The 115,343-nt window shown below is 37.1% G+C and carries 111 protein-coding genes and 2 pseudogenes (1 of these 113 running past the window's edge); 12 read left to right on the top strand and 101 right to left on the bottom strand.

What is annotated here, in order from left to right:
• From smc to IGL28_RS00510, 12 genes are all read right to left on the bottom strand, one after another.
• Positions 1-2,096: the 5' portion of a chromosome segregation protein SMC gene (gene smc / locus IGL28_RS00565; protein ID WP_081128360.1), read on the bottom strand. Its footprint begins 1,483 nt before the window's first position; only the first 2,096 of its 3,579 coding nucleotides appear in the window; the start codon lies at positions 2,094-2,096; its stop codon lies off the left edge, out of view.
• Between the two features lie 21 nt (positions 2,097-2,117).
• On the bottom strand, positions 2,118-2,804 hold the full coding sequence (gene rnc / locus IGL28_RS00560; RefSeq protein ID WP_010720414.1) for a ribonuclease III: 687 nt from the start codon (positions 2,802-2,804) through the stop codon (positions 2,118-2,120).
• A 291-nt stretch (positions 2,805-3,095) separates the two neighbouring features.
• Entirely contained in the window at positions 3,096-4,874 is a 1,779-nt protein-coding gene (locus tag IGL28_RS00555) for an oligopeptide ABC transporter substrate-binding protein (protein ID WP_010720415.1), read from the bottom strand.
• Positions 4,875-4,901: 27 nt separating this feature from the next.
• The gene (locus tag IGL28_RS00550) at positions 4,902-5,816 is read right to left on the bottom strand and encodes an ABC transporter permease (protein WP_010720416.1); all 915 of its coding nucleotides are present in this window, start codon (positions 5,814-5,816) and stop codon (positions 4,902-4,904) included.
• A 27-nt stretch (positions 5,817-5,843) separates the two neighbouring features.
• Positions 5,844-6,806, bottom strand: a complete 963-nt coding sequence (opp4B, locus tag IGL28_RS00545; RefSeq protein ID WP_010720417.1) for an oligopeptide ABC transporter permease — start codon at positions 6,804-6,806, stop codon at positions 5,844-5,846.
• Positions 6,806-7,750, bottom strand: a complete 945-nt coding sequence (locus tag IGL28_RS00540) for an ABC transporter ATP-binding protein (RefSeq protein WP_010720418.1) — start codon at positions 7,748-7,750, stop codon at positions 6,806-6,808. The genes opp4B and IGL28_RS00540 overlap by 1 nt, the downstream gene beginning before the upstream one ends.
• The gene (locus IGL28_RS00535; protein ID WP_010736807.1) at positions 7,751-8,755 is read right to left on the bottom strand and encodes an ABC transporter ATP-binding protein; all 1,005 of its coding nucleotides are present in this window, start codon (positions 8,753-8,755) and stop codon (positions 7,751-7,753) included. It lies immediately after the preceding gene.
• Between the two features lie 271 nt (positions 8,756-9,026).
• A complete protein-coding gene (acpP, locus tag IGL28_RS00530; RefSeq protein ID WP_010720420.1) occupies positions 9,027-9,269 on the bottom strand; it encodes an acyl carrier protein in 243 nt (80 codons plus the stop codon).
• 121 nt (positions 9,270-9,390) lie between these two features.
• On the bottom strand, positions 9,391-10,392 hold the full coding sequence (gene plsX / locus IGL28_RS00525; RefSeq protein ID WP_010720421.1) for a phosphate acyltransferase PlsX: 1,002 nt from the start codon (positions 10,390-10,392) through the stop codon (positions 9,391-9,393).
• A 47-nt stretch (positions 10,393-10,439) separates the two neighbouring features.
• Entirely contained in the window at positions 10,440-12,476 is a 2,037-nt protein-coding gene (recG, locus tag IGL28_RS00520; protein ID WP_034698627.1) for an ATP-dependent DNA helicase RecG, read from the bottom strand.
• A gap of 123 nt (positions 12,477-12,599) precedes the next feature.
• Positions 12,600-14,273, bottom strand: coding sequence for a DAK2 domain-containing protein (locus IGL28_RS00515; protein WP_034698624.1), 1,674 nt, complete (start codon positions 14,271-14,273; stop codon positions 12,600-12,602).
• A 52-nt stretch (positions 14,274-14,325) separates the two neighbouring features.
• Positions 14,326-14,688 carry an Asp23/Gls24 family envelope stress response protein gene (locus tag IGL28_RS00510; RefSeq protein WP_010720424.1) on the bottom strand — a complete coding sequence of 121 codons (363 nt, stop codon included), beginning with the start codon at positions 14,686-14,688 and terminating at the stop codon, positions 14,326-14,328.
• Positions 14,689-14,958: 270 nt separating this feature from the next.
• On the opposite strand from IGL28_RS00510, the gene rpmB reads away from it, so the two are divergent.
• Positions 14,959-15,147, top strand: a complete 189-nt coding sequence (rpmB, locus tag IGL28_RS00505; RefSeq protein WP_010720425.1) for a 50S ribosomal protein L28 — start codon at positions 14,959-14,961, stop codon at positions 15,145-15,147.
• 360 nt (positions 15,148-15,507) lie between these two features.
• Positions 15,508-18,132, top strand: coding sequence for a YfhO family protein (locus IGL28_RS00500; protein WP_081128363.1), 2,625 nt, complete (start codon positions 15,508-15,510; stop codon positions 18,130-18,132).
• 486 nt (positions 18,133-18,618) lie between these two features.
• Here the strand turns inward: IGL28_RS00500 and IGL28_RS00495 are convergent, their stop codons facing one another.
• The 50 genes and pseudogenes from IGL28_RS00495 to rpsL form a co-directional block, all read right to left on the bottom strand.
• Positions 18,619-20,841, bottom strand: coding sequence for a hypothetical protein (locus IGL28_RS00495; RefSeq protein WP_241546315.1), 2,223 nt, complete (start codon positions 20,839-20,841; stop codon positions 18,619-18,621).
• A 145-nt stretch (positions 20,842-20,986) separates the two neighbouring features.
• The gene (locus IGL28_RS00490) at positions 20,987-21,430 is read right to left on the bottom strand and encodes a hypothetical protein (RefSeq protein ID WP_081128365.1); all 444 of its coding nucleotides are present in this window, start codon (positions 21,428-21,430) and stop codon (positions 20,987-20,989) included.
• Positions 21,431-21,834: 404 nt separating this feature from the next.
• Positions 21,835-22,137, bottom strand: coding sequence for a hypothetical protein (locus tag IGL28_RS00485; protein WP_081128366.1), 303 nt, complete (start codon positions 22,135-22,137; stop codon positions 21,835-21,837).
• Between the two features lie 348 nt (positions 22,138-22,485).
• Positions 22,486-25,188, bottom strand: a complete 2,703-nt coding sequence (locus IGL28_RS00480) for a hypothetical protein (protein ID WP_081128368.1) — start codon at positions 25,186-25,188, stop codon at positions 22,486-22,488.
• Positions 25,189-25,549: 361 nt separating this feature from the next.
• Entirely contained in the window at positions 25,550-27,079 is a 1,530-nt protein-coding gene (locus IGL28_RS00475) for a hypothetical protein (RefSeq protein ID WP_241546314.1), read from the bottom strand.
• Between the two features lie 285 nt (positions 27,080-27,364).
• Positions 27,365-28,111 carry a tRNA pseudouridine(38-40) synthase TruA gene (gene truA, locus IGL28_RS00470; RefSeq protein WP_010720434.1) on the bottom strand — a complete coding sequence of 249 codons (747 nt, stop codon included), beginning with the start codon at positions 28,109-28,111 and terminating at the stop codon, positions 27,365-27,367.
• A 15-nt stretch (positions 28,112-28,126) separates the two neighbouring features.
• Positions 28,127-28,924 (bottom strand): energy-coupling factor transporter transmembrane component T family protein, encoded by a 798-nt coding sequence (locus IGL28_RS00465; protein WP_010720435.1) that lies wholly within the window; start codon positions 28,922-28,924, stop codon positions 28,127-28,129.
• Positions 28,914-29,783: an energy-coupling factor ABC transporter ATP-binding protein gene (locus tag IGL28_RS00460; protein WP_025480273.1), complete on the bottom strand. Its 870-nt coding sequence runs from the start codon at positions 29,781-29,783 to the stop codon at positions 28,914-28,916. Before IGL28_RS00460 ends, IGL28_RS00465 begins: the two co-directional genes overlap by 11 nt.
• Positions 29,759-30,598, bottom strand: a complete 840-nt coding sequence (locus IGL28_RS00455) for an energy-coupling factor ABC transporter ATP-binding protein (protein ID WP_034697737.1) — start codon at positions 30,596-30,598, stop codon at positions 29,759-29,761. The genes IGL28_RS00460 and IGL28_RS00455 overlap by 25 nt, the downstream gene beginning before the upstream one ends.
• Positions 30,599-30,870: 272 nt before the next feature.
• Positions 30,871-31,251, bottom strand: a complete 381-nt coding sequence (gene rplQ / locus IGL28_RS00450; RefSeq protein ID WP_005880733.1) for a 50S ribosomal protein L17 — start codon at positions 31,249-31,251, stop codon at positions 30,871-30,873.
• A gap of 27 nt (positions 31,252-31,278) precedes the next feature.
• On the bottom strand, positions 31,279-32,217 hold the full coding sequence (locus IGL28_RS00445) for a DNA-directed RNA polymerase subunit alpha (RefSeq protein WP_005880735.1): 939 nt from the start codon (positions 32,215-32,217) through the stop codon (positions 31,279-31,281).
• Positions 32,218-32,296: 79 nt separating this feature from the next.
• Positions 32,297-32,686, bottom strand: coding sequence for a 30S ribosomal protein S11 (rpsK, locus tag IGL28_RS00440; RefSeq protein ID WP_002288714.1), 390 nt, complete (start codon positions 32,684-32,686; stop codon positions 32,297-32,299).
• A gap of 27 nt (positions 32,687-32,713) precedes the next feature.
• Positions 32,714-33,079 carry a 30S ribosomal protein S13 gene (gene rpsM, locus IGL28_RS00435; RefSeq protein WP_002288713.1) on the bottom strand — a complete coding sequence of 122 codons (366 nt, stop codon included), beginning with the start codon at positions 33,077-33,079 and terminating at the stop codon, positions 32,714-32,716.
• Positions 33,080-33,096: 17 nt separating this feature from the next.
• On the bottom strand, positions 33,097-33,213 hold the full coding sequence (gene rpmJ / locus IGL28_RS00430; protein WP_002288710.1) for a 50S ribosomal protein L36: 117 nt from the start codon (positions 33,211-33,213) through the stop codon (positions 33,097-33,099).
• 32 nt (positions 33,214-33,245) lie between these two features.
• Positions 33,246-33,464 (bottom strand): translation initiation factor IF-1, encoded by a 219-nt coding sequence (gene infA, locus IGL28_RS00425; protein WP_002288695.1) that lies wholly within the window; start codon positions 33,462-33,464, stop codon positions 33,246-33,248.
• Between the two features lie 191 nt (positions 33,465-33,655).
• A complete protein-coding gene (locus IGL28_RS00420; RefSeq protein ID WP_010720438.1) occupies positions 33,656-34,303 on the bottom strand; it encodes an adenylate kinase in 648 nt (215 codons plus the stop codon).
• Positions 34,304-34,362: 59 nt separating this feature from the next.
• Positions 34,363-35,658 (bottom strand): preprotein translocase subunit SecY, encoded by a 1,296-nt coding sequence (gene secY / locus IGL28_RS00415; protein WP_010720439.1) that lies wholly within the window; start codon positions 35,656-35,658, stop codon positions 34,363-34,365.
• On the bottom strand, positions 35,658-36,098 hold the full coding sequence (rplO, locus tag IGL28_RS00410; RefSeq protein ID WP_010720440.1) for a 50S ribosomal protein L15: 441 nt from the start codon (positions 36,096-36,098) through the stop codon (positions 35,658-35,660). Before rplO ends, secY begins: the two co-directional genes overlap by 1 nt.
• Before the next feature lie 61 nt (positions 36,099-36,159).
• Positions 36,160-36,339, bottom strand: coding sequence for a 50S ribosomal protein L30 (gene rpmD, locus IGL28_RS00405; RefSeq protein WP_010720441.1), 180 nt, complete (start codon positions 36,337-36,339; stop codon positions 36,160-36,162).
• 14 nt (positions 36,340-36,353) lie between these two features.
• Positions 36,354-36,854 carry a 30S ribosomal protein S5 gene (gene rpsE / locus IGL28_RS00400; RefSeq protein WP_002288681.1) on the bottom strand — a complete coding sequence of 167 codons (501 nt, stop codon included), beginning with the start codon at positions 36,852-36,854 and terminating at the stop codon, positions 36,354-36,356.
• 20 nt (positions 36,855-36,874) lie between these two features.
• Positions 36,875-37,231, bottom strand: coding sequence for a 50S ribosomal protein L18 (gene rplR / locus IGL28_RS00395; protein ID WP_005880747.1), 357 nt, complete (start codon positions 37,229-37,231; stop codon positions 36,875-36,877).
• A gap of 158 nt (positions 37,232-37,389) precedes the next feature.
• Entirely contained in the window at positions 37,390-37,926 is a 537-nt protein-coding gene (gene rplF, locus IGL28_RS00390; protein ID WP_010720442.1) for a 50S ribosomal protein L6, read from the bottom strand.
• A gap of 31 nt (positions 37,927-37,957) precedes the next feature.
• A complete protein-coding gene (rpsH, locus tag IGL28_RS00385) occupies positions 37,958-38,356 on the bottom strand; it encodes a 30S ribosomal protein S8 (protein ID WP_002288675.1) in 399 nt (132 codons plus the stop codon).
• A gap of 36 nt (positions 38,357-38,392) precedes the next feature.
• Positions 38,393-38,578 (bottom strand): type Z 30S ribosomal protein S14, encoded by a 186-nt coding sequence (locus IGL28_RS00380; RefSeq protein ID WP_002356214.1) that lies wholly within the window; start codon positions 38,576-38,578, stop codon positions 38,393-38,395.
• Positions 38,579-38,596: 18 nt separating this feature from the next.
• Positions 38,597-39,136 (bottom strand): 50S ribosomal protein L5, encoded by a 540-nt coding sequence (rplE, locus tag IGL28_RS00375; protein ID WP_438843871.1) that lies wholly within the window; start codon positions 39,134-39,136, stop codon positions 38,597-38,599.
• A 25-nt stretch (positions 39,137-39,161) separates the two neighbouring features.
• Positions 39,162-39,473 carry a 50S ribosomal protein L24 gene (gene rplX, locus IGL28_RS00370; protein ID WP_010720443.1) on the bottom strand — a complete coding sequence of 104 codons (312 nt, stop codon included), beginning with the start codon at positions 39,471-39,473 and terminating at the stop codon, positions 39,162-39,164.
• 36 nt (positions 39,474-39,509) lie between these two features.
• Positions 39,510-39,878 carry a 50S ribosomal protein L14 gene (gene rplN / locus IGL28_RS00365; RefSeq protein WP_002288669.1) on the bottom strand — a complete coding sequence of 123 codons (369 nt, stop codon included), beginning with the start codon at positions 39,876-39,878 and terminating at the stop codon, positions 39,510-39,512.
• Between the two features lie 57 nt (positions 39,879-39,935).
• On the bottom strand, positions 39,936-40,202 hold the full coding sequence (rpsQ, locus tag IGL28_RS00360) for a 30S ribosomal protein S17 (protein WP_010720444.1): 267 nt from the start codon (positions 40,200-40,202) through the stop codon (positions 39,936-39,938).
• Positions 40,203-40,226: 24 nt separating this feature from the next.
• The gene (rpmC, locus tag IGL28_RS00355; protein ID WP_002288664.1) at positions 40,227-40,415 is read right to left on the bottom strand and encodes a 50S ribosomal protein L29; all 189 of its coding nucleotides are present in this window, start codon (positions 40,413-40,415) and stop codon (positions 40,227-40,229) included.
• A complete protein-coding gene (rplP, locus tag IGL28_RS00350) occupies positions 40,405-40,839 on the bottom strand; it encodes a 50S ribosomal protein L16 (protein ID WP_010720445.1) in 435 nt (144 codons plus the stop codon). Before rplP ends, rpmC begins: the two co-directional genes overlap by 11 nt.
• A gap of 2 nt (positions 40,840-40,841) precedes the next feature.
• On the bottom strand, positions 40,842-41,498 hold the full coding sequence (gene rpsC / locus IGL28_RS00345) for a 30S ribosomal protein S3 (protein WP_010720446.1): 657 nt from the start codon (positions 41,496-41,498) through the stop codon (positions 40,842-40,844).
• 13 nt (positions 41,499-41,511) lie between these two features.
• Positions 41,512-41,859 (bottom strand): 50S ribosomal protein L22, encoded by a 348-nt coding sequence (rplV, locus tag IGL28_RS00340; RefSeq protein ID WP_002288657.1) that lies wholly within the window; start codon positions 41,857-41,859, stop codon positions 41,512-41,514.
• 21 nt (positions 41,860-41,880) lie between these two features.
• Positions 41,881-42,159 (bottom strand): 30S ribosomal protein S19, encoded by a 279-nt coding sequence (rpsS, locus tag IGL28_RS00335; protein ID WP_010720447.1) that lies wholly within the window; start codon positions 42,157-42,159, stop codon positions 41,881-41,883.
• A gap of 42 nt (positions 42,160-42,201) precedes the next feature.
• Positions 42,202-43,035, bottom strand: coding sequence for a 50S ribosomal protein L2 (rplB, locus tag IGL28_RS00330; protein WP_010720448.1), 834 nt, complete (start codon positions 43,033-43,035; stop codon positions 42,202-42,204).
• 39 nt (positions 43,036-43,074) lie between these two features.
• Positions 43,075-43,365, bottom strand: coding sequence for a 50S ribosomal protein L23 (gene rplW, locus IGL28_RS00325; protein WP_002290449.1), 291 nt, complete (start codon positions 43,363-43,365; stop codon positions 43,075-43,077).
• Positions 43,365-43,988 (bottom strand): 50S ribosomal protein L4, encoded by a 624-nt coding sequence (gene rplD / locus IGL28_RS00320; protein ID WP_010720449.1) that lies wholly within the window; start codon positions 43,986-43,988, stop codon positions 43,365-43,367. Before rplD ends, rplW begins: the two co-directional genes overlap by 1 nt.
• Positions 43,989-44,015: 27 nt before the next feature.
• Positions 44,016-44,645: a 50S ribosomal protein L3 gene (gene rplC, locus IGL28_RS00315; protein WP_002290445.1), complete on the bottom strand. Its 630-nt coding sequence runs from the start codon at positions 44,643-44,645 to the stop codon at positions 44,016-44,018.
• Positions 44,646-44,675: 30 nt separating this feature from the next.
• Positions 44,676-44,984 carry a 30S ribosomal protein S10 gene (gene rpsJ / locus IGL28_RS00310; RefSeq protein ID WP_010720450.1) on the bottom strand — a complete coding sequence of 103 codons (309 nt, stop codon included), beginning with the start codon at positions 44,982-44,984 and terminating at the stop codon, positions 44,676-44,678.
• A 459-nt stretch (positions 44,985-45,443) separates the two neighbouring features.
• A complete protein-coding gene (locus IGL28_RS00305; protein WP_034697718.1) occupies positions 45,444-46,343 on the bottom strand; it encodes a ketose-bisphosphate aldolase in 900 nt (299 codons plus the stop codon).
• An 18-nt stretch (positions 46,344-46,361) separates the two neighbouring features.
• Positions 46,362-47,213, bottom strand: a complete 852-nt coding sequence (locus tag IGL28_RS00300; protein ID WP_010720452.1) for a class II fructose-bisphosphate aldolase — start codon at positions 47,211-47,213, stop codon at positions 46,362-46,364.
• Between the two features lie 24 nt (positions 47,214-47,237).
• Positions 47,238-48,320, bottom strand: coding sequence for a PTS fructose transporter subunit IIC (locus IGL28_RS00295; protein WP_010720453.1), 1,083 nt, complete (start codon positions 48,318-48,320; stop codon positions 47,238-47,240).
• 15 nt (positions 48,321-48,335) lie between these two features.
• A complete protein-coding gene (locus tag IGL28_RS00290) occupies positions 48,336-48,650 on the bottom strand; it encodes a PTS fructose transporter subunit IIB (RefSeq protein WP_010736797.1) in 315 nt (104 codons plus the stop codon).
• 20 nt (positions 48,651-48,670) lie between these two features.
• Positions 48,671-49,159: a PTS sugar transporter subunit IIA gene (locus IGL28_RS00285; protein ID WP_081128371.1), complete on the bottom strand. Its 489-nt coding sequence runs from the start codon at positions 49,157-49,159 to the stop codon at positions 48,671-48,673.
• Between the two features lies 1 nt (position 49,160).
• Complete coding sequence (locus tag IGL28_RS00280) at positions 49,161-50,630, bottom strand: BglG family transcription antiterminator (RefSeq protein ID WP_063626396.1); 1,470 nt, start codon at positions 50,628-50,630, stop codon at positions 49,161-49,163.
• A 241-nt stretch (positions 50,631-50,871) separates the two neighbouring features.
• Positions 50,872-52,848 (bottom strand): annotated as a pseudogene (gene nagE, locus IGL28_RS00275) (N-acetylglucosamine-specific PTS transporter subunit IIBC).
• A 9-nt stretch (positions 52,849-52,857) separates the two neighbouring features.
• Positions 52,858-53,694, bottom strand: coding sequence for a PRD domain-containing protein (locus IGL28_RS00270; protein ID WP_010736794.1), 837 nt, complete (start codon positions 53,692-53,694; stop codon positions 52,858-52,860).
• Between the two features lie 353 nt (positions 53,695-54,047).
• Complete coding sequence (gene tuf / locus IGL28_RS00265; protein WP_010720459.1) at positions 54,048-55,235, bottom strand: elongation factor Tu; 1,188 nt, start codon at positions 55,233-55,235, stop codon at positions 54,048-54,050.
• Positions 55,236-55,406: 171 nt separating this feature from the next.
• Positions 55,407-57,491, bottom strand: coding sequence for an elongation factor G (gene fusA, locus IGL28_RS00260; protein ID WP_010720460.1), 2,085 nt, complete (start codon positions 57,489-57,491; stop codon positions 55,407-55,409).
• A 78-nt stretch (positions 57,492-57,569) separates the two neighbouring features.
• Complete coding sequence (gene rpsG / locus IGL28_RS00255; protein ID WP_010720461.1) at positions 57,570-58,040, bottom strand: 30S ribosomal protein S7; 471 nt, start codon at positions 58,038-58,040, stop codon at positions 57,570-57,572.
• A gap of 91 nt (positions 58,041-58,131) precedes the next feature.
• Positions 58,132-58,545, bottom strand: a complete 414-nt coding sequence (gene rpsL, locus IGL28_RS00250; RefSeq protein WP_002294318.1) for a 30S ribosomal protein S12 — start codon at positions 58,543-58,545, stop codon at positions 58,132-58,134.
• A 308-nt stretch (positions 58,546-58,853) separates the two neighbouring features.
• Between rpsL and rpiA the strand changes: the two genes are divergently transcribed.
• From rpiA to gpmA, 3 genes are all read left to right on the top strand, one after another.
• On the top strand, positions 58,854-59,537 hold the full coding sequence (rpiA, locus tag IGL28_RS00245) for a ribose-5-phosphate isomerase RpiA (RefSeq protein WP_010736793.1): 684 nt from the start codon (positions 58,854-58,856) through the stop codon (positions 59,535-59,537).
• 137 nt (positions 59,538-59,674) lie between these two features.
• Positions 59,675-60,256 (top strand): recombinase family protein, encoded by a 582-nt coding sequence (locus IGL28_RS00240; RefSeq protein ID WP_010720463.1) that lies wholly within the window; start codon positions 59,675-59,677, stop codon positions 60,254-60,256.
• A gap of 308 nt (positions 60,257-60,564) precedes the next feature.
• Entirely contained in the window at positions 60,565-61,251 is a 687-nt protein-coding gene (gene gpmA / locus IGL28_RS00235) for a 2,3-diphosphoglycerate-dependent phosphoglycerate mutase (RefSeq protein ID WP_010720464.1), read from the top strand.
• 54 nt (positions 61,252-61,305) lie between these two features.
• On the opposite strand, the gene deoD is transcribed toward gpmA, so the two are convergent.
• The 13 genes from deoD to IGL28_RS00170 form a co-directional block, all read right to left on the bottom strand.
• A complete protein-coding gene (gene deoD / locus IGL28_RS00230) occupies positions 61,306-62,013 on the bottom strand; it encodes a purine-nucleoside phosphorylase (RefSeq protein WP_010720465.1) in 708 nt (235 codons plus the stop codon).
• 21 nt (positions 62,014-62,034) lie between these two features.
• On the bottom strand, positions 62,035-62,853 hold the full coding sequence (locus IGL28_RS00225; protein ID WP_053766559.1) for a purine-nucleoside phosphorylase: 819 nt from the start codon (positions 62,851-62,853) through the stop codon (positions 62,035-62,037).
• Positions 62,854-63,066: 213 nt separating this feature from the next.
• Positions 63,067-64,233, bottom strand: coding sequence for a phosphopentomutase (gene deoB, locus IGL28_RS00220; protein ID WP_010720467.1), 1,167 nt, complete (start codon positions 64,231-64,233; stop codon positions 63,067-63,069).
• A 97-nt stretch (positions 64,234-64,330) separates the two neighbouring features.
• On the bottom strand, positions 64,331-65,287 hold the full coding sequence (locus IGL28_RS00215) for an ABC transporter permease (RefSeq protein ID WP_438843870.1): 957 nt from the start codon (positions 65,285-65,287) through the stop codon (positions 64,331-64,333).
• A complete protein-coding gene (locus IGL28_RS00210) occupies positions 65,287-66,420 on the bottom strand; it encodes an ABC transporter permease (RefSeq protein ID WP_010720469.1) in 1,134 nt (377 codons plus the stop codon). Before IGL28_RS00210 ends, IGL28_RS00215 begins: the two co-directional genes overlap by 1 nt.
• The gene (locus tag IGL28_RS00205) at positions 66,413-67,975 is read right to left on the bottom strand and encodes an ABC transporter ATP-binding protein (protein WP_010720470.1); all 1,563 of its coding nucleotides are present in this window, start codon (positions 67,973-67,975) and stop codon (positions 66,413-66,415) included. The genes IGL28_RS00210 and IGL28_RS00205 overlap by 8 nt, the downstream gene beginning before the upstream one ends.
• 378 nt (positions 67,976-68,353) lie before the next feature.
• Positions 68,354-69,436 carry a BMP family lipoprotein gene (locus IGL28_RS00200; protein ID WP_010720471.1) on the bottom strand — a complete coding sequence of 361 codons (1,083 nt, stop codon included), beginning with the start codon at positions 69,434-69,436 and terminating at the stop codon, positions 68,354-68,356.
• Positions 69,437-69,509: 73 nt separating this feature from the next.
• Entirely contained in the window at positions 69,510-69,908 is a 399-nt protein-coding gene (locus IGL28_RS00195; protein WP_010720472.1) for a cytidine deaminase, read from the bottom strand.
• Between the two features lie 17 nt (positions 69,909-69,925).
• Positions 69,926-70,588 (bottom strand): deoxyribose-phosphate aldolase, encoded by a 663-nt coding sequence (gene deoC, locus IGL28_RS00190; RefSeq protein ID WP_034697697.1) that lies wholly within the window; start codon positions 70,586-70,588, stop codon positions 69,926-69,928.
• A 14-nt stretch (positions 70,589-70,602) separates the two neighbouring features.
• The gene (locus IGL28_RS00185) at positions 70,603-71,904 is read right to left on the bottom strand and encodes a pyrimidine-nucleoside phosphorylase (RefSeq protein ID WP_034697695.1); all 1,302 of its coding nucleotides are present in this window, start codon (positions 71,902-71,904) and stop codon (positions 70,603-70,605) included.
• A 140-nt stretch (positions 71,905-72,044) separates the two neighbouring features.
• Positions 72,045-73,061 (bottom strand): LacI family DNA-binding transcriptional regulator, encoded by a 1,017-nt coding sequence (locus IGL28_RS00180; RefSeq protein ID WP_010720475.1) that lies wholly within the window; start codon positions 73,059-73,061, stop codon positions 72,045-72,047.
• A 168-nt stretch (positions 73,062-73,229) separates the two neighbouring features.
• Positions 73,230-75,551 carry a hypothetical protein gene (locus IGL28_RS00175; protein ID WP_232088542.1) on the bottom strand — a complete coding sequence of 774 codons (2,322 nt, stop codon included), beginning with the start codon at positions 75,549-75,551 and terminating at the stop codon, positions 73,230-73,232.
• A gap of 353 nt (positions 75,552-75,904) precedes the next feature.
• Positions 75,905-76,510 carry a class I SAM-dependent methyltransferase gene (locus IGL28_RS00170; RefSeq protein ID WP_010720478.1) on the bottom strand — a complete coding sequence of 202 codons (606 nt, stop codon included), beginning with the start codon at positions 76,508-76,510 and terminating at the stop codon, positions 75,905-75,907.
• 265 nt (positions 76,511-76,775) lie between these two features.
• Here IGL28_RS00170 and coaA point away from each other — a divergent pair, with 265 nt between their 5' ends.
• Positions 76,776-77,699, top strand: a complete 924-nt coding sequence (coaA, locus tag IGL28_RS00165) for a type I pantothenate kinase (RefSeq protein ID WP_081128376.1) — start codon at positions 76,776-76,778, stop codon at positions 77,697-77,699.
• Positions 77,700-77,758: 59 nt separating this feature from the next.
• Positions 77,759-79,324 (top strand): glutamine-hydrolyzing GMP synthase, encoded by a 1,566-nt coding sequence (gene guaA / locus IGL28_RS00160; protein WP_081128377.1) that lies wholly within the window; start codon positions 77,759-77,761, stop codon positions 79,322-79,324.
• A 158-nt stretch (positions 79,325-79,482) separates the two neighbouring features.
• Here guaA and IGL28_RS00155 read toward each other — a convergent pair whose 3' ends face one another.
• From IGL28_RS00155 to IGL28_RS00140, 4 genes are all read right to left on the bottom strand, one after another.
• Positions 79,483-80,649, bottom strand: a complete 1,167-nt coding sequence (locus IGL28_RS00155; RefSeq protein WP_081128379.1) for a spr1629 family repressor/antitoxin — start codon at positions 80,647-80,649, stop codon at positions 79,483-79,485.
• Between the two features lie 36 nt (positions 80,650-80,685).
• Positions 80,686-81,405, bottom strand: a complete 720-nt coding sequence (locus IGL28_RS00150) for a spr1630 family ClpXP-sensitive toxin (protein ID WP_081128381.1) — start codon at positions 81,403-81,405, stop codon at positions 80,686-80,688.
• A gap of 803 nt (positions 81,406-82,208) precedes the next feature.
• Positions 82,209-82,760 carry a hypothetical protein gene (locus IGL28_RS00145; protein WP_081128382.1) on the bottom strand — a complete coding sequence of 184 codons (552 nt, stop codon included), beginning with the start codon at positions 82,758-82,760 and terminating at the stop codon, positions 82,209-82,211.
• A 375-nt stretch (positions 82,761-83,135) separates the two neighbouring features.
• Entirely contained in the window at positions 83,136-84,584 is a 1,449-nt protein-coding gene (locus tag IGL28_RS00140) for a helix-turn-helix domain-containing protein (protein WP_034697678.1), read from the bottom strand.
• A 531-nt stretch (positions 84,585-85,115) separates the two neighbouring features.
• Here IGL28_RS00140 and IGL28_RS00135 point away from each other — a divergent pair.
• The gene (locus tag IGL28_RS00135) at positions 85,116-85,805 is read left to right on the top strand and encodes a hypothetical protein (RefSeq protein ID WP_438843869.1); all 690 of its coding nucleotides are present in this window, start codon (positions 85,116-85,118) and stop codon (positions 85,803-85,805) included.
• A 270-nt stretch (positions 85,806-86,075) separates the two neighbouring features.
• Here IGL28_RS00135 and IGL28_RS00130 read toward each other — a convergent pair whose 3' ends face one another.
• Both IGL28_RS00130 and IGL28_RS00125 read right to left on the bottom strand, forming a co-directional pair.
• A complete protein-coding gene (locus tag IGL28_RS00130; RefSeq protein WP_164885437.1) occupies positions 86,076-86,216 on the bottom strand; it encodes a hypothetical protein in 141 nt (46 codons plus the stop codon).
• A gap of 90 nt (positions 86,217-86,306) precedes the next feature.
• Complete coding sequence (locus IGL28_RS00125; RefSeq protein ID WP_010720484.1) at positions 86,307-86,888, bottom strand: TMEM175 family protein; 582 nt, start codon at positions 86,886-86,888, stop codon at positions 86,307-86,309.
• Positions 86,889-87,104: 216 nt separating this feature from the next.
• Between IGL28_RS00125 and IGL28_RS00120 the strand changes: the two genes are divergently transcribed.
• Positions 87,105-87,296 (top strand): hypothetical protein, encoded by a 192-nt coding sequence (locus IGL28_RS00120; RefSeq protein ID WP_081128386.1) that lies wholly within the window; start codon positions 87,105-87,107, stop codon positions 87,294-87,296.
• Between the two features lie 98 nt (positions 87,297-87,394).
• Here the strand turns inward: IGL28_RS00120 and IGL28_RS00115 are convergent, their stop codons facing one another.
• A complete protein-coding gene (locus tag IGL28_RS00115; protein WP_010720486.1) occupies positions 87,395-88,213 on the bottom strand; it encodes a ZIP family metal transporter in 819 nt (272 codons plus the stop codon).
• Between the two features lie 167 nt (positions 88,214-88,380).
• On the opposite strand from IGL28_RS00115, the gene spxB reads away from it, so the two are divergent.
• On the top strand, positions 88,381-90,111 hold the full coding sequence (gene spxB / locus IGL28_RS00110) for a pyruvate oxidase (protein WP_081128387.1): 1,731 nt from the start codon (positions 88,381-88,383) through the stop codon (positions 90,109-90,111).
• A gap of 99 nt (positions 90,112-90,210) precedes the next feature.
• On the opposite strand, the gene IGL28_RS00105 is transcribed toward spxB, so the two are convergent.
• Positions 90,211-90,732 carry an HdeD family acid-resistance protein gene (locus IGL28_RS00105; protein ID WP_010720488.1) on the bottom strand — a complete coding sequence of 174 codons (522 nt, stop codon included), beginning with the start codon at positions 90,730-90,732 and terminating at the stop codon, positions 90,211-90,213.
• A gap of 408 nt (positions 90,733-91,140) precedes the next feature.
• Between IGL28_RS00105 and IGL28_RS00100 the strand changes: the two genes are divergently transcribed.
• Complete coding sequence (locus IGL28_RS00100; RefSeq protein WP_010720489.1) at positions 91,141-92,763, top strand: ABC-F family ATP-binding cassette domain-containing protein; 1,623 nt, start codon at positions 91,141-91,143, stop codon at positions 92,761-92,763.
• A gap of 323 nt (positions 92,764-93,086) precedes the next feature.
• Here the strand turns inward: IGL28_RS00100 and IGL28_RS00095 are convergent, their stop codons facing one another.
• The 5 genes from IGL28_RS00095 to dnaB all read right to left on the bottom strand — a co-directional run bounded on the left by IGL28_RS00095 (position 93,087) and on the right by dnaB (position 98,178).
• Entirely contained in the window at positions 93,087-93,173 is an 87-nt protein-coding gene (locus tag IGL28_RS00095; protein ID WP_223603319.1) for a putative holin-like toxin, read from the bottom strand.
• Between the two features lie 349 nt (positions 93,174-93,522).
• Entirely contained in the window at positions 93,523-93,627 is a 105-nt protein-coding gene (locus IGL28_RS00090) for a putative holin-like toxin (protein ID WP_368014297.1), read from the bottom strand.
• 254 nt (positions 93,628-93,881) lie between these two features.
• On the bottom strand, positions 93,882-94,745 hold the full coding sequence (locus tag IGL28_RS00085; RefSeq protein WP_010736781.1) for a DegV family protein: 864 nt from the start codon (positions 94,743-94,745) through the stop codon (positions 93,882-93,884).
• A 336-nt stretch (positions 94,746-95,081) separates the two neighbouring features.
• Complete coding sequence (locus IGL28_RS00080) at positions 95,082-96,374, bottom strand: adenylosuccinate synthase (protein ID WP_010720491.1); 1,293 nt, start codon at positions 96,372-96,374, stop codon at positions 95,082-95,084.
• A 436-nt stretch (positions 96,375-96,810) separates the two neighbouring features.
• A complete protein-coding gene (dnaB, locus tag IGL28_RS00075) occupies positions 96,811-98,178 on the bottom strand; it encodes a replicative DNA helicase (protein WP_010720492.1) in 1,368 nt (455 codons plus the stop codon).
• A 631-nt stretch (positions 98,179-98,809) separates the two neighbouring features.
• Between dnaB and IGL28_RS00070 the strand changes: the two genes are divergently transcribed.
• Positions 98,810-99,301, top strand: coding sequence for a glycine zipper family protein (locus IGL28_RS00070; protein WP_081128389.1), 492 nt, complete (start codon positions 98,810-98,812; stop codon positions 99,299-99,301).
• A 392-nt stretch (positions 99,302-99,693) separates the two neighbouring features.
• Here IGL28_RS00070 and rplI read toward each other — a convergent pair whose 3' ends face one another.
• From rplI to dnaA, 13 genes and pseudogenes are all read right to left on the bottom strand, one after another.
• Complete coding sequence (rplI, locus tag IGL28_RS00065; RefSeq protein ID WP_010720494.1) at positions 99,694-100,146, bottom strand: 50S ribosomal protein L9; 453 nt, start codon at positions 100,144-100,146, stop codon at positions 99,694-99,696.
• A gap of 5 nt (positions 100,147-100,151) precedes the next feature.
• The gene (locus IGL28_RS00060) at positions 100,152-102,125 is read right to left on the bottom strand and encodes a DHH family phosphoesterase (protein WP_063626389.1); all 1,974 of its coding nucleotides are present in this window, start codon (positions 102,123-102,125) and stop codon (positions 100,152-100,154) included.
• Between the two features lie 380 nt (positions 102,126-102,505).
• Positions 102,506-104,410 carry an immunoglobulin-like domain-containing protein gene (locus IGL28_RS00055; protein ID WP_081128390.1) on the bottom strand — a complete coding sequence of 635 codons (1,905 nt, stop codon included), beginning with the start codon at positions 104,408-104,410 and terminating at the stop codon, positions 102,506-102,508.
• A 95-nt stretch (positions 104,411-104,505) separates the two neighbouring features.
• Positions 104,506-104,829: pseudogene (locus tag IGL28_RS00050) on the bottom strand (ISL3 family transposase); the annotation flags it as partial.
• Between the two features lie 308 nt (positions 104,830-105,137).
• Positions 105,138-105,374: a 30S ribosomal protein S18 gene (gene rpsR / locus IGL28_RS00045; RefSeq protein ID WP_002288370.1), complete on the bottom strand. Its 237-nt coding sequence runs from the start codon at positions 105,372-105,374 to the stop codon at positions 105,138-105,140.
• A gap of 25 nt (positions 105,375-105,399) precedes the next feature.
• The gene (gene ssb / locus IGL28_RS00040; protein ID WP_010720497.1) at positions 105,400-105,912 is read right to left on the bottom strand and encodes a single-stranded DNA-binding protein; all 513 of its coding nucleotides are present in this window, start codon (positions 105,910-105,912) and stop codon (positions 105,400-105,402) included.
• Between the two features lie 51 nt (positions 105,913-105,963).
• A complete protein-coding gene (rpsF, locus tag IGL28_RS00035) occupies positions 105,964-106,263 on the bottom strand; it encodes a 30S ribosomal protein S6 (RefSeq protein ID WP_010720498.1) in 300 nt (99 codons plus the stop codon).
• A gap of 398 nt (positions 106,264-106,661) precedes the next feature.
• A complete protein-coding gene (gene gyrA / locus IGL28_RS00030) occupies positions 106,662-109,160 on the bottom strand; it encodes a DNA gyrase subunit A (RefSeq protein ID WP_010720499.1) in 2,499 nt (832 codons plus the stop codon).
• 19 nt (positions 109,161-109,179) lie between these two features.
• A complete protein-coding gene (gene gyrB, locus IGL28_RS00025; protein ID WP_010736776.1) occupies positions 109,180-111,126 on the bottom strand; it encodes a DNA topoisomerase (ATP-hydrolyzing) subunit B in 1,947 nt (648 codons plus the stop codon).
• The gene (gene recF, locus IGL28_RS00020) at positions 111,127-112,248 is read right to left on the bottom strand and encodes a DNA replication/repair protein RecF (protein ID WP_034697664.1); all 1,122 of its coding nucleotides are present in this window, start codon (positions 112,246-112,248) and stop codon (positions 111,127-111,129) included. It abuts the gene before it with no gap.
• Positions 112,235-112,477 carry a S4 domain-containing protein YaaA gene (gene yaaA / locus IGL28_RS00015; protein ID WP_010720502.1) on the bottom strand — a complete coding sequence of 81 codons (243 nt, stop codon included), beginning with the start codon at positions 112,475-112,477 and terminating at the stop codon, positions 112,235-112,237. Before yaaA ends, recF begins: the two co-directional genes overlap by 14 nt.
• 211 nt (positions 112,478-112,688) lie before the next feature.
• The gene (gene dnaN / locus IGL28_RS00010) at positions 112,689-113,819 is read right to left on the bottom strand and encodes a DNA polymerase III subunit beta (protein ID WP_081128392.1); all 1,131 of its coding nucleotides are present in this window, start codon (positions 113,817-113,819) and stop codon (positions 112,689-112,691) included.
• A 189-nt stretch (positions 113,820-114,008) separates the two neighbouring features.
• The coding region (gene dnaA / locus IGL28_RS00005) for a chromosomal replication initiator protein DnaA (protein ID WP_010720504.1) at positions 114,009-115,343 on the bottom strand (1,335 nt) is incomplete at its 5' end.

Genomic DNA, 115,343 nt, shown 5'->3' with positions numbered 1-115,343 from the left:
TTTTCTTGATTTTGCAACTGCTGATCTGCTTGTTCATATTCTGCTGTCAGCTGTTTCAATTCTTGATTTTGAGAGAAGAGACTGCCTTGATTCCCCCGTTTATTTGCTCCACCCGTCATGGAACCACCAGCATTCATCACGTCTCCTTCCAGAGACACTACTCGGTATTGGTATCGTATGGTCTGAGCAATAGCATTGGCACTAGTTAAATCCTTCGCTAATAAGATCGTTCCCAATAAATTGTGGACCACGGTTTGAACTTCTGCAGGGAATGTCACCTGTTCACTTGCAATACCTAAAAACCCATCTACCGCTGCTGCTTGCGAAAGAACGTGCGCAGGTAACTGTCTAGGTTTAATCGTTGTTAACGGTAAAAAGGTCGCTCTACCCCCTCTTTGCTTTTTCAAATAAGTGATTGCTTGACGTGCATCGTGTTCGTTTTCAACAATGACGTGTTGCGCTGCTCCACCTAGAGCTGTTTCGATTGCAAGGGTAAAAGAGCTAGGTACATCAATCAACTCAGCGACTGCACCTACGATACCAGATAATTGTTGTTTATGTTGTAAAACTAACCGAACGCCCTGGTAAAAACCAAAATAGTTTTCTTGGATTTCTTGTAAACTTTTTTGGCGTGCCTTTAATTGTTGGACTTGGTTCATCAATTGGTACATTTTAGGTTGTTCATTGGTTAATTTAGTTTGTACTGTTTTCCCTTTTGTTTGAACTTCTTCCAACTCATGTTGGTTCTTAACTAAAGCTTGTTGAAGATTTGCTTGTTTTTCAGATAGTTCCTGTTTTTGAGAGGATAACGCCAAGACAGAGGCTTCTACTTCTGATTGCTTCGCTAATGTTTGTTTACTTTTGGACGTTTCTTGTAAATATTGACGTTCAAGATATTTCAATTCATTTCCGACATTCGCTTGTTCTTGCATCAAATCAACATATTGATCTCGTAATTCAGATAATAATTCCTTCGTTGATTTTTGATATTTTTCCAATTCTTGTTGTGTCTTCATCAACTGTTGTTGTGCTTCTTGGATTTCTGTTTCTTTTTCAGTTGTTTCTTTTGTCAATTTTTCCTGAAGTTCCTCAAAATGCGCTACTTTCTTTTGCGCCTCGGCCAAAGAAGCCTGATATTCTTGCGTACTCTTTTGTGTATGCTTTGTCCGCTCTATTAAGACATCTTTTTGCCCTTCTGCTTGTTTTAATCTTTCAGACAATGCCAACAGACTTTGTTGACCTTTTTCAATTTGACGGTCTTTTTTGGCGTTTTGCTTTCTTTTTTCTGATAGCACGGCTTCTTGCGATTGGATATGTGTCGCTAATTTTGTCAGCTCTTGATTGAATTGTGTCAGCTGAGTTTGTTTTTCTTCCCACTCTTTTTTCGCTACGTTGATCTCTGTAATCATCAACGCTATATCCGTTTGGGTTAATTCTTCTTTTAACTGCAAAAATTTCTTAGCGATTTCACTTTGCTCAGCTAGAGGTGTTAATTGCTCTTGCAACTCGTAAATAATGTCTTGCACTCGACTAAGATTATCTTCTGTTTCAAATAACTTTTGTTCCGCTTTTTTCTTGCGTTGTTTATATTTTAATACACCTGCTGCTTCTTCAAATATTCCCCGACGGTCTTCTGGCTTACTACTAAAAATTGCTTCTACTTTCCCTTGTGAAATGATCGAAAACGATTCTTTTCCTAAACCTGAATCTAAGAACAGTTCTTGGATGTCTTTCAATCGACAAGGTTGTTTATTGATAAAAAAATCACTTTCGCCTGTTCGTCGATAGCGACGAGTCACGCTGATTTCTTGATAATCCAATGGTAAATAATGATCGGTATTATCCAAAAGTACTGTAACTTCTGCCACATTCAAAGGCTTACGAGAGTCTGAACCAGCGAAAATAATATCGGGCATTTTCCCACCTCGAAGGCTCTTAGCAGATTGCTCGCCTAAAACCCAGCGGATTGCTTCAGTGATATTACTTTTGCCACTCCCATTTGGTCCAACGACGGCTGTCACACTATTTTCAAAATCAATCACTGTTTTATCTGCAAAGGATTTAAATCCAGCTATTTCAATTCGTTTTAAATACACGAAGCGTTCCCTCACTTACTTTTACAGTGCTGCCAGTGCATTTTCTGCAGCAGCTTGTTCTGCTAGTTTTTTCGATTTTCCTTGCCCAGTCCCAATCAACTTGTCATCTACATAGACTTCGATCCAAAAAATCCGTTCATGTGCCGGACCTTCCTCTTTTATTAATCGGTATTCAATAAATACATCACCTGATTTTTGCAACACTTCTTGCAACTTCGTTTTATGATCCATCTCATGTGAAAAAGCACCTGCTTTGACTTTTGGAAAGACAACTGTTTGAAGAAAGGCATGGGCTGCTTCAAACCCTTGATCAAGGTACAAAGCACCTAGAAAGGCTTCAAATAAGTCACAAAGAAGAGCTGGTCTGGTTCTTCCCCCAGAATTTTCTTCTCCTTTACCTAACATGATATATTTATCAAATCCACATTCTTTGGCAAACTTGGATAAACTATCTTCACGAACGATCGCCGCACGTGTCTTTGTTAGTTTACCTTCTGGGATATCTGGATATAAACGATATAAATATTCTGAAACCATTAATTCTAATACGGCATCTCCTAAAAATTCTAATCGTTCGTTATCTGATAGTTGAAGGTTGCGATGCTCATTCACATAGGATGAATGGGTAAAAGCTTGTTCAAGTAGATTGAGATCGTGAAAAACGATAGTATACTTTTCTTTTAATTCATTTGTCAGCTGATTGTCCATTTTTCACATTCCTTTATGGATATTTTTTCAATACTTCCTTATTATACTGGTTTTTGTCTAAATTTGAAATGGTTCCGACAAAAGGTAAGTAAAGGTTTAATAAACCTCAAGGATCCAATGATTTTTTCGATTAAAGAATTTATTAGCTGATCATTTGATTGATTTGATAAATAGTATTCAAAAGTTGCCAGCTATACGAAAAGACCTCCCAAACCGTTTCCGTGTTTGGGAGGTCTTTCTCATTGCCAGATTCATTCATTACTTTCGCTAAACGGCATGTATGTCCTTATTTTAAGAACGTGATTCTGCTGTTACCGTTACTTTCGCCCATGGATTTGGTGCATCATATGACCAATCCCAATCTTTAGTACGATCGCTCACTGGTAGTACTTCATTACGGAACAATGTTGGAATTGCGAAAGCTTCTTCAAATGCATATGCTTGCCATTTTTTATATGCTTCTTTTTGGTAATCTGCATCAAATGCTTCACTTGAATTGATATCATTGATCAATTTCGTATTTTCTTCTGATTCAAAACGAGTGTAGTTGAATGCTGCATTTGGTCCCCATAGTCCGTTTGGATTTGGATCAGTTCCTGTACTCCAAGCTGCTTGATATACATCAATTTCAGGATCGTCATTTTCTAATTTATCGTAGAATGAGTTAAATTCGATTAAACGTCCAGTCGTGTATTTCACATCTAAGCCGATTTTTTTCCATTGTTGCACATAGTAATCAGATAATGGTTGCGCTGTTTCGCCACCTGACATTGAAGCAAAGTTGATCGTTAATTTATTTCCGTCTTTATCTTCACGTAACCCATCACCATCTACATCTTTATAGCCAGCATCATCCAATAATTTGTTTGCTTTATCGATATCTTGCGTAAATCCTTTTAGATCGTCATCGTGGAATGATTCAAATACAGGAGGAATCAATGAAGTAGCATTGCTTCTTAACCCTGCATAGAAACGTTCCCCTACTGCATCGTTATCTAATGCATAACCCATTGCTTGTCGCAATGATTTATCTGCCATTTTAGAATTTGGATCGTATTCGACACTGCTCTTTTCAGCATTCCATTTACCTAATTTGAAGCCTAAGTAAGTGTATGATGTTTGTTCACGTCCTAAGTTTGTGTAACCTGAGACATCTTTATATGTGTCATACGTATCTGTAGGCATTTGGAAAATCATGTCATAAAGTTTTGAGTTCAAAGCTTCTGTTGCACTAGCAATCGGCAATGATTTCATCGTGATTTTTTTCAATTGTGGTTTGCCATTCCAGTAATATTCATTTGGTAGATACTCTACTGATTCTCCTGCAACGATATTACTCATGTAATATGGACCAAAAGTCACTGGATTTTTACGTACTTGATCACTTGATTCCATGTCTTTGATTGCTACACCTTCAAGTGTGTGTTTTGGAGCTGCATATGCCCAAATCCCACCACCTGATTGAAGCATACTTGGTTCCACTTTTTTATATTCGATTTCAACTGTCTTATTGTCCACTTTTTTGATACCTGAGATTGTCGGAGCGCTACCGCTATGGTATTCTTCCATCCCAACGATGTTTCGGAAGTTATCATCATAACGGATACCTGTATAATCCTTGTTACCGATAATTTCATAAGGGAAAATCACGTCATCTGCGGTTACATCTTTACCATCTGACCATTTTACATTGTCTTTTACTTTGATCGTTGCTTTTTTCGTCTCTTGGTCTAAATCTAAACTCGCTGCACCATCATTTGTGATCTTGAAGTCCGCATCATTTGTAAATAGTGCTTCATGAGAAGGTGCCATAAATGCTGCATCGTAAGAATCTTGATAAAATTCCCATTGGAACAATCCTTTGAATTGACTATCGGTTGCTACTGCAGCCTCCAATTCGCCATCTTTTATTGCATCTTTATCATTTTTCGTTGAGATTGGAAATGTTAATTCCTTCTTCTCACCGTTATTTGCTGAACTCCCAGAAGAGTTAGAACCTCCGCCGCTTCCACAAGCAGCTAATGCCATTACTGAAAAAAGTGTAACAACGCCTAAAATTGATTTCTTCATTCCTTATTTCCCCCTTTGCTTTCTTCTTTAACCTAATCGTTGGCGTGCATCGGCAGAACGCTTAAACGCTTGTCCAACATAGTTTATACTCAACATCAATACTAAAATTAGAATTGACGCAGGTAACCAGATCCATTGTCGATTCACTAAAACCTCACCGTTGCTGGCATAACCGATTAGCGTTCCTAAACTAGGAACATTTGCTGGTAAGCCAAACCCTAAGAAAGTCAAAGTGGTCTCGATCCCAATATTTGCTGCAAAGTTCATCGTTAAGTTGGTAATGATCAATGAACTTAAGTTAGGCATGATTTCACGGAACATGATTTTAAAATCACTTGTTCCCATTGTTTTTGAAGCACTCACATAATCACGCCTTGCTTCTGATAAAGTTTTACTTCTGAATAATCGAGCTTTAGCAACCCAATAAAATGCACTCATAATGAAGATGAACGACCAAACATTATATCTAGAGATAATCGATACAAATACGATAATAATCAACATAATCGGTAAAATCATAATGAAGTCAACGATACGCATCAAAATGTTATCGATGATCCCCCCATAAAACCCAGAAATAATCCCTAGTCCAACCCCGATAATCGAAGTGATGACTGTGATTGCAAAACCAATGGTGACGGAGTTTCTTGCACCGATAATCAGTTGTCCTAAAACATCCCGACCACCTTCATCTGCTCCTAAAATAAATTTTGTCCCCTCGGTAGAGATAGCACCTGGAGCTGCATATTTATCAAAGATGCTGACATACATTACTTTATCTTGGTCTGTAAATAACGCACCGATAAAGATAACTAACAATAAAATAACGAGTAAGCCTAATGAAAAAATGGCGATTTTATCTTTTTTAAATTCACGGGCAATCATTCGTAACCCCATTGGCGGGATACTTTCTTGCACAACGTCTTTCTTTTTATCACTCATTTGTCTTTTCTCCTTTCTGATTGAATTTTATTGGATACGGATACGTGGATCAACAATGCTCATGATGATATCTGAAAGCAAGGTTCCGATCAACGTCGCAATTCCTAAAATCAATACTAAGGAGGTAATAACTGTATAGTCACGTTGTCCGATCGAATCAATAAACAATTTACCGACTCCTGGGTAGCCAAAAATCTTTTCAATAACTACTGAACCAGCAATTAAGGAAGTAATTTCATAACCCATTTGTGAAGCCATCGGCAATGCCGCGTTTCGGAAAATATGACGACTAAATACTTTATTGGTTGGTACCCCTTTTGAACGGGCAGTTCGCACAAAGTCTAAAGATTTTGAATCAATGACTTCGCTACGTAAATACTGGATCGTTACAGCTGTAGCTAAAAAGGCTTGAGTGATCGATGGTAAAATGATGTATTTCATGCGATCAATCAACTGGGTGAAAAAGCCCCCTTGGATTCCTAACGTCTGGGAGCCGCTGGTTGGGAACCAACCTAGACGATAACCAAATACAAATAACATAATCAATCCAAAGATAAATAACGGAACAGCAAAACTAAAGAAATTGTAGATTACAACAGCTTTATCCAAAAATGAGTTTTGGTATCTGCCCGCCAACATACCTAGTGGTACAGCAATCAAATAAGTAATGATAACTGTTAAGATCGACAAGTAAAGAGTATTGACGATACGCTCACCAATCAAATCAGAAACTGAACGTTTGTATAAGAAACTTTGACCGAAGTCTCCTTGTAACGCATTCCCAATCCATCGGAAATACTGGACATACCAAGGATCATTCAAACCAGCTGCCTGTCTCATTTGCTCGATGACTGCTGGATCTTGGTTGGGGTTGATCAACCCGGTAAAAGGATCTCCAGGCATCGCTTTTGCCAACATAAAGATCAAAATACTAAGAATAATAACTTGTGGGATCATTAATAATACACGTCGTAATATCGTTTTCCACATTAGCTGGCACCTCCATCTTTCAACGCTACTTTATGCGTCGGTGTGATCGTACGGAGATCGTACACTCGACCAGTTGCATCGTAGTACTCCTTTTGATTTTGGATGTACTCACGTTCCACTCTTCGTCGATTCTCTTTGTGTAACTCCCGATTTTCGACATCAATCCGAGGGATAGCAGACAGTAAACGTTTCGTATAGATATGACGTGGATCATTATAAATATCTTCTCGTGTACCAATTTCAACGAATCGACCTTTATACATAATTGCGATATTATCACACATATGTTTCACGACTCCCAAGTCATGAGAAATAAATAAATAACTTAAACCAAATTCTTGTTGGATTCGTTTCATGAAATTTAATACTTGCGCCTGAACGGATAAATCCAATGCAGAAACTGGTTCATCTGCTACGATGAGTTTTGGGTTTGTCGCAACTGCACGTGCAACCCCTAAACGTTGACGCTGTCCACCTGAAAACTCATGCGGATATTTATACAGCGCATCTTCCGGCATCCCTACGATATCCAGTAGATTTTTCACTTTTTTCTTTTCCTCTTGATCACTCAAGCGTTCAAAGTTACGGATCGGTTCTGCAATAATATCCAATACTCGCTTTTTAGGATTCAAGCTGGACATTGAGTCTTGGAAGATCATTTGAACATCTTTGTTATAGCCAATTTTTTGTCGGTTACTTTTTTTAGTGACATCTTTACCTTCATAAATGATTTGTCCTGAAGTCACTTTTTCTAATCCAACGACTGCTTTCCCTGTCGTTGATTTACCAGAACCAGATTCTCCGACTAAGCCATACGTTTTTCCTTTTTCAATAATGAAGTCGACACCATCTACTGCATATACATGATCCGTTACTCGATTAAAGAATCCACTACGAATAGGATAGTGTACTTTCAAATCGCTGATTGTAATTAATTCTGTCATCTACACCTCTCCTTTTTCGTCTCTAAAGTGGAAATGTTTGTAGCAAGAGCAACGAACCAAATGATTCGGAGCAATTTCATGAAGGACAGGGTTTTCTTCGTGATCACTGGCTGGGATCCAAGGAATCCGAGGAGCAAAGCGACAACCAGTTCGTGGCATATTTTTCAAAGAAGGAACAACGCCTTCAATCACATGGAGCTCAGCTTCATGGTTCCCCTCTTGAGGAATAGAGTTCAACAATGAACGGGTATAAGGGTGTTTAGGATTTTCAAAAAGTTCTTTGACCCCAGCTACTTCAACAAATTGACCGCCATACATTACCGCTACCCGATCAGCCATTTCTGCCACGACACCTAAGTCATGCGTGATCAGAATGATTCCTGTTTTGGTTTCTTCTTGTAAGTCTTTTAATAAATCAAGGATTTGCGCTTGAATCGTTACATCTAGCGCTGTCGTTGGCTCATCCGCAATAACAATCGGTGGCTTACACGCAATCGCAATGGCGATGATTACCCGCTGTCTCATCCCCCCAGATAATTCATGGGGATATTGTCGTCCGACTCTGGCAGGATTAGGAATCCCAACTTGCTCCAACAATTCCAAGGCACGAGCTTGCCGTTGTTCAGCGTTCATTTTGGTATGATAAGATAACCCTTCCTTAATTTGATCTTCAATACGCATCAAAGGGTTTAACGCAGATAACGGATCTTGGAAAATCATCCCAATATCATTCCCGCGGATTTTGTTATACAAAGTTTCATTCAATTCAATCAAGTTTAAATCATTATATAAAATTTCGCCTGTGATCTTTGTGTTGTTTGGATCAAGTAACCCCATAATAGTAGTCGCTAATGTACTTTTCCCGCAACCAGATTCTCCAACGATTGCTAAGATCTCGTTTTTATCTAATGTAAAAGAAACGTCATCTACTGCATCGTAATACTCATCTTTAAGACGGAAGCCTGTATGTAGGTTCTGAACATCTAATAGTTGATTATCTGACAATCGAATACCCCTCTCTGCTCCCTGGTTGGAAGTTTTCTTAATAAAAAATGATATCCCACAGAATAAAACGTTTTATAATAAGCGTTATTCTAAGGATAGTGCAATATATTATTAATAATTATATATAAAACCCCTCTACAATGCAAGAAAATTTCAGTCAGTTGCCAGAATTGTCAGAAAAATCTATTTAAAATAAAGATAAATCACTTGAAAAATTAAAAAAAAAGTGAGTAAAGATCCGATTGATCTTTACTCACTTTCATGCTGATGATTAGTTAAGATGATTGCTGATGTAGTCAACTGCCCCACCAACTGTTTCAATTTGTTCTGCATCTTCGTCAGAAATTTCTGTTCCAAACTCATCTTCAAGTTCCAAAACAAATTCCATGATGCTGATTGAGTCAGCTTTTAGGTCATCTTTGATATTTAATTCATCAGTTACTTTATCTGTATCAATTTCAAAATGATTTGAAATAATTTTCGCTACTTTATTAAATACTTCTTCACGTGACAATGTTTTCACCTCCAACAATTATCAAAATTGCCGATTTCCTTCACCAAGGCTAATTTTACTGACATTTTCTAAGATTGTCCACCTTTTTTTCTATAGGGTCGTCGACGAGCAAACAGAAACATTATTCTGCAGGTTTTTCGAATTGTTCAACTAACTGCCCTACCACATTGGTTTCCAACATAGTGTGGATTTGTCTGATGGTATGTCTCACTGCATCTGGTCCAGTCGCACCGTGAGTTTTGATGACTGGTGCCTTTAATCCAAAAAGAACTGCTCCGCCATGTTTTGAATAATCCATTTCTGATTTTAATGAACGTAACCCATCTTTCAACAATAGTGCGCCCATTTTTCCTTTAAATCCTTCATTTAAAATGGCAGCTTTCAAAAGGTCCATCAGATTCATTGCTGTTCCCTCAATGGATTTCAATACTGCATTGCCTGTAAATCCATCGGTTACAACAACATCTGCTACCCCGTTCAATAGTTCCCTCGCTTCAACGTTTCCAATAAAATTCAAACTGGTTTCATTTTGAAGTAATTCGAAAGCTTTTTTAGTTAATTCGCTTCCTTTTGTTGCTTCCGTCCCATTATTCAATAAAGCAACTCGAGGTCTACCGATTCCTCGGACTTTTCTTGCATAAAATGAGCCTAAGATTCCATATTGTAATAAATGTTCCGGTTTATTTTCAGCATTTGCACCTAGATCAAGCATATCAAACCCTGCATTGGGTTGACCGACTACCGGTAAAGTAGACATCAGACCAGGGCGTTCGATGTTTTTGATACGACCAACAATAAAGAGTCCAGCTGCTAATAATGCGCCAGTGTTCCCCGCTGAAAAAATCGCGTCTGCTTCACCATTTTTGACAGCTTGTGCTGCCAAAACCATCGAAGCATTCTTCTTACGGCGAATGGCTTTAACTGGTTCATCATCACTATCGATTTTTTCATCTGTATGAATGATCGTCACATTGTGTTCTGTTGTTAGATATTTTCTTATTTCATTTTCCTTACCATAAAGGATAAATTCCACATCTGGGAAATCTTTTTGAGCTAAAGCCACACCTTCCACAATGGCTTGTGGTGCGTGATCTCCACCCATTGCATCTACGGCAATTTTCATTATTTCCACTCCTTTTTTATCATCACTATAAAGTATAGCACAGTCTATTAATCAAAATAACGATTATCTTGATTTTCCAAGTCTAAACTGCGGACCAAATGTTGGTATTCTGGCAATAGTTGCCAATCCTTTAACTGCCATAGCTTTTGTGCCTCATCACGAGCTACCTCTAATATATTACTATCTGTTACAAGATCAGCAATTGCAAATTGCGGTAAGCCTGATTGGCGAAAACCAAATACTTCTCCTGGTCCACGCAACTCTAAATCTTTCTCACTTAGAATAAAGCCATTGTTCGTTTCTGTCATTATTTTCATTCGCTCAATCCCTAATTCATTTTTAGGATTAGCTACCAATACACAATAAGAAGCATCACTACCACGTCCAACACGTCCACGTAATTGATGTAACTGTGCTAATCCAAAACGATCAGCATCCATGATCAACATGACTGTAGCATTCGGAACATTTACACCCACTTCGATGACCGTCGTTGAAACCAAGATTTGCATCTTGTTTTCTTTAAATGTTTCCATAATTGCTTCTTTTTCCTGGTTCTTCATTTTACCATGTAACAATCCGACTTCATACTGAGGCGCAAAAAGCGCACTTAATTTTTCATAAATTTCAACAGCGTTTTTAACGTCTAATGCTTCTGACTCTTCAATCAACGGGCAAATGACATACATTTGATGTCCTTTCGCCAGTTCCTTCCATGTCCAATCTAACACACTATTTAATTGTGGCGTACGAACCCATCTCGTCTCTATTGGAATCCGGCCAGCTGGAAGTTCGTCAATTACCGAAACATCCATTTCTCCGTATGCAGTAATCGCTAAAGTCCGAGGAATTGGTGTGGCTGTCATAAATAAAACATCTGGACGCCAGCCTTTTTCACGGAGTACTTTTCGCTGATTCACACCAAAACGATGTTGTTCATCCGTAATAACTAAACCTAAGTGTTGAAATTCGACTCCTTCTTGAATCAACGCATGGGTACCGACAACGATATCGATTTCTCCTTGTTCCAGCAATTCGAGTAGTTCTCTTCGTTCTTTGGCTTTCGTCGAACCCGTTAACAGAGCAAGTTTAACTTCTTGCGCATCAAATAATTGAAGAAGGCTTTCCATGTGTTGTTGTGCCAAAATTTCAGTTGGTACCATCAATGCGCCTTGAAACCCTGCAGTGACCGCCGCATATAAGGCAATTGCTGCAACAATCGTCTTTCCGCTACCTACATCACCTTGCAATAGGCGTTGCATATGTTGCGGACTTCTTAAGTCACGACAAATTTCATTCGTGACTCTTTTTTGGGCATCCGTCAATTCAAAAGGTAGTTTTTGAATAAATTGTTTCAAGCGCTGGATGTCATATAAAATTTCAATGCCATTTGTTTCTGCTTTTTCCGATTTTTTAAGCCCTTGAAGTCGCATTTGAAATAAAAAGAATTCTTCAAAGACAATTCTTCGTTTTGCTTGATGGTTTTCTTCATGATTTTTCGGAAAATGCATGCTCTTAACAGCTGTTGGCCGATCCAACAGTCGATATTTCTCAACTAATCCATTGGGAAGATTCTCTTCGATCAAATCACCATACTCTTCGAACCCTCTTCGAATCAAATCGACTAAAGTTGTTTGACGGATTGATTTATTGACATGATAGATTGGAGAAAAATCATCCACCGCTTGAGAACCCAAAATTTTCATACCATTTAATGACTTCCGTTTCGCATCCCATTTTCCATAGACAGCAATTTCTTCGGATAAGATCACTTTATCTTTCAAATATGGTTGATTGAAAAAAGAAACATTGAAAACAGCATGATCCTGCATCATACGAAATTGGAGTCGATTCTTTTTGTATCCAAAGCGACTCATTACTGGTGGTGAAACAACCAGGCCTTTTAAAGTCACTTTTTCTTGATCAAGTATTTCATTTAAATTTCTTTCTTGAATGTCTTCATAGCGAAAAGGATAATAGGTCAATAGGTCTTCGATGGTTTGGATTCCCAGACTAGCAAGACTATCCGCCCTTTTTGCTCCCACACCGGCTAACATCGTCACTGGATCATTTAAAGACCTCATATTTCACCCTCCTTTACCGTATGTTTCACTATCAATCCATTCCTTAGAAATAGGGCTGCACCAACAACCTGGTACAGCCCCCGTTCTTTTAACGTTCGTTCAGGCGAAAAGGATTGTCCTTTTCTATTCTGCAGAGAATAAATACGGATAAACCGGTTGATCGCCTTGATGAATTTCAATTTCTAAATCTGGATATTGTTCAACTAATTTAGCTGATAATTCTTCTGCTTGATGAACCGAACCACCTTCACCTGCTAAAATCGTCACAATTTCTGTTTCTTCAGTGATCATTTTTTCTAAGGTAGCGAATGAAGTTGCCATCATGTCAGAATCTGAGATAACGATTTTCCCATCAATCATCCCTAAGAAATCGCCCTCAGTAATTTTCACACCATCAATGGTTGTGTCACGAATCGCATGAGTAATCTGCCCACTAACGACACTTGCAAGCATTTCTGTCATAGTCGCTTTGTTTTCTTCCAACGATACTTGATCATTAAATGAAAGCATCGCAGTTAATCCTTGAGAGATCGTTTTTGATGGTACGACCGCTACTGGGATATCTGCTACTTCAGCCGCTTGATCCGCAGCCATGAAGATATTTTTATTGTTTGGTAATACGATGACTTTATCCGCATTGACTTCCTTGATCGCTTTAACGATATCTTCCGTACTTGGGTTCATCGTTTGTCCACCACTAATGACGTAGTTTGCTCCTAAACTTTCAAATAACTCTTGCACTCCTTTACCGGCTGCAATCGCTACGATCCCATAAGGTGTACGAGCTGCTTTTTGTGGCTTCGCTTGCTCATCGTGTTCTAAAATCGTTTCATGCTGTAAACGCATGTTGTCGACTTTGATTTTTACTAATGAACCAAATTTTTGTCCATAATTTAATACTTCACCTGGATTTTCGGTATGCACGTGGACCTTAATGATCTCATCATCATTAACAACCAATAATGAATCACCGATTCCATCTAAGTAATTACGAAATTCTTCATAGTCAAATTGGCTATCGACGGTTGGCCCTTCACCGATTTTTACCATGATTTCTGTACAGTAACCATAATGGATATCTTCTGTTGCTAATTGACCTTGGACACTGCGATGATGCTCAGCATTGACCATTTCATCCATTTCAGCTGGTGATGGTTCATAGACTTCTGTCATTTTGAACTCACCATTCAAGGCACTTAAGAAGCCTTCATATACAAATAGCAAACCTTGACCGCCACTATCGACGACACCGACTTCTTTTAACACTGGTAACAAATCAGGTGTTTTCGCTAAGGCACGTTTCCCACCTTTTACCACAGCCGTCATCACTTCAACAACGTCGTCACTTGTTTTAGCTTTCTTTTCTCCAGCTTTTGCAGCTTCACGAGCTACTGTCAAAATGGTTCCTTCAACAGGCTTCATGACTGCTTTATAAGCTGTCTCAACGCCATGCGTAAAAGCCGCAGCTAAATCTGCAGCGTTTAACACTGTCACGTCAGGTATTTGCTTTGAAAAGCCTCGGAATAATTGAGACAAAATAACTCCTGAATTTCCTCTGGCTCCCATTAGTAGGCCTTTTGATAACATTGCTGCTAACTCGCCTACTTTTTCAGAAGTAGAATCAGCAACTGCTTTAGCTCCACTTGTCATAGATAAATTCATATTGGTACCTGTATCTCCATCAGGAACTGGGAATACATTTAACGAATTGACATATTCTGCATTTACTTGCAGACGATTCGCGCCCGCCTGAACCATTTCCTGGAATTGGCTTGCACTGATTTCTGTTACACTCACCTAGATAATCCTCCTTCAGATCGACTGCTGAATCATTCAGCAAGCCTTCTGCCTAGTCTGGCAGTACACGAACACCTTGGACGAAAACATTAACAGAATTGGCTGTTACACCTAGTAATGTCTCCAAGTTGTATTTTACTTTTTCTTGGACATTGCGAGAAACTTCTGAAATTTTTGTACCATAACTAATGATCGTATAAACATCTACTGCGATACCATTAGCTTCTTGGCGAACAACTACTCCTCGAGAATAATTTTCTTTTCGTAGAATTTCAGTAATATTATCTTTTATTTGGTTCTTGCTGGCCATTCCTACAACACCGAACACATCTGTTGCGGCGCCACCAACAACTGTTGCAATCACATCATTGGTAATTTCAATGGTTCCAGCTGACGTTTGAATTTTTACAGCCATGAATGAGCCTCCTTAACGGGCAAAATACTCCCATTTTTCTTCTATCATATTTTATCATAGCGTCACCCGAAATAAAAGGCAGTTACCCTAAAGTACTCAAAAACCGCTGAAAATTTTAAAATTAGTCCTGTATAATTTACAATTATTCCCATGGATTGTCAATTCTTGCTATGAAAAGACACTTGCATATTACCCCTTCATATGATATGTTATTCTGGTATGAGCTGAATTATTCTATCGCTCCAAATCGAGGTAAAGGGGGAAAATTACATGGCAAAAGTTTGTTACTTTACTGGTCGCAAGACAAAAAGTGGAAACAATCGTTCTCATGCGATGAACTCAACAAAACGTACTGTTAAACCTAACTTACAAAAAGTTCGCGTTATGATCGACGGAAAACCTAAAAAAGTTTGGGTGTCAACTCGTGCTTTGAAGTCAGGAAAAGTTGCACGCGTTTAATTGAATGAAGTTTGAACCGTTCGGTGCGTGAACGGTTTTTATTTTTATTATAATGCCTTACTTTTCATAAAAGAAGTTAGTTGAAAAGCCTACAAATGATCTGGATGAACGATCATTTGTAGGCTTTTTAGGTTTTGTCAAATCCTTAATATTAAACATGTATTCTTTTAAAAACTGGTATTTTATTATTTATAAAATCAGTTTATATAAGTTTTTTTGCCTTTTATTTTCAAAATAAACGTTATTTATTATTGTTTTTTTATTTTTTTGGAAATGCCAAGTCTTTTCATGTAGTTAAAAATATGAATATGATAAACTAGAGATAACTTCATATTTCATAGAAATTTGGTGAATGAATCAATGAAAACAAAAATCAAACTTTTTTTAAAAGAAAATGGTCGTTATGCTTTTGCTAGTTTTCTGATCCCTTTTTTGATACTTGCGTTAGTTTACTTAAGTATCGGAATTTATCCAGGAAGTAGCCGAAGCATTCTTGCAAGTGATGCATTTTCTCAATTTTCAAATTTCCATGCAAGCTTTCGGAACATGTTATTAGGAAAGCAAAGTATTTTTTATACTTGGAACGCCTCATTAGGTCTGAATTATTTATCTTTAATTTCATATTACTTAGGCGGATTATTTACTCCGCTTGTTCTTTTGTTTCCTAATAATATGATGCCTGATGCTTTATATTTTCTAACTCTGCTTAAAGTTGGGTTTGCTGGATTATCTTTTTGGATCCTTGCGCGGACGTATAAAATTCCACGTTGGGGACAAGTGGCTTTAAGTGTCAGCTATGCTTCGATCTCTTTCATTACCGCTCATTCTGAAATCATTATGTGGTTGGATGCGTTTATTTATCTTCCACTTATTATTTTGGGTATCCATCGGGTCATGGATTATAAACGACCAACATTATTATTTGTTAGTTACTTATTGCTCTTTTTATCCAGTTTTTATATGGGCTTTATGATCGGTATTTTTTCTTTTCTTTATTTTATGGCAAGGCTGTTTACAAAATGGTCACTCTACAAAAAATCGATTGTACCTTATGGGATTACTTCCTTATTAGCTGGTGGAGCATCAATGATCATTATTCTTCCAGCAGTCTTGGATCTCCGATCAAATGGCGAAACATTAACACAGATCACTACACTAAAAACCGAAGCTACCTCATATTTGGATATCATCATGAAAAACATGATCGGTGTCTATGACACAACCAAATATGGCTCCATTCCTTTTATTTATGCTGGTTTGTTTCCATTAGTTTTATGTCTATTTTATTTTGCTAGTCGAAAAATCAACTTAAAGAACAAACTTTTGTATGGTAGTTTATTTGCTTTATTAATTGCTAGTTTCTATCTTGTACCACTCAACCTCTTTTGGCATGGTATGCATGCGCCTAATATGTTTTTGTTCCGCTATTCCTATTTGTTTTCTTTTCTCGTCCTTTTGTTAGCGGCCAAAGGATGGGAACGAATAACTAAAGAGGATCAGGGCTTACTCCTCAGTATCATCATCATTTTAGCAGCAGTTTTTGCTATCGCATGGGGACTTAAGCCTAATAATAGTTACTCTTATATTACAACGACATCGTTTGTCTTAACGATTGTTTTCTTGAGTCTTTACGCGTTAACAATTGGCTTTTTCCAGCAACCAAAACAGCCCGTTAAATACCTTAGCTTATTGTTACTGTTACTGATGACAGGAGAAGCAAGTGTCAATACGAATAGTATGATTCATGGGATATTAGACGATTGGAATTATGCTTCACGAAGCTTATATACTGATCCTGCTCCTAGCATCAAGTCACTTGTTGATCAGACAAAAAAAGAATCGGATACTTTTTATCGATTAGAAAATCTTGATCCGATTTCTCCTAATGATTCCATTAACTATGGCTATAGTGGTATCAGTTTGTTTTCTTCTATTAGAAACAGGAACTCTTCTGCTTATCTAGATTCGTTAGGCTTTCGTTCAAGAGGAACAAATCTTAATATCCGCTACGCAAACAATACGTTATTGATGGATGGGTTTACAGGAATAAAATATAATATTGCTAAAAACGACAGCAGCTTTAGCAAATATGGCTTTGTGAAAGAAAGTCAGAGCGGTGACTATACACTCTATAAAAACCTAAATGCTTTACCGCTAGCTTTTACAGCACCATTAGATATTAATCACGTGGAACAACCATTAACTGACAATCTCACGAGTCAAACCAATTTGATCAATCGGCTGGCTGATTTAAATGAGCGGTATTTTACTTTCTACACACCAACTTTGAAAAGCCAACAAAACGTCACAGTAAACAAGACGTCTACCGGGGTGACTTATTCTGAAACCACGAATAACCAGCCCAAAACGCTCACTTGGGAAGTGCGTGTACCAGCAAACACACAAGCTTATCTAAGTTTGTTCCCTACTAACTATGCCCAATTAGAAAGTTCTACCGCCACGATTACTGTCAACGGTGTGTCACGAAAGACTCAGATCAGTATTTCTGGACAATATTATGATCTAGGATATTATCCTCAAGACACAACAGTTACTTTCTCTGCTAGTTTTTATGGCACAAAAGAGGTTAGCTTTATGGAACCTAAAGTTCTTGGACTTGATGTTGTTGCTTATCAAGCAGCAATGAACCAAATCAAAGAAAATGGTGTTGCTATGAAAACGACCGGCCGAACAGCCACTGGTACTGTCAACACATCCGAAGAAAGAATGTTAGTCACAACGATCCCTTATGATGCTGGTTGGTCCGCAAAAATCGATGGAAAGGCAGTCAAAGTCGAAAACTTCAAAGATGCCTTTGTAATGATCAAACTACCTGCAGGCAAACATACCGTCACTTTTAGTTACTTACCTCAAGGTTTTATCATCGGATCGATTTTGTTCGTTCTTTGTATCGGACTTTTTATCCTATATGTGTGGTATCAAAAAAAAGAGCCCAAAGTAAATAAGCGATATAAACATAGTTAATGATCCAATCAGCGCCATCATTTCTAAAATTGAAATGATGGCGCTGATTTTTACGTTGATGACTCTTATAGTTCTGATTACTTATCTACTACCGTATTCAGTAATTTCATTATGTTCTGTTATCTTCCTTACAGGACTTGTGGAGCCTGCAATCCTTGACGTTGATTGCAGACTCGAACTTGATTCACGTCTTTTCTCCAAAAGCTCTCTTAAGCGTTGAACATCACCCTGTTGATTAGATGAACTGCCCTTATTTAAATTCCCACCTCCGGAAAGAGAGGGTGAATTGTCAAGGATCCAATCGCTTATTTTTATTATTTCAACCTACAAAACATGTTCCGTCATGGCAAAACCTACCAAATAAAAAAAGACAGAAAGAAACTTTTCTTCTTTCTGTCCCAATTATTCTATCTCTCATAACCAACATCAATTTCTGATCATTCCTCAACGAAGTTAAAAAGTTAAATGTTCTGGTTTATTGATTACTCATCTGTCGTACCCAACGGCGCCCTTAGGATTATTTACCCGGCTTACAAGATTTGGAGATGCTGTAGAATGCATTTTGGCCTCCTGTGTGCCACTGTTTCCTAAAATTACTCTCAGTTCTTTTTTCTGACTATTACTCAACCTACCGTTATCTACCTTTCCATTATCTACTTCTCCGTTATTAAACTTGCCATTATTCCCCACTTCATTACTTAATTGTCTAGCTTTTTTTTGATATATTAAGTTGTCTTGCAAGTCTCTGATATCCGCATATGTAGCTCTAAACAAAGATGTTTTTTTGGTTTGAGAGGTAAGTTGATCTAAACTGCCTGTTTTTCCTTCTTCCTTGCTGTTTCCACTAAGCTGTGTTACTTCTGGATTTGGATTAATCTCTTTATCTGTTAAATTACTCTGGTTTGAAGTATTGGAGCCAGTTTTAAAGTTACAAGCGGGTTTGCCTAAACCGTCTGTTGCTCCTTTTATCTCACTAGCTAATGTAGTATTTCTCGCTTCTAGATATAAATTTGTTTCTTCTGGAGTTGCATCATTTTCTTTATCCAATAAACTACTACTAATTGAAAATTCGGAGCCGGCTTGAGAGCTGCGAGCGGATTGATCGAAGCTACTTCTGCTTGATTGTCCTTCTTCCACAGATAATCGTGGTTCCTGTAAGTGTTGATTTTCGGTTAACTTATCCGTTTCAAATACATTGTTTATTTTTGAAATAAGGGTGTTTATCTCCCTATTCGCTTTCTTCCAGTATTTTTTTTTATCATCCTGTTTTATGCTCTCGTAGCTCTCAGCAACAAATTTTAATTCTGACTTTGTTTCTTCAACATTTCCATTATACGTTTTTAATGTTTCTACTGCTTTTTTTTGAAACATATAATGTAATTTTTGTGGATCTTCCCCTACTCTTCGAGCATATTTTTCACAAAACTCTTGGAGGTCAATACCAACAAATCCGTTTATATCTCGCAATACACGATGATGAAGAGAAGTGTCCTCTATTTGAGCTGTTAATTCAGCTAATCCCACTTCCATTTGCTTTTTCAGCCGAGGATCTGTTTGTTCACTTGATTGTTTATCAAGTGTATTCTTCAGATTTTTCAAATCAGCTAATTCTTGTTCCAATTCTTGCTCATTTTTTGTAAGATATTCTTGATCTTGTTCATTTAATGTGTATTCATTTTCCTTACTGAGAATCATCTTACTATCTATGTTATGTATACCTGCTTTTTTTAACGTATTGCTTGTGCTGAGATCGTAATAATTATAGCTTTTTGTTGCGACTGAATTTTCCGCTTTTGTCATTAGGATAAAAACATTTCGTTTCAACCCTTTTTTCATTGCAATTTGGTAACGAACTTCTAGTAAATCTCGTAAATTTTCTTTAAAGCTTGGAGTGTCTATATACCCGTTTTGATACGCCGTAATAATCTCATCATATAATTTCTTTTTTGTTTTCCTCAAATCTTTTATTCCTAATTTTACATACTCACTTCGTTCTTTTGAAATTTCAGGAACAGCATTTTCTAAGTCATTTTTGTACTTATAGGCGTTAGCTTCTATCAAGCCATTATGTTCAAGTACCTGAAATATTTTAGAACAGAGTTCGGTTATCTTCTTCTTCGATTCATTCCAGGTTATTTCACTATCCGTTTTCTTTAATTCTTGATATTCTTTATCAATAGATTGCCGTTCACTGAAGTTAGTCCCCGACGTTTTTAAATGATCTGCCAGCGTCAATTGAAACGACCGATAGAGTCGTTGCGGATTTTCCCCTATTCTTGGAGCATATTTTTCACAAAACTCGCGCAGGTCAATACTAGAAACACGATCCACGTTTCTTACGACATAAAGATGAAGACGGACATCACGTAGTCGTCCTATAGTCCATTTAATAGACTCATTCAAACTAGAGGTTTCTTGCTTTCTTGATTGTTTAATCAACGAAGCAAGTGATTTATTGTACTTCTCTTCTAGTTGCTTTAGTTCCTTCTTATTTTTAGTATGAATGTCAAAGTCAAATGTTTTATGATTATAGCTTCTATGAGTTAAACGTTCTTTGCTATTTGTTATAAGTATATTTTTACTATCTATATCGTGTATCCTTGCTTTTTGTAAAGTTTTGCTTCGACTTAGATCGTAATAATCATAGCTATATCGATCGTTTAGGTATTGTAATATTTTATACATTTCAGGTTGAAGTTTGTTATGCAAAATCTTAACTAAACTCCTTGCTTTTTCTAAATCTTTTGTTTCTAACTTCTTTATTTGCTTATAGAGCTTACCAATTTCTTTTAGATCTTTTTTTGATGGTTTAGCTAAATAATCTACTGATTGTTCTGGAGGGTCTGAGATTCCATTAGAAAGAGCAACTATTTTTTTTGTATGTTTGATTCAATGGTTGCCCTTCTACGCTTCGATCATCAAACAAATGATCTTTATGATACAAAGCGTGAACATCAATACCGAATTGTTTTTTAAGCTGATTTCTAGCAAGAATTTGGTATCGTATGTTTAACAAGTTACGTAATTTTTCTTTCGATTGATTGGTATCCAAATCCCCTTCTTCATAAGCTGGGATGATTTCTTTGTACAAATCTTCTTTCTCGTGTTTCAACTCTTTCATTGTTAGCTTACTATAGTCAACGATCATGGCTTGGTTTTCGTTAGCCCCAGCATTCTCCCTTGGGTCTGCAGCTTGTTCAAACTCATCCTCAGAATCCGAACTATCGTCAAAACTTTGATGGTAAGTAATACGGTTAAAGCTTGATGTTCCTAGATATTTATCTTCTTCAGTTCCCATAAAATAACTCTCCTTTCGTTAATAAACCTACTAAGTCCTTCACATTATATACTCAAAACAAGTGGTTCCTAGTCCATTTTTTTCTTTATTTTTAAAATTTAAGTTCTGTATATTAACAGAGGATTCAGTAAACTGATTGATCTATTTTAGAATTTACTCGTAGTACGCGAGCTTACCTGAGTCTTCCAATTAGGAACTCCAAAAATAAAATAACACAAATGATACATCCTGGCTGAATGCTTCTGTCACTCTTGATGCTTTATTTATCTATTAGTTAAAAAGAACGATCATTTCTGGTTTCAGTTTCCAATCGACTGTTAGAAACACCATTTGTTGGTTGTAAATGATCATTTCTAGTTACAGGTTTCGGTCGACTATTAGAAAAACTATTTTTTGATGGTAAATTATACCGAAGGACCTTCTGATGATTGCTGGTTTTTTTGATAAAGTTCAGTCATTTTATTTTTGTAAATTTGATTTAAAGGTTGTATTGATTCTAAAGTTTGCTCCAAACTTGATTCTATAGCTGGCATAGTAAATAATGACTCTTTTTGATAAAAAATGGAAATCTCTACACCAATACTTTGTTCAAATTCTTTTTTTATTGCAAGTTGATATCTTATTTCCAACAAATTAGATAGATTTTCTTTAAATGTTTCGGTATTTACCTCCCCTTTTTTAGATAACGCAATAATAGTTTTATACAATTCTTTTTTTTGTTTGTTGCAATTGTTTTATTGTCATTTGATGATACTTGGTTCGGATCGCATTGCCTGCTCTTTAGGGATACCATCGTTTTTTTTATTTTCCATGGTGCTTACCTTGTCCTATTGATTGCTTATTTTCCATAAATTTTTTCTCCCTTCGCTCTTTCAGTCCCTATGTCATAGGTAAATTATAATGTTGTGGTGTCTTTTTTTTGTCCCTTACTTTTTTGTCTATTTATTCATAAAACTACCGACCCCCAGAAGTTAGTTTTTGAGCTAATCTTTAGGGATCGGTATAAAAATGGTTTTAGATTCTTTAACTGTTTGTTTTACATTTTATAATTTCAATTAGACACTAGTCTCTCTTAATAAATCATTACTAGGCTTTCCTTTAGACGGATCAAGTTGTTGATTTTGCGCATCCTGCTGTACTTTACTTTGTGCTACATTTATTATATTTAATAATCGTCCTTGGTCATTTTCTGGATTCATTCCCTTATTTTTATTCACTTGAGCGTAAAGGGGTTCTATTTTTTTCACAGGATCTGGTAAATACTCACGGCAATCTTTAATTCCTAAGTTCTTTAATGTAGGACACTCATTAATAGGGGTATTAATGTGATAAAATGGTTGTTCGATTAGCGTGTATTGATTAAGTAGCTTATCTATTTCTGGTAGTAGCTTTATGAACTCTTCATTCGCCCTTTTATATGATCCCTCTTTATCCAATCGTTTTATATAATTGACCTTATTAATAATCCAAGCTCTATCTTGAGCATAATCAACCTTTTTGGAGTCTAAATATTTCTTCGCTATTCTAGCCTTATATAGATCCATATTAAAAAATTCATTCAACTTCCCAACTGATAACGGGTCAGCACTCCTTGTCACATCCTGAAATCTTTTGCTAACCTCCTGTGTAAAATCATCCACCAGATTAGGACTTTTATCTTTTAATTGCGTTGCTGCTGTCTCCTGCCATGCATGAATGATTTTTTGGGGATCAACGTTGTTTCGCTCAGCAAATTTGTGACAAAATTTCTCATAGTCCATCCCAAGCATGTGTTCGATCGTTTTTCTAGTCTCAAGTTGATGATGGATGTCACGTAAGTTGCTTAGATTAGTGATGAATTCTTTTTCATGCACATCCTTATTTAGTGAAGTTTTAGCATTTTTAAAAAGCTTATAAAATTTAGTAACTTGTTTATTGAAAACCAATTCAAGTTCCTTTAACTCTTTTTTGCTTTGTTTAACGTACTGCAAGTTTTTAGTATCTGGTGACGGATAATTAAACTTTAATCGATTCGAAGCATCCAATATCTTCTCAACATTTCCCCATTTATGAAGACCGGCCTTTTTCAACGTTTTACTTTTACTCAAATCGTAATAATCATAGGTCGATAGGTTATTAGGTATATTTTTGTTCAATACTTCTACTATAAGTGGATAAATCTGTGCAGCTGATTCTCTTCCAGACAATGTTTGATTGGTATTAAATTGATGTTTCATTTTCTGATATAATTTAGCTCTTTTTTTCTTATTCTCATCTTTAGTATTGTCAGTTGTTACTTGTGGTATATTAGTTTTCGTTTGGTTTATAAAATTACTGATTGCATCATCATATTTGTTTATCATGTCTGGATTGTCTCTACCTAAAAATTTAGAATTATTTAAAATTTTTGTGAAATCAAAACCAACCTTTTGAATCAGTTCTTTTTTTATGGCGATTTTATAGCGAATATCTAGTAATCTCTCTACTTTTTCAGAAAATTCTTTTGTACCTACTTTATGTTCTTTAGATAACTGAATGATCTCTTTATATAGTTTTTGCTTTTCATTTCTTAAAGAGTTCATGGATTGCCAAAGTTCCGGTTTTGGCCCTTGATCCCGGTTATTATCTACGACTTCATAATCATTATTAATATCCGCAACTTCATCATAGATGCTAAAAGATATTGAAGACGTGGTAGAAGCATTACTTGGACGAGGAGTTGGCTCTAAACTTACTTCCTCAGGATTCCCGTTCTCCCCATAAATGTCTACTTCATAATATTCAACTGGTTCGCCATACACATGAGCAGCAACAGCACTTGAACGAGTAGTTCGCTCCTCAGGATTTTCGTTCTCCCCATAAATGCCTACTTCATCATATTCAACTGGTTCGTCATACCCATTATCATCAACAGCACTTGAACGAGTAGTTAGCTCCTCAGGATTTTTGTTCTCCCCATAAATGCCTACTTCACCATATTCAACTGGTTCGTCATACCCATTATCCTCAACAGCATGATTTCCGTTTTGTCCTTGACTCGTAAGTTGGGAACTATGTATTGTGTTGTCCTCTGAATTGTTTTTTAGACTCTCTTGTTGTTTCTTTTGGAATTCTTTAAATTTCATTTTAACCACTTCTGCTAAACTAACCGAAGAGTTTTGGCTATTAGCACCAACACTTAAATCTTGCCTTCGAATTTGTTTTAAACCAAGTTGTTCCCTTACTTGATGTATCATGTGATATGTATTTAAAAAATTCTTTCTCTGAAATAATAGAGATTCTATTACTGCAGTGTTAGTCATTCCATCAGGAGCAATACCCTCGTCTTTTTTTAATAGGTTCAAATTGTTCTTAGCAGCTTCCCAACCTTCTTCAATTGAACTAATTAGCTGTTCTCTTTCATGCGGTATAGCTTTCTTCAGTGATTCCACTCCATCACTAATACTTTTGTTATATGCTAGTATATCTTGTAAAATACCATCTGAATCTTGCTTTTTTTCGCTTACAGCACGTGTAAATAAACGTGCGCTTTTACTTGCTACTAGCCTTTCATCTGCCTTTAGTTTAGTTTTTATAGTATTCGGTATCATTTCAGTTAAGTTCATCACTGCTACTTCTAGTTTTTCTTTGGTTAATTGCTTATTGTCTTTCGATAACGTTTTCTTTGTTTCTTCACTTATTTTTTTATGAAATGTTTCGCTATCATAAAATCCTAGATTGTTAGCTATCGCTATAAGGTCTCCATGTATAGTCTTCAATGTTTCCTGATTATTTTCCATTAAAAAATCTCCCTCCGTTAAGTTAGTCCATATTGTATACTAAAATCCAATCATTCCTTTACCTATTTTTTCTTTTTTTTAAAATTTATGTTTCGCTTAGTAAAAATGTTCGACATTCGTACACATCGTCTAACTTAATATCTAGTCATTATTTTTCATATCTACTCTTCCAATATTTAGCTGAGTACTGAACTCGATTCGCATATTCATAAAACAAAATCATGAATTGAAGCATTCTATCCTACAAAAATGGCTCACCTTGAGTAGCTATGGTACGTTCTCAAATAATTAAACAACAGGCGTACTCACTAGCCGTATAAAATCCATCTGAATTCTTTATTTAAGGGTTGATTATCAGCTATTACCTAGATAAAGATTGTCCATTTGTCACAGTATTTTGGGAAATTCTATTTTTTTCTAACTCCGCACCTTGTTTTGCTCTATCACAAGCTTCGTTTATAGAACTCTTTGTTTCAAAAAACTTAGTTAACGCTTTGACATTTGTTTTTGGTACCAGTTGATTGGTTTTATTGTTATGTTTTTCTTGATCAACTTCTAGTTTCGAAGAATTGTTTTCCGTAAGATCTGTTCTTGTTGGCTCAGGTTGCTCTAGCTTCTCCTTACTCGGTAATGTCAAAGGGACGTTTTCTGTAAATTCTTTTTTTGCTGGCTCGGGTTGTTTTGGTTTCTCTCCGCTCAATAATTTCGAAGGATTATCGTCTGCCGAGTTTTCTACTGTTTGTCCTACTGATATTTTCTGTGCCGTTAGTTTATTTAACATTAACTGGTTTAATACATTATCAAAGTTTGATCGTTGCAGTTTTTGTTCACCTTGTAGTTTTGAAGAAGTGTTTTCCGTAAGATCTGTTCTTGTTGGCATGGGTTGTTTTGGTTTCTCCTCATTCGTTAATGCCGGAGGAGTGTTTTCCATAAAATCTTTTTTTGCTGGTTCGGGTTGTTTTGGTTTCTCTTCGCTCAATAGTTTCGAAGGAGTGTTTTCCGTAAGATCTGTTCTTGTTGACTCGGGTTGTCCTGACTTCTCCTCACTCGGTAATATCAAAGAGGTGTTTTCTGTAAATTCTTTTTTTGCAGACTCTGCTGTTTTTTCTTGTGCTACTGGATTGTTTAACTTTATTTGGTTTAATACATCAACGAATTTTCTTCTATGCTCTCCTTGATCAGAAGGTTTAGTTTTTGACGATTCCTTTGTTATTGGCACTGGTATTACTGTTGTCTGATGTATGGGCAGGTTCTTTAGGAATATGTTACCCATAGCGTTTTTAAAAATTTCTTTCTCAGTTGCTGTCATAGCCATAAACGATTTTGAACCGGTTGTTTCTCCCAATATGCTAGTTGAATTTTCCATCTTCGCACTCGATAGTACTGATGGATTATTGTTTGCCGAATTTTTTGTTGGGGCTGGTGTTACTATTTTTGGCTGTATGGATGGGTTTTGTTGGAATATATTACCCATAGCATTTTTAAAATTTTCTTTCTCAGCTGCTGTCATAGCCATAAACGATTTTGAACCGGTTGTTTCTCCTAATATGCTAGTTGGATTTTCCATCTGCGCACTCGATGGTATTGATGGATTATTGTTTGCCGAATTTTTTGCTGGATCTGGTGTTACTATTTTTGGCTGTATGGTTAGGTTTTGTTGGAATATATTACCCATAGCGTTTTTAAAAATTTTTTTCTCAGCTGCTGTCATAGCCATAAACGATTTTGAACCGGTTGTTTCTCCCAATATGCTAGTTGAATTTTCCATCTTCGCACTCGATAGTATTGATGGATTATTATTTGCCGAATTTTTTGCTGGTTCTGGTGTTGCCTCATTTACTTCTCCCAGTATGCTGATTAAAGTATTCTGATCTAATTTTTCATTGCTCATATCATTTATTCTCCTTTCGCTCATTAGGTTCTATTATAAAGAAAAGAATCCTCTCTTTAGCAACAACTTTTTCTTTTTTATATACTTTATGTTATTTCGGTTGTTATTTTAAATAATAGTTATTTTATATTTCTATAAAATTGATCATTTAGCTACTTAGATGCTAGTAATATCGTGTTACTGTTATTATTTTTTAGATAGTTAAAACTCATAAAAAAATAAAAAAACGTTTCGTTTAGAGAAATATTTTTTCTCTAAACGAAACGTGTGAATGAAAGGTCTTTATTAATCATACACCACTTCATACAGATATAACCCTTCTGGATGAGCTGTGGGTCCTGCAGCATTTCGATCTTTTTTCGCAATGATTTCGGGTATACTATCCTCTGAGAGTCGCCCGTTCCCAATCTTCAGCAACGTACCGACAAGGATCCGAATCATCTTGTACAAGAAACCATTCCCACGAAAAGTAAATAACAACTCATCCCCGGCCTCATTGACTTCCATCTTTGCTTCATAGATCGTTCTTACTTTGTCCTCGATTGAACTTCCAGAAGCACAAAAAGAAGTGAAATCATGGGTACCTATTAAGTCGGGCAATGCTCGTTGAATTTTCGATAAATCAAGTGGATAGGGGAAATAACTTGCGTAATGCCGACGAAACGGACTGCGTGGTTTTCCAATATCGACCCGAAACTGGTAAGTTTTTTCTTTTACTAAATAGCGCGCGTGAAAATCATCTGAAACGATCTCAACGGCTTTAACTGCGATATCTTCTGGCGATTGCGTATCTAATGCAAAACGCATACGTTCTAAAGGTCGTTCTTCAGGGTAATCAAAATGGATCACTTGCCCCATCGCATGGACCCCTGCATCAGTACGGCCAGAACCAAAGACAGTAATCTCTTTTCCATTGGCCATTTTCTTTAGCGTTTTTTCCATTTCCTCTTGGACAGTACGACCATTTGGTTGCTTCTGAAAACCATTAAAATGGGTACCATCATAGGCAATAATTGCTTTATAACGTGTCATACTTTCACCTACTCATCAACTTCTTAAAAAGACTAATGCAATGGTCATCAAGACAAAAACAACAAGGACCATCGTATCTCGTTGATGCCAATGCAGTATGCGGTACTTTGTTCTTCCTTCACCACCTTGGTATCCTCTTGCTTCCATGGCAGTCGCTAAATCTTCTGCCCGGTTAAAACTGCTAACAAACAAAGGAATCAGTAAAGGAATAACTGCTTTCATTTTTTGGACTAGACTTCCTTCACCAAAATCAACCCCACGGGCTCGTTGTGCATTCATGATTTTCTCTGTTTCATCCATCAACGTTGGTACGAATCGTAGAGCAATCGAAAGCATCAACGAAATTTCATGCACCGGAAAGCGAACTGCTTTTAATGGGCGAAGTAAATACTCAATCGCATCAGATAATTCCAAAGGTGGAGTCGTTAATGTTAATAAGGTAGACATAAAAATGATTAGTACAAATCGGCAAAAAATAAACAGCCCATTCATTACACCGAACTCCGTAATATTGAAGATTCCCCAACTCCAGTAGGTAGCACCACCGCTAGTAAATAATACTTGGAGTGCCACTGTAAATAAAATCAACCAGATCAAAGGACGGATGCCTCGGATGAAAAATTTGAAATCTACCTTTGAGAGAAAGACAGCAAGTAAAGTGAAAACAGCTAATAACGCATAAGTCTGCCAATTATTTGCTAAAAAAATAATTCCAATAAAGTAGAAACTTGCTAATAACTTTGCTCGAGGGTCTAATCGATGGATCAAGGAATCTCCAGGCATGTATCGACCAAAAATTAATTTATTCATCATCAGGTTGTCCCCCTACTAATGCTACGAGCTGATCTGCTAATTCATCTGCAGTGATTGGAAGTTCGGAAAAAAGCGCTGTTCGACTATTCAGCTTTTCCGCAAATTCTGTCGCAGTCGGAACACCTAATTGCTTTTCTTTGAGCCAAGATAGATTTTGAAAAACTGCATGAGGTTGACCGCTATTTACAATCCTACCTTTTTCTAAGACATAAACATAATCCGCGTAATTTGCCACATCATCCATTAAATGAGTGACCAATACGATCGTGATTTTTTGTTCTTTGTGCAGTCGCCAGAACATATCCATCATTTCTTTTCGACCTTGAGGATCAAGTCCAGCCGTTGGTTCGTCTAATACTAGTACTTCCGGCTTCATAGCAAGTACACCTGCAATCGCTACTCGACGCATTTGTCCTCCTGATAATTCAAAAGGAGAACGCTCTAAGTAAGTTTCATCTAAACCAACTTGTGCTAATGTTTCTTTAGCTAAATCTCGTGCATCTTCCTCACTGACACCAAAGTTCTTTGGTCCAAAAGCAATGTCTTTTGCTACCGTTTCTTCAAATAATTGGGCTTCAGGAAACTGAAAAACAATACCTACTTTTTTACGAATGGGTTTTAAGTTTTTATTATTCGTATCGGGCTTGATTTGTCGATCGCCAATATGTACGATCCCGCTGGTAGGTTTAATCAACGCATTCAAATGTTGCAGTAAGGTTGATTTCCCACTTCCAGTATGCCCGACTAAGGCTGTGTAGCTATTTTCTTTAATCATTAAATCAATCTCAAATAATGCACGTTGTTCGAATGGTGTGTTTGGTTGATAGGTGAAATCTACTTTTTCAAAACGGATGTCCATAACCATTCCACCATCCTTTCTTCTGTCATATATTCACTAGGAACATCAATTCCTCGTTGCTTCAAGGCGCTTTTCAATTTTTCAGGAAAAGGAAGATCTAACCCTAAATTGATCAATTCTGGACCAGCAGAAAAGATTTGTTCTGGTGTGCCTTCATTGACTAATTCTCCTTGTTTCATCACTAATATCCGATTGGCATTTGCTGCCTCATCGATATCATGAGTGATAGATATGACGGTCAAATTACTTTCATCTTTGATTTTTTTAATCGTGGAAATCACTTCTTCACGACCTTCTGGATCAAGCATACTAGTAGCTTCATCTAAGATAATAATATCTGGACGTAGAGCTACGACTCCAGCAATGGCTACTCGTTGTTTTTGTCCACCAGAAAGTCTTGCTGGTTCACGTTTGGCAAAATCGATCATACGTACCTTTTCTAGCGCATCTTGTACACGGATCACCATTTCTTCTCTAGGTATACCTTGGTTCTCAAGACCAAAAGCAACATCATCTTCAACAGTAGATCCAACAAATTGGTTGTCTGGATTTTGGAAAACCATTCCAACCATTCGACGGATCGACCAGATATTTTCTTCATTAAGTGTTTGATTGCCAACTTTCACAATACCAGACTCTGGTAGAAGCAACCCATTGATTGTTTTTGCAAGTGTTGATTTCCCTGATCCATTATGTCCGATGATTGCGATCCACTCACCTTGCTTGATGGTAAATGAAATGTCTTTTAATGCTGGACGAGGGTCATCAGGTTGATATTTGTAATTAATCTTTCCTAATTCAATTATTGGCTCCATAATTACTCCTTCTCCATCCTAAGTTCCTACTAACACTATCAAAAAACACCTGATTTTTCAATTGTTTCCGTTTTAATTAAAGTGTTTTTTTACACCTTCAATTAGATGTCTTGACAGGTAATTGAAGGTACAAAAAAACACTTTATGATGAGTGCATACTCCCCAAACCGATAGATTTGGGGAGTAGCGCTGAGCTAGACTCGGAAGAGTTAACTTCCAACATCATAACACTCTAAAAGAATCATCTATAAAGTGATGTTATTAGTGTGATTTTAGACAAGTTCTAAGACAACCATTGGTGCACCATCACCGCGTCTTGGTTCTGTCTTCAAGATACGAGTGTAGCCACCTTGACGTTCAGCATAACGAGGTGCAATATCATTAAATAGTTTTTGTAAAGCTGATTCAATGACGATGTCCTCATTTTCTTCACGTACGCTAGCAACTTCATTACGTACAAAAGCCGCAGCTTGACGACGTGCATGTAAGTCTCCACGTTTGCCTAAAGTGATCATTTTTTCTGTAGTTGAGCGAACTTCTTTCGCACGAGCTTCAGTAGTCACAATACGTTCGTTAATTAATAAGTCAGTTGTTAAATCACGCAACATCGCTTTACGTTGGCTAGATGTGCGTCCTAGTTTACGATAACTCACGTTGGTTTCCCTCCTTCGTAAAAGGTTTTAATCTTCCTTACGTAAACCTAAACCTAAGTCGTGTAATTTAGCTTTCACTTCTTCTAATGATTTACGTCCTAAGTTACGGACTTTGATCATTTCTGGCTCAGATTTATTTGTAAGTTCTTGTACAGTATTGATTCCTGCACGTTTCAAACAATTATAAGAGCGAACAGACAAGTCTAATTCTTCAATTGTCATTTCTAACATTTTTTCTTTTTGTGTTTCTTCTTTTTCGACCATGATTTCAGCATTTTTAGCTTCATCAGTTAGGTTTACAAAGATGTCTAAATGTTCTGTCATGATTTTTGCAGATAAACTCATTGCTTCCAACGGTTCGATTGAACCATCTGTCCAAATCTCCATCGTCAATTTATCAAAATCTTCACGGTGTCCAACACGAGTGTTTTCTACTTGGTAGTTCACACGACGAACTGGCGTGTAGATTGAATCGACTGGAAGTACACCAATTGGCATATCTTCTTTTTTGTTTTCATCTGCTTGAACATAACCACGTCCTGGCTTCACTGTTAAGCGAGCGTGGAACGTAGCTCCTTCAGAGACGCTACAGATGTACATATCTTTGTTAAGAATTTCTACCTCACTATCAACGATAATATCGCCAGCAGTTACTGTAGCAGGTCCGGTAATATCGATTTCAAGGGTTTTTTCTTCTTGACCATACATTTTAAGTGCTAAGCCTTTAATGTTCAAGATGATTTGAGTGACGTCTTCTCTTACCCCTTTAATGGTAGAGAATTCATGCAGTACACCATCGATTTGAATATTAGTGATGGCAGCACCTGGCAAAGAAGATAATAAAATACGACGTAGGGAATTCCCTAAAGTAGTCCCATATCCTCTTTCAAGAGGTTCAACGATGAACTTGCCATAATCTTTTTCTTCATCAATTTTTGCGATTCTTGGTTTTTCGAACTCAATCATTCTTATCTTTACCCCTTTCAAAACGAAAAGTGTCTTGTTCAATGACGTTACTAATAGAACTCAAAATGAGCGGCACTCATTAAACACGACGGCGTTTTGGAGGGCGGGCACCATTATGAGGAACTGGAGTCACGTCACGAATTGCAGTCACTTCTAAACCTGTAGCTTGTAATGAACGAATTGCTGCTTCACGTCCAGAACCAGGTCCTTTAACTGTTACTTCAACAGTTTTTAATCCGTGTTCCATTGCTGCTTTTGTAGCTGTTTCTGCTGCCATTTGAGCGGCAAAAGGAGTTGATTTTTTGCTTCCTTTGAAGCCTAATGAACCAGCTGATGACCACGCTAATGCATTCCCGTGAGTATCAGTGATCATGATGATAGTGTTGTTGAATGTAGAATGGATATGTGCAATACCTGCTTCTATATTCTTTTTCACACGGCGTTTACGATTCACTTTTTTTGCTGCCATGAAGTTCTAACCTCCTTCACTTAAGAATTATTTTTTCTTGCCAGCGATAGCGCGAGCTGGACCTTTACGAGTACGTGCATTGTTTTTCGTGTTTTGTCCACGAACAGGCAATCCACGACGATGACGGATTCCACGGTATGAACCGATTTCCATCAAGCGTTTGATGTTTAAGTTCACTTCACGACGAAGGTCACCTTCAACTTTTAATTTATCTACTTCTGCACGGATAGCATCTGTTTGTTCATTCGTTAATTCACGAACACGAACATCTTCAGATACACCAGCATCAGCTAAGATTTTTTTAGCAGTAGTGTTACCAATACCATAGATATAAGTAAGAGAAACTACTACACGTTTATCACGAGGAATATCTACTCCTGCAATACGAGCCATATTTATTGCACCTCCAATTATCCTTGACGTTGTTTATGTTTTGGATTTGCTGGGCAAATCACCATAACGCGTCCTTTACGACGAATTACTTTACAATGTTCGCACATTGGTTTTACTGATGGTCTTACTTTCATGATAATACCTCCTGTAGTTTTACGGAGTACAATTATTTAAAGCGATAAGTAATACGGCCACGGTTTAAATCATACGGAGACAATTCAACCGTCACTTTGTCACCAGGTAAGATACGGATGTAATGCATACGGATTTTACCTGAAACAGTAGCAAGAACTTGGTGACCGTTTTCTAGTTCAACTTTAAACATTGCATTCGGCAAAGTTTCGACGACTGTACCTTCGACTTCAATCATATCTTCTTTTGCCACGCACAGTACCTCCTTGTACTTGTTTCGCATTTTCACACGATAAAATGGCGGAAACTGCAGTTCCCACCTCAAAATTCTCAAAATGGATCATCTAGAGGATTTCTCTAGAAGTCGGACTGACATATTCTATCATAATTTATTGAACTTGACAAGAGTAACTGCTTAATGCAAGTCGGCTACGGGCAATCGTGCTATTTTTCAATAATTTTTTGGACATCAGTAAATACAGCATCGATTTCACGATCACCATCGATAGTGTTTAGCAAACCTTGTTCTTTGTAATAGGCCAAGATTGGTTCACTATTTTTGATGTTGATAGCCAGACGATTTTTAACCGTCTCAGGTTTATCATCTTCTCTTTGATAGAATTCATGCCCACCACAACGATCACATGTATCTTCAACTTTTGTAGGGTTAAAAATTTTATGATAAGTTGCTCCACAATTGCTGCAAATGAATCGGCCAGCTAAACGCTCAACCAATACATCTTCACCAACATGGATATCGATGACTGCATCAATTTTTTTGTCTAAGTCTTTTAACATTGCATCTAGCGCTTCTGCTTGCTCAAGTGTACGGGGAAAACCATCTAATAAGAAGCCTTTTTCCGTATCAGGTTCAGCTAAGCGCTCTTTCACGATTCCATTTGTTACTTCATCAGGAACTAATTCACCTTTATCAATATAAGACTTTGCTTCCAAGCCAAGAGCTGTTTCATTTTGCATTGCTGCACGGAACATGTCTCCTGTTGAGATGTGAGGAATATGATAAGCATCAATGATTTTTTCTGCTTGTGTTCCTTTACCTGCGCCTGGTAGCCCCATTAAAATGAGGTTCATTGTTTTCCCTCCTAATAAATGTGAGAACGTGTGTTGAGGAAAAACCTCAACACGCTTTCTTACTCGATAAATCCAACGTACTTACGTTTCAGCATTAAGCCTTCTAACTGTTTCGCAGTTTCTAAAGCTACACCGATGACAATCAGTAAGCTAGTACCACCTAACCCAATGGACTGAGGCAGATTCCAAATCATTTGAGCAATGATCGGTAATAAAGCCACTAAACCAAGGAAAATCGCACCGACTGTACTTAAACGCATCAATAAGCTTGAGACATACTCTTCAGTTCCTTTACCAGGACGTACGCTTGGTATATAGCTTCCTTGTTTTTGTAAGTTTTCCGCTAATTTCTCAGGGTTTACTTGAACAAAAGCATAGAAGAATGTGAATGCGACGATCAAGATCGTATAAATAGTTGCACCAGGTGCAGTATTATAGTTAAAGATCTGCATCATTATTTTATACCAGTTTTCAGCCCCAAATCTTCCACTCAATGCTTGTAAAACCGCATTAGGTGTCGCAATAAACGAACTTGCAAAGATAACCGGGATAACCCCAGCCGCATTGACTTTCAACGGTAGATAACTACTTGTTGGCGCCCCTGCTACACGTTTCGTATATTGAATTGGGATTTTGCGTTCAGCTTGTTGGAAAAATGTAACGCACGTTACGATCAATAAGATTGCAACGATTAAAATAGCAATGAAAATTGCAGATTTCCAGATATCTGATTGATTGATATTTACGAAATAGTCTTCATAAATTTCTTTTACACTTTCAGGAAGTCGAGAAATGATCCCTGCAAAGATGATCATTGATACTCCGTTACCGATTCCTTTTTCTGTGATTTGTTCTCCTAACCAAGTGACAAACATTGTACCCGCAGTCAAAATCAGACCGATAGTAACATAGGTTGAAACGTTAGGGTTATTCACAAAACCTAGTTGAGCATATTGGTTAAATCCAGCAGTGATCCCAACAGATTGGACAAATGCCAATACTAATGTCAGGTATCGAGTTGCTTGATTCAACTTCTTACGACCAACCTCCCCTTGTTTTGACCATTCAACAAAACGTGGCACGATATCCATTTGTAACAATTGGATAACGATCGAAGCTGTAATGTAAGGCGAAACCCCCATTGAGAAGATGGAGAAGTTTTGCATCGCACTACCACTCACCAAGTTCAACATGTTGAAAAAAGGCAAAGAAGAAAGGTTTTGCAATGAACTAGCATTTACTCCGGGCACAGTGATATGAGCACCTAAGCGAAATACAAATAGAACAAAAACAGTAAATAGGATTTTGGATCTAATGTCTTTTACTTTAAAAGCATCTTTTAACAGTTTGAACATTAGATCACCTCAATTGACCCACCAGCAGCAACGATTGCTTCTTCAGCTGCCTTAGAGAATTTTGCGGCTTTCACAGTCAATTTCTTAGTTAACTCACCGTTAGCTAATACTTTGATTCCAGATTTTTCGTTTTTCACGATTCCAGCTTCTACTAAAGCAACTGGAGTTACTTCAGCACCATCTTCAAAACGATTTAGGACATCAAGGTTGATGACTGCATAATCTTTGCGGTTCACGTTTGTGAAACCACGTTTTGGTAAACGACGGAATAATGGAGTTTGACCCCCTTCAAATCCTAGACGTACACCACCGCCTGAACGAGCTTTTTGACCTTTTTGACCACGTCCAGCAGTTTTTCCGTTACCAGAAGAAGTACCACGTCCAACACGGTTACGTACTTGTCGTGAACCTTCTGCAGGTTTTAATTCATGAAGTTTCATAGGTTTGGCACCTCCTTAATATTCTAGTTCATATTTCTTACTATATACTAGGTTTGTTTAATTAGATTTCTTCAACGTCCACCAAGTGAGAAACAGTGTTGATCATGCCTTTGATTGCTTCATTAGCAGGTTTAACCACTGAGCTGTTAATCTTTGTAAGACCTAACGCTTTTACTGTATCACGTTGGTTTTGAGGACGTCCGATAATACTGCGTTTTAAAGTAACTTTTAATTCAGCCATTATTTTTGTCCTCCTTATCCGATTAATTCTTCAACTGATTTGCCGCGAAGTTCTGCAACTTCTTCTGCACGTTTCAATTGTTTCAAACCTTCAACAGTTGCACGAACAACGTTGATTGGTGTATTTGAACCTAAAGATTTAGAAGTGATATCTGCTACCCCTGCTAATTCCAATACGGCACGAACTGGTCCACCAGCAGCAACCCCAGAACCTTCAACAGCAGGTTTCATTAGGATTCTACCACCACTAAAAGCACCGATGACTTCGTGTGGGATTGTTGAACCAACCATAGGTACTTCAACTAAGTTTTTCTTCGCATCTTCAATTGCTTTACGGATTGCTTCAGGTACTTCTTGTGCTTTACCAGTACCAAATCCTACATGTCCGTTTTTGTCACCGACAACAACTAAAGCAGCAAAACGTAGACGACGTCCACCTTTAACAACTTTTGTTACACGGTTAATTGCAACAACGCGGTCTTCTAATTCCAAATGTTTTGGATCGATATAAACCATGAATGGTATTCCTCCTTTTCCTAAAATTCTAGTCCATTTTCGCGAGCAGCTTCAGCTAAAGCTTGCACACGGCCATGGTAAAGGTATCCACCACGGTCAAAGACTACTACTTTAATGCCTTTTTCAGTTGCACGTTCAGCAACTAATTTACCGACAGCTTGTGCTGCTTCTGTTTTTGTTCCACCTGAAATTTCTTTATCCAAGGTAGAGGCACTTGCTAGCGTTACACCCGCTACGTCATCAATAATTTGAGCGTAGATGTTTTTGTTAGAACGAAAAACGTTCAAGCGTGGGCGCTCAGCAGTACCAGAGATATTGTTACGTACACGACGATGTCTTTTCTGACGTGTTTTGTTCTTATCTGGTTTTGTAATCACAATTGTCACCTCTTTAATTTTATTGTACTGCACTTAGGCAGAAACACCAAAGTCTCGAAAAATAGAAGCTGCGGCACAAGTTAAATTTCTTTTGAATGAAGGTAAACTTCTGCAAAATCCTTTTTTCCTGCTGCTGGCTTCTATGCAATTTTTCTAAACTATTTACCAGTTTTACCTTCTTTACGGCGTACATATTCGCCAACATAACGAATACCTTTACCTTTATAAGGTTCTGGAGGACGAGTTCCGCGAATGTTCGCAGCTAATTCGCCAACTTCTTCTTTGTTCGCACCTTTAACAATTACTTGTGTGTTAGCTGGTACTTCAACAGTTACGCCAGCTGGTGGTGTGATTTCTACTGGATGTGAGTAACCTACGTTCAAGACAAGTTTTGATCCTTGTAATTGCGCACGGTACCCAACCCCGATCAATTCTAATGCTTTTTGGAATCCTTCACTAACACCTACAACCATGTTGTTGAAGTTAGCACGAGTTGTTCCATGGATTGTTTTCATTTCTTTACTGTCATTTGGACGAGTGAAAGTCACTTCGTTTCCTTCGATATTCATTTTGATATCAGAAGAGAAAGTACGTGTTAATTCACCTTTAGGTCCTTTAACTGTAATGTTGTTTCCATCTTGAGTAACTGTTACTCCTTCAGGGATCACAACAACTTTATTTCCAATACGGCTCACTTAAAGACACCTCCTTGTAAATTCTAGTTGATTACCATACGTAAGCGATAACTTCGCCGCCGATATTTTTTTCACGAGCTTCTTTATCAGTAACAACACCTTCAGAAGTCGAAATGATTGCGATACCTAAACCGTTCAATACTTTTGGTACTTCGTCAGCTTTGACATAAGCACGCAAACCTGGTTTAGAGATACGTTTTAAGTTAGTGATAACACGTTCGCCGTTTTTACCAAATTTTAGGAAAACACGGATCACGCCTTGTTTGTCATCTTCGATATATTCAACATCACGAACGAAACCTTCACGTTTTAAGATTTCAGCGATGTCACGTTTAATTTTTGATGCAGGAACTTCTAAAGACTCATGTTTAACCATGTTTGCGTTACGGATACGAGTTAGAAAATCTGCAATTGGATCTGTCATGACCATTGATCTTTTACCTCCTTCTTATGCGAATTTACTTTTTTACCAGCTAGCTTTCTTCACGCCGGGAATTTGACCTTTATAGGCAAGTTCGCGGAAGCAAATACGGCAAAGATGGAACTTACGATAAACTGAATGTGGACGTCCGCAACGTTCGCAACGAGTGTAAGCTTGTGTTGAATGTTTTGCAGGGCGTTTGTTTTTAGCAATCATTGATTTTTTAGCCACGTAGTTCGCCTCCTTTAATTATTTTTGGAATGGCATGCCTAATTGTGTCAACAACTCACGAGATTCTTCATCTGAGTTAGCTGTCGTTACAATAACGATGTCCATACCACGTACTTTATCTACTAAATCGTAATCTACTTCTGGGAAGATCAATTGTTCTTTAATACCTAAAGTATAGTTTCCACGACCGTCAAAGGCTTTTTTACTTACACCATGGAAGTCACGTACACGTGGTAGAGAAACTGAAACCAATTTGTCTAGAAATTCGTACATTCTTTCTCCGCGCAAGGTAACTTTTGCCCCAATTGGCATTCCTTCACGTAAACGGAATCCAGCGATTGATTTTTTAGCTTTAGTAATCATTGGTTTTTGTCCAGTGATCAAAGTTAATTCTTCAACTGCTTTATATAAGTTTTTAGCGTTTGATACCGCATCACCAACACCCATGTTGATGACGATTTTTTCAACTTTAGGTGTTTGCATAACAGAGCTATAGTTAAATTTTTCCATCAATGATGGAGTTACTTCTTTAAGATATTTTTCTTTTAGGCGGTTCATTCAGTAAGCCCCTCCTTCCTTAAACTTATTTATTATCTAAAACTTCACCGGTTTTTTTAGAAACGCGGACTTTTTTGCCATCTACTTCTTTGTAGCCAACTCGGCCAGCTACGCCAGTAGAGTCGATCACCATCACGTTAGAAACATGAATTGGTGCTTCCATCTCAACAATTCCACCTTGAGGAGCAGCTTGAGAAGGTTTTTGGTGTTTTTTAACAACATTCACACCTTCGACAATGACTTTATCTTTTTTCGGAAACGCTGCTAATACAACGCCTTCTTTATTTTTGTCTTTTCCAGTGATAACTTTAACTTTATCGCCTTTTTTAACAAACATAACTGTTTCGCACCTCCTTTGATAAGTGTCTCAAGATTATAAAACTTCTGGTGCTAGTGAAACGATCTTCATGAAGTTGTTTTCACGTAGTTCACGTGCAACCGGCCCAAAGATACGCGTTCCACGAGGGCTTTTATCATCACGAATAATCACTGCAGCATTTTCATCAAATTTAATATATGAACCGTCTGTACGACGAGCTCCTGATTTTGTTCGAACGATAACGGCTTTTACGACGTCACCTTTTTTGACAACCCCACCTGGCGTTGCTTGTTTAACCGTAGCAACGATCACATCACCGATGTTAGCAGTTTTACGACCAGAACCACCAAGGACTTTGATCGTCAAAATTTCACGTGCGCCTGAATTATCAGCGACTTTTAAACGACTTTCTGCTTGGATCACGTTGTGTATCCTCCTTTCAGATTTTGCATTCAATCTATATAGGAAAATCTCGTGTTATTAGATAATAACTGCTTCTTCGACTACTTCCAACAAACGGAAACGTTTTGTAGCTGATAATGGACGAGTTTCCATAATTTTCACGATGTCGCCAACTTTAGCTGTGTTGTTTTCATCATGCACTTTGTATTTCTTAGAATAGTTCATGCGTTTGCCATAGATAGGGTGGTTTTTCTTTGTTTCAACAGAAACTGTAATGGTTTTATCCATTTTGTCAGATACCACGCGACCTTGATAAACTTTGCGTTGATTTCTTTCTTCAGTCATACGCTTAATGGCCTCCTTCCATAATTACTTAGCTTGTTCACGCAATACAGTTTTGATGCGTGCAATCGATTTACGTACTTCTTTAATACGTGCAGTGTTTTCTAATTGACCTGTTGCTAATTGGAATCTAAGATTAAACAATTCTTCTTTTAATTGTTTTTCTTGATCAAGCATTTCGGCAGTGGTTAATTCTCTGATTTCTTTAACCTTCATTCGATTCACCACCCATTTCCTCACGTTTTACGATCTTAGTTTTCATTGGTAATTTGTGAGAAGCTAGACGTAACGCTTCACGAGCCACTTCTTCAGACACGCCTGCAATTTCAAACATGATTTTACCACGTTTTACTGGTGCAACCCATCCTTCAGGTGCCCCTTTACCAGAACCCATACGTACCCCAATTGCTTTGGCAGTATAAGATTTGTGAGGGAAAATTTTAATCCATACTTTCCCACCACGTTTCATGTAACGAGTCATTGCGATACGAGCAGCTTCGATTTGGCGGTTAGTGATCCAATGTGAATCAACAGCTTGCAAACCGTATTCACCGAATGCTACTTCTTTACCACCTTTGGCTTCCCCGCGCATTTTTCCGCGGAATTCACGACGGTGTTTTACACGTTTAGGTACTAACATGATTATTTCCCTCCTTTCTCAGTGTTTTTTTTAGTTGGAAGAATTTCTCCACGATAGATCCACACTTTAACTCCTAGTTTTCCGTATGTTGTATCTGCTTCTTCCCATGCGTAATCAATATCCGCACGTAATGTGTGAAGAGGAACAGTTCCTTCTGAGTATCCTTCTGAACGAGCGATGTCCGCACCGTTTAGACGTCCAGATACTTGAGTTTTGATCCCTTTAGCGCCAGCACGCATTGAACGTTGGATGGCTTGTTTTTGAGCGCGACGGAAAGCAACACGATTTTCTAATTGACGTGCGATTCCTTCACCTACTAATTTTGCATCTAGATCTGGTTTTTTGATTTCCACGATGTTGATATGGATTCTTTTACCAGTTAATTTATTTAATTCTTTTCTTAGGTTTTCGACTTCAGATCCGCCTTTACCAATAACCATACCTGGTTTTGCTGTGTGAATTGAAATGTTAACACGGCCTGTAGCACGTTCGATTTCAATTGTTGATACAGCAGCATCAGCAAGTTTAGTTGAAATAAATTTACGGATTCTTAAATCTTCGTGTAAGAACTCTGCATACTCTTTTTCAGCATACCATTTAGCATCCCAGTCGCGGATGATGCCTACACGCATTCCAATTGGATGTACTTTTTGACCCACTGATTATCCCTCCTTATTTTTCTGATACGACTACCGTGATATGACTTGTACGTTTGTTGATTGGAGAAGCTGATCCTTTTGCACGTGGACGGAAACGTTTCATTGTTGGTCCTTCGTTAACAAATGCTTCAGATACTACCAAGTTTTCAACATCTAAGTCAAAATTGTTTTCTGCATTCGCAACTGCTGACATCAATACTTTTTCAATGATTCCAGCAGATTTGTTTGGTGTGAATTTCAAGATTGAAATTGCATCCGCAACACTTTTACCTCTGATAAGGTCAATTACTAAACGGGCTTTTCGAGGTGAAGTGCGAACTGTTTTTGCAGTTGCTTTAGCTGATGTGATTTGTTCTGCCATTTGGTTTTATCCTCCCCTCAATTAGCGTTTCGTTTTCTTATCGTCTGCAGCATGGCCACGATAAGTTCTTGTTGGTGCGAATTCACCTAGTTTGTGTCCTACCATATCTTCTTGGATGTAAACTGGTACGTGTTTACGTCCATCGTATACTGCGATGGTATATCCAACAAAACTTGGGAAAATGGTCGAACGACGAGACCAAGTTTTGATAACTTTTTTCTTTTCAACCCCTGCTTGAGCTTCAACTTTGTTCATTAAATGCTCATCAACGAAAGGTCCTTTCTTTAAACTACGACCCATGGTGAACCTCCTCTCAAAATGTGCGACACATGGTCAAAGAAATTATTTATTTTTACGACGACGAACAATAAGTTTGTCTGATTTAGCTTTTTTATCACGAGTTTTGTAACCAAGTGCTGGTTGTCCCCAAGGAGAAACTGGTGCTTTACGTCCGATAGGAGCTTTACCTTCACCACCACCGTGTGGGTGATCGTTAGGGTTCATTACGCTACCACGTACAGTTGGGCGTTTACGCATCCAACGAGAGCGTCCAGCTTTACCGATGTTGATCAATTCGTGTTGTTCGTTACCTACTGAACCGATTGTTGCACGGCAAGCAGCTAAGATCATACGAACTTCACCAGAGTTTAAGCGGATCAATACGTATTTGCCTTCTTTACCAAGTACTTGAGCACTTGTACCAGCAGAACGGATTAATTGTCCACCTTTACCAGGTTTCATTTCAATATTGTGGATAACAGTACCAACTGGAATGTTTTCTAAAGGAAGAGCATTTCCGACTTTGATATCTGCATCTGGACCTGAAACAAGTTTCATTCCAACTTGTAGTCCTTTTGGTGCTAAGATGTAAGCTTTCACTCCATCTTCATAGTGTACTAACGCGATGTTAGCTGAACGGTTTGGATCGTATTCGATCGTTTGAACAGTTGCAACAACGTTATCTTTGTTACGTTTGAAGTCGATCACGCGATATTGGCGTTTGTGTCCGCCGCCTTGGTGACGTACAGTGATGCGGCCGTTATTGTTACGTCCAGCATGGTTTTTCAATGGTTGTAACAATGATTTTTCAGGTGTTGATGTTGTGATTTCAGCAAAATCAGAACCTGTCATGTTACGACGACCATTTGAGGTAGGTTTGTACTTTTTAATCGCCACGTTTTTCCCTCCTAATTTAATGAGTTATCTAGTAAGTGCTTATTCAGCAGCTTCGAATAATTGGATTTCTTTTGAATCTTCAGTCAATGTAACGATCGCTTTGCGACGTTTTTTTGTATATCCTGCATATTTGCCCATACGTTTGAATTTCGCACGTACGTTCACGATGTTCACGTTTTTAACTTTTACGTCAAAAGCAGCTTCAACCGCTTGTTTTACTAAAGTTTTGTTTGCACGAGTGTCCACTTCAAAAGTATATTTCTTGTCATCCATGGCAAGCATTGATTTTTCAGTGATCACTGGGCGTTTGATTACGTCTAGTAAGTTCATTATGCAAGCACCTCCTCAATTTGAGTAAGAGCAGTTTGTGTTGCTAACACTTTTGTATTTGAAACAACATCTAGAACACTTACGTTATCAGAAGTTACTACAGTTACGTTTGGTAAGTTACGTGCTGATAAAGCAGCAAAGTCGTTACCATTCTCTAGAACAACCAATACTTTAGAGTCAATAGATAAGTTAGCAAGAACTTGTTTAAATTCTTTTGTTTTTGGTGCATCGAAGCTTAATCCTTCAATTGCTACCAAGTTGTTTTCAGCAACTTTTTCTGACAATACAGATTTCATTGCTAAACGACGAACTTTTTTAGGAAGTTTGTAGCTGTAAGAACGTGGTGTTGGTCCAAAGACTACGCCACCTCCACGCCATTGTGGTGAGCGGATTGATCCTTGACGAGCACGACCAGTTCCTTTTTGACGCCATGGTTTACGTCCACCGCCTCGAACAGCACTACGGTTTTTAACCGCATGTGTTCCTTGTCTTAATGACGCACGTTGCATAACGATTGCATCGTAAACAACACTTTCATTTGGTTCAATTCCGAAGATTTCTTCGTTAAGTGTGATTTCACCGTTTTGGCTTCCATCTTGTTTGAATAATGCTACATTCGGCATTCCTTAGTTCCTCCTTTCTTCCTACTATTATTTAGCTTTCACAGCTGATTTGATAGTGATTAATGATTTTTTAGCTCCAGGAACATTTCCTTTAATTAAGATAACGTTTCTTTCTGCATCAACGCGAACAACTTCCAAGTTTTGGATTGTTACGCGGTTGCCACCCATACGGCCAGCAAGACGTTTATTTTTGAATACACGGTTAGGTGCAACTGGACCCATTGACCCAGGACGACGATGGTAGCGAGAACCGTGAGCCATTGGTCCGCGGCTTTGGCCGTGACGTTTGATAACCCCTTGGAATCCTTTACCTTTCGTAGTACCTGTTACATCAATAATGTCTCCTGCTTGGAAAACATCTACTGTAATTTCTTTTCCTACTTCATATTCTCCTAGCTCAACATTTTTGAATTCACGAATGAAGCGCTTAGGAGCCGTGTTTGCTTTTGCAACATGACCTTTCGCAGGTTTGTTTGATAAAACTTCACGCATATCTTGGTAACCAACTTGAATAGCTTCGTAGCCATCAGTTTCCATTGTTTTCACTTGTAGCACTACGTTTGGAGTAGCTTCTACAACAGTTACTGGAATTAATTCGCCAGATTCAGTGAAGATTTGTGTCATTCCCACTTTTTTCCCTAAGATTCCTTTGGTCATGAGTACACCTCCATTAATTTTATTTTAATATTATAGTTTGATTTCGATGTTAACACCAGATGGTAAGTCTAGCTTCATCAAAGCATCAACAGTTTTTGGTGTTGGGTTCACAATGTCGATAAGACGTTTGTGTGTACGCATTTCGAATTGTTCGCGTGAATCTTTGTATTTGTGAGTCGCACGAATAACTGTGTAAAGACTGCGTTCAGTTGGTAATGGAATTGGACCAGACACGCTAGCTCCAGTTCTTTTTGCAGTTTCCACGATTTTATCCGCCGCTTGATCTAAAATACGGTGTTCATACGCTTTTAAACGGATACGAATTTTTTGTTTTGCCATCTTGTTCCCTCCTTCGCCTATTTTGAAAAGTAGACATAGCTCCACGAAAATTTCCGTCACGCTCGTTCGTGGCAAAGCGTCCGGGCGTGTCGCAACCTCTCGTTTCTTAGCCGACGAAATCCTATAGATCACGTCTGTGACATTTACGTTTAGGTAAACGCACCTTTGTAATTATAATATATCTAAATCCACAAAGCAAGGCTTTTTTCCTGTAAAAAACAATTTGTTTTCATAAGTTTTCATTTAGATAACTTTAGATGCCTCTTATCCTTAAATGTCACATTTTATTTCTACTAAACTTCCTTCCTATAGTAGTTCGCCTATCTTCAGTTATTCAAAAAAACCGCAGAACCCCCAATCATGTTGGTTTCTACGGTTTTTTATTCTATTAACTATCGGAAGTGATAGATGATCTAAGCCATACACTTTTCTTGAAAAACAAAGTTTGGATTATTTTTTTTAGTTCTGTTCTTGTCGCCAAGGTTGAATATTCGCTTGACGATAGACTTTTGCTTGGTTGATTGAATGGAAGAGTTCCATCTTTTGTTTCACCACTTCTTTTGCTGCTGCGATACATTCAGGATAAATGGCATTTGGATCCCATAGCTCTGTTGTAGCTAAGATCTCACGACACTTTTTATAAAAAGCATATTTATAGTCGGATGAAATATTGACTTTCTGAATACCGATTTGCACTGCTTTTGCAATTTCTTCGTCTGGGTTAGCAGATCCTCCATGTAAAACTAGCGGAATGGTTACTTTTTCTTTAATACTTGTTAAAACATCCATTTTCAATGCTGGCTTGACATCTTTTGGATAGATACCATGAGCGGTTCCGATTGCCACCGCTAACGAATCGATTCCTGTACGTTCCACAAATTCCTGTGCATCTTCCGGCTTCGTATAAATGACTTCCGATACACCGCCTTCTACTGAAGTACCCGTGTTACCAATCGTTCCTAGTTCGCCTTCAACTGAGACCCCGATCTTATGGCAAACATCTACCACTTCTTTTGTTAGTGCAATATTTTCTTCAAATGGCAACAAGGAGCCGTCGATCATAACTGAACTAAACCCACAATGAATCCCTCGCATAATACTTGCTAAGCTATCGCCATGATCCATATGGATAACGAAAGGCACAGCGCTGTTTTTCGCTCGGCTCACTGCATATTGGAAAAACTCATCTTTGGTAAAGTCTAATTCTGTCGGATGGACTGCAATGATTGCGGGTGCATCATTTTCTTCTGCCGCCTCAATGACTACTCGTAAAAAGTTGCTGTCAGCAACGTTAAACGCCCCTACTGCAAAATGATTTTCCTTGGCAATTTCTAACATTTGATTCATATTGATTAACATCGTCTATTTTCTCCATTTCTATGATTTATTGGTTGAACCTGATAGTTGAATGTATTGCTGAACTAACTCTTTTCCTGCTATGACTGTTTGTTGGATGAGAGTGGGGTATTCGATCGTTGGCTCCTGTTGTAGAAGCTGTTGGCATCTTTGTTGTTGCGCCTTCATAAAATCAGAACCAACATTAATCTTATTGATTCCTAACTCAATGGATTGGCGAATGTTGTCTTTTCCCGCTCCTGACCCCCCATGTAAAACTAACGGAAGTTGAGTCTTCTCTTTTATTTCTTGGACAATATCGAAACGAAAACGTGGTTTGTACCCTTTAGGATAATCTCCGTGACTGGAGCCATAGGAAATCGCTAAGCAGTCCACACCCGTTTCATTGATCAATCGGATTGCTTCTGCTGGGTCCGTACACATGGCATCATCTGTAAAATGGTCGCCTGTGACTGCCCCCATATTTCCTACTTCTGCTTCTACGCTCGCATCATACGTTTGGGCAAATTGAACCATCGCTCTCGTTATTTCGATATTCTGATCCAAGGGATACATCGAAGCATCCATCATGACGCTGGAAAATCCTTCTTGTAAGCACTGTTTGACAAATGCGATGTCTTGCCCGTGATCTAGATTAATCGCTACTTCGACTTTGGCATCCTGTGCCATGCGGATGATGGGCTTCGTTAAATAATGATAATTAATGTGTTGCTTTAAGTGATCTTGCAATAAATCTATGATGATCGGCGCATGTAATTCCTCAGCAGCTTGGATCGTTGCTTTTGCTGTTTCTAGATTAAAACAATTGATCGCCATGACAGCATAGTTTTCTTGATTTGCTTTTTTGAGCATCTCTTTCATTGACACATACATATCAAATCCTTCTCCCTACAGTTTTTAAGATAATTTAATAGAAGAAAAATCTACTTCTTCCTCTTCTTCCTCTACGACAGGGTGTTCAGCTGGCGCCTTTTTCAAAACAAACAATAGAATGCCGGTAACTGCAGAACCAATCAATAAGGCAAAGGTAAACTTTAACGGATCCGTCATTGCTGGAATAATAAAGACCCCACCAGAAGGAACTGGTGACCCAATTCCCCACGACATACTCAAACCTCCGCCAATCGCTGCACCAGCTGTACACGAAATGATCACACGAAGCGGATCAACTGCCGCTAAGGGGATAACGCCTTCCGTAATCATGCAAAGTCCCATCGGAAAAGCAATCTTAATGTTGTTTTCTTCTTCTTTTGAATATTTTGTTTGTCGAAATAACTTAGATAAAACCCATGAAATGGTGACACCGAAAGGCGGAACCATTGACGCTAACACTTTCACAGCTTCTGGTTCTTGCACACCTTCCAAAAGCATCCCATCAGCAAACAATGAGGCTACCTTATTGACTGGTCCACCAAAATCAAAGGCAGCCATCCCACCGACAATTGACCCAAAGAGGAATTTTCCAGAACCTTGTAGTCCTTGTAAAAAATCGGTCATCGCTTCTGTTGCCCAAACAATCGGCACACCTACCACGAAAAACATCAATAAACCGATACTAAGGGTCGCTAACAGTGGGATGATCATCATCGGCATCAATCCTTGTGCCCACTTAGGAACTTTGAGATATTTCACCAATAACAGGACAAAGAACCCCACCAAGTAACCGCCTAACATACCACCTAAAAAACCTGCGCCAATGGCATTGGCAATTAACCCCATAAACAAACCTGGACCAATCCCTGGGCGATCGGCAATGGAATAGGCAATCGCTGCAGAAATCACTGGAGCCAATAATCCCATGCCCAAAACCCCTAGAGAAACTAAGGCATCGGGTACAGAATAAGACGCTTGATAATCATTGATGACTTGCCCACCTGTTAAATTCCCAATAGCGATCAAGAGTCCAGCGGTCACAACAACTGGTAACATGTATGAAATAGCTGTCAGTGCATGCTTTTTTAATTGTAGTTGACGAAGCATCCAATTCCTCTCCTTTTATGTTTTACTGAGTTCTTCTTCAATTTTAGTAATCAACCCTTTCGGTGCTTTAATGACCATGTTCGTAGGAATCTCAATCACTTTTTTTCCTTCGAACCGCTCCTTGCCACCAATTTTGATATCTGCTGCAATAATGACGACATCTGCCTGCTTGATCTCCTCCTTCGATAACTCGTCTTCTGTACCAATTGTTCCTTGTGTTTCGATGTGCACTTCATGTCCTAATGCTTTTGCTGCTTTTTCTAATTTTTGTTTGGCAATATACGTATGTGCAATTCCTGAAGTACAGGCTGCTACTCCGACGATCTTCATTTTTCCTTCCTCCTTTTCTTTTAGACAGTTGGTTCTTTTGCTAATAGTTCCATTAATTCTGTTTTACTAGTTGCCTGATTCATTTTTTCGATAATGGTATCTTCTGCTAATAACATTGCTACTTTTTGTAATAATTTGATATGAACGGTATTGGCATCTGTATCTTTTACTGCAAATAAGATAATGACCTTTACAGGCTGCTCATCTAATGATTCCCAAGGGATCGGGGTCTCGACTTTACCCACAACCAAAGAAGTCTGAATGACACTCGCTGATTTTCCGTGGGGAATCGCCACACCGTTTCCAATCCCTGTGATTCCTTCTTTCTCCCGTTGAAAGACATCTGATGAAAAATCATCAACATCTTTGATAATGCCGTTTTCTTTTAGTAATTCACTTAATTCGAGAATCGCTTCTTTTTTTGTTTTCGCTTTCATTTTTAAACGTATCAGTTTTTCTGTAATTACATTTGCGATACTAAATTCTGACATTACCTGTTTTGTAACCATTTCACATCTCTCCTAACATTTGCTTCACACGTTTTTCGTCTTGCTTGGTAAATACTGAGTTTACTAATATCGTGGGAATCTTCGGTGGCTCATTCAAACAAACCGTTGTTAAAATCAAATCGATCTTACTAAATTCCGCTTGGTTTTTCTGGTACTGCCGAGAAGATAAAACAGCGATAATCTCTAATTCAGGAAAGGCTTTTTTTACTTTGACTTTCAATAGTTCTGAAGTTCCAACACCACTACTACACATGATTAATACACGTTTTTTTATTGGGGCTAACTCTTTGTATCTCACAAAGTATAATGTTAAAAATCCAATTTCATCTTTGGATATATGGTTTGTATGAAATTTTTTTTGGACCATTTTACTGACAAATTCTACTAATTGAAACGTTTCCTGGTACTCTAATTCAATGTCGTGCAATAAATCATTTTTGATTGTGATCTCATGTTTTAATCGATACAATAGCGGCTGAATGTGACTATACAAATCATGTCGGTTTCGTTCTTGATCAATCGCCACTCCCATGAGCCGGCTCATCGTAGCAGAAAAAAAACGGGTGATTTCTTCAGCTTCATTTGAGATATTTTGATGTTTAATCGAACCATTTTCGATCCTGGAGGAAATCAAGTATTGAAAAAGATAAAAAGTTTCACTTTCAGGGAGAGTCGTATTTAAATATTGACCTAATTTGAGCATGACTTGCTTTGATAGTTGGTACAGTTCCTGGTTATAATGGATCAGCGCCTGATCTTCTTCATCTAAATCCCACGTATCTTCTTCTAAATACACGACCCCTTCACGGAAGCGTTTGACTAAGATATAAATATGAGAAAAAATATTCATTGCATATGGATAGGCAATTCGACTGACTAGTTTTTGTTCGATAAACTCAACGATCGAAGTAATAAAATTGATATCAAATGAGCTGATCATTGGGTGACTAGGAACCACTTTTTTATCTTCCAATAAATGGATACTTAATAGCATATTCACTACTTTACGAATATGTTTTTCTGTTCCTTCGATACCAATTCGGGTACCTTGTCGTTTAAGTTGGAGGTGGTTTTTCATTAAAAATAAACTGATCTTAGCCAAATCATTACTAATTACCGGATCACTCACATAATACGGATGGAACAATTCATTGATTAATAACTTCTTGGGTGCCTTAAACAACAAATTAAGCAAAATCGCATTTCTTCTTTCCAAAGGTCCTTGACTCGTTCGACTTTCATTATGCGTTGCACTCACATTTAAATATTTATCGTAGTCTAACCGAAATCCTTTGCCTGCCTCTGCCAAAATGATTTCCCCGTTTTCAGACACATCATTTATCTTTTTAATCGTACGGTAGACCGTTTTCGTAGAAACATGGGCAAATTCAGCTAACTCCTGAGCTGTAAGGGATAAGCCATGTTTAACAAAGTATTCGACCATTTCTTTCTCTCTTTTGCTTAGCTGCATTTGTTCAACCTCCTTGTTTATACTATAACGGAATTTTCTGACAACTCATTTTTTGTTCTGTCCATTACTCTGGACATTTTTAAAAGCGTTTACAAAAAAGTAGCAAAAAAGACAAAAAACACCGAAGCAGGCAAAAACCTGTCTTCGGTGTTTTACATGAGACATCAGAGTACATAAAAGTGATGAATAGACGAAACGATGAAAATAAGCGACTATTGATTGGTGTCAGTAGTTTTCTTCCTTAATTACTCTTAACATGACCAATCACAGCATTTGCTTTAACTACCCCACTAGCATCCATCGTTAGCTTCGCCACTTTTTCACCATTGGTAAAAGCAACGATCAGATCTGATTGTTTGTTTGCCGATTGTAGTGCCACCAAGTCCATGGTTGCAATTAATTGACCACGTGCGACTTTTTGTCCCTCTTCAACGTAGATCGTAAAAGGCGCTCCTTTTAAGTTCACGGTATCGATCCCCATATGCAAGAGAACTTCAATTCCTGATTCCGTTTTGATACCAACTGCATGTTTTGTTGGAAAAATATTGATAATCGTACCAGCTATTGGAGCAAACACTTCGCCATTCGTTGGTAGAACCGCAAACCCGTCTCCCATCATTTTTTGTGAAAAGACATCATCTGCCACTTCTGTGATTGGCATTAGCTTCCCATTTGCTACCGCAAAAATATCTTGGTTTTGTGGATCAACGACTGTTTTGGTTGTCACAGTAGGCGTGGACTGAACAGTTCCTTTGCCGCTACTTCCATGAATTTTTTTCATTTCATCTGCAACAAATTGGACTTCCGTTCCAACGATCACTTGAATATTTTTGGCATCAATTACTTTCAGACCTGGAACGCCAGTCGCTTTGATTTTCCCTTGATCAACTTTTGCCGTATCTTTTACATACAAGCGTAAACGTGTCGTGCAATTGTCAATGGAAACAACGTTCGCTGCACCACCTAATGCTTGATAAAGTTGATTAGCTAGCGTGGCAAATCGATTGTCACCAGTTGGCACTGTTCCTACTTCCCCATTTTCTGCAACTCCAGTATCTTCTTCACGCCCCGGCGTCATCAAATTGAATTTTTTGATGACAAATAAAAATGTAAAGTAGTAAATCACACCCATCGCCAAGCCTAATACCAATAGCATTAATGGTTGATTGGCAATAGGTACACGTAAGCTTAGGAAGAAATCAATAAAGCCGGCGCTAAAATTAAAGCCCGCTGTCCAATGGAAGGTTGCTGCGATAAACATCGAAATCCCTGTTAAAGCAGCATGAACGACGTACAATGGCCAAGCGACAAACATAAATGAAAATTCTAACGGTTCAGTCACCCCTGTAAAGAAAGAAGCGAAAGCGGCAGCTAACATCAAAGATGCGGTCACTTTTTTCTTTTCTGGTCGCGCACATTGATAGATAGCAAGTGCACCAGCAGGTAACCCAAACATCATGACAGGGAAGAAACCAGCTTGGTACATACCGGTGACTCCTTTTACCCCTTCACTTGCTCAGAATTTACCGATATCATCAATTCCAGCTAAATTGAACCAAAAAACATTGTTCAGTGCATGGTGTAAACCAGTTGGAATCAGCAAACGGTTGAAGAAGCCATATAGACCAGCACCTAACGCGCCCATTCCAGAGATCAATTCACCGAAACTAACCAATGTATCATAAACTGGTGGCCAAACAAAAATCAATAAAGCAGAAATAATTGCCATTAAACCAGCTGTTACGATCGGTACTGCTCGTTTTCCACTAAAGAAAGATAACGCCATTGGCAATTTAACTCCGCTGAAGCGATTATACATCGCACCAGCGACTAAGCCTGCCAAAATTCCAATAAATACATTTTTATTATTGATTGCATCAAAAGCGATATTCACTTTTTCAACATCCACTTTAGTAAACAATGCAACAGAAGCACTATTGACTAATGTGACTGGTGCTAAAAAGGCGATCAATCCTGCCAATGCTGATGAACCATCTTTGTCCTTAGACATCCCCAATGCTAACCCAACAGCAAAAATGATTCCTAAATTATCTAAGACTGTTCCTCCAGCTTTGATCATAAAAGCGGCAAAAATGTTATTGCCACCCCAACCAGTCGGATCGATCCAATAACCAATCCCCATGAATAAAGCAGCTACTGGTAGGGTTGCTACTGGTAACATCAAGGAACGTCCCATTCGTTGTAAGTATGTTTTCATTTTGTTCTCCTATTCTGTTGTCCCTCGCAAGCGTTCGATATGAATAACTAAATAACCAAGTTCTTCGCTTGTAATAGACATTTGATATTGTTTAGTTAAAAGTACTCGAATTTTTTTTGCGACTGCATAACTTCCTGAATATTTTCGTTTGACTATCTCAATAATCTCCTCGTCTAAGACCGCATACTGCTGATTGTGATACCGTTGGATCAACAACCGAAGATGGTTTGCTAAACGAGAATAATTCAGTGCCATTTGTTCGGAATGGATATCGATCCTCAGCTCTTTTTCAATCAACTGGATAATTTCCGACACGATCGTGACTTCGCGAATGCTACGATGATTACTAGTTTGTCCGCTATGACCACTATGGATATGTATCGCTATATAACCCGCTTCATCATATGTATAAGGAATAGCTAAAGTGTGATTCAAATAATCAACTGCCCATTGCGCAATACTAAATTCTTCGTGGTACAGCGCCTCGATTTCTCGCAGTAATTTATTTCGAATAACAATTCCATTACGAATATTTTCAGCAGCAAAAGCAATATGATCCGTTAACGCAATCAACACATGCTCGTTCAGCTTTTTCATTAAAACTGTTTCTGCATGATCAATGATGTGTTCAGCGGCAAAAAGAAACTTTTCGTCAATTTGATTCAGCAAACTTTGTAGTTTCATTTGACTTTCTGGCTCCATCACAAACATCCGCTCAATTTCTCGATGAAAAATCAAGTCATTGCGCTTTTTATCGAATCCAACACCTTTACCAATTGCGACCTTTTCTTGTCCATCGTCATCGACTAAGACCGCATTTTGATTAAAAATCTTTTTGATTTTCATAATAATAACCCTTTTTCTGCAGAATTAAAGTTACTTCATGGACTAATCATCCTTTATCAATCTTAAGCTTGACAACAAAAAAAGCATAGAAAAATTCCACCAAAGTCTCCTTATCGACGGAATCTTCCCATGCCTAGTATGATCTAGTCACATGAAAAATAAATATGTTAACGCTTTAATTTTATCGAGGGAACGTTTTTTTGTCAACATCTTTTTTTCCTTTTGTCAAACAAAATGCTTTCATTTACTCAATAAAGTTTAAAATAAGCCATAAAAAAAGCCATGATGTCTAATGACACCATGACTTTTTATTGTCCGAATACAATGTTGCTTACAATTCAGTTGATCAAAGATTAAGCTTTGATTTCAGTAACGACACCGGCACCAACTGTACGTCCGCCTTCACGGATTGAGAATTTAGTACCGTTTTCGATAGCGATTGGGTGGATTAATTCAACTTCCATTGTTACGTTGTCGCCAGGCATAACCATTTCAGTTCCTTCTGGTAATTCAACAACACCTGTTACGTCAGTTGTACGGAAGTAGAATTGTGGACGGTAGTTAGTGAAGAATGGAGTATGACGTCCACCTTCTTCTTTTGTCAACACGTATACTTCTGCAGAGAATTTTGTATGAGGTGTGATTGTACCTGGTTTAGCTAAAACTTGTCCACGTTGGATGTCTTCACGTGCAACACCACGTAGTAAAGCACCAATGTTGTCTCCAGCTTCAGCGTAGTCTAATAATTTACGGAACATTTCAACACCAGTAACTGTTGTTTGAGCTGTTTCTTCTGCGATACCAACGATATCTACAACGTCACCAACGCGAACTTGTCCACGTTCAACACGACCTGTAGCAACAGTACCACGACCAGTGATTGAGAATACGTCTTCGACTGGCATCATGAATGGTTTGTCGTTGTCACGTTCTGGAGTTGGGATATATTCGTCAACTGCAGCCATCAATTCAAGGATTTTTTCTTCGTATGAAGCGTCGCCTTCTAAAGCTTTCAAAGCTGAACCAGCAACTACAGGAACATCGTCACCAGGGAATTCGTATTCTGTCAATAAGTCACGAACTTCCATTTCAACTAATTCTAGTAATTCTTCGTCGTCAACCATATCTACTTTGTTCAAGAATACAACGATGTATGGAACACCAACTTGACGAGATAATAGGATATGTTCACGAGTTTGAGGCATAGGACCATCAGCAGCAGATACTACTAAGATAGCTCCGTCCATTTGAGCAGCACCAGTGATCATGTTTTTAACGTAGTCCGCGTGTCCTGGGCAGTCAACGTGAGCGTAGTGACGAGTGTCAGTTTCGTACTCAACGTGAGCTGTTGAAATTGTGATTCCGCGTTCGCGTTCTTCTGGAGCACCATCGATTTGATCGTAAGCCATAGCTTGGCCGCCGTTTTTCTTAGATAGTACAGTTGTGATTGCTGCTGTTAAAGTTGTTTTACCGTGGTCAACGTGTCCGATTGTACCAATGTTAACGTGTGGTTTAGAACGGTCAAATTTTTCTTTTGCCATTTTAAAATGTCCTCCTAAAAATACAATATATTTTTTATTTGTCTGATAGGTATGTGATAAACCAAAAGTCTATCACATGCCCATATCATCGATAATTATTTTACACGAAACTATATTAAAAATACAGTCTCTTTAGATAATCTGTCAAACAGACGATCTTGTTTTAAGAAATTATTCAGCTTTACCGCCGTTTTTCTTAATGATTTCTTCTTGGACTGATTTAGGAACATCTTCATAGTGGTCAAATACCATCATAAATGTACCGCGTCCTTGAGTTGCTGAACGCAATGTTGTTGCGTAACCGAACATTTCAGCCAATGGAACAATCGCATTAACGATTTGTGAGTTACCATGTGCTTCCATACCTTCAACGCGACCGCGTCGGCTAGTTACGTGTCCCATGATATCACCTAAGTAATCTTCTGGAACAGTAATCGTTACTTTCATCATTGGTTCTAAAATAACAGGACGTGCGTGTTTTGCAGCAGCTCTTAAAGCCATAGATGCAGCAACACGGAAGGCTGTTTCATTTGAATCGACGTCATGGTATGAACCATCGTAAAGTTTTGCTTTGATATCCACTAATGGATAGCCAGCAAGAACACCGTTATTCATAGATTCTTCTAGTCCTTTTTCAACAGCAGGGATGTATTCACGAGGAACGACCCCACCGACGATTGCATTTTCAAATTCGAAGCCTTTACCTTCTTCGTTTGGTGTAAATTCAACCCATACGTGACCGTATTGACCTTTACCACCAGACTGACGTACGAATTTACCTTCAGCTTTTGTTGCTTCACGGAATGTTTCACGGTATGAAACTTGTGGAGCACCAACGTTTGCTTCAACTTTAAATTCACGTTTCATACGGTCTACTAAAACGTCTAAGTGCAACTCACCCATACCTGAGATAACAGTTTCACCAGTTTCAACGTTTGTTTCAACTCGGAATGAAGGATCTTCTTCTGCAAGTTTTTGCAACGCAACACCCATTTTATCTTGGTCTGCTTTTGATTTAGGTTCAACAGCAACTTGGATAACTGGGTCAGGGAATTCGATTGACTCAAGAATAACCGGTGAGTCTAATGCACATAATGTATCCCCAGTTGTTGTATCTTTCAATCCAACAGCAGCGGCGATATCACCTGAGTACACTTTATCAATTTCTTGACGAGTGTTGGCGTGCATTTGTAGAATACGTCCGATACGTTCTTTTTTGCCTTTAGAAGCGTTCAATACATATGAACCACTTTCAAGGACACCAGAATAAACACGGAAGAAAGTTAGACGACCTACGAATGGGTCAGTCATTACTTTAAACGCTAATGAAGCAAAAGGAGCTTCATCGTCAGCTGGACGTGTTGTTTCTTCGTCTGTTTTTGTATCGATCCCTTTGATTGCTTCGATATCAACTGGAGAAGGCAAGTAATCAAGAACGGCATCCAACATTAATTGAACCCCTTTGTTCTTGAACGCTGAACCAGCTAATACAGGGAAGAATTCAACATTAATTGTTGCACGGCGGATACCAGCAATCAATTCTTCTTGTGTGATTTCTTCACCTTCAAGATATTTCATCATTAGTTCTTCGTCTGTTTCAGCAACAGCTTCGACTAATTTTTCGCGCCATTCTTGAGCTTGTTCTAAATATTCTTCAGGAATTTCAGTTTCTTGAATATCTGTTCCTAAGTCATTTGTATAGATTTCAGCTTTCATTTTAACCAAGTCGATGATACCAGTGAAGTTTTCTTCAGCACCGATTGGCAATTGGATTGGATGCGCGTTTGCTTGCAAACGATCATGCAATGATTTTACTGAGTACAAGAAGTCCGCACCGATTTTATCCATTTTGTTACAGAATACGATACGAGGCACTCGGTACTCAGTTGCTTGACGCCAAACTGTTTCAGTTTGAGGTTCAACACCTGACTGTGAGTCAAGTACAGTTACCGCACCATCTAATACACGTAGAGAACGTTGAACTTCAATTGTGAAGTCTACGTGTCCTGGTGTGTCGATGATGTTTACACGGTAACCTTTCCACTGCGCTGTAGTCGCAGCAGATGTAATTGTGATACCACGTTCTTGTTCTTGTTCCATCCAGTCCATTTGTGAAGCTCCTTCGTGGGTTTCACCAATTTTATGGATTTTACCAGTATAGTACAAGATACGCTCTGTTGTTGTAGTTTTACCTGCATCAACGTGAGCCATGATACCAATATTACGAGTTTTTTCTAGCGAAAATTCTCTTGCCATTTTCTTACTCCTCTCTTTATTTAAATCGATTGTAAATTGACTTTCTGCTGTCGTTTAACCCAACAGGCAGAGAGGATCTTACCAACGATAATGAGCAAATGCACGGTTGGCATCAGCCATTTTATGAGTGTCTTCACGTTTTTTAACAGAAGCACCAGTGTTGTTTGCAGCATCCATGATTTCTTTTGCTAAGCGTTCTTCCATTGTGTGTTCACCGCGCAAGCGAGCGTAGTTTACTACCCAACGAAGAGCTAAAGTTGTACGACGTTCAGGGCGAACTTCAACTGGTACTTGATAGTTTGAACCCCCAACACGACGTGCTTTAACTTCAAGAACAGGCATAACATTTTTCATAGCTTGTTCAAACACTTCTAATGGATCATTACCTGTAGATTCTTTAATCAAATCAAAGGCGTTATAAATAATACTAGCAGCAACACCGCGTTTTCCGTCAACCATTACACGGTTGATCAAGCGAGTTACTAATTTTGAGTTATAAATAGGATCTGGTAAAACATCACGTTTTGCAACAGGACCTTTACGTGGCATCCGTAACTCCTCCTTCCGAAATATTCTTCATAGTAATTGCCTTACTCTCTTAACATAGTAAGAACAAGTTTCATTTGTTTAATAATTAAAATTAAGCTTTAGGTTTTTTAGTACCGTATTTAGAACGGCTTTGTTTACGGTCGTTTACACCAGCTGTATCAAGTGCACCACGAACGATATGGTAACGTACCCCTGGTAAGTCTTTTACACGTCCACCACGTAGTAATACTACGCTATGTTCTTGTAAGTTGTGACCAATCCCTGGGATATAAGCAGTAACTTCAATTAAGTTTGACAAACGAACACGAGCATATTTACGTAAAGCTGAGTTCGGTTTTTTAGGTGTCATTGTACCCACACGTGTTGCTACCCCACGTTTTTGAGGAGAGTTCACGTTTGTTTGAGTTTTCTTAAAGCTGTTATATCCTTTGTTCAAAGCAGGTGAATTAGATTTTTCCACCTTTGATTTACGAGGTTTACGTACTAATTGGTTAATTGTAGGCATTCCTTGTTTCCTCCTTCCCACGATTCGCGTCTAGTTCCACACATCCAGGTGGTTCTTTTTTTGCGATAAAAAATAAATGCAATTCTGCATCTTTATCAAATATGCTTTGATAAACAGTCAGCACGTCTCTTTACCAGAGACCTGTAGATAAAGCACCTTGGTTAGGATATCATGAATAAAGTACTCTGTCAACCAGTGTTATGTATTTTTTTTAGCCATTTGAAATTAAAAAAAGGACGCTATCTTTTTCCAATCATTCAATATAAAATAGCTATGAATAGAGACGAAAGAAAAGGTGGGAACAACAGATGAATTTGAAACAAGCAGCTGGAATTGAAGCAGCTAAATTTGTGAAGGACGGAATGATCGTTGGTTTGGGTACCGGTTCTACAGCCTATTATATGGTAGAAGAAATCGGTAGAAGAATGCGTGAAGAAGGATTAAACATCACTGGTGTCACTACATCGAATGCCACTAAAGAACAAGCAGAAAAATTAGGTATCCCTCTTAAGAGTATTGATGAAGTACCCGTAGTTGATCTCACGATCGATGGTGCTGATGAAATCAGTAAAGCATTTCAAGGAATTAAAGGTGGTGGCGCAGCATTACTTTTTGAAAAAATTGTTGCTACGTATTCAAAACAAGTCATCTGGATCGTTGATGAATCAAAATTAGTGGAGCAACTTGGGCAGTTCCCTCTTCCAGTAGAAGTGATTCCTTATGGCGCTCAACAATTGATGCGGATCTTTGATGAGAAAGGTTACCAACCTGTTTTACGTCAGACCGAAACAGGTCAGATAGTCAAAACGGACAGTGGTCATTACATTATTGACTTACATTTAGAAGTGATCAATGACCCTGAAGCTTTAGCAACGTACCTTGATCAACTGGTTGGTGTCGTTGAACATGGACTGTTTTTAAATATGGTTTCAAAAGTCGTTGTCGGCTCCGCACAAGGCGTATCAATTATCGACTCACCTCATCAAAAATAACAACCCTGATATTAGTTATAAAAATTAGCAAAAATAGTTCATTTTAAAAACATAAAAAAACTATCTTTTCAATGGACTTTATGCTACATTTTTACTGTTATCTATAGACAGAAAATCATTGCTAGAAAGGAATCACCATGAAGATTATTGGTTATGCACGCACAACCATAAATGATGTTGATCTTACAACACAAGTGGAGCAACTCTCTAATTTTGGTTGTCAGGAGATTTTTCACGAGACATACAAGTCTAAAGATGCGGTGTCTAATAATATTTGTTTAGAAAAAGTAATCAAGGAAATGCGACAAGGCGATACTTTAGTTATCTGTCAACTTCATCGTCTAGGGAAGTCTACTCGTCAGCTAACAGAACTCACACAATTATTCAAAGATCGTGGCTTACACCTAGTTAGTATCCAAGAAGAGATCGATACGCGTACACCGATGGGGAAAATCTATTTTCAACTAATGGAAGGATTAGCCATTATGGAGTGCTCTTTAATCAAGGAACGGACACTTGTCGGGTTAGATGAAGCACGTAAAAAAGGTAAAATCGGGGGTCGTCCAAAAATCGATCCAAAAACAATTAAAAAAATTCGTCGGCTTTATTATGAAAAAAAAGAAACGATCCAATTAATTTCTACTAAATGTGGTGTATCAGTCGGAACCTGTTATAAATATATCAATCTTCCAGAAAAAGAGATTCAGCAATTATCTTAAACGACTGCCTACATCTTAGTATTCTTTCATTTAAAAATGGATTGGCGCAACAAACGCAGACTGTCTGCTAAAGACGAATCAACTGTATATAATGAATAGGTAGGTGGATCAATGTCAAAGTAGTCATTGACCCACCTACCTCTGTTTATCTGTCACTGTAAGAATTATTTTTGTTTTTTTATCTGTCTATCTTCTGATTTTCCCTTTCATTAACTTCATTTTTCAATGGAAATCTAGTCAAAAAAATTGTACAATAAAGCAGAACTGAAAATTTCAGAAATATAACCTATTTTAAAGGAGAGCTAAACATGCCAAAATTAGTTTTTTCTCGTCATGGTCTTAGTGAATGGAATGCATTAAACCAATTTACTGGTTGGGCTGACGTAAACTTAGCACCAGAAGGAATCGAAGAAGCCAAAGAAGGCGGACGCAAAATCAAAGAAGCTGGAATTGAATTTGATGTTGCTTACACTTCAGTTTTAACTCGTGCCATCAAAACATGTAATTTGATTTTAGAACACTCAGATCAACTTTGGGTTCCTCAAATCAAATCATGGCGCTTAAACGAACGTCATTATGGTAAATTACAAGGATTGAACAAAAAAGAAACAGCTGAAAAATATGGAGATGACCAAGTACACATTTGGCGTCGTTCATACGACACTCTTCCTCCATTGATGGACGAAAGTGACGAAGGTTCTGCTGCAAACGATCGTCGTTATGCAATGTTAGACAAACGCGATATTCCTGGTGGCGAAAACTTGAAAGTTACTTTAGAACGTGCTTTACCATTCTGGCAAGACGAAATTGCTCCAGCTTTACTAGACAACAAAACTGTTTTAGTAGCTGCACATGGTAACTCTCTACGTGCTTTAGCAAAACACATCGAAGGAATTTCTGATGAAGATATCATGGATCTTGAAATTCCAACTGGTCAACCACTTGTTTATGAATTAAACGATGACTTGACAGTTGCTAAAAAATACTATTTATAATAAATAAAAAAAGTGGGCAAGCGATTCAATTGAATCACTCGCTCACTTCTTTTATTAATCTGCGATTGCTGTTTCTAATCCGACTTCGATCATTTCGTTAAATGTCGTTTGTCGTTCTTCTGCAGTTGTTTCTTCTCCGGTAAGCAAATGGTCACTCACTGTCATGATTGCTAATGTTTGGACATGATATTTTGCTCCCAAATAGTATAAAGCAGCTGCTTCCATTTCCACACCTAGCACACCTAATTCAGCTAATTTAAACGTTTCTGTTGAATCATCTTTATAAAATGAATCTTCCGAGAGAACATTTCCTACATGTGTGGTAAATCCTTTGTCTTTTGAAATTTCATACGCCTTCAACAATAAATTAAAATCACTGATCGGCGGAAAATGAAAGGCTTGGAAATTTTTCTCGATCATCGAAGAACTAGTAGCTGCTCCTTGAGCTAAAACAAGATCACGAACATGGACATCTTTAGATAATGCACCACATGTACCCACTCGTATCAATTTTTTCACACCGTATGAATGAATCAATTCATGGGCATAGATCGTCGCTGACGGCATCCCCATCCCCGTTCCTTGTACCGAAACACGTTCGCCTTTGTAGGTTCCAGTAAAACCTAACATCCCACGAACTTGGTTGTAACATACTGGATCTTCTAAAAATGTTTCAGCAATATATTTTGCTCGTAAAGGATCGCCTGGAAGTAGTATTTTATCAGCGATCTCTCCTTGTTTTGCTTCAATGTGTACGCTCATCTGACACTCTCCTTGATTCAGTTATAGTAATACTAATACTTCTTTAATCAATGCCTTAAATGATTGTTTGACACGTTGCGTTGTTTCCACCACTTCTTCATGGTTAAGGTTCGCTTGCATGCCTGCTGCTAAATTAGTGATACATGAAATGCCGAGAACTTTCAATCCGCTATGTGCTGCAACGATCACTTCTGGCACAGTGGACATTCCGACTGCATCTGCTCCCATCGTACGTGACATCCGAATCTCTGCAGGTGTTTCGTATGTTGGTCCAGAATAGCCCATATATACCCCTTCTTTAAGAGTCAAATCTAATTGGCTCGCAGCCTCTTTGGCTACTTCACGGTAAGTTAAGGTATACGCCTCGCTCATATCAGGGAAGCGTGGACCGATCTCATCTTCGTTAGGACCAATCAATGGGTTTTGACCTGTGAAGTTGATATGATCAGTAATCAACATCAAATCGCCAGGAACAAATGATTCATTTACCCCACCACATGCATTCGTGACAATCACCGAATGAGCCTTTAATGCTGCCATTACCCGCACAGGATAAGTGACAGTTTGCATTGAATGACCTTCATAAAAATGGAATCGTCCTTGCATTGCCAGAACTTTTTTACCAGACAAGGTACCATAGACTAATTGACCAGCATGGCCGACAACTGTTGATGTTGGGAAAAATGGGATTTGGTCATAAGGAATCACGATCGCTTCCTCGATTTCTTCCGCTAACTCTCCTAAACCTGAACCTAAGATCAAACCAAAATCAATTTCTTTTACGCCCTTTTCTAGAATAAATTGAGTTGTTTCTTGTAACATTTCGCTTAATTGGGTCATTTACTTTCTCCTATTAACTATTTTTTTCTACAGAAGTCAAGAGGTTAGAAGCCCTGTCGTTCGACTAGCTAAAAAAAACAGGTATGCCTGATTAACAAGGCTTTTTCACCTCTTGATTGATACTGTTAAAGCAAGATGGCTCTTTGAACAAAATGATTGACCTATCTTAGTTACGCTTTTTCAGGTCAAATTTTCAAACGCGGTCTGTCATTCCTATTTCAAAAGTTTTAAGAAACTTTCGCCGTTTTCGGTAGCAGGAACATCGAAGTTTTCAGCAATCGTTGCTGCGATATCTGAATAGTAGCCTTGTGGCAAGCTTCCTTGTCCTTGCATTTTTTTGCTGAAAACTAATAATGGTACATATTCACGTGTATGATCTGTTCCAGGGAATGTTGGATCGTTTCCATGATCAGCAGTAATCATCAGTAAGTCGTCCTCTGCCATTGCCTCTAATATTTCGGGAATACGTAAATCAAAATCTTCAATTGCGTGGGCATAACCTACAACATCCCGACGATGTCCAAATAATGCATCAAAATCAACTAAATTAGTAAAACTGATCCCTGTAAACTCTTTTTTCATCACATTTAATAATTGGTCAACGCCATCCATGTTGCTTTTCGTACGGACGAACTCTGTAATCCCTTGACCGTTGAAGATATCGTTGATTTTTCCAACAGCGATAACGTCTTTTCCTGCTTCTTTTAATGAATCTAAAACCGTATGACCGAATGGATCCAATGCGTAATCATGTCGGTTGCTCGTACGAGTAAAATTACCAGGTTCTCCAACGTAAGGTCGCGCAATAATTCGACCAATCATGTATGGGTCGTCTTTAGTAATGTCACGAACGAACTGACAAATCCGATAAAGTTCTTCTAAAGGAATAATTTCTTCATGCGCAGCAATTTGTAGAACCGGATCTGCGGACGTATAGACGATCAAATCACCAGTTTTCATTTGATGTTCACCATAGTCATCTATAACAGCGGTTCCACTATATGGTTGATTGCAAACAATTTTGCGTCCTGAGAAGTCTTCGATTTGTTTGAGTAATTCATCAGGGAAACCGTTAGGAAATACTCGAAATGGTGTCTTGATGTTCAGACCCATGATTTCCCAGTGACCGGTCATTGTATCTTTTCCTACAGATACTTCCTCCAATTTAGTGGCATAGCCTTGGTGGTTTTTAACCGCTTCGACACCTTCTAATGGGCGAATCGTTCCTAATCCTAACTGTTCTAAATGAGGAATTGTCAAACCAGCTTCTTTTGCGATATGCCCTAGTGTATCTGAACCTTTATCACCAAATTTTTCAGCATCTGGCGCTTCACCGATTCCTACTGAATCCATGACAATCAAATGTACGCGTTTAAACATGATTATTCCTTCTTTCTTTTTTATTATTGCTATTAAATCAAAAAGGGCGAGTCGAAAAAACATTTCCCGTAACCCACCCTTTTTATTCACTAAAAGTTTATTTTGATTTTATATAATTTTTACCGTTTGCTTTAGGTCCAGATGCTTTTCCTAAGAACGCTACTAACACAATAACGGTTAATAGGTAAGGTGCAATCTGCAACAATACTGGCGGTATCGAAGAAATCACTGGTAATTGAGCCCCGATGATACTTAAACTTTGCGCAAAGCCAAAGAATAAAGAAGCGCCCATGGCCCCTAGTGGATTCCATTTACCGAAGATCATAGCAGCCATTGAGATAAACCCTTGACCTACGATCGTTCCGGCAGAGAAATTCCCTGAAATCGATTGAGCAAATACTGCGCCACCCATTCCGCCAAGTAAACCAGAGATCAATACCCCAGAATAACGCATCGCGTAAACATTGATTCCCAATGTATCCACTGCTTGAGGATTTTCACCCACTGAACGTAAGCGAAGTCCGAACTTTGTCTTAAAAATAATAAACCAAGCAAGAATCGCAATTAAAATGGCACAATAAGCTGGTAAAAATGTATTTTTAAAGAAAATTGGTCCAATTACTGGAATTTTTGATAATCCAGGAAATGAGAAATATCCTAAGTTAACTGAAATGTTATCAGTTTGTCCTTTTCCATACCATGTTTTGATCAAAAATACACCCAAAGCTGGTGCCATCAAGTTGATAACTGTCCCGCTGATGATATGGTCTGCACGTAAACTAACAGTTGCTACTGCATGTAATAAAGAGAATAACACACCAACTATCCCACCGACTAAAATAGCGATCCATGGTGTCATGTCTCCTAAGGTAGGACTCATGGTTAGATTAAATACTACCGCACTGAAAGCACCCATAACCATGATGCCTTCTAAACCTACATTGACAATCCCACTTCGTTCAGAAAAAGTTCCACCTAAAGATGTAAGAATTAATGGTGTTGAATAAACCAACGTTGAAGTGAGGATTAAAGCAATTAACTCAGTTGTTGACATTATAATTCTCCTCCTTCTTGACTCTGATTTGTTGGTTTCGATTCAACAGTCTCCACGATCGCTTCTTGTTTTTTACCTTGGAAGAATTTCGCCATAATGAAACGAATCAAGAAGTTGATCCCAACAAAGAAAATAATCAATGCAATCGATACATTTACGATTTCAAATGGTATACCGGCACCTGTTTGCATCCCCAAACCACCGATTTTCAAGATACTGAACAAGAGTGCTGAAAGTAAAATTCCAATCGCTGAACCAGAACCTAACAGTGACACAGCCATTCCGTCAAATCCGATGGCTAATGAAGTTGTTTGGACGAAAAAGTTTTGATACGTTCCTAATCCTTCGACTACTCCACCAAGTCCTGCTAAAGCGCCTGAAATCATCATGGAGAAGACGATCGTACGTTTACTACTCATTCCAGCATACTCAGAAGCAAAAGGATTTAGACCTACCGAACGAATTTCAAAGCCTAACGTCGTTTTCTTCATCAATAGCCAAACAACAACCAGTGCAATCAATGCTAAAAACAAACCAGCATTTACACGAGAACCGCCAAACATTTGTGTCAGCCAAGGTAATCTAAGAGAAGCATTTTGCCCAATCAAATTTGAAGAATCTAAGCTTGAACGATACGTATCTGGCATGATGTCATGTAAAGCAAAAGTACTTAAATAAAGTAAAATATAGTTCATCATAATAGTGACGATTACTTCACTTGTACCGAAAAAGGCTCTTAACACCCCTGGGATAGCCGCAGCCAAGGCTCCTGCCAAAGCACCTAAAATCACACAAGTCGGTAATAAAATGACTTTTGGCAGATCAGGAAAGGCAAGTGCTACCCACACACTAACGATCCAACCACAGAGTGCTTGTCCCGAAAGCCCGATATTGAAGAATCCTGCTGAGTTCGCAACAGAAAAACCTAATGCAGTAAAAATCAACGGTGTTGCTTGCCGTAATGTTTCACCAATACTTCTTTGAGAACCAAGGGACGCATTTAACATTGAAGAATAACCTTGGCCTGGGTTATAACCAAAAGCTGCCATCAAGATAGCACCTAAAACTAAACCTAGAATTACCGAAAAAATAGGAACTAGGAGATTACGTATCTTTTCATTGCGATCATTCATGTGCGCCACCAACCTTTTCTAACTCTTTTCTTGCTTCTTCTAAAGAATAGCCCGCCATAAGTAATCCTAGTTCATTTTCAGAAGTTTCTTTTGGATCAACGATTCCCACGATTTTTCCTTCGTGGAGTACCGCAATACGATCAGAAACATTCAAAATTTCTTCTAATTCAAAACTAATCAATAAGACCGCTTTGTATTTGTCTCTTTGTTCAATCAAACGTTTATGAATAAACTCGATTGCTCCAACATCTAGCCCACGTGTCGGATTAGCAACGATCAACAAGTCAGGATCACGATCGATTTCCCGAGCAATAATTGCTTTTTGTTGGTTCCCACCTGATAATGCTTTTGCTGGCACAAGTTCATTCGTTGTTCGAACATCATACTCTTCGATTAATTCTCGTGCATGTTCATTGATCAACGAATAATTCAATAAGCCATTTCTACTGTAAGGTTTTTGGTAATAATTTTGTAAAGCAATATTCTCCGCTAACGTCATATCCAGCACTAAGCCATACTTATGACGGTCTTCGGGCACATGTCCTACACCAGCCTCCGTAATTTTTCTTGGCTTTTTATTCGTGATATCTTCATCTTTTAAGCGGATCGTTCCACTTTCTGCTTTACGTAAACCGGTTAACGCCTGGATCAATTCTGACTGTCCGTTACCATCAATACCAGCAATTCCTAAAACTTCTCCTGCTCGTACTTCTAAACTTAGGTCTTTGACTGCGTCCAATCCTCGGTTTTCTTTAACCACTAAATTTTCAATCGATAACACAACTTCTTGAGGCTGACTTTCTTTCTTCATTGTCTTAAATGAAACCGTACGTCCAACCATCATATCTGCCAATTGTTGTGAAGAGACATCTTTTACATTTACTGTACCAATCCCTTTACCACGACGGATAACGGTACAACGATCTGCTACAGCTTTAATCTCATCTAACTTATGGGTGATCAAAATGATCGATTTTCCTTCTTTGACCAACTCTTTCATGATTACAATCAGTTCGTCAATCTCTTGTGGCGTTAATACCGCTGTAGGTTCGTCAAAAATCAAGACATCTGCCCCACGATAAAGTGTTTTTAAGATTTCTACCCGTTGTTCCATTCCAACAGAGATATCTCGGACATACGCATCAGGATTGACCGATAAACCATATTGTTCAGAAAGCTTTTGGATTTCTTCACGTGCTTGGCGACGATCAAGTACCCCTGCTCGACTTGGCTCACTTCCCAAAACAATATTTTCAGTAACAGTAAATGCATCCACAAGCATAAAGTGCTGATGGACCATTCCGATACCTAGCTGGTTCGCTTTTGTCGGACTTGTAATTTTCACTTCTTTCCCATGCATCAGTATTTCACCTGATGTTGGCTCTAAAAGGCCTGAGAGCACATTCATCAAGGTTGATTTTCCGGCACCATTTTCTCCAAGTAAAGCGTGGATCTCTCCTGCTTTCACTTGCAAGTTGATGTTGTCATTTGCTTTGAACGTACCAAACTGTTTGGTGATATTCCGCATTTCGATGACAATATTTTCTTGAACCACAATTTTTCACATCCTAACGATTTCTATCTAGGCAACGATTAACAAAGATTTTTCATAAAATCTCAAATTGAAGCAAAAACTTCAGGGGATTATTCCCTTATCAAGAGGCTGTGAAAAGAGCGTTTTGACCTGAGCATTAAGGAAGAAAATCTCGAAACAGCTTTTCATGTTTTGAGATTTTTTGACTTAATGCCGAAGGTCAGCTCTTTGAACGCCGTTTAGCAAGAGACTGTGAAAAGAGCGCTTTGACCTGAGCATTAAGGAAGGAAATCTCAATAGCTTCTCAGCAACATCTTGATAAAGAAACAATCGTTAGTTATTTACTAAACCATAGCCTTGTCAAACAATTGTCCAACAAGGCTATAGAAATTCGTTTGATTATTTTTCAGGAGTTTCTGGTACTTTGATATCTCCTGAGATGATTTTTTCTTTTGCTTCATTCACAGCTTTTTCTGCTTTTTCTGAAAGTTGACCTTTTGTGATACCAACACCGTCTTCTTTCAATCCGTAAACGGTATGTTCCCCACCAGGGAAATCACCATCAGCTGATTTTTGAGCTAAGTCTTCAACAACAGTTCCTACACCTTTTAGAGTTGATGTCAAAGTAAAGTTTTTCTTTTCACCATTTAAAGTGTATTCGCCTTCGTCAGATTGGTCACGGTCAACCCCGATAACCCAAACTTTTTTGTCGCCTGATTCGTTTAATGATTTCGCTTCTTGGAATACACCGTTACCAGTACCACCAGATGCGTGGAAAATGATATCTGCATTTTGTGCATACATTCCTTGAGCAATTGAACGTCCTTTATCTGGCGCTGAGAAGTCTCCTGCATATTGATTCAAGACTTTAATTTCTTTGTTTAATGCTTTTGCACCAGCATCTACACCAGCTTTGAATCCTGCGTCAAAACGATCGATTACTTCACCTTTTACCCCACCAATGAAACCAACAGTGTTTGTTTCAGTTGTGTAAGCTGCGGCAATCCCAGCAAGATAAGAAGCTTCGTTATCTTTAAATGTTGCTGAAACCACGTTGTCTTTGCCGTCGATAACGTCATCAATAATAGCAAAGTTTGTTTCAGGATTTGATGCAGCTTGCTCTTCAATAGCTGGCTTCAATTTATAACCAATACCAAAGATTGTTTTAAAACCTGCATTCAAAGCTTGGTCAATATTAGGGATATAATCTGATTCATTTGCTGATTGGAAATATTGGAACCCATCATTTCCACGTGATAGATCATGATCTTTCCCCCAAGCTTGTAGTCCTTCCCAAGCTGACTGGTTGAATGAACGGTCATCAACACCGCCCGTATCTGTGATCAATGCTGCAGTTGCTGTTTTTGAACCGCTGTTTCCACCGGTTGAATCAGTTGAATCTGATCCGCTGCCACATGCGCCCAATAATAACCCAGCAGATAACGCTACAGCACTTAAACCAAATAATTTTGCTTTTTTCATTTCTGTAAAGCCCCCTAAAATAATTGTTTTATTTTTCAACAGTCAGCTGACTGAATGAACATGAGTGATAATTCTATAGATCTTTTTCTGTAAAGGCGTAAGGTAATAGTTCTTTAACCGTCATTGCCTTAGTCACACCGTTATCCCCTACTAAAGTTACCGGCATGTCTGGTACACAAAACTCAGCCATTACTTGACGACAAGCACCACAAGGAGAAATTGGCTCTGGCGTATGACCAGCCACTACTAAATGAGTAAACTCTTTTTCTCCTTCAGAAACAGCTTTGAAAAAAGCCGTGCGCTCCGCACAATTGGTTAAACCAAACGAGGCATTTTCGATGTTGACCCCTTGATACGTTTTTCCAGATTCAGTGACTAAACATGCACCTACTGGAAAATGTGAATATGGTACATATGCTTTATCCAATGCTTCTACTGCAATGTTGATCCATTCTTGCTTCACTTCTGTCATAAGCTTCCCCTTACTACTTAATAGCCTTCGCCAGTAGATCCTGACATAATCGAAACTCCTGCACTGGTACCAATTCTTGTCGCACCAACTTCAATCATTGCCAAAGCTTCAGCTTCGTTATGGATACCACCAGATGCTTTTACACCCATTTCAGGTCCAACAGTTTCACGCATTAAACGAACATCTTCGACTTTTGCTCCTCCAGTTGAAAATCCTGTAGAAGTTTTAACAAAGTCTGCCCCAGCAGCTTTTGCCAGCTCACAAGCTTTTACAATTTCCTCATGATTTAATAAAGCTGTTTCGATGATGACTTTGACTAAAGCACGATCTTTGGCCGCTGCAACCACTGCTTCAATATCTTTTTGGACTTTATCAAACTGTTGAGACTTCATTGCCCCAATATTGATGACCATATCCACTTCATCTGCGCCATTTTCAATCGCATTTGTAGTTTCAAAAGCCTTAGTTTCAGCAGTATTAGCTCCTAAAGGAAAGCCAATTACTGTACATACTGCCACTGGTTCGCCTTTTAATTGTTCTTTTGCTAGTGCGACCCATGTTGGGTTGATACAAACAGAATAGAAATGGTATTTCTTTGCTTCTTCAATAATTCGCATAACGTCTTCTTGAGAAGCATCTGCTTTTAAGATGGTGTGATCGATCATTCGGTTCAATTCCATTTTTTTCTCTCCTTTTATTCGGTGATGATATCATGTATCAATGTAGGCTTTTCAGCCGAGTCACTAATTTGGATATTTTGATAGAGCAATTCTTGAACAGAAGAAATCTCTTTTGTATTACTGTAGATTGTCAACAATGATTCTCCCTCTTTTACAGGATCACCAATTTTTTTATTTAATTTAAGACCAACTGCGTGATCAATATCATCTTCTTTAGTTTTGCGTCCTGCACCTAACATCATAGCTGCAATCCCCAACTCATTCGCAACGAGTTTTGAGACAATACCACTCGATTTGGCTGGCAACTCAACAACATACTTAGCTGTCAGTAATCGTTCTGGTTGGTCTACGATAGAGTCATCTCCACCTTGATTACGGATCATTTCCTTAAATTTGTCTAAGGCTTTGCCAGATTCTAGCGCTTCTTGCAGCAAACTTCTAGCTTCTTCGATTGTTGCTGCTTGATTGGCTAAGACCACCATCTGACTCCCTAATGCATAACACATTTCCAGCAAGTCTTCTGGTCCATTGCCGTTTAACGTTTCAATTGCTTCCACAACTTCAAGACTATTACCAATTGCTTCACCAAGAGGTTCAGACATATCAGAAATTACGGCTACTGTCTGACGATGAGCTAATTTTCCAATACTAGTCATTGTTTTTGCTAAACGTCTAGCATCTTCAATATTCTTCATAAAGGCGCCGTCACCTGTCGTCACGTCTAAAACGATCGCATCTGCTCCTGCGGCAATTTTCTTACTCATGATCGAACTGGCAATCAAAGGAATCGAATCCACTGTCGCAGTCACATCCCGCAAAGCATAAAGTTTTTTATCTGCTGGTGCAAGATTTCCTGATTGTCCAATAACAGCCACTTTACTCTCATTGACAATTCGGATAAACGCTTCATCAGAAAGCTCGATTTGAAATCCAGGAATTGCTTCTAGTTTATCCAGCGTACCACCTGTATACCCCAAACCTCTACCAGACATTTTGGCAACTGTAACACCCACACTTGCGACTAAAGGTGCTAAGATCAACGTTGTCGTATCTCCCACACCACCTGTAGAGTGTTTATCCACTTTGATCCCATCTAAAGGACTTAAATCAATGACATCTCCTGAGTGGGCAATGGCAAGTGTTAAATCCGTGATTTCTCTATCGGTCATATCTTGATAAAAGATCGCCATCAACAATGCGCTGATTTGATAATCTGGAATTTCACCATTCGTGTATTTTGTAATAATATACTCGATTTCTTTTGTCGATAATTCATTTCCGTCTCGCTTTTTTTCAATCAGATCCACCATTCGCATTGCTTGATCCTCCTCGTCTTCATTCGGTATTATACAGGAATTTTCCAAAAGGTAAACCACTTTAGTAAACCAGTTTACTAAGAATACAAAGAGCTACTCACCGCCTTTGTAAACACTTACATAAGCAATATAACGCTGAGTTATCCCTTTGTCAATGTTTTTATGCTCTCACGAATAATTAATTTTGTTTCAAAGACTTTGTTCGGAACTTTGCGTTGTGGGAACTCGATCGTGTCGATCAAAAATCTTGCGGCATAAAATCCAATATCAGAACTTGGCTGTTTCACTGTTGTCAATTGAGGGATCATATACTCGGATAACTTCAACCCATCGAAACCAATAACTGAAATATCATCGGGGATTTTTTTGCCTAATTCATCAATCGCTTGGTAACAACCAATCGCCATTGCATCATTTCCACAAAAAATTGCTGTAAGATCTTTGTGCTTTAAGAGCCGTTTAGACGCCTCGTATCCACCTTGGACCGTCAACTCCCCTTGTTCTACATACTTTCCATTGAAAGGGATTCCATGATCCTTTAGTGCATGACGATACCCGTTGAACCGTTCTTCTAACTGGTAATAGCCTGTTGTTTCTTTGAGCATACCGATTTTGGTATGACCGTTCTTAATAAACAAAGAAACTGCTTGATAAGCCCCCTCATACTCTTTTACGATCAACCGACCATTATCTCTGGTATTCAATCCACGATCAATCAAAATAATCGGCATATTTTTATAAAAACCACTATCTAAAGAATAGTCATCTGGCAAAACATTGGGCGTAGCCAATAAGATTCCATCCACTGAGCGATGAGCCAATTCTTTTAAATACTTGATTTCATTTTCTTGACTATGACGAGAGTTGCAAAGCATGATCACATACCCCAGTGGATTCAAGTAACTCTCGACCCCTTCAATCAATTTAGAAAAGAAGAAGTCAGTGACATCTGGCACGATCATACCAATCGTTTTAGAATGACGATTGATCACATTCGAGGCAAAGTAATCTGGTTTATAATGGTGCTCGTTAACAATATTCAGGACTTTTTTTCGTGTTTTATCACTAAAGCGGCTCCCTTTATTATTTAAAATTTGTGATACAGTGGTGACTGAAACACCTGCCATTTCTGCAATGTCTCGGATCGTTAGTTTCACTTCTTCTCCTCCTTTATGATGTAAATTCTTTTTTAGTTTACCAAAAGCATATAAAAAAGAATAGATAGAAAAAAATAAGAAAAAATCTTTTATTCACTAATAAAAATAAATAGCTTGGAAAGTGCCAATTTCCTAAACTGACTTCTTAAAAACTTCTGTAACTGCCGATCATCTGTCATTGTTCTTCTCTTTCATAGGAGTTTTTTCATTGGCTTGAGTAACTAGCGATTGATCTTTTCTATTATTGATTGCACTAGTTACTTTCTCACTCAAAGAAGACTTCTGACTTTGGGTTACTAAATGATCAGCAGCTATATGTTCAGAATCCCGTTTTTCAATCGCTCCTACCATTCTATCTACCTGCTTGAGAAGTATTTTTTTCTCATCATGAGCTATCTCCTGATCGTTTAAGATTTCATGATGGAGTTCTAGAATCTTTTCTCGAACAGATGAAAAAAGTTGAAGCTCTTTTTGATAACCTGCCGTTCGATCCGTGGCGATCATCGTTGTTAGCTGTTCAAGGAAAGGTTTTTTATTTTCAATAGGAATCTTTGGATCTTGCCTTACTTGTTGCCTAAGATTTAAAAAGTTTAAATCATGTTTATCGACTGCCTGAAAATAGTCTGCCGTATTTCCTTTCATAAGAAGCTCTCCGATATCCATAGCTAGCCTCTGCTCTTCATTCTCTTGCAAATCTTTTTTAGTCAGCGTAGCTTGTTGACTGGCTTTTTCTTGTTCATCCTTGGGAACAGAAATCTTTCCCCCATCCCCTATCAGTTGTTTCTCTTGGCTCTCAAATCTATTTATGGCATCAAAGAGTCCTGTTCTTATCTTTAGAATTTTTTGTAACTTTTGTTCGTATTTAATCATGCGATGATCAATTTGTTGCTCCTTCTTCGTCTTTTGAGAAACCTCTTGTTGGTATCCTAGTTGTATATTTTGAACGTGAGACTTTAAAACAAGAGCAACAAGTGTGGAATCTTGCCGATTTTCTCCACCAACTCGTTGATTTTTTGCTGTTGGTTCCTTTAACTCAGATAAAACGATTACTTTCAAATGTGGAGGGATTCGTTCCTCTTGATTGATTCTTTTAATCATTTCCTCTTCCCATTTATTTTCACTTATAAACTTTTGGCACTCTTTGATATCACTTTGAGCAGTTACATGTTCCTTTTGTTTTTCATTACTATTTGTGGCTTTTTCTATTTGTTCAAAAAGCGGCTGATAGGTTTTATCCGTTGCCACTCGTTCTTTTAGTACTTCTAACAGTTGCTTTCTAATGAAAAATTCCTGTTTGATAACTGATATTTTTTTAATGTTGTTCTTTTTCGCTTCCTCTGAGGGATTAATTTCAGAAATGAGAGCTTTTTTTATTTCTTCTGAATACTCTTTGCTTTGTTTGATGCTAGCTACCACTTCTCGGGTCAATTGTTTGTCACTCATCAGTGCTTTATATGTATCTAGTTTTTCTTGAGCCACTTGTTTTCTTACTAATTCTTCGGTCAACACATTCTTTGTTAGCCAATCCAAATTTGACTCATCTTTGATTCGTTTGAGCAAGTCAATTCGCTCTTGTGGTACATCTTTTTTGAACATCTTATGTAAATCCTTATTTTTTTCACTTAGATCCGCGACTGCTTCTTCAAACAGTATAGCTTGACTATTAAATTTGGCGATACGTGCATCTAAATCGTTATGAAGTGCCTGTTTTTCTTCTGGAGTCAATCCATCTTGATGATCAATTTGTTCTTTCACATGTTTTACTTTAGAATAATCTGCCACACTTCTAATACTAACAAACTCCCAATAGACTGTTTTATTTCTCTGTGAAAGCTTGTCAAGCGTTGCCGCAGGACGATTTTGAATTTCTTGATTTAAGTTGTCTCGTCGCTGATCGTTGGGAATCGTATGGGTTAGAAATTCTTTTACCAGTTGTTCCCTCTCTGAGCGAGAAAAATCAAGTAGTTCAAACAGCAGCATGTTTCCAACAAATAGGACATCGTTGTTTTTTTGAGAATGGTAGCCTTTTTTGATCTGAGCAAATTTCTTTGGCTTTTTTTGGTAAAGCTTAATCATAGGCTTGTCGTTCATGATTTGAGTGAACCCGTTCTTAGCATCTCGATTCTTAAGTAAGAAATCAAATTTTTCTTGATCTTTCCATATCAATAGATTTTTATACTTAGACACTAGTGTGGGACGATACTGATGTAAGCCATGATGTACTAATCCATCTAAGAGATCTAAAAGTTCATTTGTTAAAGCAACATGTTGATCATCTGGCTGAACTTCACTTTTTTCTCTTTTGCTATTTAATTTTTCTCTTTTCGTTTTATTGTTCTGGACGATCCCCTTCGCCTTTTCTTCCCATGCTTTAAATGTTGTAGCCATTTCGACATGGTCTTTTTCTAAATACCTTAATACGTTTTCCTGGTTATACATGGGTAATTCTAAAATAGATTTAGTATCTACTATCATTCTGGTTTGTGTCATCTTTTTATTCTCCTTTCAAGTCACTCAAATTTTTCAATACCATGCTAGTTTTGTTTTCTAAAAAAGGAAGAAACGTTATTCAATTATTAGCTCCTTGAAATACGCCACTTTTCAATAGGAAAAAGTTCCACTAGTTAGCGAAGTGTCTCACTCCTTTCATCAACTTTTTTACGATCTCCATATTCCCATGACCTAGAGTACCTATCGCCTGTTTTTTAATAGAAAGAAAGGGACAAAAATAAACCGAAGAACCCGCAAATAGTTACTTCTATTTTAGGATTCTTCGGTTGCTTTTAGAGTGTGTTATTTTGTCATAGCTTTTTATTTAGTCTCAAACACCCACAATCAAACAGTTATTCTTTGATACTTTTGATGATATAGTACCCTTTCTCTTTATGGACGATTTCAGCATTCCCAAAGGTCTCTGCCATTTTGCTTTTTGCACTAGGAGCCCCTTGTTTTTTTTGAATGACAATGGTTAGTGTTCCACCCGATTTTAACCTTGGATATGCTTCGGTTAAAATTTCGTGTACCACTTTTTTACCGGCACGAATTGGCGGATTGCTGACGATTGCTGCATAAGTTTCTTCATGAACTGCTTCATAGATATTCGATTGATGAATATCCACCTGTTTGATCCCATTGCGGTTCGCATTTCCTTGAGCTAATTCTACTGCCCGAGAGTTAATATCGACCATCTCAACAAATCGCTGACTAGCAAAAGCGATCGCCAATCCAATCGGACCATAGCCACAACCAACATCCAAAATTTTGCCATCAACTGGCAGCTCTTCCCAATTAAAGGTATCAATTAACACTCGTGAACCAAAGTCGACTGTTTCACGTGAAAATACTCCTGAATCTGTTACAAATTGGAAGTTTTTTCCTTTTAATTCAAATGACCATTGTTCAAAGTCATGTTCTGTCGTTGGCTCTTGCGAATAATAATGATTCGTCATATCGTTCATCCTTTTTATATTGTTTCTTGTTTCTTAGTCTATCCTTTTATCAATTGGCATGCAATGTCTATTTTTCCTAGTTTAAATAAATAGTTGATCAGAAACACGAACAGAATGAATTTTGATATGTCATCCTTTTTATTTATTCAGTTAACAGTTATTCACTTAAAAATAAGAGACTTATAACCATTCTCGTTTAGTGGTGGGGTTTAGCCGTGTTTTATGTTAAAATGATTCCATTGATGGGAGAATGCAGGAGGCTATTATGAATGATCCAATGAACTACTACCGTGTGGCAAGAGAAGAATGGCGTGAATTTTATCGTAATGGACAAGCACCTTTGACCCAAGACGAGCTAGATAACATCAAAAGTTTAAATGACCGTATTTCAATGCAAGATGTTCGAGATATCTATGTTCCTCTTGCTCATTTGATTTATCTATATATGAAAGAATTTGAATCTCTTTCGTTAAGTAAAGGTCTATTTCTTCATAAATATGTCGAAGTACCGCCATTTATTATTGGAATTGCTGGGAGTGTTGCCGTTGGAAAAAGCACAACAGCTCGCCTGTTACAAACGATCTTATCACGTACATTTAAACGCAGGAATGTTCAGTTGATTACAACTGATGGTTTTTTATATCCTAATGAAACGTTAAAAGAACGAGGGATCATGGATCGTAAAGGGTTCCCAGAAAGTTATGATATGGAGATGTTGATCGATTTTCTTAATCGAGTAAAATCCGGTCAGGAAGAAATAAAAGTACCTGTTTATTCACATGACATTTACAATATCATTCCTGGCGAATATGAATTGATCCAACAACCTGATATTCTGATTGTTGAAGGAATCAACACGCTGCAACTGCCTGCTAATCAACAAATCTATGTCAGTGATTTTTTTGATTTTTCTGTTTATGTTGATGCTGATTCATCATTAATTGAAAAATGGTATTTAGATCGATTCGGTGCCTTACTCGACACCGCTTTTCAAAATCCACAAAATTATTACTATCAATTTGCTATTGGTGATCGTGACGATGCATTTAAAATGGCGCAAGAAGTATGGAAAAATGTGAATTTGAAAAATTTAAACGAATATATCTTGCCTACTCGTGGCAGAGCAGATATAATTCTCCATAAAACTGAAAATCATATTATTGATTCGATTTTCATGCGAAAATATTAGCATTTTAAAATAGTTTATTCTATTTTGAGATAAAATTTAAAGGGATAGGGGTAATAAATGTGACAAACGTTGCCGACATGACAAACGTTGAAAAGATTATCGTATTAGACTACGGTAGCCAGTATAACCAATTGATTACACGACGCATCCGTGATTTAGGAGTTTTTTCTGAATTATTGAGCCATCGGGTTTCTGCTGAAGAAGTAAAAGCAATGAATCCAAAAGGAATCATTCTTTCCGGTGGTCCTAACAGTGTGTATGATGAAAATGCTTTTGGAATCGATCCAGAAATCTTTAACTTAGGGATTCCTGTATTGGGTATTTGCTACGGTATGCAATTGATTACGTATAAGCTAGGTGGGAAAGTTGAACCAGCTAAAAACCGTGAATACGGAAAAGCTCAGTTAGAAGTAACCAGTGACGATGCAGTATTGTTCAATGACACACCTAAACAACAAACCGTTTGGATGAGCCACGGGGACTTAGTAACCCAAGTTCCTGAAGGATTTGAAATCGTTGGTACAAGTAAAGACTGCCCGATCGCATCCATCCAAGATACAAAACGTAATTTCTATGGTATCCAATTCCATGCAGAAGTTCGTCATTCTGAATACGGAATCGAATTACTCCGTCATTTTGCTTTTGATGTTTGTCATTGTGAAGGAAACTGGACAATGAATAACTTCATCGATATGCAAATCGAAAAAATTCGTGAACAAGTTGGCGATAAAAAAGTATTGCTTGGACTTTCTGGCGGCGTGGATTCTAGTGTCGTTGGTGTTCTTTTACAAAAAGCAATCGGTGATCAGCTAACTTCCATCTTTGTTGACCATGGTTTATTGCGTAAAGGTGAAGCAGACCAAGTAATGGAAAGTTTAGGCGGGAAATTTGGTCTAAATATTATCAAAGTGGATGCAAGAAAACGTTTCTTAGACAAGTTAGCCGGCGTTTTTGATCCTGAGCAAAAACGTAAAATCATTGGTAATGAATTTGTGTATGTTTTTGATGATGAAGCAACAAAATTAGCGGGAGAAGAAGGAATTGCTTTCTTAGCCCAAGGAACACTTTATACTGATGTGATCGAAAGTGGAACGGAAACTGCTCAAACGATCAAATCTCACCATAACGTGGGTGGACTACCAGAAGACATGCAATTCCAATTGATCGAACCTTTGAACACATTATTCAAAGATGAAGTCCGTGAATTAGGAACACAACTAGGAATGCCAGATTCAATCGTTTGGCGTCAACCTTTCCCAGGTCCTGGTCTAGGTATCCGTGTCTTGGGAGAAATCAGTGAAGAAAAACTAGAAATCGTCCGTGAATCAGATGCGATCTTACGTGAAGAAATCGCAGCAGCTGGCTTAGATCGTGACATTTGGCAATATTTCACTGTTCTACCAGGAATCCGCTCTGTCGGTGTAATGGGCGATGGCCGTACTTACGACTATACAGTAGGTATCCGTGCAGTCACTTCTATTGATGGGATGACAGCAGACTTTGCCCGTATCCCATGGGATGTTTTACAAAAAATCTCTGTCCGCATCGTAAACGAAGTCGCTCACGTCAACCGTATCGTGTACGACATCACTTCTAAACCACCTGCAACTGTGGAGTGGGAATAAGAAACAACCCGCTAGAAAAGCCTATGTCATAGGTTTTCTAGCGGGTTTCTTTTAGTGTGATCACAGTTGGGTCACACTTGTGTTTATTATTCTTTTTTCTGTCGATAATGGATCCTTCGTTTCTAAAATCAAATCTATTCTTTGATAAAACTTGTAAACTATACAGAACCAAAATTAAGTTTCAAAACATTATTTAAATCTGTAAAATTTTCTTCTTTTGCAAAGGGACCGAAGAAATCAGGTTCAATCGAAAACATTTTTTCTAACAAGCTTCTATTAATCCTAAAATTATTTTCAATGCTTGATAAATCAGTTAACTTATTCGTTAGAACCAAGTTGAAAATACTTCGGATTTTTCCAGGACGCTTAAATACAATTTCCCTATCCAAGGGTTCTTCTAATCTGTAATTTTTTATAGCAATTTGTCGATAAAAATAGCTATGTTGTTTTGGTGTAAGAAATCCTAATTTATAAGCTCGCATTTCAAGAGCTTGAATGGATACATTGTATTTGGCCTTTAAAGAGATATAACTATCTGGATTTGATATCTTCTTTATTTTTTCTAAGTCTTTTTGAATAATTTCTGACGGCAATAAAAAACATGAAGCAAAATAATCTGCTTCTCTTTCTACTTGTTGTCGTTCATTTTTATCTAACAGAGAAAAGTCAACATACGGATGTAGTAACAAATGTCCTAATTCATGAGCCAAATCAAAATTTCTTCTCACTGCCGATTTTTTTATACCTAATACAATGATTGGGACATCTTCTGTTGACCATGCACTATAAGCATCTGCCTTCCCACCAACATTTTTTTCTAAAACATAAATTCCTGACTTTTCTAATGATAATAATAGGTTACCATTATCAGATTGAATTTCTAAAAACTTTCTAGAAAGAGTAGCAATCTTTTCTATTTTCTCATTTGTTATTTCATCAAATAAAATTTCAGAACTTTTTTGTCTAAAATCTAATAACTTATTAGGTGGTACATTTAGAAAGCTTTCTAAATAATTAATCACTTTAGAAGCCACATTTAAATAGACTATCTCACTATTAGTTTTTTTTCTAGAAGAAATATCTGCTTTTCTATACGCAACATTATTTTCAAAAAAGGTCTTTTCAACACGGAATTCTTCAAAGAAAAAAGTGGATTTCACTTGCAAAATTTCTTTCATTTGTAAGATATTTTCAAATGATGGTTCTATCATTTGTTTTTCAAATTGCCATATCGATTGTTCAGATACTCGTAGTTTTTCTCCAAGTTCCTTACGTGAAAGACCATGCAACATCCTAATTATTTGCAGATTTTTCCCATAAAACATTGTGCTCTTCCTTTCTTAATACACTGCACTGGGAAACTAATTGGAGATTTCTTTTTCCTCTTTAGGAATTGTATAATCATAATCATAGAGATCACCAATTTCTTCTTTTTCACCAACTACAGCAGAATATTCTTCATCTTCTATAATTATAGACGTAGTTTGCAAATACGGTGTTAAATTTTGAATTATATGTAGTTCTTTTGTTTCGTCATCAGGTAAAACAAGTGAAACTGATTCTATCACTTTTGCCGTATTCGTTTTATAAACCACTATGTAAAAATTTTCATATTTTGATAACTCTTGTTCTGAAATCATTGGTTCTTCCAATGGAAGCTCTAATTGAATTGAGGTATTAGGCACTTTCTTTTGACCTTTACGAACTGAATTAAGGATAGGTTTATTTATCTTAGCATAATCAGACAAATATTTACTTACTTTTTTCTTTTTTTCTTTTGAGAAAGTTTGATTTAATCTATAGTCATTTTTTACGATAAAAAGAGAGGGTTTTTCTCCACCAAAGGAAAACTCTAAATATTCCCAACTTTCGCCTGCTTTTTCGCGTTTATTTTCTGCAAAATTAAAAGTTTTTCTAGCAACACCGTCATCAATAAAGTTCCCTTTTGTAAAAGCAAATCCAGCAGAAACTTTCAATTTTTCTTTCATCTCTTTACGAATATCTAGATATTCTTTGTAACCAAGTAATAACCCATCAACAACCAATTGTGCTTCTTCTACATTTAGAACTTCATTTGCCATCTGTCCAACTCCAATCTACTTATATTTGAAGCAATTATATCCTATATTTTTTTAAAATTAAACAAAAGAATACAAAAAAGCTGTTTTTTTTAAAGTGAGATTTAAAAATTAAAAAAATAGAAGTCATTATCAACATGTACTTCTATTCTTATAGTTCTAGGCTGAAACAAATACAACATAGCAATAAAATAAATACTCTTTTCTTATTTTCATAGTATCACCTTAGAAGAAAACAAAGACGACAGTTTTCGCAGCCAAATAAGCAGTATTTCTACGAATATGGAACAAAAAAATTCATTTGCTTCAAAAAATAAGATTGATTATGTATTTTAAAATTTCGCTTTAATAAATGATGAAAGTGTCGCAAGTAATTTGTTTATAGCATTGAGCAAAAAGGAATTGTTGAAGAAAGAAAAAAGTTTATGGATTAAGTTGCAAGAAACAGCAACAAGTGGCATTAGATAGATTAATTTTAAATATAAATAAATTTAAAAAGAACCGTGAAGCCTTTGACATCAAAGGTGCTCACGGTTCTTTTTTTCAAACAATGAATCTTTGTAACTCTCTAGCAAAGACAATCTACTTCCTGTTTTTTATAAATACTATCAAAGAGGATTATCCCATTCATGTGAAGCCACCCAATCAACAAAATAATGGTAGGCTGCATGTATTTTCTTTATAAAAATTACCTGCAGCCTTTTGATAAAATTCTTTCTATCTCCATTTCCAGTCAATCGTTCTAATTTCTTGCCACTCTTATCTTTGACAATCAATTGATTATTCGTATAAAATCGGAGATCCTGCTAAAAATAAAGAACGTAAAAAATCAGAAAAGCTAACTCGATAACCATAAAGTTAATAACTTGTTTTTTTCTTATTGCAGTAATCTTTTCGACATCTTCCCTGTCCAACAGAACGATTTTCAATGGATTATCGGGATGTTGATTTAGATAATTCTCCCAAAACTGTGCTTGGTTCTGACTTGACGGAGCGATTATACTAAGAAGTAAAATACAAAAGGTTAATCCAATGATAAATAGGAAACTAGTCGAAAAATCTTGATAAAGCATACTAGTGACCAAAGCGCCTATAATACTTGCAAGTAATGCAACAGTCAATAACATTTGAATACCTCTTTTAAAAGTGGTATTCAAATACATATTTTGATAATTTATAATTGCTGTTTTTCTCAGCTTTAAGTCCTCGTTACTAAGTTCGGGGAACATTTCACTCACTTTATTTTTTTTCTTCTTTTCCATAGCCCTTCTTTGATTACGTAATCTAAAACCACAAAAAATAAAAATGGGTATCGCTATAATTGCATAAAATTGACTAATTAATCTCAGTACTTCCATTGAGAACCTCCATCTGTTTCCTAATTAATTAGTCCATAATAGCAAAGTACATTAAACTTTTCATTAATATTAAATGAGTAATTTTTACTGCAAACTTACTTGAATTACTACCAAAACAATGAGGAAATATTTGCCTTCTCTAAAAGAACAGAAAGAAGTTTTTCTTCTTTCTGTCCAAATGATTCTAAGATTTCTCTTCACCAATATCCTATCATTTAACAAAGAGCCCATAAAATTAGGTTAACTTTTAACCTATCTCTTCTTTTTGTTTCTTTTATCTGTGGAATATTCATTCACCATTGATCAGCGTTTCCCCTTATTGACCACCTATGTTCAAACTAACAATTTCTCAAAGTTAATAAATTATCAAACACGCTATGTAATTTCTGTTCTTGTTTGTTGATAAAAGAAAATCAAGTTTTGAATTTCTCTTGATTTGGGATAAATAGAAATACCAAATATAGGGATATTAAACTGTCTGTTCAGCATCGTATTGGAAACAATACAATCATAATTTTCCTTATGTAGCATCTGATCTGTAACTACCGGGGTTTTGCTGGCTACAAAACGATATCGTCCTCCTAGATAAAGCTCAAGCTTTGCAATAATGTAGCTAGCATATTGTTCAGAATTGGTTACAATCAACGCCCTAATTTGTTTACTCGTTTCAATCTTTTTTAGTAGATCATGCCAGTAGACAAGTAACAAAGCGACTAATTTTCTGGTAAATTCGTCATTTTTCATATACTTTAATAACTCTTTTTGATCCTTGTTAATTAAATAATTCTTTAGTCCTACTTGAATACTTTCGATTTCTGGAAGTATCTGTTTTAAAAACTGATGATGTTTATCATATAAAATAAAAGAAAGATTTTCCATATAGTCGCCATCATTAATTATTTTATAGCAGATTTCTTGTCGTTCTTCACATTTGATCTGATATTTTATTTCCAAATAATCAAGCAATATCCCAACCATCTTTGTTAAATAAGGTTTTTGTTGGTAGTCATCGCTGCTGTTCTGTATATCCAGTAGCGAACAAACAAACGGCTGTTCAAAGATGTATTTTATCAGATCCTGATCCTCTTCGAGAGATAACCATAAAGAAGTATTTTGTTTCTCATTTGATTCTAGGCATAAAAGATTATTCTGCTCTTTTTCAATGAATTGTTTTTCATTTTTTACTTGGTAAATTTTCATAGCAATATAAAATAAAAGCTGATTATGTTTTCGGTGTTCCAGTTTACGAATTATATCTTGAAGTTGATTATTCGTTATGTATTTTAAGTATAATTGACGACTTTTTTGACAAATTTCTTCATTGAAGGCCTCTTCTAAACACACATATTTTTCTAAAAGTAACTGGATCGTCAACTTTTCAATTAATTGTGTATTTCCCGTTAATCGAATCAATCCTCGAATTCTTAAGTGATATTGCTCTAAGGAAAGGTTGATGCGCTTCACCATTCGTCTTAGAGTGCTCTCTGAAATAAATAGTTGTTCCGTTACTTCCAAGTAGTTCGTATATTTATTTAACACGATTGCTTCTAAAAATTGATACTCAATCGATTCATTCATAATAATTCGGTAAATATATTCTTCTGTGACATGAGGAGCAATTTCTGCAAATATCCCATTCTCACGATCAGTATGTATATTAATTTCTTTTGCATAAGAATCGATATCCATCAAGTCATTTCTCAATGTTTTTGAAGAACACTTTAATTGAGATTCTAAATCTTGAAAGCGATAGGTTTCTCCTTCAAAAAGCAATTCCAGTAGAAGTAACTGCCGTTTCATTTTTTTCGATAAAATATTTAACATTTACTTCCTCCCCTCTTTTTACCAAATAGAAAAAAGCATTCACTTTTTTCTATTTGAATGTTCCTATTTATATTTTAAAGAAAATTTTTAACGAATTAGAATTTTTTTTTCAAAAAAATAGTAAAAATGGGTATAAAAAATATGAAAAATAAGCAATCCTATCTACCAATTTTATAAATAGATCATCTATGGCCTTTTTTTGTCCTTAGACCTTGCAAATAAACAGAATGCTGATCTTGCCAACAGAAAATAGTATCATTCGCCTTCTCATTTTAAAAAATAACTAAATAAATTATTTTAGCGAAATAAATTATTTGATTGAAACATTTATTCAGTAAAATAAACTGCTAAAATTAAGTATTTTATGCTTTATTTTTTTTATATTTAAATTTATACTGTTTTTAAAGCAATTAATTAATAACAAAAATTAATAAAAAAAGGCATATATTATACCATTTTAAATGATTAAAAAACTATTTTTATCATAAATGTACTTTTTTACGTCATAACTGTTAGATGGGAGTGTCCAAGGTGAAGAAAACAATTATTATAGTTAGTAGTTTTTTAGGTTTAATTGCTTTATTTTTTATGATTGAATACTTTGCTTCTCCTGTAAAAGATGTTACTTCAAAAGCTGAAATGAAAATGACTACTGGAGCCAAGATGGAATATGTGCCAACAAAAGATGAACTAGTAAAAATTGAAGGAGATCAACTTCAATTACTGGGCATTTACACAGTAGTTGGTATCCATTTCGACAGACATTCTTATGTGACGTTAGCAAATGCCGAACAAGAAGAAATCAACTTTTCTATTTCAATTATAGACAAACAAAAACAGACATTTTCAATCCCCGCCATACAATTCTCACCTCAAAATTTACAGCTCTCTGATTCTTTTGGCTTAGCAAAAAAAGAAGCACGCTACTTTGCTTATAAAAAAATTATCCTGTCGCAAGTGCCACTCATACAACAGACTGACCAATTAAATATACCCCTACAAGGTATATTTAATTGGCTTTTATCTTTTTCAATGGAAAGAACCTCGAATAACTTTTCTGTTTATTTTTTTTCTTCTCCCACTCGACCATTGATCTTTTATACTAACTATTTAATTCGAGACGGCTTGTTTCCTTTGTTTTTCGTCATTTTTCCTAATTTATTTGATTCTTCTTGTGAAAAAAATAAACAAATTATCAAATCCGTTATTTTAAAAAGATAAAATAACGCTATACTTAAAAACTAAAAGTTATTTAATCAGATGGATTAATCTATATAAATTGTTGTCTGCCTATTCATTTAATATTTATACAAAAATATTGTATACCTGCTTTTATCGATAGGTTGGAACTTTTCGTTTTCGTTATCCCCTGTGGAAAACTTTCGGAACAGATTACCTCTCTGATACGTATCTGTGTATAATTAGATACAACGAATCCCTGATCTTTCAATTCTTTAGACTGAAAGATCAGGGATCAAAAATAAACGCTACTTACTTCTTTAATGCTACAACAAATGGAATCATCATAGATAACAAAATAACCGATAAACTACATTGCCGATGATCTATATAGATAAGGATCGTTATCATGCTCGTAGTTAGACCGATATTCAATTTTTTTTGATTGATCATAAACATCCCTCTTCAAGAAAAATTTTCCTCTAGAAGTTCGACCATTTTTTTATCTTTTTGTTATATTTCTCTTAATTTTTTTGAACATCTTTAATTACTATATTGAGATTCGATTTTACGGCTAGGAATCAACCAACCAAGTAAAATCACAGCATTCGTTACTAAAACAGCTATTGGTGTAATGACATAGCCTAAAATAATTCCTAAAATATTTAACCCAATTGACCAGTAGGATTTTCGATAGTTATCTAGTAATTCTTTGATATTCTTTTTATTTTTAGGATCAGACTGAACCAACTCTCTTGCTAAAATATAGTAAGCAATATTAGCTCCTAAAGTTACTACACCGTATGTGATTTCTGGCGCTAAACTATGACTATACTCGCTGATCCAAGACGTGACAAAGGGAAAAAATGATAAAGCAAAGATAAAAAAGCTATTCGCCCATAAAACTCGCCAATTTACTTTATGAACGACTTGAAACATATGATGATGATTATTCCAATAGATGACCAATGTAAAAAAGCTGACAATATAGATCATAAAACGATATCCTAAGGCACTTAGCGCTTGCCAAGTGTCAGTGTTCGGCTGGTGAAGCTCTAAGACCAAGATAGTCATAATGATTGCGATAACTGCATCGGTAAAAGCTTCTAAACGATTTTTTGGCATATTTTTGCCTCCTTTTCTGACTTATTGTAGTAAAGATAGCTAGAAAAAAGCAACTAAATCAGTCTATAGTTGGAGGTAACGCTCACTTTATACTGCTATACTCAATGAAACAAGAGGATTTAACTATCGTAGTTCTCTAATAAATAAGCTAAGTTCTAAGTACATTTTTATTAAATTTAACTTATTTTGGGAACTAGAAAGAAATGAGGGGTTTGTATGGGACAAAGAAATACTTTTTCAACTATTTTCATGCTAGTAATGGTATTCATTATAGGTAGTTTTGTAATTAGCCTTTTTACTAGTATTTTATGGTTTGCAATTAAATTACTCATTCCTATTGCAATCATTATTTGGCTAATTCGTGTAATTTCTGGAACAAATTGTCGACATCATCGAAAATATTACTAATATTGAAAAAGCAGCACACGACAGTTTCCCCAGTCTTGTGCTGCTTTTTTCGTTGTATTTTTTGTCAGTTGTTCCAAATGATATATCATTTGATGGTATTACCCTAAAGCTACATCTAGTACCATCATAATGATAAAACCTAACATCACTCCAAAAACGGCAAAATGTCGTTTACTTGATAATGTTTGTTGGGCTTCGGGAATTAATTCCTCAACAACCACATAGATCATCGCACCTGCTGCAAATGCCAGTGCATAAGGTAAAAGGATGGTTACTCGTGTCACTAGCACCGCACCAATCACACCTGCGATCGGTTCAACAATACCTGAAGCTTGTCCATATATAAATGCCTTTGTTCGACTCAATCCTTCTTGTCTTAAAGGAATCGAAACAGCTGCACCTTCCGGAAAATTCTGAATTCCAATACCCAATGCAACCGAAATGGCTGCCAAAACGGCCGCTGTTGGATTATCGGCTGTACTGGCAGCCCCAAATGCTACCCCTACAGCCAAACCTTCAGGGATATTGTGCAAGGTGATCGAAAAAACTAATAAGATTGTTCGTTTTAAATGCGTAGGTAGACCTTCTTTTTCGTGCTGTGGGCCAAAATGCATATGGGGAAGCGTTTTATCAGCGATGTACAGAAAGACGCCACCTAATCCAAAACCAATACTAACGACCAGCCAAGCGATATCGCCATTTTCTTCAGCTTTTGTAATCGCAGGATCAAGCAATGACCAAAAACTAGCAGCAATCATGACTCCCGAAGCGAAACCAAGCATGAGATTCAATACTTCTTTCTTGATTTCCTTAAAGAAAAATACCAACCCAGCCCCCAGAGCTGTCATAAAATACGTAAATGCTGTCCCCGCTAATGCTTGTTGCCACGGGGCTAAGCTTAGTAGCCATTCTGTCATTTTATTCTCCTTTCGTGCCTTTACTTATTACTCTAGCATATTCAAAAAATCATGACTACTGTTTGTGTGAAAAAGCGAATCAGTTGGGCTTTTATTCTTAAAGCACTATACTTTAATTAATAAAGTTACGAAATTTTATCATTCATTTGATAAAGGAGTGGGAGAATATGGCAACAATCAATGCTGGTATCGCAATGGTCAAAGTAATGGAAAGTTGGGGAATCGAGCATATTTATGGGATTCCTGGTGGTTCGTTTAATTCAATCATGGATGCTCTTTATCATGAAAAAGATCAAATAAAATATATCCAAGTACGTCACGAAGAAGTAGGAGCGCTAGCCGCAGCGGCCGATGCGAAACTAACAGGAAAAGTTGGGGCTGTTTTTGGTTCTGCTGGACCAGGTGCCACGCATTTGATCAATGGTTTGTATGATGCACAAATGGATCATGTTCCAGTTGTTGCGTTGCTTGGACAAGTTGCAACTACTGCTATGAACTATAACTCTTTCCAAGAATTAAATGAAAATCCAATTTTTGCAGATGTTAGTGTCTATAATCGGACAGTTATGACACCTGAAAGTTTACCTCATGTCGTGGACGAAGCAATCAAAGCAGCCTATGAAAATAAAGGAGTAGCTATTGTAACCATTCCTGTTGATTTAGGTTTTGCAGACATTGAAGAAGAGAAAATATCTAACGCAGCTACTCATAAAACAGGTACTATCCTTCCTGATGAAAAAGATGTAATTGCTGCTCTTCTTTTTATTGAAAAAGCTAAAAAGCCTGTACTTTACATTGGACAAGGCACTCGTAATGGCTTTTCACAAATCAAAGATTTTACAGAACACTTTTCCATGCCAGTTGTTGCTTCTGTTTTAGCGAAAGGCATCATTCCAGATAACTATAAAAACTTTCTAGGCTTTGCTGGACGTGTGGCCACAAAACCTGCAAATGAAGCATTAGCAGAGGCCGACTTGATTTTATTTATGGGTAGTGACTTTCCTTTTGGTCGTGCGTTCTTTAACCCAGAGGCTGAATTTATCCAAGTGGACATCGATGCTTCAAAATTTGGTCGAAGACATGCTACCTCTCATACCATTTTAGGGGATGCCAATACCACATTAGCGAGATTAACAAAGTTGGGCGAACCACGTCCTGAAGATCGCTGGTATCTAGCCAACCAAGAAAACAAAGCGAATTGGGTAAACTGGTTAAACTCATTCGCTGACCTTGAAGACCAACCGATTCGTCCTGAAGCTGTTTATAAAGAAATCAATCGGATCGCTGAAGAAGATGCGATTTTTGTAACAGATGTTGGGAATACGACGATCCATTCCATTCGATTATTAGACATGAACGGCAAACAAAAACACACGACCTCTGGTTGGTTCGCTACAATGGGGAATGGTGTTCCAGGTGGCATTGCCGCACAATTAAGTTATCCTGATCGACAAGTCTTTACTTTAAGCGGTGATGGTGGTTTTGCAATGGTGATGCAAGATATCATTACACAAGTGAAATACCAACTACCGATTATTAATGTGGTTTTATCGAATACATCGTTTGGGTTTATTGAAGCAGAACAAGAAGATACTGAACAGAAAAAATTTGGTGTGTTTTTAGAAGAGGCTGACTTCGGAAAAGCGAGTGAAGCACTGGGAGCTGATGGTTTCACGATTACTGAGTATCACCAATTAAGACCTGCATTTGATGCTGCTAAAAAATCCCAACGACCAGTAGTTATTGATGTAAAAATCAATAACAAACGTCCTTTACCGGTTGAAGATCTTCATCTTGATCCAAGAAAATATACAGAAGAAGAAATCAAACAATTCAAAGAAAAATACGAAGTGCATGATTTACCTGTATTGAATGAATTATATGAAAAAAGGAAATAATTGAACCTCTACTCTTTGAGAGATTCAGAAATATCAACTATAAAAAAGAAGCAACCAGGAAAATTCAGCCTGATTGCTTCTTTATATACTTTACTTTGTTTATCTGAACGCATATACGATATGGTTGATCCCAAAGAGCATAAAATAAAAACCGACAAGAAAACTTAAAGTCAAAGCGGAGGAAATAGGATTAAACAATAGTATACATCCTAATACCACACCCAAAATATTGATGATTACTGTAAACCAATAGTAGCCTGTGCTATAACCTTTCGCTAAATCAGCTGTAAATAAAGCTAAGATAGAGTCGGCAATAAACCAAATGGCAAAAACAAACGGTAAAGCAACTACTCCTGCACCAATATTGAACAAGAAGAAAATCCCGACTAAAATATCAATGATACCAATAACCAACGGCATTTTCCCTTTATATCCTGTCAATTCTTTCATGCGATTTCGTACAAATAATTCAAAAATTCCTTTTAAAAAGGCAAAAATAGCAAAAACAACGACAATCGCCACTAAATTACCAACAGGATCTTGAAAAGAGATTAATGAAACAAGGACAAATAAAATCCCTAAAATTAATGATCCCCAGTCTAGTGTTTTTCTTTCATTCATTTTCATTCCAACTTTCATTTTAATCTATTATTATACTAACGCTCTCTTTAAATAACGTCAAAACATATGCTGGCGATGAAAAGCAAAAGTAATTTCTTTTCTGATCAGCTTTTGCTGCTATTATTTTTAGTAAAAGCTACTACTTCTTATAATTTGCGTATATTCATTACCAACTTATTCTTCTACTAAATAAACGAGCATTTTGCCTTTCTATCTTAGATACCTTCGAACCTCATCATTGCTTCATAAGTACAAATTTTTTCACTCTTTCATTATTTTTTAGTATTTTTTATTCCCATGTTCCACGTGAAACACAAAGAATAATTGATTACCTTGAAACTTTCTCTTTTCCCCTATATAATTCTAGGAGGCTCGTTAAATATTATAAAGATAAAGTGAGGAAAAAAATTGATTACTGTAAATGATGTAAGTTTGCACTTTTCAGACCGCAAACTATTTGATGATGTTAATATTAAATTTACTCCAGGAAATTGCTATGGCTTAATAGGTGCAAATGGTGCAGGTAAATCAACGTTCCTTAAAGTATTATCAGGAGACTTACAACCTTCTACGGGGACCGTTTCCATGGGACCAGATGAGCGAATGGCTGTATTGAAACAAAACCATTATGACTATGAAGAATATACAGTTTTAGAAACAGTTATTATGGGACATAAACGTTTATACGAAGTTATGAAAGAAAAAGACGCTATCTATATGAAGGAAGATTTCACTGATGAAGATGGTATCCGAGCAGCTGAATTAGAAGGCGAGTTTGCTGAATTAAATGGTTGGGAAGCTGAACCTGAAGCTGCTGTTTTACTACAAGGACTGAATATTCCAGAAGAATTGCACCATCAATTGATGAGTGAACTTACTGGTGGTCAAAAAGTCAAAGTACTTTTAGCTCAAACATTGTTTGGTAAACCGGATGTGTTACTCCTTGATGAGCCTACGAATGGATTAGATATCCAATCCATCAACTGGTTAGAAGAATTTTTAATTGAATTTGAAAATACGGTTATCGTTGTTTCTCATGACCGTCATTTCTTAAATAAAGTATGTACCCATATGGCAGATTTAGATTTTGGAAAAATCAAATTATACGTTGGTAACTATGATTTTTGGTTAGAATCAAGTCAACTTGCTGCAAAATTACAAGCAAATGCCAATGCCAAAAAAGAGGAACAAATCAAAGAACTACAAGAATTTATTGCTCGTTTTAGTGCGAATGCTTCAAAATCTAAACAGGCAACTTCTCGTAAGAAAATGTTAGAAAAAATTACTCTTGACGATATTCAACCTTCCTCACGTCGTTATCCATTCGTTGGATTTAAACCAGAACGTGAAATCGGTAATGATCTTTTACAGGTCGAAAATGTGAGTGTAACGATCGACGGTAAGAAAATATTAAATGATATATCATTTAATTTAAGCAAAGAAGATAAAGTTGCGTTTGTTGCTGAAAATGATATTACAACTACAACTTTGTTTAAAGTAATCATGGGTGAGATCACTCCTGATACTGGAACTGTAAGATGGGGCGTAACAACGAGCAATTCTTATCTACCAAAAGATACAACGAAAGAATTTGATAATGAATTGACGATCTTAGATTGGTTACGTCAATACGCAAGTAAAGAAGAAGACGATAATACGTTTTTACGAAGCTTTTTAGGACGCATGCTGTTTTCTGGAGAAGAAGTATTAAAACCTGTCAATGTCCTTTCTGGTGGTGAAAAAGTTCGTTGCATGCTTTCTAAAATGATGCTTTCTAAAGCAAATGTCTTAGTTTTAGACGATCCTACGAATCATTTAGATCTAGAGTCGATTACAGCACTAAACGATGGCTTGATGGCCTTTACTGGCTCTATCCTTTTTGCTTCACATGACCATCAATTTATCCAAACATTGGCTAATCGTATCATTGCCGTTTCTGATAAAGGTGTTATCGATCGAGCAGATACAACCTATGATGAATTTTTAGAAAATAAAGATATCCAAAAACAATTGGATGAGCTTTGGAAATAAGACAACAATCATTGTAGACTTAAGAAAATAGCCTATCGGGGGCATCTCATCAGTCGGTGAGATGTCCTTTTCTTCTACGATAAACACTGTCTTTCACAACTACCAAGACACCTTCGATCCATTTACTTTCTATATTCATCATTTTCTCTTATTTCGCTTAATCAACCGCTTTATTTTTTCTGATGTGTAAGCTATAATAGAAAATGAAAAAGGGATTGCGCAAACAATCCCTTCATCAGTAACTCGTGCCGTTAAAAAGACGGTAGCTTTATTTTTTGGGTATATATACCATCTAAAAACTCTGCCAAAAGTGATTTAGATGGTTATTTTTTTTGGTCTTTTTTGTCAATTAGCAACAGCACAAATGTCGCAAATGCGAGCATGAGTTGTATTGCTTCATATACTGACAACTTTATTCCTTTCCAGGGACAAAGCTCTTAACCATAAGCATCACCCCTTGTTCAAGAGATTAGCTACCATCTTTTACACTCCACGAATTACTGGTTTTATTGTAGCAAATTTAGTACAAACTTACTATCCTCATTAACTTTATTTTTAAATAATAATGTTATTTTTTACCTGACATGTATTTGATTCGTGTGCCTTCATTTTTTTAATCAACCGCTTTACTTTTTTCCAATTGATAAGCTATAATGGATAGTGAAAAAGGGATTGCGCAAACAATCCCTTCATCAGTAATTCGCGCCGTTAAAAAGACGGTAGCTTTGTTTTTAATGTGATAACCATCTAAAAACTCTGCTAAAAGTGATTTAGATGGTTATTTTTTTGGTTTTTTTTGTCAATTAACAACAGCACAAATGTTGCAAATGCGAGCATAAGTTGTATTGATTCATATACTGACAACTTTATTCCTTTCCAGGGATAAAGCTCTTAACCATAAGCATCACCCCTTGTTCAAGAGATTAGCTACCATCTTTTACACTCCACGAATTACTGGCTTTATCATAGCAAATTTAGGAAGTACTTACTATCGACAAAAAATTTAACTTAATATAAATTAGTTATTTTATATTCTAAAAAAGAACCACTCGAAGAATATTCTTTTTCTTCTGAATGGTTCTTTTTTGGGGCATTTCTTCTACAATGACTACAATTTTTTATCGAGTGATTCCCATTGAGAATATCGCAATACATCCATATCCTGTATGGCTTGCGATGGTAGGTCCAAGCGGATATAACTTGACTTCTTTCATCTTAATATTCTCTTCAAGTAATTGTTTTGTTTTTTCAGCACTTTCTAAATCGCCTGCATAAGCAATATAAACAGTTTGTTCTAATGGGGCGACAATGGTTTTGACAGTTTCCTCAACAATTTTTTGTATCGATTTATTTCGTCCTCGTACTTTGCTGATATTCGTCAAACGTCCTTCCTGATCGACTGTGATAATTGGCTTCACGTTTAGAATACTACCTAGTGTAGCACTAGTTTTAGAGATACGTCCCCCACGTTCAAGGTGTTTGAGATCATCAACGGTTACCCAAGAATGTACTTTTAAGTAATTGTTTTCTAACCATTCTAAGTTCTCTTCTAATGTTTTCCCCTCGTTTTTCAATCGAACAGCTTCCAATACTAATAACCCTTCCCCAACGCTTGCGGCTTTTGTATCAAAGACCTTTACTTGTGGATCTGGATATTCTTCTTTTAATAATTCTACTGCTTGTAACGCACTACTATAGGATCCACTTAAAGCACTGGAAAAAGCAACATAAAGGATAGGAATATTTTGTTCAACATAAGGACGGAAAAATTCTAAGTATTGACCCACATTGATTTGTGAGGTCGTTGGGGTAGCCCCATTTCTTAATTGTTCCATATAATGATCATAATTAAACGTTTTTCCCAGATCATCTACTAATTCTTCTTCATCTAACTGGATCTTCATTGATAAATAATCAACCTTGGCTGCTTGTAGCACTTGATATGGCAGATCACAACATGAATCGGTTACGATTTGATACACACACTTCAACTCCTTCAACTTTTCATTTTACCCTTAACTCCTATTATAGCAAATCTCTTGCATGGAAAATAACGTTAACTATGTTTGTAAAAAGGAAAACCATTGTCTTCGTAAAATTTTAATGGATGATTAAAAAGAAGAACAACGCTCACCTCTAAACCAACTTTGATTACTTATTGAAAAAAAACGCCAAAATCTACAAAAATGTTAAAAACAAATTTCGCAGTTTCGACGTTTTCTTTCTTTACCGCATGAGCATTCTTACCTATACTTCTGCTATTTCGTTCATTCTTAAGGAACAAGAATGTCCTGTCTCAACGAACTTAGCTGAATGGCTTAAATTTGTGCCCAGACGCTTTCTAAGATATTTGTTTGTGTTCTATCAGGTCCAACAGAAAATGTTGAAATACGCACACCTACGAGTTCAGAAATACGTCTGACATAGTTACGTGCATTTTCTGGTAATTCAGCAAGTGTTTTGCATGCTGTAATATCTTCAGACCAACCTGGAAGTTCTTCATAAACAGGTTTACAACGTTTCAATTCTTTCAAACTTGCTGGATAATGATAAATCAATTCTCCATCTAGCTCATAAGCTGTACAAATTTTTACTGTATCAAGTCCACTTAAGACATCAATTGAATTAAGGGATAGATTAGTAATTCCTGAAACACGTTTTGAGTGACGCATCACTACTGAATCAAACCATCCCACACGTCGTGGACGACCTGTAGTCGTTCCGTATTCGCGACCAACTTCACGGATTTGTTGTCCCGTCTCATCAAACAATTCAGTTGGGAATGGACCATCTCCTACACGAGAAGTATAAGCTTTACATACACCAACAACTTTATTGATTTTAGATGGACCTACGCCACTACCGATCGTTACGCCACCTGCGACTGGGTTTGAAGAAGTAACAAATGGATAGGTTCCTTGGTCGATATCCAGCATAACCCCTTGTGCGCCTTCAAATAATACTCGTTTTCCTGCATCTAGGGCATCATTTAAAATGACAGATGTATCGGTAACATACTGTTTGATTTGTTGACCATATTCATAATATTCTTCAAATATCGAGTCAAAATCAATTGGCTCAGAATCAAACATTTTTACAAATTGACGGTTTTTATCTTCTAAGTTTAAACGTAAGCGTTCTTCAAAAATTTCTTTGTCTAGTAAGTCAGCGATGCGGATCCCTACACGAGCTGCTTTGTCCATGTATGCTGGTCCGATCCCTTTGATTGTTGTACCGATTTTATTTTCACCTTTTGCATCTTCTTGTAATTGATCCAACTTGATGTGATAAGGCAAAATAACATGTGCTCGGTCAGAAATACGTAAGTTATCAGTAGTTACACCTTTTTCATGTAAATAAGCTAACTCTTTGACTAATGATTTAGGATTGACTACCACACCATTCCCGATCACACTGATTTTATCTTTATAAAAAATCCCCGAAGGAATCAAATGCAGTTTATAAGTAACACCGTTGAATTTGATCGTGTGTCCTGCATTATCGCCACCTTGGTACCGTGCGATCACTTCAGCATTTTCACTAAGAAAGTCAGTAATTTTTCCTTTCCCTTCGTCGCCCCATTGTGTACCTACCACTACTACAGATGACATTTGAACACCTCGTTTTATTTTATTTAATCCTGAATTATTGTAACAATAACTCATTACTTATTCAACTAAAATCGAATGATTCTTTTATTTATTTTATAAAAACGCTTGAAAAACGAACGATGATAAATTTTAAATAGAAACTAGTGTAAACCAAACTATTCAGAGAAGAAAGTTCCTTTAGTACAAAGCAAATAAGATAGTTTTTTAGGGTTTATTACTCGTTGCCACTGACAGAATCGTAATCTAAACACCTTTGCTTATTAGAAATAATGATTACTAGGGTAGACTGCTTCCTAATTTACTATACTATTATTTCCCAAATGTGATTCTGCTGCGTTTTCTTTTGATAAAGAACAGTTGGAATGATCGATAGCTAAAAAAGCACCTCCAAATTAACGAGATAATTTGGAGGTGCTTTTTTATAGTCAATTTATAATCAATATTCTTCTCTCGGGGATAACGACGAAAATTTGTTGTATTCTTTGATAAACAGTAATTCTACTGTACCACGGGCACCACTACGGTTTTTTTCGATGATGACTTCAATGACATTGTCGTTTTTTGGTTCGTTATCCTCATTGTCTTCGCCACCTTCTCTTTCATAGTAATCATCTCGATATAAGAAGGCTACGATATCAGCATCTTGCTCAATGGAACCCGATTCACGGATATCACTTAATACAGGACGTTTATCTTGACGTTGTTCTACTCCACGGGAAAGCTGAGACAACGCAATAACGGGTACTTTTAATTCTTTGGCTAGCTTTTTTAATTGACGTGAAATATCAGATACTTCTTGTTGACGATTTTCTCTCCCGTTTCCTTCAATCAATTGCAAGTAGTCAATCAAGATCAATCCAAGATTTCCTTTTTCCTGCGCTAATTTTCTGCATTTGGCACGAATCTCAGAAATTTTTATTCCTGGAGTATCATCAATAAAGATATTTGCCCGTGACAAACTCCCCATTGCAACGATCAAATTAGACCACTCTTCTTCAGAAAGTTGACCGGTACGCAAATGGCTTGCTTCGATCGATCCTTCCGCACAAAGCATCCGATTGACAAGCGATTCAGCCCCCATTTCCAAACTAAAAATAGCAACTGAACGATCGGTTTTTGTCCCGACATTTTGAGCTATATTTAATGCGAAAGCTGTTTTCCCTACCGCAGGCCGAGCTGCTAGGATGATCAATTCCTCAGGTTGAAAACCTGCTGTCATTTTATCAAGTCCTTGGTATCCAGTCGGTAATCCTGTGATTTCTTCATTATTTTGGGCCAGCTGGTCAATATTTTCAATGGTTGAGTTCAAGACTTCTGCAATAGATAGAAAGCCACTGCGGTTTCTTTTTTCTGATACTTCTAAAATACTGCGCTCGGCATCATCCAGAATCGACTGGACTTCTTCCCCTTGTTCAAACCCTTTTGTCACGATCCCAGTAGCTGTTTGGATCAGTGTGCGCAGCAATGATTTTTCTTCAACGATTTTCGCATAGTAGACGATATTTGCTGCAGTAGGTACTGCTAACGCTAAATCTGAAAGGTAGCTTAACCCACCAGCATCTTCTAATAAGTTCGCTTGCTCCAACCGATCTTTTACAGTCACTACATCTATTGCTTCATTACGGTCATTTAATTCGATCATTGTTTCAAAAATGATTTGATGTCCCCGACGATAAAAGTCTTTCGGTTCTATGTACTCCATGGCATCAATGATCGTTTCAGCATCTAAAAAAACCGATCCTAAAACCGCTTGTTCAGCTTCAATATTTTGCGGTGGAATTCGATCCTGCCACACTTCATTCATACATATCGCTCCTTGTCTTCAATTGCTTTATTTTACAAGAAAATCGTAAAAAAGTCACTTTAAAAAAGTGAGTGTAATGGTTGCTTATCTTTCGAAATCAATAAAAGAGACAGTCAATGTCAAGAATAAGTACAGAAAATACACACGTAAATCCAGCAAAATCTTAAACTAGCAAAAACTTTGAGAACGAAGACCCCTTGATAAAGTTAACAACTATAAAAAGTATATCAGTCAAGTGATCCTTTACGCTAGTACCAAACTAGCTATATGTTCAATAGGTTTTGTCATAATCAAAAAAAAGGAAACTTTTTTTGTTTTTTCCTATTTTTTCATTTTTGACAAAAAATAGATCACTTATGATTATTTAATACTATATACTATTGATTGTGCTAGAATTCATTACAGAAAACGTTTTCTAGTCCGCACAATAAATTTTAGGAGGAAATGTGTTACGAAAAAAATGAAACTCGTTGCTATTTTATTGTCTTGTCTGTCTTTATTTGGATCCGTAGTACCAGGAGTAACACAAATCGTTGATGCAGCTGAGAAAACCGCTAGTGTACCAGCTGAAAACCATTTTTAACTAGATCAAGTCACGATTGTCGAATCCAATGAATTATACAAAACTTTTGTGAAAGAAGTGAATCGTCCAGAGATCAAACAACAGTTACTGAATCAGCCAGACTCAGCAGAAACAAAAGCTTTGATCCAGTCTCTTATCTTAAAATATGATGGCGCTGAAGTCCACTATGCTTATGGTGACAATACGTTCGCACGAGGACTTTACGATACTACCGGGTGGTCAGAAAAATTTGTTAATGGTGGTATCAACGATTATGCCACTAGTAAGACAGGATTAGCTAATTTAAGAGACTATTTAGGTTTTTGTTCTGTTGGTTTAGCAGTAAATGGTGCGGGTTATGGTGCTGTAATTGGTGGTGTGATTGGAGCTGTAGTTGGGACAATTATTGGTGCTGCAGTATTAGCCAAACGTTGCGATCAAGGTCAAAGTGATGTAAAAACAATGATTAGTAAAAATAGATCAAATGGAGGAGTGCGGATGACTTTAACAGCAGAATTTCCGATTTGCAGTTTAACGTCACAAACGCAGTGTAGTATATGAGACTGGGAACTTTATTAATTTATTCAACAATCCTTGTGATGATATTACTATTTTTGAAATATCGCAAGAAAAAATAATCTAAGCTTAAAGAGTCTAGGGCATGAACAAAAAAATCTGGTTAATGTCCCACTTTTTTGATCTAGGGTATTAAAAAGCACATAATCTTGTAAGAATAAAGTAGCTAAAATCAATCGAAAAGAAAGTATGCTTTCTATACCATCCTATCAAATATCTTTACCATTAAATGAAAAAATTAGCCGGATTTTGACATGATTCATCAAAATCCGGCTGATTTTCTTTTTGAAAAGAACTCTCAGTCTCTGCGATCATTTCTCAACAAGTCCTATTACAAAAACTCAAGAGACTGCTAACAGAAATGATTGGTGAGGTAGCTATTCTGCTACCACATGCACTTTGATCGTTGCAGTCACTTCATGATGCAATTTGACTGGTACGTTCGTGTAACCTAACGTACGGATTGGATTATTCAATTCGATTTTTCGTTTATCTAGTTTTACTTTGTATTGCTTGTTCAATCCTTCAGCAATTTGTTTTGAAGGGATTGAACCGAATAAACGTCCATCTTCACCCGCTTTGGCTTTCAGTTCGACAACCGTTTCTTCTTTTTCTAAAAATCCTTTTAGTTCTTTTGCTTCTTCTAAAATTTCAGCTTCTTGTTTTTCTTGTGCCTTTTTTTGTCCAGCTAATTGGCTAATACTACTTTTATTTGCTTCTTTTGCCAAATTATTTTTTAATAGGAAATTTTGTGCGTAACCATTCGGTACTTCTTTAACGTCACCTTTTTTTCCTTTACCTTTTACATCTTGTAAGAAAATGACTTTCATATCCATTACTCCTTATCATATAATTGATTCCTATTTTCTTTGATTGCAGCAAGTAAACGCTGTTTGGTTTCTTCTACTGTGACACCTTCCAATTGGGTCGCTGCATTGGTGAAATGACCGCCGCCGCCAAGAGACTCCATGATCACTTGAACATTGATCGTGCCCGAACTACGAGCACTGATCCCGACTAGCCCGTCCGTTCGTTTCGTGATGACAAAAGCCCCATTGATATTGATCATTGATAAGAGGGTGTCTGCCGTTTTCGCAGCGATCACACTATTATATTCCTTTTCATCTGTCCCAGCTGCTACGACAATATCTGAAGTTACATATTCGCTCTGTGCAATCAAATGGCTGATTTCCAAATAGGTTGCTAAATCTGAACTCAATAAATATTGTACTAGGGAAGCATCCGCACTACAAGACCTTAAATAACTTGCTACATCAAAAGTTCGTGCCGTTGTGCGTACATTAAAACTGTTCGTATCAACAGTCATGCCTGCCAATAACAACGTCGCTTCAAAACGATCTAAGCGATTCGTGCGATTGCTTTGATACTGAATTAGTTCTGTCACTAACTCTGAAGCAGAAGAAGCAGAAGATTCGATATACGTCAACAGCGGCTTACTTGGGAACTCCTCCCCGCGTCGATGATGATCAATAATAACGATCTTATCAAATTGCTCATATAGGCTCTGAGAGATCGATAGCGAGGGTTTGTGGTAATCTACCATAACTAGCAGGTCTTCTTCTTTTTTAAGCTCCATCGCTTTTTTGGGCGAAATCAGCTGTGCTTCTAGTTCAGGGTGTTTATGAATTTCCTCTAAACATCGTTCTACGTCTGGAATAATCTCGTTTTCATCAAGTACGATATACGCTTTTTTTTGATTGAAACGAGCTAAGCAACTTACCCCAAATGCTGAACCAATGGCATCCATATCGGGGAATTTATGCCCCATGATAAATACATCGCCAGTTTCAGTAAAAATCTTACGAAGTGCAGTACTCATCGCTCGTGAACGTACACGGGTTCGTTTGACTGACTTAGCTGATTTTCCTCCATAGTAAACAGGTTTTGCTCCCTCACGTAGTTCTTTCACGACAACTTGGTCGCCACCTCGAACTAGAGCAATGTCCAAATTATTTTGGGCTTCTCCCCCAATTTCATCTAACGAATCTTGACCGTAAGCAATCCCCATACTTAGAGTAATTGGCAAATTTTGTCGCTCTGCTTCTGCACGTAAACGATCCAACAGATCAAATTTTTTGTCCATCATTTTTTTCAAATCAATCATTTGTGCGACAAAGAAAAAGCGTTCTGCAGTGATCCGCTTAAAAAAGACATGGTATTCATTCATCCAATCAGACACCATTGTAGTCACAAACGAATTGAGATAAGAAATTTCTTTGTCATCTAACTTATCAATAGCATCTGCATAATTATCAATTGATAAGATACCAATCACTGGTTGGCTGTTGGTTTGATGGAGCTTCAACAATTGATTTTGGGTGATATCGTTGAAATAAACGACCCCCTTTACTGTATCCATTTCAAATTGAAAGGTTCGATCTGCTAAATATACTTGTTTTTTCTTTTTCTCTTTTGCCGTAAAGAAAGCATCTAATAGTTCTTCTTCTGTTAAGCTGCTTTGATCTTTGATTTTTAAGGCGAGTGGGTTCAACCATTCAATTTTTTGGCTTGTTGGTTGGTACGCAATCACACCTACTGGCATCACTTCGGAGACATAAGCAAGATTGTTCTCAGCCACCGTTGAGGCTTGTTGGATTTTTTCACGATTTTTTATCATTAGCCATCGTTTTAATTTCAACCAATAACGTAAGCCAAAAAGGTTCATCAAAAGCACAACCAAAGCGCTAACAAAACGAAATGGCATAAATAATACAACCAGTACTTCAAGCAATAGAAATAAAAAAATGAAGAGAGGTCTAGGGGTTAAGTTTTCTTTTTCTTTTTCCATCTTCTTCCTCCCATAGTTGATTAGTTTAATTTTACCATAACTTCCCGTATTCAAGCGACTAAACAAATGCTTGATTGTTTTACTGTAATCACTTTTCAATTCGTAAAAAAAACAATAGAAACATTCGTTCTTTAACTTATTACAAAATAACGATTATGACATAAAAACAAGCATTTATGAAAAAGTTAATAATTTTATGAAAAGTGTGGTAAAGTTACTAAAGTAAAAATAATTAGATAATAAAAGAGACATATCGAAACCTAAGTGTGCAATAAAAAAGCTAGCACCTAAGGTACTAGCTTTTATCGCAAGATTTAAAACTTTAAAATAGTCACATCTCCACAAATATCTTAATATTTTTGTTTAGATAACTTTGATTATTATTTGGTTAAATCAGTTAAATGCAATCCGTTTAAAACATCGTAATTTGTGATAGGGTTACCTGGAATATGCAAAGATCTTAAATTAGTCAGATTGGCCAAAACAGAAATGTCTGAAACATTACTATTATCTAAATATAAGTTTACTAATGCTGTTAAATTTTTCAAACTAGAAATATCTGATAAGTTTTTATCGTTCGCGATACCTAAAGTTTTCATTTTTGTTAGATTAGCAATTGGTGTAAGATCTGAATATTGATCCCCATTTAAATCTAGTTCTGTTAGTTCTTTACAGTTTTGTAAACCGTTTAAACTCTTAAGAGGATTAAATGGAATGTGTAAAACTTTCAATTGAGTCATGTTAGACAATGCAGTTATATCTGAGATACCACTAAAATCTGCATATAAGTTTTCTAATGCTGTTAAATTTTTCAAACTAGAAATATCTGATAAGTTTTTATCGTTCGCGATACCTAAAGTTTTCATTTTTGTTAGATTAGCAATTGGTGTAAGATCTGAATATTGATCCCCATTTAAATCTAGTTCTGTTAGTTCTTTACAGTTTTGTAAACCGTTTAAACTCTTAAGAGGATTAAATGGAATGTGTAAAACTTTCAATTGAGTCATGTTAGACAATGCAGTTATATCTGAGATACCACTAAAATCTGCATATAAGTTTTCTAATGCTGTTAAATTTTTCAGACTAGAAATATCTGTTAAGTTTTTATTGTTTGCAATACCTAAAGTTTTTAATTTTGTTAGATTAGCAATTGGTGTGATATCTGAATACTGATCGCCATTTAAATCTAGTCCAGTTAGTTCTTTACAGTTTTCTAAACCTTTTAGACTTTTAAGCGGATTAAATGGAATATGCAAAACTTTCAATTGAGTCATGTTAGACAACGCAGTCAGATCTGAGATATTACTATAGTCTGCATCTAAGTTCTCCAATGCTGTTAAATTCTTTAGACTAGAAATATCTGATAAGCTTTTATTGTTCGCGATGTTTAAATTTTTCATTTTTGTTAGATTAGCAATTGGCGTGATATCTGAAAATTGATCCCCATTTAAATCTAAAACTTCAAGATTCGTACAGTATTCCAATCCTTCAAGATTTGTTATACCAGAAAAAGGAACATGTAAACTTGTCATTTGTTGCAATTCTTGTTTTTGAGGATTATAGTCTGGACTTTTTCCTAATTGTTTATTAATGCTTTCTTTTAATTTAGGGTCTGGAATTAAATCCATCGTAGATATTTTTAATTGTTTGCGCCCGAGTTCTCTATATTCTTTGTCAAAAAGTACAATTTCTACATTGTCACTTGTTCTTAACTCTTTTCCGATATAATAATTAATCTTACCTTCCGCTAATTCTTTTGACTTCAATATATTGTCTTTCTTACCGTTTACCTCTGCCCGCACATAGACAGCATTTGTTCCATTATAACTTCCGGTAATCGAACTACTCTCACCCTCAACGTAAGTGTCTAATTTGATAACTGTAGTTACTGGATCTTTGATCGTCAATTTTTGGCGACCAAGTTCTTTATAGTTCTTGTCAAAAAGTACAAGATCTACATTATCAGTTGATTTTAATCGGTTTCCGATATAATAACTAATCTTACCTTGCGCTAATTCTTTTGATCCTACGATCTGTTTTTTCTCACCGTTTACTTCTGCTCGCATATATACAGCATTTGTTCCATTGTAGCTTCCGGTAATTCTATCGCTTTTACCTGCATCGTAAATGTTCAAGTTGATTGAAACTTTTTTGTCCGCTACCTCAGTCGCCATCATATTTACTTCGTCAGCTAAAGTTGATGTGGTAATGATTCCTGTGGAACCTAACACTGAAGTTGAAATCATTAAAGTTGCTAAAATTTTTTTTACCTTTTTGTTCTTCATAAAGTAATTTCCTCTTTTCTTTGTTGGATTAGATATTGAAATTAACAGAAAAAGAAATCATTTTTTTTCATATAATTTATTTTTTTAAAAAATAAACTTAAATAATCAGTAAGTAGGGAATGATCTCTTTTCTTTACTGCATAAAGAAAAACTTGGTATAACTGATAGACTTGTCGCAGTTTGTGACAAGTAGCTGACAGTTGATCGACAATCTCGCTTTCAGTTAAATAATCTTTAAAACTCGCGTTCCAAACCCGTTTTTCGTAGTTCAACTTTGCTTCTTCTTTTTTCAGGAGTTTCCAATAACGTTTCATTTTTTTACCAAGCGCACATTGGTATTGAGAAGCACTTTTAAGTCGTGCATTGGGTTTCTTTACTCGGTGGTTTAAAAAAGTTCTTTCTATATGTTGTACAATATAGATACTCTTCGGGCGTATATTGAAGAGTACCTTTGTAAATCAAGCAAATTTGTCCTTTATATCTTTCTTTAGTTAAACAATTTCCAGTGAAATAGATATTTAGGGTATCTTTGACAAGCTGATAATAAGATATCTTGAATTCTCCTATGAATTGGTTCGTCAAATTACTTCTAAAGGATTTCAGGATGTCTTTTCTATGTTTTTACATCATAAAAAAGATGTTGGTGAAATTCACCAACATCAAAAAGTATAGAGCCAAAAAATGAGCCAATGGTTATTAAAACCATTGGCTCATTTCATTATTTCAATTAATCTTCACTTACGAAAGGTAGTAAGCCCATGATACGTGCGCGTTTGATAGCAACAGTAATTTTACGTTGGTTTTTAGCGCCTGTACCTGTTACACGACGTGGCAAGATTTTTCCACGTTCTGAGATAAATCTTTTTAGTAATTCAATATCTTTATAATCGATATATTCAATATGGTTAGCAGCAATATAGTCTACTTTACGACGTTTACGTCCGCCTCTTCTTTGTTGTGCCATTCTATTTCCCTCCTATCAAATTCGTTTAGAATGGTAAATCATCGTCTGAAATGTCGATCGTTGAACTTGAACCAAATGGATCAGAATTGTCACGATCAAAATCAGGCATACCGTTGGATGATTGAGATGTTTGATTATAGTTATTACTTCCGCCAAAATCATTTGTCGATTGACCAGAGCTTTGGTAACCGCCAGTTTGTTGACGATTTTCAGATGCAGCACGACTTTCCAATAATTGGAAGTTTTCAGCAACTACTTCTGTTACGTATACACGTTGTCCTTGCTGATTATCATAAGAACGAGTTTGGATACGTCCAGTAACTCCTAAAAGAGTCCCCTTACGAGCATAGTTTGCTAATGTCTCTGCTGATTTACGCCAAATCACACAATTAATAAAGTCAGCCTCACGATTGCCGTTTTGGCTAGTAAAATTACGATTAACAGCTAAAGTAAACGTTGCTACTGCAGTGCCACTTGATGTATATCGTAAATCCGGATCTTTAGTTAGACGTCCAACTAGTACAACATTATTAATCAAAAGATTCATCTCCTCTCATCGTTGTTCTATTGTTCCACATGAAACAATAAATTATGCTTCTTCTTTCACGATCATGTGACGAATGATATCGTCGTTGATTTTAGCAAGACGGTCAAATTCATTGACAGCAGTTGCTGATGATGGAGAAGACACTTTAACGATGTGATAGATACCTTCACGGTAACCGTTCATTTCATACGCTAAACGGCGTTTTTCCCAATCTTTAGATTCGATAACTTCAGCTCCGTTATCTTTCAAGATTGCATCGAAACGTTCGATTAAAGCAGTTTTTGCTTCTTCATCAATGTTTGGACGAATAATGTACATGATTTCATATTTCGTATTTTCCATTGATTTTCACCTCCCTATGGACTTTCGGCTCTTAGATTCCCAAGAGCAAGGAGAGTTTTCTAATAAATTAGACTACTCACAATCTTTAATTATACACGCATAGAGTGAAAAAAGCAATAAGCTGAAGGGAAAATAGTGTAGAAAGAAGTTTTAATAAAATGCTTTACTAAATGACTGCCGAAAGTTCTCTTTTTGAATCTCTTGAAAAACACGATCTCCTACAATAACAAAGTATAAAAACTACAAGAGCTATTCGTAGGTGGATTCTTTTTTATGTTGCAAAAGAATCCATGAACATAAAACAATAATAAGCCACAACCTCCGATAACCATTGTGTATCGGAGGTTGTGGCTTATTTTTACAAGCTTCCCATCGCTGAGACAAGCCCTGTTTTTTGACTATTCTTCTGTTTTATCTATTGTGGTATCTTCCACGGTCTCTGTTGGTGTCTCAGTTTCTTCTGTGCTTTCTGGCTCGACGGCCGCCATTGTCACAACCTTCGTATCAGCTTCCATTTTGATCAAACGTACGCCTAGTGTAGCACGTCCAGTTTGAGAAACAGTTGAGACATTGAAACGAATAATAACGCCTTTATCTGTGATCAGCATGATATCTTCTGTTCCAACAATCGTGGCTAGTCCAGCTAATGGACCATTTTTTTCAGTGATATTGGCTGTTTTGATCCCTTTACCGCCGCGACCTTTCACTGGATACTCTTTCACTTTCGTTCGTTTACCATAGCCTTTTTCAGTAATGATCAAGACTTCATGATTTTCATTCATCAAGGCAGCACCAATCACATAATCGTCTTCTCTTAAACGAATACCTCGAACTCCTGACGCTGTCCGTCCCATATCCCGAACAGCTCCTTCCGCAAACGTTACCGAATAACCATCATGTGTACCAATGATAATGTTTGATTGACCATCTGTTAACAACACGTTGACTAATTCATCGTCTTCTTTTAAGCCAATCGCAATCAATCCATTACTGCGGATATTCGCAAAAGCAGTTACGGTGGTCCGTTTCACCGTTCCTTGACGAGTAGTGAAGAAGAGGTAATGTCCTTCTTGAGCTTCACCGGTGACTGCGATAATTGCTTGAATTTTTTCACTTGAATCGATCCCTAACAAGTTAATGATTGGGATTCCTTTCGCAGTTCGACCATATTCTGGAATTTCATATCCTTTGGCACGATAGACTTTCCCGTTATTGGTAAAGAACAGCAAGGTGTCATGTGTCGAACAAGAGACAAGGTTTTTGACGAAGTCATCGTTATGCACGCCCATTCCTTGTACACCACGTCCACCACGACGTTGTGCTCTAAATTCATTGTTCGCTAAACGTTTGATATACCCATTGTTCGTGAGTGTAATAACGATTTCTTCTTCTTCGATCAAGTCTTCATCTTCAAGACTTAAAACTTCACCCACTAGTAATTCTGTACGACGTTTGTCACCAAAACGTTGGTTTAATTCTGCTAACTCTGTTTTGATGATTTCGGTCACACGTTCTGGACGAGCAAGAATATCCGTTAAATCTTCGATCAATCGTAATAATTCTTGGTATTCATTTTCGATTTTCTCACGTTCTAAACCAGTTAGACGACGTAAACGCATATCTAAGATCGCTTGCGCTTGTCGATCAGATAGTTCAAAACGATCAATCATCGTTGTTTTTGCTTCATCGTCAGATTTAGACCCACGGATAATTGCAATGATTTCATCAATATGGTCCAATGCGATCCGTAAACCTTCTAAAATGTGAGCTCGTGCTTCTGCCTTTTCTTTTTCAAAAATCGTTCGGCGAGTGATCACTTCACGCTGATGCTCTACATAGTTTTCAAGTATTTGTTTAAGACTCAGTACTTTAGGAACGCCTTTTTCAATGGCCAGCATATTGAAACCAAATGAATTTTGTAATGAAGTCAACTTATACAGGTTATTTAAAATAACCGAAGCACTTGCATCACGGCGGATATCGATAACGATCCGCATTCCTTCACGGGAAGACTCATCACGCAAATCCGTAATTCCTTCAATCCGTTTATCGCGGTGTAATTCAGAGATTCGTTCGATCAATTTTGCTTTATTGACCATATAAGGAAGTTCCGTTACGATAATTCGTTCTTTGCCATTAGGCATCTCCGTGATTTCTACTTTTGCTCGAACGGTTATTGAGCCTTTCCCCGTTTCGTAAGCACGGCGAATACCTGATTTACCCATCACGAGACCACCGGTTGGAAAATCGGGTCCAGGTAAAACTTCCATCAATTCATTGGTCGTTACTTCTGGATTTTCCATCAATAGATCGATCGCTGCTACTACCTCAGATAAATTATGAGGGGGGATATTCGTCGCCATACCAACTGCGATCCCTGTTGTTCCGTTAACTAGCAGATTAGGAAAGCGTGCTGGAAGTACGACTGGTTCCCTTTCTGTATCGTCATAGTTACTTTGGAAATCTACAGTATTTTTATTGATATCCCGTAGCATCTCCGTGGCAATTTTACTCATACGTGCTTCGGTGTACCGCATCGCAGCTGCTCCATCACCATCGACAGAACCAAAGTTACCATGTCCATCCACTAGCATGTACCGATAACTAAATGGTTGTGCCATCCGTACCATGGATTCATAAATAGCACTGTCTCCATGGGGGTGATACTTACCCATAACATCCCCAACGATTCTGGCAGATTTTTTATGGGCTTTATCTGGGGTCACACCCAATTCGTTCATCCCGTATAAAATACGGCGATGAACAGGTTTTAACCCATCTCGAACATCCGGTAGTGCACGAGCAACAATAACACTCATCGCATAATCGATGAAGGAGTCTTTCATTTCGCTAGTTAGATTGACATCATGGATGTTCTCTCTGATTTCTTCACTCATCTTTTTTCCTCCTTCATGACTAAATATCTAAGTTTTTCACATAATGGGCATTTTCTTCAATGAATGCACGACGAGGTTCCACTCGATCACCCATTAACATTTCAAAAATTTGATCAGCTGCGATAGCATCATCCACACTAACACGAGCCATCATACGATTGCTAGGGTCCATCGTTGTTTCCCATAGTTGATGGTCATCCATTTCACCTAACCCTTTGTATCGTTGAACACTTGGTTTTGGTGTAGCTGGTAGAGAAGCAACTACTTGTTTCAAATCTTCTTCAGCGTTTTTACCGGGTTGTACATACGTGATTTTTTTCCCTTGTTTTACCCCGTATAGCGGCGGTTGTGCAATATAAACATATCCCGCTTCAACAATTGGGCGCATATAACGATAAAACAAGGTTAAGAGCAATGTTCGAATATGGGCACCATCGACATCGGCATCCGTCATAATCACTAATTTGTGGTAACGAGCTTTGGAAACATCGAAGTCTTCACCGAATCCTGTTCCCATAGCGGTAAATAAAGAGCGGATTTCTTCATTGGCTAGAATTTTATCCATACTTGCTTTTTCAACATTTAAGATTTTCCCACGAATCGGTAAAATTGCTTGAAATTCACGATTTCGCCCTTGTTTTGCTGAACCGCCGGCAGAATCTCCTTCGACGATGAACAATTCGCATTTTTCTGGATCATTACTTGAGCAATCCGCCAGTTTACCAGGCAAATTACTGATTTCTAATGCGCCTTTTCTTCTGGTTACTTCACGGGCACGTTTCGCTGCTAGACGTGCTTTAGAGGCCAACAATCCTTTTTCAATGATTTGTCGTCCAACACTTGGATTTTCTAACAAGAATTTCATGAAATGCTCGCTAAACAGACGATCTGTTACTGTCCGAACTTCAGAATTACCTAATTTTGTTTTGGTTTGCCCTTCAAATTGTGGATCTGGGTGTTTGATCGAAATTACTGCGGTCAGTCCTTCCCGCACATCTTCACCAGTTAAGTTATCATCATTTTCTTTCATCAATTTTTGTTTACGTGCATAGTCATTGATCACACGTGTCAACGCTGTCTTGAAGCCAGATTCATGTGTACCACCTTCATAAGTATGGATATTATTTGCAAAACTCATGATGTTGGAGTGGTAACCATCGGTATATTGCATGGAAACTTCTACCGTGATGTCTTGTTGTTCTCCTTCTAAATAAACTGGCTCTGGAAAAATGACCGTTTTATTTGCATTCAAATATTCCACGTAGCTCTTGATCCCACCGTCATAATGGTACTCTTTTACTACTGGAGATTCTTCTCTCTTATCTTCAATCGAGATCTTCATTCCCCGGTTCAAGAATGCTAATTCGCGGATACGGGTCGCTAGCTTATTAAAATCAAAAACTGTTGTTTCCGTAAAGATTTCTGGATCTGGTATAAAATGAACAGTTGTCCCGTTTCGATCGGTTTGTTCAATAATCTTCAGATCATCGACAACAGCACCACGACGATATTCCTGATAGTACACATTTCCATCTTTGTAGACTTTTACATCAAGCTGAGTGGAGAGCGCATTTACAACCGAAGAACCTACCCCGTGAAGACCACCAGATACTTTATAACCGCCTCCGCCGAATTTCCCACCAGCATGGAGTACCGTAAACACCGTTTCTACCGCTGGACGACCAGTTTTGGCTTGGATATCAACGGGGATACCTCGGCCATCATCGATGACAGTAATACTGTTATCTTTTTCAATTATTACTTGGATTTTCGTCGCAAATCCTGCTAGGACTTCATCGATAGAGTTATCAACGATTTCCCAAACTAAGTGATGTAATCCTTCCGAACTTGTGGAGCCGATATACATACCAGGACGTTTTCGAACGGCTTCAAGTCCTTCAAGAACTTGGATCTGACTGGCATCATATTCTTTTGCACGTTCTACTAAACTTTTTTCATCTGTCATTTAGCCTTCTTCTCCTTTTATTTCCCCTTGCTGAACATAAAAAATCTCTGGTTCAACAGTCATTTTGTTTTTTACATGATCAAGTGTCGTTGTTGTTAAGAAAGTCTGTACCTTTCCTTCAATCGTTTCTAGTAAATGTAGTTGGCGATTATCATCTAGCTCACTCATTACATCATCAAGTAAAAGAATTGGATACTCCCCAGTTTCTTCTTTGATCAAATCAATTTCAGCCAACTTAACACTTAAAGCAGTGGTCCGCTGCTGTCCTTGAGAACCATACGTTTGCACGTTTTTTTGATTGACGAAAAAAGAAAGATCATCACGATGTGGTCCAATTGTCGTTGTTCCGCGAAACATATCTTTCTTTTTGTTTTGATTCAACAATTCTAAAAATTGTGTTTGGATCTCTTCTTGTGTTTGTGTACTTAAAGAAGAAAACGAGGTGACATATTCAATCTCTAATTGCTCTTTTTGATGGGTGATTTGTTGGTGCAATGTATTTGCCCAAAATTCCAGTCGTCGAACAAACTGTGCACGTGCTTTCAATACTTTACTTCCAAATTCAGCTAACTGTTCAGATAAAATATCTAAATAAAGTAAATCTGTTTGTTTTTTTTCATTCAGTTGTTTCAAATATTGATTTCTTTGTTTTAGGATACCTTGATATTGAACCAAATCGTAAAGATAGATCGGATTGATCTGTCCTAATTCCATATCAAGAAATTTTCGCCTGATCTGCGGACTACCCTTTACTAATGAAAGGTCTTCAGGTGCAAATAAAATGACATTTAATTGACCAACATAGCTACTTAATTTTTTTTGTTCAATATGATTGATCTTTGTTTTGCGCCCCTTTTTTGAAAGAAGGATCTCCAAAGGAATCTTAGAGGTTCCTTTTGTCACTTCGCCCTGGATCAGTGCTTGCTCGCCTTGCCATCCGATCAATTCTTGCTCACTGCTGGTACGGTGACTTCTCGTCATAGCCAAAACATAAATACTTTCCAAAAGATTCGTCTTACCTTGGGCATTTTCTCCTAAAAAAATGACAAGGTTTTTAGTAAACGTAATCTTTAATTCCTGATAGTTTCGATAATTTTTTAGATACAGCTTATTCAGCCTCATTATCGTTTATTCCTTTTTTTACCATAAAAAAAGTTCCCACTTCTGGAACTTCAACCATCATGCCGGGATAAAGTTTTCGTCCACGACGATTCTCTGGTTCGCCGTCTACCAAGACAGTGTTTTCAGCTAAATACCATTTTGCTTGTCCACCACTGCTAATTACTGTGACTTCTTTTAGCATTTGACCCAACGTCATAAATTCTGTTTTTAGAATGACTTGTTGTTTCAATGTTCATCCCTCATTTTCATTAATAAATGTATACTCTATTATACCTTTTTTTAGGCAATAAAACAAATTTATCCATATATTTTTCCATATAAGACGATTTAAGCGAAAAAAGGTGTTTTAAACAAAAATAAACAAAAAGCCTTAAAAGTGATTTTATGGCTTTTTGTTTATTTTTTGTTTTTTTCATTACTTTTTCAAAATGATATACAGATTAGTTCGTACGTACTGGTGTGATTAACTGGATAAATTGAACACCATCTTCTGTTGGTTCTAATGTAAACGGACGAATAGAAGAAATAAATTTCACTTTGATACTCATATCACCAAACGCACGTAACGCAGCTTTCATGTAATCAGGGTTAAAGGAAATATCCAAAGGATCCCCACTACTTGCCACATAATTCAGACTTTCTTCTACTTTTCCGATTTCAGGTGAGTTTCCATATAGAATCACCGCATCTGATTGGATGGATAAACGAACGATATTATTACGTCCTTCATGAGAAAGTAATGAGGCACGTTCAATCGCTGCAAGGAAACTTGGAACAGAAAATTCTACTTCTGTATTGAAGCTTGAAGGAATCAACCGATTCGTATCGGGGTAGTTTCCTTCCAACAGACGGGAATAAAAATACATGTTTTCTGTTTTAAAGAGTACTTGGTTTTCCATGATACTGATCTCAACGATTTCTTCTTCATTTGTCAATGAACGAGATAATTCAGTCAGACTTTTACCAGGAATCACGATATCAAAATGATCAGCTGCTTGTTCAACTGGAATCACTCGTTGGCTTAGACGGTGGGAGTCAGTTGCGACAGCCAAAAGAGAATTTCCCTCTAAAATAAAATGGACCCCTGTTAGAATTGGACGACTTTCATGTTGTGAGACAGCGAATACTGTTTCATTGATCAATTTCGTTAAGACATGTACCGGTAATTTCATTTGATTATGGCTTTCAACGACAGGTAAATGAGGGTAATTGTCTGCATCTAACCCATTTACTAAGAAGTTGGCTTTTCCTGAAGTAATGGCTACTTGTTTATTCTCTAAGACTTCAAGAGTAAAGGTGTCTTCTGGTAAGCGACGGATAATTTCACTAAAGAAACGAGCTTGTAACACAATTGCTCCAGTTGATTCAATTTGCATTTGGGCTTTTTCATTTTCAACAGATAAAAAAGTTTCAATAGAAATATCTGCATTACTCCCAGTTAGCGTTAATCCTTCTGGAGTCAAAGTAATTTTGACTCCAGTCAAGATTGGAATAGTGGTTTTACTTGAAATAGCACGTTGAACAGTTTGCAATTCTTGCATAAAACTTGCTCGATTTAAAGTTACTTTCATGTTGTGTCTCCTTTAAGCGTTTATTTATTATTAGTTAATATATAAATAATAAAAGTATTAGGTACTGTTGATTCTGTGGAAAACTAAAAAAATGCAAGAAATAAAAGAAAAAACAGCTGTGGAAAATCTGTGTATAACTTTTAGGCTTTTTTTGATTTTATCCACAAAGCGTTTTTTCGTTTTTCAAAGTTAATTTAATAAGAAATTTTTGATTTCGGATACTTCATTTTGCATGCTGACACTTGATTCCATTAATTGCTGGATTTTTTCGTGAGCATGAATCACTGTTGTATGGTCTTTCCCACCAAATTCAGCACCAATTTTTGGTAAAGAACTATCCGTTAGCTCTCTTGCTAAGTACATAGCGATTTGTCTCGGTACAACGATTGATTTGACACGTTTTTTTCCTTTTAGGTCTTTTAACTGAATATGATAATATTTCGCGACTTCTTCTTGGATCTGTAAGATAGATAATTGCGGATGACCTTTACCAGATTTTAGTGTTTTCAGTGCATCTGCAGCTAAACTAGTTGAGATATCTTCACTATTCATCGCAGCAAATGCTTGAACACGAACGAGTGCTCCTTCTAATTCACGGATGTTTGAATCAATTTGTCCGGCAATGTAACTCAAGGTATCATCGGGTATTTCCAAACGTTCGGCTGCTGCTTTTTTACGTAAAATCGCAGTTCTCGTTTCTAAATCGGGTGGTGTGATATCAACTGACAGTCCCCACGCAAAACGTGAAACCAAACGTTCTTGTAATTTTGGAATCTCATTTGGTAAACGATCACTCGTCAATACAATTTGTTTTCCTTCATTGTAGAGTGCATTGAAAGTATGGAAAAATTCTTCTTGTGTTGCTTCTTTTTCAGCAAAGAATTGAATATCATCGACCAACAAAAGATCGACGTTTCGGTATTCTTGGCGAAATTCCTCTGCAGTTTTGTTTTGGATCGAGTTAATAAAGTCATTGGCAAATGTTTCACTACTAACGTATTTGACCTTTGCATCAGGCTCGCTTAACAACATTTGATGTCCGATAGCATGCATCAAATGGGTTTTACCGAGGCCGACACCACCATAAAAGAACAAAGGATTATAAATGGAACCAGGGTCTTCTGCAACGACTAAAGCTGCCGCATGAGCCATTTGGTTTCCTTTACCGATAACGAAGGTATCAAATGTATATTTCGGGTTCAACATCGCCTTCTTTATTGGATTTGCAACAGGTATTTTAGGACTTTTGATTTCTTCGACGACTTCTTGCTCCACCTCTTCACCAGTTACAAACCTTGGAATGATCTCTTTTCCAGTTAGCATGTAACCAACTTCAACAATTTTGGTTGTTAGATTCTTTTCCCAATATTCTTTATGAATTTTACTTGGTACTTCGACGACTAATTGACTCTGATCCAATGAACGTGGATGAGCGGTTTCGATCCAAGTATTATAGCTCGCAGGTGAGAGATCCTTTTGATAAGTTGTTTTTAATTCGTTCCATAAAGCATCGAGGGATACCAT

It is taken from the genome of Enterococcus sp. AZ077, from assembly GCF_051714965.1.
In the GTDB taxonomy this organism is placed as follows: domain Bacteria; phylum Bacillota; class Bacilli; order Lactobacillales; family Enterococcaceae; genus Enterococcus_B; species Enterococcus_B hirae.
The sequence above is the reverse complement of the archived record's forward strand: the minus strand, read 5'-3'. Positions and strand labels throughout refer to the sequence as shown.

Coding starts and splice junctions, on each gene's coding strand:
- IGL28_RS00170 (WP_010720478.1), bottom strand. CDS start 76,510: ATGACGAATCATTATTATTCGCAAGAGCCAACGACAGAACATGACTTT.
- IGL28_RS00550 (WP_010720416.1), bottom strand. CDS start 5,816: ATGAGTGATAAAAAGAAAGACGTTGTGCAAGAAAGTATCCCGCCAATG.
- rplC (WP_002290445.1), bottom strand. CDS start 44,645: ATGACCAAAGGAATCTTAGGGAAAAAAGTGGGAATGACACAAATCTTC.
- rpsF (WP_010720498.1), bottom strand. CDS start 106,263: ATGGAAAATACGAAATATGAAATCATGTACATTATTCGTCCAAACATT.
- recG (WP_034698627.1), bottom strand. CDS start 12,476: ATGAGGTCTTTAAATGATCCAGTGACGATGTTAGCCGGTGTGGGAGCA.
- rplD (WP_010720449.1), bottom strand. CDS start 43,988: ATGCCGAATGTAGCATTATTCAAACAAGATGGAAGCCAAAACGGTGAA.
- IGL28_RS00455 (WP_034697737.1), bottom strand. CDS start 30,598: ATGGAGCCAATAATTGAATTAGGAAAGATTAATTACAAATATCAACCT.
- IGL28_RS00285 (WP_081128371.1), bottom strand. CDS start 49,159: ATGGTTACAAAACAGGTAATGTCAGAATTTAGTATCGCAAATGTAATT.
- IGL28_RS00195 (WP_010720472.1), bottom strand. CDS start 69,908: ATGACAGAAGTGAAGCAAGAATGGATCAACATTGCAGTAGAAGCATTG.
- IGL28_RS00295 (WP_010720453.1), bottom strand. CDS start 48,320: ATGCTTCGTCAACTACAATTAAAAAAGCATGCACTGACAGCTATTTCA.
- IGL28_RS00445 (WP_005880735.1), bottom strand. CDS start 32,217: ATGATTGAGTTCGAAAAACCAAGAATCGCAAAAATTGATGAAGAAAAA.
- IGL28_RS00125 (WP_010720484.1), bottom strand. CDS start 86,888: ATGCCAAAAAATCGTTTAGAAGCTTTTACCGATGCAGTTATCGCAATC.
- secY (WP_010720439.1), bottom strand. CDS start 35,658: ATGTTCAAACTGTTAAAAGATGCTTTTAAAGTAAAAGACATTAGATCC.
- IGL28_RS00055 (WP_081128390.1), bottom strand. CDS start 104,410: ATGAAGAACAAAAAGGTAAAAAAAATTTTAGCAACTTTAATGATTTCA.
- rpsL (WP_002294318.1), bottom strand. CDS start 58,545: ATGCCTACAATTAACCAATTAGTACGTAAACCTCGTAAATCAAAGGTG.
- IGL28_RS00475 (WP_241546314.1), bottom strand. CDS start 27,079: ATGAGCAATGAAAAATTAGATCAGAATACTTTAATCAGCATACTGGGA.
- rpsS (WP_010720447.1), bottom strand. CDS start 42,159: ATGGGTCGTAGTTTAAAGAAAGGACCTTTCGTTGATGAGCATTTAATG.
- IGL28_RS00540 (WP_010720418.1), bottom strand. CDS start 7,750: ATGACAGAATTAATTACAATCAGCGATTTGAAAGTACACTATCCTATT.
- rpsK (WP_002288714.1), bottom strand. CDS start 32,686: ATGGCAGCAAAAAAAGTGAATCGTAAACGCCGTGTGAAAAAGAATATA.
- rplV (WP_002288657.1), bottom strand. CDS start 41,859: ATGGCAGAACAAATCACATCAGCTAAAGCAACTGCAAAAACAGTTCGC.
- rpsQ (WP_010720444.1), bottom strand. CDS start 40,202: ATGACTGAAGAAAGAAATCAACGCAAAGTTTATCAAGGTCGCGTGGTA.
- IGL28_RS00115 (WP_010720486.1), bottom strand. CDS start 88,213: ATGACAGAATGGCTACTAAGCTTAGCCCCGTGGCAACAAGCATTAGCG.
- coaA (WP_081128376.1), top strand. CDS start 76,776: ATGAATGATCCAATGAACTACTACCGTGTGGCAAGAGAAGAATGGCGT.
- rpsE (WP_002288681.1), bottom strand. CDS start 36,854: ATGGTTTATATCGATCCAAAACATTTGGAATTAGAAGACCGCGTTGTT.
- gyrA (WP_010720499.1), bottom strand. CDS start 109,160: ATGAGTGAAGAAATCAGAGAGAACATCCATGATGTCAATCTAACTAGC.
- IGL28_RS00300 (WP_010720452.1), bottom strand. CDS start 47,213: ATGTATGTGTCAATGAAAGAGATGCTCAAAAAAGCAAATCAAGAAAAC.
- IGL28_RS00175 (WP_232088542.1), bottom strand. CDS start 75,551: ATGACACAAACCAGAATGATAGTAGATACTAAATCTATTTTAGAATTA.
- IGL28_RS00490 (WP_081128365.1), bottom strand. CDS start 21,430: ATGGGAACTGAAGAAGATAAATATCTAGGAACATCAAGCTTTAACCGT.
- deoB (WP_010720467.1), bottom strand. CDS start 64,233: ATGTTTAAACGCGTACATTTGATTGTCATGGATTCAGTAGGAATCGGT.
- rpsM (WP_002288713.1), bottom strand. CDS start 33,079: ATGGCTCGTATTGCAGGAGTAGATATTCCTCGTGATAAACGTGTAGTA.
- IGL28_RS00150 (WP_081128381.1), bottom strand. CDS start 81,405: ATGGCAAATGAAGTTCTAAATGTAGAAGAAGCACAATTGGTTGTTGAT.
- rpmD (WP_010720441.1), bottom strand. CDS start 36,339: ATGGCTGAATTAAAAGTTACTTTAAAACGCAGTATTATCGGACGTCCT.
- IGL28_RS00465 (WP_010720435.1), bottom strand. CDS start 28,924: ATGATGAATAAATTAATTTTTGGTCGATACATGCCTGGAGATTCCTTG.
- dnaB (WP_010720492.1), bottom strand. CDS start 98,178: ATGAATGAAGTGTGGCAGGATCGAATTCCACCGCAAAATATTGAAGCT.
- IGL28_RS00555 (WP_010720415.1), bottom strand. CDS start 4,874: ATGAAGAAATCAATTTTAGGCGTTGTTACACTTTTTTCAGTAATGGCA.
- IGL28_RS00510 (WP_010720424.1), bottom strand. CDS start 14,688: ATGGCTGTAAAAATTCAAACGTCAGCTGGAACCATTGAAATTACCAAT.
- spxB (WP_081128387.1), top strand. CDS start 88,381: ATGGCAACAATCAATGCTGGTATCGCAATGGTCAAAGTAATGGAAAGT.
- rplP (WP_010720445.1), bottom strand. CDS start 40,839: ATGTTAGTACCTAAACGTGTAAAACACCGTCGTGAATTCCGCGGAAAA.
- rpsH (WP_002288675.1), bottom strand. CDS start 38,356: ATGGTCATGACAGATCCAATTGCAGATTTTCTAACTCGTATCCGTAAC.
- IGL28_RS00480 (WP_081128368.1), bottom strand. CDS start 25,188: ATGGAAAATAATCAGGAAACATTGAAGACTATACATGGAGACCTTATA.
- gyrB (WP_010736776.1), bottom strand. CDS start 111,126: ATGACAGATGAAAAAAGTTTAGTAGAACGTGCAAAAGAATATGATGCC.
- IGL28_RS00060 (WP_063626389.1), bottom strand. CDS start 102,125: ATGGAAAAAGAAAAAGAAAACTTAACCCCTAGACCTCTCTTCATTTTT.
- IGL28_RS00500 (WP_081128363.1), top strand. CDS start 15,508: ATGAAAACAAAAATCAAACTTTTTTTAAAAGAAAATGGTCGTTATGCT.
- fusA (WP_010720460.1), bottom strand. CDS start 57,491: ATGGCAAGAGAATTTTCGCTAGAAAAAACTCGTAATATTGGTATCATG.
- IGL28_RS00270 (WP_010736794.1), bottom strand. CDS start 53,694: ATGAAAATCAAAAAGATTTTTAATCAAAATGCGGTCTTAGTCGATGAC.
- IGL28_RS00080 (WP_010720491.1), bottom strand. CDS start 96,374: ATGTCATCTGTAGTAGTGGTAGGTACACAATGGGGCGACGAAGGGAAA.
- IGL28_RS00105 (WP_010720488.1), bottom strand. CDS start 90,732: ATGAATGAAAGAAAAACACTAGACTGGGGATCATTAATTTTAGGGATT.
- truA (WP_010720434.1), bottom strand. CDS start 28,111: ATGACACGTTATAAAGCAATTATTGCCTATGATGGTACCCATTTTAAT.
- IGL28_RS00225 (WP_053766559.1), bottom strand. CDS start 62,853: ATGACCCAATTAAGCGAAATGTTACAAGAAACAACTCAATTTATTCTA.
- IGL28_RS00305 (WP_034697718.1), bottom strand. CDS start 46,343: ATGTTAATCAATATGAATCAAATGTTAGAAATTGCCAAGGAAAATCAT.
- rnc (WP_010720414.1), bottom strand. CDS start 2,804: ATGGACAATCAGCTGACAAATGAATTAAAAGAAAAGTATACTATCGTT.
- IGL28_RS00120 (WP_081128386.1), top strand. CDS start 87,105: ATGGGACAAAGAAATACTTTTTCAACTATTTTCATGCTAGTAATGGTA.
- rplX (WP_010720443.1), bottom strand. CDS start 39,473: ATGTTTGTTAAAAAAGGCGATAAAGTTAAAGTTATCACTGGAAAAGAC.
- IGL28_RS00140 (WP_034697678.1), bottom strand. CDS start 84,584: ATGTTAAATATTTTATCGAAAAAAATGAAACGGCAGTTACTTCTACTG.
- IGL28_RS00460 (WP_025480273.1), bottom strand. CDS start 29,783: ATGGACATCCGTTTTGAAAAAGTAGATTTCACCTATCAACCAAACACA.
- IGL28_RS00155 (WP_081128379.1), bottom strand. CDS start 80,649: ATGTTTTATGGGAAAAATCTGCAAATAATTAGGATGTTGCATGGTCTT.
- opp4B (WP_010720417.1), bottom strand. CDS start 6,806: ATGTGGAAAACGATATTACGACGTGTATTATTAATGATCCCACAAGTT.
- IGL28_RS00200 (WP_010720471.1), bottom strand. CDS start 69,436: ATGAAAAAAGCAAAATTATTTGGTTTAAGTGCTGTAGCGTTATCTGCT.
- gpmA (WP_010720464.1), top strand. CDS start 60,565: ATGCCAAAATTAGTTTTTTCTCGTCATGGTCTTAGTGAATGGAATGCA.
- IGL28_RS00210 (WP_010720469.1), bottom strand. CDS start 66,420: ATGAATGATCGCAATGAAAAGATACGTAATCTCCTAGTTCCTATTTTT.
- rplW (WP_002290449.1), bottom strand. CDS start 43,365: ATGAACTTACTAGACGTAATCAAACGCCCAGTGATCACTGAAAAATCA.
- IGL28_RS00420 (WP_010720438.1), bottom strand. CDS start 34,303: ATGAACCTCATTTTAATGGGGCTACCAGGCGCAGGTAAAGGAACACAA.
- IGL28_RS00185 (WP_034697695.1), bottom strand. CDS start 71,904: ATGCGAATGGTGGATCTGATTGAAAAAAAGCGAGACGGAAATGAATTA.
- IGL28_RS00280 (WP_063626396.1), bottom strand. CDS start 50,630: ATGCAGCTAAGCAAAAGAGAGAAAGAAATGGTCGAATACTTTGTTAAA.
- rpiA (WP_010736793.1), top strand. CDS start 58,854: ATGAATTTGAAACAAGCAGCTGGAATTGAAGCAGCTAAATTTGTGAAG.
- rpsJ (WP_010720450.1), bottom strand. CDS start 44,984: ATGGCAAAACAAAAAATTCGTATCCGTTTAAAAGCGTATGAACACCGT.
- rpmJ (WP_002288710.1), bottom strand. CDS start 33,213: ATGAAAGTAAGACCATCAGTAAAACCAATGTGCGAACATTGTAAAGTA.
- plsX (WP_010720421.1), bottom strand. CDS start 10,392: ATGAAAATTGCCGTAGATGCAATGGGTGGAGATCACGCACCACAAGCC.
- IGL28_RS00240 (WP_010720463.1), top strand. CDS start 59,675: ATGAAGATTATTGGTTATGCACGCACAACCATAAATGATGTTGATCTT.
- IGL28_RS00145 (WP_081128382.1), bottom strand. CDS start 82,760: ATGGAAGTACTGAGATTAATTAGTCAATTTTATGCAATTATAGCGATA.
- rpsG (WP_010720461.1), bottom strand. CDS start 58,040: ATGCCACGTAAAGGTCCTGTTGCAAAACGTGATGTTTTACCAGATCCT.
- rpsR (WP_002288370.1), bottom strand. CDS start 105,374: ATGGCACAACAAAGAAGAGGCGGACGTAAACGTCGTAAAGTAGACTAT.
- tuf (WP_010720459.1), bottom strand. CDS start 55,235: ATGGCAAAAGAAAAATTTGACCGTTCTAAACCACACGTTAACATTGGT.
- rplI (WP_010720494.1), bottom strand. CDS start 100,146: ATGAAAGTCATTTTCTTACAAGATGTAAAAGGTAAAGGAAAAAAAGGT.
- IGL28_RS00130 (WP_164885437.1), bottom strand. CDS start 86,216: ATGATCAATCAAAAAAAATTGAATATCGGTCTAACTACGAGCATGATA.
- IGL28_RS00290 (WP_010736797.1), bottom strand. CDS start 48,650: ATGAAGATCGTCGGAGTAGCAGCCTGTACTTCAGGAATTGCACATACG.
- deoD (WP_010720465.1), bottom strand. CDS start 62,013: ATGAGCGTACACATTGAAGCAAAACAAGGAGAGATCGCTGATAAAATA.
- deoC (WP_034697697.1), bottom strand. CDS start 70,588: ATGGAATTGAACCGAATGATCGATCACACCATCTTAAAAGCAGATGCT.
- rpmB (WP_010720425.1), top strand. CDS start 14,959: ATGGCAAAAGTTTGTTACTTTACTGGTCGCAAGACAAAAAGTGGAAAC.
- rplE (WP_438843871.1), bottom strand. CDS start 39,136: ATGAACCGCCTAAAAGAAAAATATCTTAAAGAAGTAACTCCATCATTG.
- rplO (WP_010720440.1), bottom strand. CDS start 36,098: ATGAAACTTCATGAATTAAAACCTGCAGAAGGTTCACGACAAGTACGT.
- rpmC (WP_002288664.1), bottom strand. CDS start 40,415: ATGAAGGTTAAAGAAATCAGAGAATTAACCACTGCCGAAATGCTTGAT.
- recF (WP_034697664.1), bottom strand. CDS start 112,248: ATGAGGCTGAATAAGCTGTATCTAAAAAATTATCGAAACTATCAGGAA.
- IGL28_RS00215 (WP_438843870.1), bottom strand. CDS start 65,287: ATGTCAACAACTGAGTTAATTGCTTTAATCCTCACTTCAACGTTGGTT.
- dnaN (WP_081128392.1), bottom strand. CDS start 113,819: ATGAAAGTAACTTTAAATCGAGCAAGTTTTATGCAAGAATTGCAAACT.